The organism is Ruegeria sp. BI12 (assembly GCF_056537985.1).
In genome coordinates, this window is record NZ_JBQFSL010000001.1 from 1063826 (window position 1) to 1174965 (window position 111140).

Genomic DNA, 111140 nt, shown 5'->3' on the forward strand with positions numbered 1-111140 from the left:
TTTCACGGACGAGATCCGCCGCCAACTGAGCGAGGATTTCGGCGAGGGTGAATTCTTTACCGGCGGTTTCGCGGTTCGGGCTTCTGTTGACGAGGCAATGCAGCTTGAGGCAGCCAAGGCCTTGCGCACCGCGTTGCAGAAGTACGACCGTTCACGTGGGAAGTGGCGTGGTACGGGCGAGGTGATCCCAGAAGAAAAACTGGCGGATGAGGCGCAATGGCGCGAAGCTTTGGCCATCATGGAAATTCCCCGCGACGTGGTGCTGCCGACTCAGTGGTATCCGGCCGTTGTTCTGAATGTGGGTGACCAGCAATTGACCGTAGGGATCGAGGACGGTCCGGCAGACGGCATCGTCCCGCGTGCTGACATCAAATGGATGCAAGGTGATTTTGCGGCGAACTTCAAGCGCGGTGACGTCATTTTGGTCATGGCCGGAGAGGAAGGCCAGTGGTCCGCCCGGCAGGTGCCCGAAGTGCAGGGCGGCTTTGTTGCGATGGACGTGAACTCGGGCCGTGTTTTGGCGATGCAGGGCGGGTTCTCGTATCAGGATTCGGTGTTCAACCGCGCCACGCAGGCGCAGCGCCAGCCCGGCTCCAGCTTTAAACCCTTCGTCTATGCCGCTGCGCTGGACAGTGGTTACAGCCCAGCGACCATCGTCGTGGACGCCCCGATCGAAGTGAACACGCCGCAGGGGCTGTGGCGACCCAAGAATTCTTCGAACAAGTTCTATGGTCCGACGCCGCTGCGCACCGGGATTGAACAATCGCGGAACCTGATGACCATTCGTCTGGCGCAAGAGGTAACCATGCCGGTCGTGGCCGGTTACGCGGAACGCTTTGGCGTCTATGACCGTATGGGTGCGTTTCTGGCGAACTCGCTGGGGTCCGAAGAGACAACTCTGTATAAAATGGTGGCAGCCTACGCGATGTTCGCCAATGGCGGCGAGCGCGTAGAGCCCACGCTGGTCGACCGTATTCAGGACCGGTTCGGCAAGACGATTTATCGCCATGACGACCGGCAATGTCTGGATTGTAACTCGGCATGGATTGAACCGGATGAGTCGCCCACCATCGAGACCAACCGCAGCCAGGTCATGGATGCGATTACCGCGTATCAGCTGACGTCGATGATGAAAGGCGTCGTGGATCGCGGTACCGCGTCGGCCCATGTCAACCTGCCGGTGCCGACTGCGGGCAAGACGGGTACAACGAACGAGTCCAAGGATGCGTGGTTCATCGGCTTTACTTCTAACATCGTTGCCGGTTGCTATATTGGCTACGACCGCCCGCGCCCGATGGGGCGGGGGGCATATGGTGGCACGATGTGCGGTCCCGTTTTCCAGAGCTTTATGGAGAAAGCCGTCGAGAAATACGGTGGTGGTCCGTTTGAGGTGCCAGAAGGTGGCCATTTCATCAAGATCGACCGCTTTAGCGGCGCGCGGCTGCCGGCTGATGCATCGGGCGACTATGTTGTGGCCGAGTATTTCCGCGATGGCGTCGACGGCTTCATTGACCGCGTCTACGACGGTGGATTTGCAATGGGTTCCGACCTGCCACTGTTCGAAGAAGCCAGCTCGGGCCGTCAGGTGACCACGTCGACGGGCAACACAGTGACGGTTGGTCCGAATGCCAGCCAGGGTGACCTTTCAACGGGTGGTCTTTACTGATCATTTGCCAGCAGAAGCAGATGCAACAAATCTGCTTCTGCATCGTATGTGACGGTTCCGTCCGCGCGCCAGAAAATCGACAAGGCACATTTCGCAGCCGCCCATTTGGCAAGTCGAGGCTCGGCGACGTGCATGGCGTTCGCGTAAAGCTTTAGGCCGAACGCAATCTGTTGAGGTCGGCGGACCCGTTCAGGCATGCCATTGGGGTGGCGCAGGGCATTGGCCAGTTCAAAGGCTGGGTCGCCAATATACCCCTTGGCATCAAAGACCCGATGCCCAGCGGGCGTTGCAATCACATTGTCATGATGCAGATCCCCATGCAGCGGAACAATGGTCTCTTGCGTGTCCAGCAGGTGGCGGCCGATGCTGATCGCGTGAACCATGTCATCCCTCAGCCGGGTTGGGCAGTCGTCTGAGAACTGGCAGTCGAAAATCGGCGCGAAAACCTCATGCAACGTTTTCAGCCCGGTTCCATTGACCGTTGGATTTTCGTGCAATCGACCCGCAGCTGTCGCCAGACCAAGTACAGCTTCATCCGGGCGGCCTGACCGGGCGATGTCTGCCAACGATGGTCCTTCAAGCCACTCGGTCAGAACGGCATTGCGAGCTTCGGCCAGCACGTTCACAGCGCCCCGTTCGCGCCAAAGGCGCATCAGATGTGGGCCGGCTGTTTCATTCCCGCGGTTTGGGCGACGATAGATCTTGAGGGCCGCAGACGTATTGTCCAAAGTCCGGACCTTCCACACGCAAGCATGGCCGGTATCCGCAACGAGCTGAGGGTCTTGCAAATCCCATCTTGTCAGAAACTCGTTCAGCGCGTTTTGCATTCCGTCTCGCCTGTCTTGTGGTGGCCCGCGCCTCTTGCTATCACGCAGGCCTGATTGAGCAAGTTGGGACAAGACCATGCGCGCCGAAACCCAGAACACCGTGGCGGAAATCGAAAAGTCGCTGGAGCTGCTGGCGCAGCGCATGGACTATGAGACCGCCCCTCATCGTCTTGAGGAATTCAACGCGCGGGTCGAAGATCCCAACCTGTGGGACAACCCCGAGAACGCGCAAAAACTGATGCGCGAACGTCAGATGTTGGTGGACGCCATTGAAACCTATGAGTCGATCAAGACCGATCTGAGCGACAATATCGAGCTGATCGAACTTGGTGAGATGGAAGAGGACGAAGAGGTCGTCACTGACGCCGAAGATGCCATTCAGAAATTGGGGGCGAAGGCCGCCAAGAAAGAGCTAGAAGCGTTGCTGGACGGCGAGGCCGATGGTAATGACACGTTCCTCGAAATCAACTCGGGCGCCGGTGGCACTGAAAGCTGTGACTGGGCATCGATGCTGGCGCGCATGTATGTGCGTTGGGCGGAGAAGAAGGGCTATACCGTCGAGCTGCAGTCCGAGACGGCCGGAGAAGAGGCGGGCATCAAATCCGCCGCCTACAAGATTTCGGGTCACAACGCCTATGGCTGGCTGAAATCCGAAAGCGGCGTGCATCGTCTGGTGCGCATTTCTCCATTCGACTCGGCAGCCAAGCGGCATACGTCGTTCAGCTCGGTCTGGGTCTATCCGGTGGTTGACGACAATATCGAGATCGAGGTGAACCCCTCGGATATCCGCATCGACACCTACCGGTCTTCGGGTGCAGGTGGTCAGCACGTGAACACTACGGACTCGGCGGTGCGGATCACGCACATTCCGACCGGAATCGTTGTGACGAGTTCTGAGAAGTCACAGCACCAGAACCGTGATATTGCTATGAAAGCCCTAAAATCGCGCCTGTACCAGCAGGAGCTGGACCGCCGCAATGCCGATATCAACGCCGCGCATGAGGCCAAGGGCGACGCGGGGTGGGGCAACCAGATCCGGTCCTATGTTTTGCAGCCTTACCAGATGGTGAAGGACCTGCGTACCAACCATGAGACCTCGGATACCAAGGGTGTTCTGGACGGCGATCTCGATGGGTTCATGGCCGCGACGCTTGCAATGGATGTTGCGGGAAAAAGCCGGTCCGAGGCTCAAGGCGACAGCTGATTAGCGTAAGGTGCGCTGCCCTTTCTTCGCAAGCGTAGTTTCCCCTGGGATACATTCAGACAGAAAGGGACCCGCGCGCCGATGTGCGCGTGGTAAAAGGTATATGTAAAACACGGGTTTAATTGGTGTTGTGGCCCCGCTAGGCTGATCGCGACTTAGGAACACAGAATGCGATGGGTGCCGAATGGATTTAAGCCAGACAACCGCGACTGCTTTGCTGGCTGAGCTTTCGGCTCGACGCCTTTCTGCCTCTGATTTGATGCTTGCAACCTTGGATCGTATCAGATCAGTCAACGGGCCCCTGAATGCGATTGTTGCCCTGCGTGACGAGGAGGCTTTGATGGCCGAAGCGCGCGCGCTGGATGAGGGGCCGGTGATGGGGCCACTGCATGGGTTGCCGATTGCGGTCAAGGACCTGGTGAATGTCGCCGGAGTAGTGTCGTCGCAAGGATCCCCGCTGTTTCGCGATCATGTCCCGGACCAGGACGATCTGATAGCGGCGCGGATGCGCGCTGCGGGCGCAATCCTGATCGGCAAAACGAATACGCCAGAATTCGGTTTGGGCTCGCACACATTCAATCCTGTCTATGGTGCAACGTGTAACCCATATGACCACTCTAAGACGTGCGGTGGATCCTCGGGCGGGGCGGCCGTTGCACTGGCGACCGGGATGGTAGTTCTGGCGGATGGCTCGGACATGATGGGCAGTCTTCGAAATCCAGCAGCCTGGAACAATGTCTATGGGTTTCGTCCCAGCTGGGGGCGCGTACCACCTGAACCGGCGGGGGACGTGTTCTTTCACCAGTTGTCCACGCTTGGTCCAATGGCCCGAACACCTGAAGATCTGGGTGTCCTGTTGGACGTGATATCAGGACCGGACCCGCGTCATCCTGCAACCCCGCACAACCCGGCAGTGTCCCCGGTACAAGCGGCGGATCTATCCGGCATGCGAATTGGCTGGTTGGGCGACTGGGGTGGAGCGTTCCCGTTTGAAGACGGTATTTTGGACCTGTGCCGGGACGCCCTGTCCGTTTTCGTGCAGTTGGGGGCGCAGGTTGAACCCGTCGCCCCGCCGTTTGATGCGGAACATATGTTTGAAAGCTGGTCGACGTTGCGATCCTGGAGCGTGGCGGCTGGCCTGGATGCGCAGTCAGAACAGCGGGCACAGTTGAAAGACACGGCGCAATGGGAGCTGGACCGCGGACAAGCCTTGACAGCGATGCAAGTGCATCAGGCGAGTGTTGTACGATCGGATTGGTTCCGACGAGCGGCGGAGTTGTTTGACGCGTATGATGGGCTGATCCTGCCATCCGCGCAGGTCTGGCCATTTGAGCTTTCGGTTCCGTTTCCCCCTGAGATCGCGGGCAAAAGCATGGATACCTATCACCGCTGGATGCAGGTCATGGTTCCGGTCAGTCTGATTGGATTGCCATGTCTGTCGGTTCCGGTGGGTTTTGGGGAAGGCGGGTTACCTATGGGTATGCAGGTCTTTGGCCCGCGTGGGGCGGATGCGCGTATACTTGCGATCGGAGCCACATATCACGCCGCAACAAGGTGGCCTCAAAAACAACCGGCTTGAGGAGAACGCCGGAAAAAGGGAGGAGAAACAGAGCATGGAAAAACCCTTTGGGGTCCCGGATATGGGACCGGTGAATGCCGAAATGCTGCGCGAGGCGTTGCGCCGGGCCTGGGCGGATTTCCGTCGCGCGCCTTTTTTGGGGTTATTGTTCGGTGCGTTCTATGTGCTGGCGGGGTGGGCTATGGCGTGGATCACGGTGCAGACTCAGACGTCTTATTGGCTGGTACTGGCCGCGATCGGTTTCCCTTTGCTTGGCCCATTCGCAGCAGTGGGACTTTATGAGGTGTCACACCGGCTGGAACAGGGTGAACCATTGAATTTCAAAGAGGTTTTCGGCGTGGTCGTGCAACAGAGCCGCCGTCAATTGCCGTCCATCTGCGCGATCATCGTAGTGATTTTTCTGTTTTGGTTCTTTCTGGGCCATATGATCTTTGCGCTGTTCATGGGGCTGTCGACCATGACCAACGTTTCCAGTTCGCTTGAAGTCTTTTTGACGCCCAATGGCCTGACAATGCTGGCTGTCGGAAGCGTCGTGGGGGCCATTTTTGCGATCATTCTTTATATGATCACAGTCCTATCAATTCCGATGTTGCTTGACCGGGAACTGGACTTCGTGACCGCGATGATCGCAAGTTTTGCCTATGTCCGTGCGAACCCGACGGTCATGTTGGGGTGGGGGGTGTTCGTGGCTGTTGTGACATTTCTGGCAATGATCCCGTGGTTTTTGGGACTGCTTATAGTGCTGCCGTTACTGGGGCATGCCAGCTGGCATTTGTATCGCCTGATCACTCTGGCAGGAGGCGGGAAAGACGCCTAAAAGACCTAAGCGGCGCTTTGCTTGAACCGCTTGGCTGCGCGCGCCGCTGGCAGCGCGGCCTTGGCTTGAGTACCCAGATAATCTAGCGAAATCCGGCGCATTGTGGTCGCTTGGGCGTTTGTTTTGGACAGGCAGATTGCAATTCCACGCCACCGCTCGGAGTTTTCCTCAGCGCCGCGCGTCACAAGGTAGATACGGCTGTTTTGGGCTGCGCGGCTGGACATTAGGATAAAGATCTGGCGCCCGGCACAGGCAGCAATGCCCTGTACCTCACGTCTGGTTGTGTCCGTCGGTATCCCTTCATTTTCCGGCTCATAGCTGCGCACCAACGTGCATTGCGGCAAGCGGCGCGTGTGGATCAGACGGTGCCGTGGCATGGGACTTCCGTCCAGCCCTGTTTCGGTTGCGTAATAAAAGCCCGCCGGCAACAGGTTTTCGGTCAGTGTCGAGGGGCCGGATCCCAAAAACTCGGTCAGGGCCGAGGCTGCGGGATGTTCCGGAGGCGTTTCAATTTCATCCAACGGTAACAATAGGATACGAGCATCGACTTCGAAGAACCGGCACATGCGATCCAGAACATCGGGGCGGGGAAAGCTCTCGCCCGCCAGATATCTGTTGAATTGGGTTCTGTTGATGCCAAGCTGTCGGCATAGCTCGGAGACGGACGAATATTGCCGCGACAATTGTCGCAGATTGGCGCCGAACATCCGGCGCAATTCATCAGGACTGCGGATACTCATGGTCATTTCTGTCCCAGGTTCCAGAGTGTAATTCCAAAAGCGCGACGCACCCGACCTAATGGCCGTTCATGCATTCTCAATCGTACTGAGGACCCTAGCTGGCGCATCCCAACACCACGCTACACCCCGACGTTAACGTTGGGGCAGGTAAACGCAATAGACTTTATGTCATTTTGTATGATCTTTTCGGCGCATTCATGCGCATAAGCAACATGCCGTTGTGTATTGAGCACGTTGTGGGAGTTTCCCTCGCCCCACCACTTCGGGGCGAGGGACAAAAGTCAATCGCCGCGCAGAAGGGCGGCCACGCCGGTGCGCGCGATCTCAACCAGACCCAGCGGGCGCAACAGGTCGGCGAAAGCATCGATCTTGTCCGGGGCACCGGTGATCTCGAAGATGAACGAATTCAACGTGCTATCGACGACGCTGGCGCGGAAGATATCGGCCAGACGCAGTGCCTCGACCCGCTTGTCACCTGCGCCGACAACCTTGATGATGGCCAGTTCGCGCTCGACCGATGAGCCTTCGACGGTCAGGTCATGCACGTCCCGCACCGAGACGATCCGACCCAGTTGAGCCTTGATCTGCTCGATCACCTGAGGGGTGCCCGTGGTTACAATGGTGATGCGGCTCAGGTGGCCGGTATGATCAACTTCGGCGACGGTCAGGCTTTCGATGTTGTAGCCACGGCCCGAGAACAACCCGATAACGCGGGCCAGAACACCGGGTTCGTTCTCGACCAGAACCGCGATGGTATGGCGTTCCTGCACGTCCGAGAAGGTGGGGCGTAGGTTATAGGCGGAATGGCGTGTTGCGCCTTTTTTGATATGTAGGGCAGACATTTATGTCCCTTTCATAATCCAGTGATGGCCGGGCGCCGGGGCGCCCGACAAAATCCGTCGAAACTTGTCAGACCAGAACCGAGCCTTTGGAGTCGATCACGCCCTGCGTCTCGGCTTCGCCCAGCAACATCTCGTTATGCGCTTTGCCCGACGGGATCATGGGGAAGCAGTTCTCGTGTTTTTCAACCAGACAATCAAAGATCACCGGGCCGTCATAATTGATCATCTCCATGATCGCGTCATCCAGATCTGCCGGGTCGGAGCACAGGATGCCCTTGGCACCAAATGCCTCAGCGAGTTTGACGAAATCGGGCAGGGCCTCGGACCAGGAATGCGAATAGCGCTCGCCATGAAGCAGTTCCTGCCACTGGCGCACCATGCCCAGGCGTTCATTGTTCAGAATGAACTGTTTCACCGGCAGGCGGTACTGTGCCGCAGTGCCCATTTCCTGCATGTTCATCAGCCACGATGCCTCTCCCGCAACATTGATGACCAATGCGTCAGGATGCGCCATTTGCACCCCGATAGAGGCTGGGAAGCCATAGCCCATTGTGCCCAGACCGCCCGAGGTCATCCAGCGGTTTGGATCTTCGAAACCCAGATACTGCGCGGCCCACATCTGGTGCTGACCGACCTCGGTTGTCACGTAACGGTCGTGGTTTTTGGTCAGTTCCTCAAGACGTTGCAGCGCGTATTGCGGTTTGATTGTCTTTTCGCTGTTGGTGTAGGCCAGACAATTGACCTTGCGCCAGTCGCCGATCTGGTTCTGCCACTGCTGAACGCTGGCGGCATCGGTCTTGCGACCGCGTGCCTTCCAGACCTTGAGGATATCCTCAAGCACGTGGGCCACGTCCCCGACAATCGGAATGTCCACGCGGATCACCTTGTTGATCGAGGATGGGTCGATGTCGATATGTGCCTTCTTCGAATTCGGCGAGAACGCGTCGATCCGCCCGGTGATGCGGTCATCGAAACGTGCGCCGATGTTGATCATCAGGTCGCAGTCGTGCATCGCCAGGTTGGCCTCGTAAAGGCCATGCATACCCAGCATGCCAAGCCAGTTTTTGCCCGACGCCGGGTAGGCGCCCAGACCCATCAGCGTCGAAGTGATCGGAAAGCCGGTTGCATCGACCAGTTCCCGCAGCAACTGGCTGGCGGCCGCTCCGGAATTGATGACGCCGCCGCCGGTATAGAAGACGGGTTTCTTCGCGGTTTCCATTGCGGCAACCAGTTCGGTGATTTCTTCAAGATCGCCTTTCAAAACCGGCTGGTAATGCGAGGTAGAGGGGTTCGGAGTGCTGTACTCGCCCGAGGCGAACTGGACGTCCTTGGGAATGTCGACAAGCACCGGGCCGGGTCGACCCGAGGTGGCAACGTGGAACGCCTCGTGCATCGTTTCAGCCAGCGAGTTCGTGTCCTTGACCAACCAGTTGTGCTTGGTGCAGGGGCGGGTGATGCCGACGGTATCGGCTTCCTGGAACGCGTCCGAGCCGATCATGAACGTTGGAACCTGTCCGGTCAGAACCACAATCGGGATCGAATCCAGCAGCGCATCCGTCAGGCCGGTCACAGCGTTTGTTGCGCCGGGGCCAGAGGTCACAAGGGCAACACCGGGTTTGCCGGTTGACCGCGCATAGCCTTCGGCTGCGTGAACCGCGCCCTGTTCATGCCGCACCAGAATGTGACGGATATCGTTTTGCAGAAAGATTTCGTCATAGATCGGTAGCACGGCGCCGCCGGGGTATCCGAATACCGTGTCCACGCCCTGATCCTTGAGGGCCTGAACTACCATCTTTGCGCCGGTCATCTCACGTGTCATCTGCTTTGCTCCGTTCGCGACATGTGTCTTGCGTTTGACAAAAAAAAGCCCCCGAGATTTTCGGAGGCGCATGGGTTAGATTATGGTTTACCGTTACCGGCCCATGCGCGTGTTTCCTACGATTACGACTAGCGTTCTCATCGCCAGAGGCTCCTTCTTTGCGTGCAGGGACATTATGAGCCGAGGAAAGGGGCGTCAACAGGCAATTGCACCAATTTTCTAACCCGCAGGGTGAATTTTGCGACATTTTATTGCGCGGATTGACGCATGCGGGGAATATTCAGGAAAAACCCCCTCTTTTGCGCCCAAACCGCTGCCTCGAGGGCGGTCAAAAAGCGGCATCGCAATGTCCGAAACAAGCATGATGGGCGGTTTTGACTGCTGCACGCTGAGATTGACCGAACAAAAAAGGGAGGCGGAGGATGATCCACGATCTGATAGATCTGGGGCGATATCCGATCGATTGCCCGGGCTCGCGCGCATATGATCGGTTGATTGATGATCTGCGCCGAGAGTTGGACCAGGACGGCTGCGCCGTTCTGCCCGGTTTTATTCATCCCGAGGGGCTGGCGCTGCTATTGAAAGAGGCGGACTCAGTGGCCAATCGGGCGCATCGTTCGTTCAACCGCACCAACGCCTATTTCACACGGGACGACCCTCGGTTGGATAGTAATCACCCGATACGTCGGTTCTATGACCGGTCAAATGCCTTCGTTCCAGCAGACAATTTTACCAAATCAGGCCCGTTGCGCCGTATCTATGAATTCGAGGGATTTTTGCCCTTCATACGCGATGGGCTGAATGAGCCGGTAGATCGGTTCTTTCGCTATGACGATCCGCTGGCGGACGTGATCGTGAACGTGGTCGAGGAAGGGCAGGGCTTTCCCTGGCATTTCGATACCAACAACTACACGGTGACGTTGGCCATTCAGAATGGCGAAGCGGGTGGGGCTTTTGAATACGTGCCGAACCTGCGCAGTTCTAAGGATGAAAATTTTTCGTCCGTGGCCTCTGTGCTGGACGGAAACCGGGCGCTGGTCAGGACGTTGGAGTTGCAACCCGGGGATCTGCAGGTTTTCAAGGGCAGGTACGCGCTGCACCGGGTCGCGCCGGTCAAAGGCGCACGCAGCCGTTATGTCGGCATCTTTTCCTTTGTCGAAGCCGAAGGCATGTGTGGCGGGGTTGAACGAACACGCCAATTATATGGGCGCGTTCTGCCACACCATCACAAGCGTGAGGGGTTGCGACAGGATCGTCTGTTGGATTGACCTGTGTTATGTTGCGGGATGTCGGAACGTTGGAAACCGGAGGCTAACGTGCCTGAAATTTTACAACTTACACCATTCGTTTTGTGTTCTTCCCTTCAAAATCAGATTGATTTCTATTGCGACCGGCTGGGGTTCACCTGCGGTTTCAGGCAAGACAATTATGCGTTTCTGTCGCGCGGCAAAGTCGCCATCCGGCTGTTGGAATGCCCACCCCGTGAAGATGGTCGTGCATTAGGGGACGATCAGTCTTTTTACATCGACGTAGACGGAATTGACGATCTTTATGAAAGTCTGAAGGAAGGGCTTACCGATCTACCCGAAGGGCGCGTGCGAGCGCCGTTTGATCAACCGTATCTGCAACGCGAGTTTCACGTCCTCGACGAGGATGGAACGTTGGTATTTTTCGGTGAGGACATTCGACCAAGGTCATAAGGCCAAAGGCTCCCGCCCGCCGTCGATGCGCCATTGGCGCACCTCCTTCGGTTGGGCCGGGCAGCGCGGGCCGCGCTGCGGGGTCAAAAGCCGGGGCTTGTGCCCTGCAAAACGCCATGTTCAAGCGCGTAGCGGGTCAGGCCGGCGGTGGATGAAATCCCCAATTTGCGCTTGATGTTCTTGCGGTGCGTTTCAACGGTTCTAACAGAGATATCCAGCGCTGCGGCGACTTCTTTGTTGGATTTGCCCTGTGCCAGTTCCAGCAGGATTGTCTGTTCACGTCCGGTTAGTGCTTCACGAGCGCTGTCGCCTTTGGGCTGCAGCGATCCGCTGGCCCCGGTGCAAAGATACTGCTCACCACGCATCACCACGTCGATTGCCTGTTTGATCTCGTCTGTGGGAACGTCCTTGAGAACGTACCCGCTGGCACCGTGGCTGAGCGCGGTCGAGATGTATTCGCGGCTGTCATGCATGGACAGGATCAGAATGCGTGTTTGAGGTAGCCGTTCGAGGATGATCTCGGTCGCGCTTAGTCCCCCAAGGCCGGGCATGTTGAGGTCCATCAGGATCACGTCCGGTGCCAGATCGGTGGCCTGATCAACGGCCTCTTGTCCGCTGCTCAGCGTTCCGACCACCTCGATCTCATCATAGCTTTCAAGGATTGACTGAATCCCCTCGGCGACCATCGGGTGGTCGTCGACGATAAGAACCCGGATTGTCTGATCGCTCATGTACCGGCCTTTCGGTTAGGCGTTGCGTCTTCTTGCGGCGGCAGCATGTGGCTGAGGGGCAGGCTGACCTCAATCACCGTGCCGCTGCGTGGGGCGCGTGATGACAGAATGCGCAACGATCCGTCAAGCTGTTCGATCCGTTCCTGCATATTGCGCAGGCCGATACCGGGGTTAGCCGGATCAGGAGTGGTGCGTAACCCACGGCCATTGTCGGTTATCCGCATTGTCGCGCCTTTCTTGTGGCCGCGCAGGTCGATTGTAACACGGGTCGCGCCGGAGTGGCGTTCAATATTGGTCAATGCCTCTTGAGCAATACGGTAGAGGGCGATTTTGCTATCCTGATCCAGCCGATTGCGGAACACCACGGTTGAGAATTCGGTCTCGATCCCGGTGCGTTCACAGAAATCGTCGGTCAGAGCCTTGAGGGCAGGGCCAAGGCCCAGATCGTCCAGAACGCCGGGCCGTAGATCTCGGCTGATGCGGCGGACTTCGGTAATGGCGGACCCAAGCGTATCGATCCCCTTGTCCAGCGGCTCGCGCGCACCGTCGTCATCACCGCGCGACAAACGGCGGCGCGCATTGTCCAGAGTATAGCGCACGCCTACGAGGATCTGGCTGATGCCGTCATGAAGTTCGCGCGCCACGCGGCCACGCTCTTCTTCTTGCGCGTCGAAAACCCGCTGTGTCAGTTCCTTGAGTTTGGCATCTGCCAGACGGCGTTCGCGGACGTTCAGCAACATGCCCGAGGCGAAGACGACCAACACCGCAGCAAGAACAATAGCGCCGATATACGAGAACGTCCGTTGCACGCGGGCCTCGACCTCGGCCCGCGCGTTGGCGACTGTCGCGACGATGTCGTCGATGAAAACTCCTGTGCCGACAGCCCACCGCCAATCTTGCAGGCCGACCACATAGGCGATCATTTGTGCCTCTTCGCCTGTCGAAGGTTTTTGCCACATGAAACTGTGCCAGCCCGCACCTTGACGGGCCAGGCTGATGAATTCGTCCACAACAGGGATGCCGTCGCTATCGGTCAGCCCTTCCCAGTTCCGGTTGATGAATTCGGTCTGGCGCGGGCTGACGAGATTGTTGCCGTCATAGTCATAGACAAAAAAGAACCCGTCCTTACCGTAGATCATCGCTGACAGGATTTGCGTCACAAGGTTCTGCGCGACCTTATCCTCTGTGGATGCCCGTCCGTAGATATAGGCAAACCCATTTCGAGCCTGCGTGACATAGTTCTTAAGCTCTTCTTTCTTGGCTTCAATCAGTCGCCGCTCAAGCGCTTCAATTTCGCGTTCGGCGGTTGCCCGGGATTCCTGAACCACGAAGAACGCAATCGCGGCGACTGCGACGACCAGAGGGATCGCCGCCACAAGCGACAATTTCTGGCCATAGGTCAGCGAGATCAGATTACGGAATCCCCTCATAGGCGAATCGATACGCAAGCAGGCGGGAAATTGCAAAATTTTTGGTGAATTGGCGCATATGAGAGGGTTAGAGCGCAGTAATATTTTGTATTTGTCACAGTTTGCGCCCGGGAAAACACCAAAAACGCTATCCCCTACGTAGTACTAGGTATTCACATTCACATCTTGGTCATTAGGCTGACGCGCACTTAAAACGACTGCGCCCGGCATTCGCCCGGGTTTTGAATATGTAGGGGAGGAACACTCATATGGATCGTCGTTCATTTCTGAAAACATCTGCTCTGGGCGGCTCGGCAGCTGCAGCCACCACACTGGCGGCGCCGGCTTATGCGCAGGGCAAGCGCACGCTGACCATGGTCACTTCGTGGGGTCGCGGCCTGGCTGGTGTTTTCGACAGCGCTCAGCGTTGCGCCGACAGCATCACCACAATGTCGGACGGCAACCTGACCGTTGACATCAAAGCCGCCGGCGAACTGGTTGGTGCGTTTGAGGTCTTTGACGCGGTTTCGTCGGGTCAGGCCGACATGTACCACGCGGCGGACTATTACTTTGTGGGTCAGCACCCGGGCTATGCCTTCTTCACCGCTGTTCCGTTCGGCATGACTGCGCAGGAACTGGTAAACTGGTACTACCACGACGGCGGCATGGAGCTGCATGACGAACTGGGTCAGATCTTTGGCCTGAAGTCGTTCCTGGCCGGTAACACTGGTGCGCAAGCCGGTGGCTGGTATTCGAAAGAGATCAACGGCCCCGAAGACTTCCAGGGTCTGAAGTTCCGTATGCCGGGCCTTGGCGGTCAGGCACTGGGTAAACTGGGCGCATCCGTTCAGAACATCCCGGGTTCGGAAGTGTATCAGGCGTTGTCCTCGGGTGCGATCGACGGCACCGAGTGGATCGGCCCCTGGGCGGACGAAAAGGCCGGTTTCCAGGAGATCACCAAGACCTACTACACCGCGGGCTTCCACGAGCCGGGCGCTGGTCTGTCTCTGGCAACCAACCGCGAAGTGTTCGACAGCCTGACACCTGCGCAGCAGAAGATCATCGAAATCGCGGCAGCTGAAGCGCACCAGTGGAACCTGGCGCAATTCCTGGCCAACAACGGTGCAGCCCTGCAGCGTCTACAGTCGGGTGGCGTCAAGGTTATGGAATTCCCGGACGCGGTTTGGGATGCCTTTGGTCAGGCCAGCCAGGAAGTTCTGGACGAAAACATGGGCGACGAGCTGTTCAAGAAGATCCACGACAGCGCGATGGAGTCGATGGCAGCGTCGTCCGCGTGGAACAACCTGTCGTCGGGTGTTTACACCGCACAGCGCGACCGCGTCCGCGGCTAAACGTTTTCCAAACGATCAAATGGTTTCTCCGCCTACGCGGGGAAACCTCTCTCTGTTGCGTATGCGCGGACCCATCAAACCGCTATAATCAGCAGTGCAACTGATACGACCTGGGGACAACATGCAGGACGAAAACGGTATCTCGTTCTTCGGCGCCCTGTGGAACGGACTTTTGTGGTTCGTTCAAAACATTGCCGAAGCCTTCCTTAATTTCGGATACGCCATCACGCATCCGCAACTCTGGCTGAACTGGTCGGACAAAGAAGCGATCATGCGCTTTGTCTATTACGGTGGATCGGTCGAGTTCTTCTTTGTGGTTTTCACCCTCTTTCTGGTTCTGACAGCCATCGGTCTGTATTACCGGAATTTCATGTGGGGGATGGTGCGGGTCCTTGAAGGGTTCGCCAATACTACCGGGCGGTTCTTTGCGTGGGCCGGTTTGCTGATGGTCATTCAGCAGATCGTTATCGTGTTCATGCAGCGCGTGTTTACCCGCCCGGATATGTCCTTTGGCCTGGGTATCCCGTTTCAGATGGATATCAGTTGGTTTGCCGAAGAACTGAAACTGTATAACGCGATGGTTGTCTGCCTTTGCTGCACTTACACATTCGTGCAAGGCGGTCATGTACGCGTTGACCTTATCTATGCCGGCATCAGCCACCGCGCCAAGCGCGTGGTCGACATGCTGGGTGCTGTTTTCTTCATGATGCCAATGGCAGTGCTTACATGGATGTATGGCTGGTACTTCATGTGGCGGCACCTGATCGTGCCGAAACCTTCGGCCAGCGACACGCTGGACCGTCTGGTGATGAAATCCCGCGCGCTGCGCTGGAACGTCGAAACCATCGGATTCAGCCCAAACGGGTTCAACGGATACTTCCTGTTTAAGATTCTGTTGGTGGCCTTTGCGGCCATGGTGTTCCTGCACGCAATCGCATTCCTGTACCGCTCGTATCTGGAGTTTGTGGAAGGACCGGACAGCGTTGGAAAATACCTCGACAAGGACAGCCTTGGTGAGGGCGAAGAAGCCTACGAAGGCGCACATTAGGGACGGAGACCCAGACTATGTTATTCGGACTTGATGGCGTCGAGATAGGCCTCATTATCGTATTCTTCTGCCTCTTCGGGGGTATTCTTTCCGGCTTTCCGGTGGCGTTCGCCATCGGTGGCGCAGGAATTATCTCATTTGGGATCATCGCGGCGCTGGACAGTGCCGGGCTGCTGATCCACCAGGCGATCGACACAGGCTCGCAAGCCTATCGGGATGTTGTGAACTCGGGCGTCAAACCCGATGTAATATCTGTGTTCCGATACCCCGACTTACCAAGGATCGCTGAGCCGGTCTTTGTGCAGGGGTGGGAAACCGCTTTGGACCGCAACGTATCGTTCATCGTGAACCGCATGAACGAGCGGGTTCTGGCGGGGCAATCCATCGAAACCTTGCTGGCTGTGCTGATGTTCGTCTTGATGGGCATCACGCTGGAACGCTCGAAAATCGCAAACGACTTGCTGACAACCATGGCGCGCGTATTTGGGCCGCTGCCGGGTGGTCTGGCCGTATCGATTGTGGTCGTAGGCGCATTTCTTGCGGCCTCGACCGGGATCGTTGGCGCCACGGTGGTCACAATGGGCCTGCTGGCTTTGCCGACCATGTTGCGAAACAACTATTCGCCGGAACTGGCGACGGGTGTGATCGCGGCGTCGGGTACTTTGGGGCAGATCATCCCGCCCTCCATTGTGATTGTTCTTTTGGGCACGTTGGCGGGCGACCTTTATTCGACCGCACAGGAAACCCGAGCCCAGGACGCAGGCTGTACCGACGCGCTGACTTATCTGGGTGAACCTGCAGTGGTTTCTGTTGGTACGTTGTTCCAGGCGGCTTTGTTGCCCGGGATCATGTTGGCGTTACTCTATGCGATTTACGCATTTTGCTATGCCTTGCTGAACCCGGAAAAGGCACCTGCGGTCGAAATATCTGGCGGCAGCGGTGAACCGATAACGCGCAGTGAAGGTCTGACCTGGTTGCTTGGCGCACCTGTGGCTCTGATCGTTGGCGCGGTCCTGCTGGGAAGCTCGGGGGTCATTGGCAGCCAGAACATCAACGTCTCCGCGTTCTCTGACATCGGTACGGGTGCGTCGCTGCGCACAAATGTTTCCGAGGAGTGCAAGGTTTCGATGATCGAGCTGCATGGACAATCCGCCTGGGATCAGGCCGTGTCCGAGCAGGAGGCGATTGACGCCGCAGGCGGAGTTGCCAATGCCGAACGCCTGAGCGAAGAGGAACTGGCCGCGGCGCGCGAAGCCAAGATCGCCGCAGCTGCGCCCATTGGCACCGGCGTTGCAGTGATGGTTGTTCTGTTGGGGCTCACGCTGGTCATGGGTCGCGGCATTGCGCCGTCCAAACCGACGCAGCCGTTGATCTTAGGGGCGATTGGTCTGCTTCTGATGTTGCTGGTTGATATTCTGTTGATTGCACCGACAACGTCTTCGGGATTGACTTTCGTCCTTCTGGCTTTGCCCTTTGCCTTGGCAATATATGGGTGCAAAGAGGCGGCGGCTCGATGTGCCACGAACGATCTGATCCGGGTGGTCTTCCCACCATTGGTTCTGATCATCGCGGTGCTTGGTTCAATCCTGGGCGGTGTGACCAACCCAACTCCAGCGGCAGCGCTAGGGGCGGGCGGAGCGATCATGCTGGCAGCCTATCGCAAGCTGCAGGATCAGGAGCGTTCCGGTAAGGTGATCATCTGGGCCACGTTTGCCGTGATAATCGCGTTGCTGATGGGCGTGAACTTTGATCTGCGCATCAATCAGAGCAATGTGAACTTTGAGACCTGGGTCGCCTTTATAATTGCTTACGGTGCTTATATTTACGCTCTGTTCGGCCTGCTGTTTGGGTGCTGGGTTCTGTTCACCAGCGGTGTTCTGACGCCTGTTGTGCGAGAGACGGCCAAGGTGACCTCGATGGTGTTTACCATCCTGATCGGATCGCAACTGCTGAACCTAGTGGTGATCTCGTTCGGGGGTGAGCACTATATTCAGCAGTTCCTGCGCAGTTTTGACAACGAGTTCACGGTCTTCCTGATCGTGATGCTGGTTCTGTTCATTCTGGGCTTCGTGCTGGATTTCCTCGAGATCATCTACATCGTGATCCCCATTGTTGGTCCTGTTATCTACGGAGGCTCGTTCGATCCGAAATGGGTGACAATTATGGTGGCGGTGAACCTGCAGACATCGTTCTTGACACCGCCCTTCGGGTTTGCGCTGTTCTACCTTAGGGGCGTTGCACCCAAAGAAGTTACAACAGGCCACATCTATCGCGGCATTATCCCGTTCGTGATCATTCAAGTGGTCGGGATTGCGATCCTGTGGTTCTTCCCATCGATCGTGACCATTGTACCGGACCTAATCCCGAACTGATCCGGAGAAGATGATCCAATAGAAAAAGGGGGCCTTTTTGGCCCCCTTTGCTTTGGTATTCGGGGAAGGGGTGCTGCCCCTTCTTGGCCGGCGGCCAATTCATCCCCGGGATACTTTTGGACCAGATGAAGCTCCGATCAGGTGAACTGGATCAGATCCCAGCGATTTCCAAACGGGTCCCGCCAGACAGCGACGGTGCCATAGGGCTCATTGCGCGGATCCTCTTCAAATTGGACCCCCGCGGCAGTCATTGCAGCGTGGTCACGCCGGAAATCATCCGTTTGCAGGAAAAAGCTGACGCGCCCGCCGGTTTGATTGCCCACGGCACCAATCTGGCTTGGTCCAACTGCTTGGGCCAAAAGTATTGATCCGTCGCCCGTTCCCGGTGGCGCGACACGGACCCAGCGTTTTCCATCACCAAGATCGATGTCCTGAAGCAGCGTGAAATTGAGTGTTCGTGTATAGAACGCGATCGCTTCGTCGTAGTCGGGCACCACAAGGGTGACCGCAAAAAGGGTCTGGTTCATGGGGCTATCAGCCTTTGGTGGGGTGGCGGTCGGGCAATTGGATGCTGGCCACCTGTTCCGCGATGGGTGCGGTGGACAAGGGGTGATGGCTGGACTCTGTCAGCTCGGACGGATTGTTCACACTGATCCACTCGCCCCGGTAATAGGCTTCGAGCCCGGAGAAACGGGCTTTGTAGCCCATCTTGGGGCTGCCCGGCACCCAGTATCCAAGGTAAACATAGGGCAACCCGGCCTCGCGCGCGATGTCGATGTGATCGAGAATCATGTAGGTGCCCAGCGAGCTCTGCGGTTGCTGAGGGTCGTAGAACGAGTAGACCATGCTGAGGCCGTCATCCAGAACATCGGTCAGGCTGACGCCGATCAGATCTCCGGTTTCGGAATCGGCATATTCCACGACCCGGCTGCGGATCGGGGTCTCTTCGATCATTGCAGCGAACTCGAAAACGTCCATATCGGCCATTCCACCATCCGCATGGCGGGTGTCCAGATAGCGTCGGAAGAGCTCGTATTGCTCATCCGTTGCCCAGGGTGAGTTTGCCCTGCGTTGCAGGTAGGCATTGCGTTTAGCCGCACGTTTCTGACTTTTGCTTGGGCGGAAGGCAGAAACGTCGATCCGCGCGGACAGGCAAGCCGCGCAGTCGGAACAGGACGGTCGGTAAAGCACATTTTGCGACCGGCGAAATCCTTGTTGGGACAATGCGTTATTCAGCTGATCTGCACCTTCCCCTTGAAGTGCCGTGAATAACTTACGCTCCATCCGGCCCTCAAGGTAAGGGCAAGGCTGTGGGGCCGTCACATAGAATTGTGGCGCGATTGGCAGCGTGTGTCGCATAAACGATCTGTGTCTCCTGGGATCAGATGATAACAACCGATCCCAAAACCGCCAAGTGATTCACGCTGTTGAATTTTTTACGCGCGCTGGTTGATCATGACCGTTCCAAGGAACGCATCGGTAAGGCCCTGACCGCGCGCGCTGGTCAGCATCATGATGACCGAGATGATCTGAATGGCGGGAAATGCCATGCTGACGAAGTAACCGGCTGTGTGGGCTACTGCCTTACCGAAATCCATCCGGGATCCGAATGAATCGCGCAGCTCGATCCCCATAAAGCGCATGCCTAGTGTGGCCGAGCCGTTTGCGATGGTGATGACGCGATAGGCGAAACTGACGACGGCATAGATGAGGGCCAGTATGAAAAAGCCCAGACCAAAGGTCAGCAGGATGGCTACGGTACACAGCAGAGAGATAAAGGCGATGTCGAACAGCCAGGCGAAAAAACGCTTGGTTGCGACAGACTGATAGAATTCAGGCTGTCGGTCTGGGTCAGGCAAGTGCGTCATATTTTGATTTCCGGGTGAGATTTTGGACACCCTGTCCCGAAATTCGGGACAGGGCAAGGTCTGCTTAGGCGCGTTCGCCGTTTTCAGCGTCATCGCTGTTTTCGCGGGCGCGTTCGTCCATGAACTGGTCGAATTCGGCTTTGTCCTTTGCGTCACGCAAGCGGCGCAAGAAGGCCTCAAAGTCCTGTTGTTCGCGTTCCAGCCGCGCCAAGGTGTCGGACTTGTAGGCATCAAATGCGCTGTTGCCCGATGGCTTCATCGCGCTCATGTGGCTGTGCCAGGATTTTCGACGGCTGCAGGATTTGCTGAACATGCGTTTGCTCCAGATCATATAGGCCAGAAGAGCCAGGCCGACGGGCCAGAAAAAGATGAAACCAAGGACCATGGCGGCGATCCAGGCCCCTTTGCCCTTGTCATCCATCCAGGCTTCGGCACGAGAGAGCCACCCCGGATTTTGTGGGACGGCGTGGTCGGACAATGCGGTCATTTGGGTTCTCCGGGTTTGATGTAAATTGCGTTCACATTGACTAGATGGGGACTTAAACGGGGGTTGCAAGGGGGTAATGTGAAAATGATTTACATTTTGTAATTTGCTGCGGTTGACCTTGCTGCGTAACGGGCGCACTTTCCGCCTATGCAACATGTTGAAAACACGACACCCCCGACACTGGATGAAATTCTAAACCTGGAAAAGCAGGTTTGGACTGCCCTTATGGAAGGCAATGCAGCCGCGGACCGGGCTTTGCTGAGTGCAGATTTCCTTGGGGTTTATCCGACCGGATTTGCAAATCGGGACGATCATGTCGGACAGTTTGCCGACGCGCCAACGATGGCGCGCTATGAATTGAGCGATACGCGGTTGCGGGTTCTGACCTCGGATGTTGTTTTGCTATCGTATCGGGCGAACTATCAACGACCCGGCGATGAAAACTGGGAGGCGATGCTGATCTCTTCCCTTTGGGAACGGCGGCATGACGTTTGGGTCAACAGTTTCAGCCAGGATACGCCGTTGGAGGCTAAATGAGCGGGCCGCTTTCCATTCAGCGGCTGCCGCGTGCGTTCGATCCATCACTGGGCGACGAAGCACGCGCGTCGGTCGGTGGCATTACACCCGAACAGGGTGAGTTGATTGCGGGGACGGCCGGTTCCAGCCCCTATCTAAAAAGCTTGATTGACCACGAAAAGGATTGGCTGGCCGCGGCGCTGCATCAGCCTGATAACGCGCTGGCCGACGTGCTGCGGGTTGCACGAGAACTGCCGCCAGATCAATTGAAGCCGGGACTACGGCTGGCCAAACGCCGGATGGCGTTGCTGACTGCTCTGGCAGATCTGGCAGGCGCTTGGCCGCTAGAGAAAGTGACCGCAGCGCTAACCGATTTTGGCGCGTTGGCGGCGGATGTGGCGGCCAAGACCGAGATCGCCAACCTGATCCGGCGTGGTAAGCTACCGGGGATGCAGCCGGACGATGTCGAGACTGCAGCCGGATTGATTATCCTGGCGATGGGCAAGATGGGCGCGCACGAGTTGAACTACAGCTCGGATATCGACCTGATCGTCCTGTTTGATGAGACGCGGTTTGACCCCGATGACTTCTACGAAGCGCGGCAGGGCATGGTGCGGGCGACACGCAATTTCTGTGCCACTCTCAGCGACAAGACTGCGGACGGGTATGTATTCCGCACCGATCTACGTTTGCGCCCGGACCCGGCGGTCACGCCAGTCTGCATGGCGGCTGAGGCAGCCGAGCGGTACTATGAAAGCCTGGGCCGCACATGGGAGCGCGCGGCTTATATCAAGGCGCGCCCTTGCGCCGGCGATATTGCGGCCGGACAACGGTTTCTGGACACGCTGCGGCCGTTTGTATGGCGGCGACATCTGGATTTCGCCGCCATTCAGGACGCTCACGACATGCGTTTGCGTATACGCGAGAACAAGGGAACAGGTGGTGCACTGAGTATTCCGGGCCATGATATGAAACTGGGGCAGGGCGGCATTCGCGAGATTGAGTTCTTTACCCAGACACGCCAATTGATTGCCGGTGGCCGCGACCCGGACCTGCGCGTTCGTGGAACCGTACCCGGCTTGGCGGCGCTGGCTGAAAAAGGCTGGGTCCCGCGGGACGTGGCAGACAAGCTGACTGATCATTACCGCGCCCATCGCGAGGTCGAGCATCGCATACAAATGGTCCATGACGCCCAGACCCACAAGGTGCCGCAATCGCGTGATGGGATTGAACGCGTTGCCTGCCTGATGGGGATCGACACTGCGGATTTGACAAATGATCTGACCAAACGCCTGACGGAAGTGCACGAGCTTACCGAGGGTTTTTTCGCCCCCGGTTCATCAACGCGCGCTCCGGTCGGTGAGGCGGATTTTGACCAGAACGTTCTGGCCCGCTGGACGACATACCCCGCTCTGCGATCACAACGTGGCGCGCGCATATTCGAACGACTGAAGCCCGAGCTGCTATCGCGACTGGCAAAAACGGCGCAACCGGACGAAGCTCTGCGGGCGCTGGACGGTTTTCTGTCCGGCTTACCCGCTGGCGTTCAGTTGTTTTCCCTGTTCGAAGCCAACCCTCATTTGATTGATCTTCTGATCGATATCGTCGGCACATCTCACGCGCTTGCGGCCCATCTGTCGCGCAATGCGTCTGTTTTTGATGCGGTTATTGGGGGCAGCTTCTTTAGCGACTGGCCCGGGCAGGCCACGTTGCAGGCTGATCTGGATCAGGCACTTTCGCAAGAAACGGATTACGAAAGCCAGCTGGATCTGGCGCGCCGCTGGTGCAAGGAATGGCATTTCCGCGTCGGTGTTCATCATTTGCGTGGGCTGATCGACGGCAAAGAAGCCGGGCGACAATATGCTGAGCTTGCCAGTGCTGTGATCGCCGCAATCCTGCCGCGCGTGTCCGCGCAGTTCGCCAGCAAACATGGACCTGCTCCGGGACGTGGTGCAACCGTGCTGGGCATGGGCTCGCTTGGGGCAGGGCAGATCAACTCGCAATCCGACCTCGATATGATCGTGATCTATGATCCTCTGGATCAGGATACGTCCGAGGGGCCCCGTCCTTTGGCCACTCGCACCTACTACGCGCGTTTCACGCAGGCGCTGATCACGGCGCTGTCCGCGCCGATGTCGCAGGGGCGTTTGTATGAGGTCGATATGCGCCTGCGCCCGTCTGGAAATCAGGGTCCGGTGGCGACAAGCTGGGCCAGCTTTACCAACTATCAGCAAAACGAGGCCTGGGTTTGGGAACATCTCGCCCTGACACGGGCTCACGTGATCGCCGGAGATGGCGGTCTGGCCCAAGATATCGAGGCGTTCCGCACAAACTTGCTGTCGCAACCGCGCGACCGGCAGAAGGTCCTGCACGAAGTGGCCGACATGCGTGCCCGCTTGGCTGCAGCCAAATCGCCAGCCGGGATCTGGGATGCCAAAAACGGCCCGGGCCGAATGATGGATATCGAGCTGATGGCCGAAACCGGGGCATTGTTGTCGGGTGTGGCGCAGCGTGATGTGCATTCCGGATTGGATGGAGCCGTCGCTGCTGGTTTGTTGGACGTCGCTCAGGCGCAAACGCTGAAGGACTGCTACGACCTATGCTGGTCCGTGCAATGCGCGGCGCGTCTGTTGTCCGGCAAGCTCATTGAGGCCGACAAGGTCGGCGAAGGCGGCTCTGCCTTTCTTTGCCGGGCGACCGGGTTTGAGCAGGTTGAACAGCTGCACGGCGCATTGCAAGACAACTACAGCACGGCTGCTGGGATTATTGGTGGCGTGATCAGGGGTGAGGAAGATGGCGCAGAGTAAGGACCCAAATGACCACAAAGGGTTGATCCGCGAAGCTTATCGGATTGAAGGTATCACTTTGCCAGAGTGCCGCAGCATTTTTCTGGACTGGGCGCTGAGCTTGCCTCCGGAACGGGATCAGTCGCAGGCGTTGATTGATCTGCACGCCGCCTATTCCCAGCAGGACGCCAATCACCCGATGACGCAGGTTTTGGCCGAGGGGTTGCAATCCGCCAAAACCCCCAAGCGACGGGGCGGTTGGCGATCGCGCGACCGCTAGGGCTTTTCCCTTGGTGCGTTCGCGACTATGAGGGCGTCATGACCCAAACTGCCGACCGCCCCCGTATCCGCCTGAAACCCAAAGCCAACGCACGTGGCCTGCGCCACGGTTTTCCCTGGGTGTATGCCAATGACATCGTGACCGACCGACGGACGCGCAAGATCCCGGCAGGCGCATTGGCGGTGCTTGAGGATGACAAACGGGCGCCCATCGCGCTGGTTGCCGTGAACCCGGACTCCAAAATTATGTGCCGCGTTCTGGACCGCGATCTGGACGGGCAACTGGATGCCGCGTGGTTCGAAACCCGTCTGCGCCGCGCGCTCGAGATGCGCGAACGTCTTTTCGAGGCCCCGTATTACCGTCTGATCCATGCCGAAGCGGACGGCTTTCCAGGTGTCATCATCGACCGGTTCGGAGATGCATGTGTGATCCAACCCAATGCAGCCTGGGCCGAGGTGCATCTGGAAACTCTGACCGAAGCACTCGTCACTGTGACAGGCGTGACAACCGTGCTCAAAAACGCCTCAGGCAGAACCCGAGGGCTGGAAGGCTTGGACGACGTGAACGTTACGTTGCGCGGCACCGCGCCAGATGCGCCGCTATCAGTGCCGATGAATGGCGCGACCTATATGGCCGATCTGACTGGCGGCCAGAAAACCGGACTGTTCTACGACCAACGGCCCAACCATGCTTTCGCCGCGCGATTGGTGCAACCGGGCGCGCAGGTGCTGGACGTGTTCAGTCACGTGGGTGGTTTCGGACTGGCCATGCTGGCCGGTGGTGCAGGGCAGGCGCTGTCAGTGGATGGGTCTGCAGCTGCGCTGGACCTTGCGGCCCAAGGGGCTGAGGCCTCTGGTTTTGCAGACAAGTTCCGGACCCGCCAGGGAGATGCCTTCGAAGTCCTGACCCAATTGGGCGAAGAAGGCACGCAGTTCGATGTCGTCATCTGCGACCCGCCAGCTTTCGCGCCTTCGAAACAAGCCCTGGACGCGGGCCTGCGTGCATATGAACGAGTGGCCCGTCTGGCGGCGGCTCTGGTCAAACCCGGCGGCTATCTGGGTCTGTGCTCGTGTTCACACGCGGCCGATCTGGGCCGGTTCCGCGACGCCTCGTCTCGCGGGATTGGCCGTGCAGGAAGACAGGCGCAACTGATCCATACAGGGTTTGCCGGTCCCGACCATCCGCAACTGCCGCAATTGGCGGAAAGCGGTTACCTCAAAGCCGTGTTCTACCGGTTGTGAAGGCAGTTCTGGATACCTGCGTCATCTATCCTACGGTGATGCGAGAGATGCTGTTAGGCGCGGCCAAACTGGGCCATTTCACGCCTGTCTGGTCGGCGCGTATCCTCGAAGAATGGGCGCGCGCGGCCCGAAAGCTGGGCCCTGTGGGCGAGGCGCAGGCCCGTGCCGAAATTGCACTGGTGCAAGCCAAATGGCCTAAAGCAGAATTTCCTGCAGTAACAAATGTCGAACAACGCCTCTGGCTGCCGGACACTGCAGATATCCATGTTCTGGCAACCGCCGTGGCATCTTCGGCAGACGTGATCGTTACAGTCAATGCCAAGGATTTCCCCCGAAACATCTTGGCGGAAGAAGGGCTGGACCGCCGCGATCCGGACAGTCTGTTGCAAGGCTTTTGGCAATCCGACCCCGACGGTATGGGCGACACAGCCAACCGCGTCCTTGCCGAAGCCAATCGCCTGTCGGGTGATCAATGGAACCTGCGCGCGCTGATGAAAAAAGCCCGTCTTCCGCGTTTGGGCAAAGCTCTGTCAACGCAGTAAGGGTCCGCCTTCATTTGACCAATTAGACACGGGGAGAGCATGGGGCTGGCCCTTCGCTGTGCAACCCTATCCTCCAGCGCCCCAGCGCTGCTCAAGCGCTTCTAGGGCCGCAATCCGCTCATCTGTCTTAGGATGGCTCATCAGCCAGGCGGGCACAACACCTGCACGCTGCTGCGTCAGGTCTTCCAACTTGTGAAACAGGGATTTCTGCGGCCCGATCCCAATCCCGGCCTTGGTCAGTAATGCGGCAGCATATTCATCAGCCTCATATTCATCGCTACGCGACAGACGCGACGCCAGCAGGTGTGTCAGCATATTAGCAATCCATGCGCCAATGAACGGGATAAAGCGATTTAGAAGCATCATCAGTGCGGCCCGCAACGCGTTTTGACCAGAAAAATCGATCATCCGGCGGCGCGCATGACCCAGCGCCACATGGCCCAGCTCATGCGCGATGACGCTTGCCATTTCTTCGGCCGAAACCTCGCCACTGCGAAACTTGCGATAGAACCCACGAGTTATGAAGATACGACCGTCAGGTGCCGCCAACCCGTTCACCGGGTCTACCTCATAAATGTAAACGGGCACCCGGTCGATCTCTAGCGCTGCGGCCAGTTGGTCGGTCATCCGTTTCAGTGCAGGATCGGCCAGTTCTGTCGATCTCGCATCCAGGTCCCGATGGGTGCGCCAGACAGATATCCGGTACATCACGAGCGCATAGGCTATGGCCAGCAGGATTGGGGTTAGGCGAAGCATGGTTCAAATATGGTTCCGGGCAGGGGGATAGGCAACCGCTTCACGCGCAATTGTCCCGCGAAAAAGAAAGGTCTAAATCGAAAGCAACGACACGCATTTGTGGCTGACGGACCGTCGTTTGACTGAGAGCCGAAGCGATCAATATGTCGTCACAGTATGAAACACTCGAGCCCGCGGCCTTGCCGGGCCCGGGGCTGCGCAATAGCTTTGCAATATGAGGTCTTTTGCCGATATCCGCCCGGCCTATAGCCAAGCAGAGCGTTATAGTGATGGCGTGGTGCATATCATCGGAATTGCGGCAGCTATCGTTGCAGTTCCCTTCCTCATTGCGCTGACAGCCCAATACCGGACTGAGCCCGCCGCGGTTCTGGGAGCCTCGATTTACGGGTTCACACTGCTTTTGATGCTATCGTTCTCAGCACTGTACAACATGGTAGAGTCCGACAGGTGGGGCGACCTGTTGCAACGGCTCGATCATTCTGGAATTTACGTTAAAATCGCAGGTACTTACACGCCATTCATCATGTTGTCCGGGGTCCAGATGCCCGGCCTTTTGATCGGGCTTTGGTCATCCGCGACTTTGGGTTCGATCCTCAAGATGATCGACCCGCATCGGTTCCGCTGGTTTGGGCTTGCGTTATACGTGGGAATGGGATGGGCCGCAGTTTGGGCGGGGCAATCGTTACTGAGAGATCTGTCACAGCCCGTCGTGGTTCTGATGATCACGGGCGGACTTGTCTATACGGCAGGAATTGCCTTCTATCTGTCAGACTGGCTGCCGTTCCATAACACGATCTGGCATGCTTTCGTCCTGACCGGTAGCGTGCTGTTTTTCCTTGCGGTTTCACTCCGCATTGCTTGGGCACCGGTTCTGCAGATCTGACATTCAGCGAGTCAACTCGCGCATCCCCTGTTCCAACCCGGCCAGAGTCATCGGCACCATGCGGTCCTCGAAAACCTCGCGGATCATGCCGATGGAATGTGTGTATTCCCAGTATTTTTCAGGCACAGGGTTGATCCACAGGTTTGATGCCCACTGATCCCGAGCACGCTGCAGCCAGACCTGACCGGCTTCCTTGTTCCAGTGCTCGTTCGCACCGCCGGGATAGGCGATTTCATATGGGCTCATCGAGGCGTCGCCGACGAAGATACACTTGTAGTCAGGACCATAGGTCCGCAGCACCTCGTGTGTCGGGGTCTGCTGATCCCAGCGGCGGTGATTGTCGCGCCAAACACCCTCATAGAGGCAGTTGTGAAAGTAGTAATATTCCAAATGCTTGAACTCGGTTCTTGCAGCGGAAAACAACTCTTCTACGACCTTGATATGCGGGTCCATCGAGCCGCCGACATCCAGAAACAACAGCACCTTGACCGCGTTGTGGCGTTCGGGTCGAGTCTTGACGTCAAGATAGCCATGTTCAGCCGTGGCGCGGATGGTGCCGTCCAGATCCAGTTCCTCGGCCGCACCTTCGCGGGCCCAGCGGCGCAGGCGCTTTAGCGCGACTTTGATGTTACGGGTGCCGAGTTCAACAGTATCGTCCAGGTTCTTGAATTCGCGCTTGTCCCACACCTTGACGGCGCGCTGATGGCGGCTTTCTTTCTGGCCGATGCGCACGCCCTCGGGGTTAAATCCATAGGCCCCGAATGGCGAGGTTCCGGCGGTGCCGATCCATTTGTTACCGCCCTGATGGCGGCCCTCCTGATCCTTGAGACGTTCGCGCAGCGTCTCCATCAGCTTGTCAAAGCCGCCCAGTGCCTCGATCTCGGCCTTTTCTTCGTCTGACAGGTGTTTCTCGGCCATCTTGGCCAGCCATTCGGCGGGGATATCCACGGCTTCAAGCACCTGCTCAAAGCTGATCTCTTCAAGACCCTGGAAACTGGCGGCGAAGGCCTGATCGAACTTGTCGATGTTGCGTTCGTCCTTCACCATCGACACGCGGGCGAGGTAATAGAACGCTTCGACATCATAGGTCGCCAACCCCTTTTTCATACCTTCCAGAAAGGTCAGGTATTCGCGCAGTGATACGGGAATGCCTGCTTTCCGGAGGTTTTCGAAAAAGGGGAGAAACATACTTTATCCCACCAAACGGATCAAAATCAGAGATAGCACCAGCCCAACAATGGCAAAAGCGATGCCATAGCCAGCGGCATATTGGGCCATATCCGCACCGCTGCCATTGCGTTTGCGTGCGGTCAGCGCGCCAAGGATCGCCCCCAGTAGCGCCATTCCCAAAACTACGACCATGCGTTATCCGCCTCTGTTGTTGGTGGGCGGGCCTTCCGCAACTTCCTGCATCAGCGACCGGACCACGACATCTGAGCCAAAGCCGTATCGCGCCCATGCAAGACTGTCCAGTCTGACGGTACGTGCCTGATTTGGTCGCCCGGCCTGATTGAGCGCTTCTGATTTCAACAAAAGCAGAGTGGCCAATTGAGCGGCGTTTTCAGCCCGCGACATAACAGCTATTGCCTTGTCTAGCTCAGGCAGGATTTCCGGTCCTCTGCCCTGCGCAAGTGCGAATGCAGCAGTTTGCGTAGTCACATAGGCCTGATGGATTTCGGTTCCCGGCGTCGCACGCAGATACTGCATGGCAATGTCGTATTGCTTGATCGCTTCGCGGGCATCGTCGAATTGTGCCATGCGGCCGAGGATATAGTGCGGATATGCCCGCCGGTGGTCGGTCCAGCCCTGTTCACGTCCGATCTGGACCGCTCTTTCCGCAGCTTTCACTCGGTTACGGGTGCTTGGCCTTGATCCAAGCGATTTTTGGACGGCGTTGATCCACTCGCGCGGGGTGTCCGAAACGGGTTGCGCGGGTAAAGTGTCGCCGCGCGGGTTCAGTCGGCGTAGGATGCCGGGCAGGACGGCCTGGACTTGTTCGCGAGTCATGCCGCTGCGCAGTTGGGGCGAGTAAGCCGTGCGTAGGATCAGCATGTCAAAGCCGGTCAGAATGGTGTGGATATTGTCGTCGTTGAACACAGAATCCGGCAGATGGTACAGATCATTCAGCGGCCCCAGAGCCTGCGCCAGTTCCTCGTGCAGGCAGTCGCGTTTTTCCTGCGGGCTGACGTCATAGGGAATGAAAATGCCCAGCCGTTCACGGCTGCGCAGCGCGGTCCAACTGCTTTTGCGTTTGCGCCGGTCCTGTCGGTATTCCTCAAAGCTTGAGGCGTTGGGAACCACGAAACAGGCGGCTTGGGGCAGGATGCGTTGGATCTGCTCCTGGCTGACGGCCTCAATGGTGATATTGGCCTGGCCCTCCGTTATCTGGCGAATGTCGATCCCGGCCTCGCGTTGTAGACGCGTCAACAACCGGGTCAGATCACGCTGCATTGACGGTGTGGGAGATCCCGTAAGTCGAACGGTGACGGGGACCTCGAACCGAGTGAAGACGGGTAATGTGGCGCCGCCTTCGAGCGCGAAGTGCAAAGAAAGGAAATCATCCGCAATATTAGCGTTCGATCGAGCAGGAGGCTGTGGTCGCGTTGAAGTGAATGCTTTAGTGGGCGGCAGGTTTGCCTCGATCGCCTTAACGCGTGTTGGCGGTTCAGGGGGGGTAACCGCGGTGCATCCGGCGACGGCAAAGCCAAACAGGACCGCAGCGACCCTGATCATGGGCGTTGATACCGGATAAAGGGCGTTTGCTTGCCGATCCGATCATAGAGCTTGCGCGCCGTGTGATTGAACTCTTGCGTCAGCCAATAGACAGAAGGCGCACCTCGCCGGTCGGCCTCATCATACACTGCTTGTATCAACGCGCGGCCAACACCGGTTCCGCGCGCCTCAGGTCGGGCGAACAGGTCTTGCAGGTAGCAAACGCTTTCTTCTTTCCACGCATGGCGGTGAAATAGGTAATGGGTCAGGCCGACAAGATGCCCATCCGCTTCGGCCACGAAACAGGAAAAATCATTGGGATCATCCCCAAGCAACCGTGCGAAGGTGCTGTCATATGTTTGATCCGGCACGGTCGTTTCATAAAACGCCAGATAGTCGCGCCACATCTCGGCCCATTCGGCGCGATCTTCGGGCAGCAGCGCCCGGATATTGAGGGTGTCAGACAAGCAATGGCTCCTATGTCGTCAGGCCGAACTGCCCGACGACGCCGGACGGCCTTTTGGCCAATGCTGACACCGGCCCCCCCGCAAGGCAAGCGGGGATCACCAAGTGTTCAAATTTCTCAGCGTTTGCTGCGTGCCATGAAGGCGAGACGTTCAAACAAGTGAACGTCCTGTTCGTTTTTTAGCAGAGCGCCGTGCAACTTGGGCAACGCATTGGCCCCGTCGCGTTTGAGGTCTTCGGCGGTCAGGTCTTCGGCCAGCAACAGCTTAAGCCAGTCCAGCACTTCCGAGGTCGATGGTTTCTTTTTCAGCCCCTGCGTGTCGCGGATTTCGTAGAACTGGGTCAGGGCCGTGGTCAGCAGCGCATCCTTGATACCGGGGTGGTGCACCTCGACGATACGGCGCATGGTGGCGTCATCCGGGAAGCGGATATAGTGGAAGAAACAGCGCCTCAGGAACGCGTCGGGCAGTTCCTTTTCGTTATTCGAGGTGATGATCACGATGGGGCGGTTCTTGGCTTTGATGGTATCCCCGGTCTCGTAGACGTGGAATTCCATCTTATCGAGTTCCTGCAGCAGATCGTTGGGAAACTCGATATCTGCCTTATCGATCTCGTCGATCAGCAGCACGACCTTCTCATCAGCCTCAAAAGCCTGCCACAGTTTGCCCTTGCGGATATAATTCGACACGTCATGGACCCGTTCGTCGCCCAATTGGCTGTCGCGCAGGCGGCTGACCGCGTCATACTCATACAAGCCCTGCTGCGCGCGAGTCGTGGATTTCACGTTCCACTCGATCATTTTCAACCCCAACGCGCCGGCTACCTGTTTGGCCAACTCGGTCTTGCCGGTTCCGGGCTCACCCTTGACCAGCAGGGGGCGTTCCAGCGTAACAGCGGCGTTCACCGCAATGGTCAGGTCATCGGTGGCAACATACTCGGCTGTGCCTTGGAAACGTGCGGTCATGGGCCCCTCATCTAAATCGCGCGGCATGTGTCCTTGGGGTTATAGCGGGGCGAAAAATTTGACAAGACAGGTCGCAGCGTCGTGCAGCGCGAATTTGATGTGCGACTCCAATGCCTTTAGTTGATTCGGCCGCTAACACAGGACGGGGCAATTTGGGGGGTGCCTCAAAAAAGCCTGCCAATTTTCACAGAAAAACAAGTATTTGTTGTTGTAAGTCTCATATTTAGATGAGCTGAAGCAGTACGCAACCGGGACTACGTTTCCATAGTGACATTCTTCCCGCCGTCGGATAAACGCTCCGCAGAAGGGGATTGCCGCATGTCAGGTGAAGCAAAGGTGACCGGCGTTGCAGGCCACACCGAGGGAGCAAAAATGAAGCAGGAAGTATTTCTGCCGGAGGATTATCGTCCAGCCGAAGACGAGCCATTTATGAACGACAAGCAGTTAGAGTATTTTCGTCGTAAGCTGCTGGATTGGAAGACCGAACTTTTGGCAGGCAGCCGCGACACGATCGAAGGGCTGCAGGATAACACCCGCAACATTCCGGACGTAGCAGACCGCGCAAGCGAAGAAACTGATCGCGCGTTGGAACTGCGGACTCGTGATCGCCAGCGCAAGCTGGTCGCCAAGATCGACTCGGCCCTGCGTCGGATTGACGAGGGCGAGTACGGGTATTGCGAGATGACGGGCGACCCGATTTCGCTGAAACGTCTGGATGCGCGCCCGATCGCGACCATGACGCTGGAAGCGCAAGAGCGCCACGAACGTCGTGAGAAAGTTCACCGCGACGATTGATCGCTGAAAAATCCAGAATTCTTAAACGCCGGGGTCTTTCGCTTCGGCGTTTTTGCGTTAAGCCGGTGTCATGAAAATCAACGGTCTGAATATTGGCATCGTCGGTGGTGGTATTGGCGGGATCGCGGCGGCTTTAGCGTTACGGTTGCGCGGGGCTCAGGTTGTGGTTTTTGAGCAGGCAGCCGAACTGACCGAAGTTGGCGCCGGCTTGCAGATCAGCGAAAACGGAATGGTCGTGTTGCGTGCGCTGAATGTTGTGAGCGAAACGCCAGAGGCGGGTTTGCGGTCTTACGGAACGGTGCTGCGGGATTACCGCAGCGGGCGATCTGTCAGCGAGATACCGGCCCCGGCCGCTGGACCCACATACTACTACCATCGTGCCGACCTGTTGGGGTTGTTGCACAAAGCGGCGCATCGTGAAGGTGTCGAGTTTCGACTAGGCGCACGTGTCGCGCAGGTGCGAAAGCATCCGTCCGAAGCCGAAGTTGTCCTGGAAAACGGTACAAATCTACGCGTGGATTGTGCGATTGCTGCAGATGGCGGACGAAGCGAAATTCGTGCCGGTCTGAATGGCCCTGAAACGGCGAAGTTCACGCATCAAGTGGCCTGGCGGGCTACGATCCCTTGGCAGCGTCGTGATCAAAAACCAAGCGCGGTTCTGACCATGGGGCCGGGGCGGCATGTGGTAACTTACCCGCTTCGCGATCATACAATGATGAATATCGTAGCGATTGAAGAACGGTCAGACTGGCAAGAAGAAGGCTGGCGTCGGTGTGGAGACTCTGAAGATTTACGGACGCGATTTGCCGATTTTGGCGGAGTTGTGGGAGACATCCTCGAACAGGTTCGGGAACCCCATATTTGGGCGTTGTTCCTGCGACCGGTGGCAGGGCAATGGCAGAATGGGCGCATCGCGCTGTTAGGGGATGCGGCACATCCGACACTTCCGTTTATGGCACAAGGCGCCTGTCTTGCGCTTGAGGATGCCTTGGTGTTGGCGCGATCTTTTGATGACCAGTCCGGGATCGAGCAGGCGTTGGCCTCTTACGAAACCAGCAGACTTAGAAGGGCGCAACGCGTTGTTGCCGCGGCTGGGTCCAACGCCAGGAATTTTCACCTGCGCGGCCCGATGCGCTTGGCCGCACAGGCCGCTTTGATGGCGGTCGGGCCACGCTTGTCCCGGAAATACGACTGGATTTACAGCTACGACGCGACGGCCTGAGGTTTCACAGGTCCAAGTCGACCCAGACCGGAACATGGTCCGAGGGCTTTTCATGGCCGCGAATCTCGGCATCAATCCGGCAATCGCGCAACAGATCGGCGGCCTGGGGCGTAAGCAGGAAATGGTCGATACGAATCCCGTCATTGCGGTTCCATGCGCCGGCTTGGTAATCCCAGAACGAATAATGGTCCGGACCTTGGGTCACGGCGCGGAACGCTTCGGTAAAACCAAGGTTCAGGATCTTGCGAAACGCCGCACGGCTTTCTGGTCGAAACAGAGCGTCTTCGCGCCACGCATCCGGACGTTTGGCGTCTTCGGCCTGTGGGATGATGTTATAGTCCCCGGCCATCAGCGCGGGTTCTTCGCTCGCCAATAATTCTTGCGCTCGATCATACAGCCGCTCCATCCAGGACAGCTTGTATTCGTATTTTGGGCCCGGCACCGGATTGCCATTCGGCAAGTACAATCCGCAGATGCGCAGCGCCTTTTTGCCCACGACCGTGGCTTCGATCCAGCGCGCCTGTTCATCTTCCTCATCGCCAGGCAGGCCGCGGGACACATCTTCAAGCGGCAGCTTGGACAATATTGCTACGCCGTTAAAACTTTTTTGTCCGTGCGTCTCGACATTGTAGCCGCGTTCCTCAAACAGCTCGCGGGGAAAATTCTCGTCGATCGACTTGATCTCTTGCAGCAAAACGACGTCCGGCTGTGCGTCATCCAGCCAACGCGGCAGGGCCTCGGCCCGCGCTTTGATGCCGTTGATGTTGAACGTGGCGATTTTCATGCGCGATCCTCCGGCTGGCTGCCGGTTGATCTATCCCTCAACCGCGCGGGCAGGGCAAGGTCACATTGAAAATGAAGTGCCGCAGCCGCAGGATGAGGTTGCGTTCGGGTTTTCAATCACAAAACGCGCACCGATCAGTTCCTGGGTGAAATCGATCACCGCGTTTTCCAAAAACGGCAGCGAGATCGAGTCGACGATCACTTTTTGACCTTTGCCTTCCAGCACAAGGTCGTCCTCTTTGGGTTCATCCAGCGCAATTTCGTATTGAAAACCGGAACATCCGCCGCCTTCCACTGCAACGCGCAGGGCCTGACCCTGATCCGCCGCGCCAATTTCGGCGAGACGTTCAAAGGCGCGTTCTGTAACTGTAGGGGGCAGATTCATGCCGGGCTCCAAAGGTTTATTTCCTTTACGCCTTACAATATAGAAAGTGCAAGGACAGGCGACAAGGACAAGACCTTTGGACAGAGCGGGTTTTGCCTCGGACCCCAATCGCGCAAGAGGGCGGTTGGTGTCAGAGGAAGAGAGCAGTTTCAGGTCATGCTTTCAGCGAGATCGGGACAGGATCATACACGCCAGCGCTTTTCGGCGGCTCAAGCACAAGACCCAAGTGTTTGTTGAACATGAAGGTGATAGCTATCGCACCCGTCTGACACATTCCATCGAAGTGGCCCAAGTTGCGCGGACGATTGCAGGGGCTTTGGGCCTGAACGGTGAACTGACCGAGGCCGTGGCTTTGGCGCATGATCTTGGGCATACGCCGTTCGGACATACCGGCGAGGACGCTCTGCATACGCTTATGAGGCCTTATGGCGGATTTGACCACAACGCTCAGGCCATTCGCATCGTGACCAAGTTGGAACGCCACTATGCCGAATTCGACGGATGCAACCTGACGTGGGAATGTCTTGAGGGGATTGCCAAGCACAACGGGCCGGTCACAGGTGAATTGCCATGGGCACTGGCCGAATGCAACGAAGCGTTTGATCTGGAACTGCATACCCATGCCAGTGCTGAGGCACAGGTTGCGGCGCTTTCCGACGATATCGCCTACAACAATCATGATTTGCTGGATGGCTTGCGTGCGGGTCTGTTTTCCGATGATGAAATCCAACAATTGCCCATCGTCGGCGATTGTTATGCCGCGGTGGACCGGAAGTATCCCGGTCTGGACGCTTACCGCCGAAGGCACGAGGCGCTCCGGCGCGTATTCGGCGTTATGGTTTCTGACGTTATCGTCACATCGCGCGGGTTGATTGCAAGCTCAGGGGCGCGGACCGTCGAGGAAATCCGCAATATTGGATACCCTGTGATCCGGTTCTCGGGCGGCCTATGGGCGCAACTCAAGCAGATCCGCGCCTTTCTGTTCAAGCAGATGTACCGCGCACCCAGCGTTATGGACGTGCGTGCAGAGGTCAGCAAGGTTGTCGAAGATCTGTTCCCAATTTATCTGAATGATCCGAAACAGATGCCTGCGCGGTGGCATGAAGAAATCGAGGCCGCCAGCGATGAAACGGCGCTGGCGCGAATTGTCTCGGACTATATTGCAGGAATGACCGACCGGTTTGCCTTGCAGGATCATGCCAGGCTGGCTGGTGCCTGATCACTCGATCCCGATATAAGCGAGCGCCCAGACCTGCTGACCCGACTGGTCGGAGGCCAAATCGGCGTCGCCTGTTGGGGGGAAGACGATCATGGTTGGGCCATAGCCGCCAATTCCCATCGGGGTCCCGTCGGCATGGGTTGCCACAATGGGTTGGTGGGTTGCGATGCTGTCCCATAGAATCTCAGACTGATAGCCATCCATAGCCATTGGCTTGGCGGTTTTCCCTTCGGCACCGGCCATGATCATTACATCTGACAGGCGGGGGCCGGAAAAGGTGATGTCGCGTTGATTGCCCTCTGGGCCGTATGGGATTGTGATCTCAACCTGTTTCAGGCCGTCCAGCATGGATGCGTCAAATCCGGCCGCGCCGTCGTGCTGAACCTCAAGGAATCCCAGTAGTCCTCCGTCGTTCTCACCGCGGGCGGGAAGGTTGGTTTCCGAGACAGCTCCGCCAAGGGTCAGAAGCACATGGCCTTGGGCCGGGGGCATGTCGGCCCAAACCGGCACGGCAGATGTCAGAACAAAGGCGAGGGGCAGGGCAAGGCGCATGGGTATTTCTCCGGCTGGAATTTTCACAGAGACTAGTTATGTCTACCGCTAATCCAAGCGGAAACTGCTCGCTTCCATTGACCTTGCCGGTTTGCGTGGTAAACCGCCGAGCAAGCAAAAGGACATCCGAAATGAACCTGTTTTCCGAGATCCGCGGCCTGGTACTGGACGCGCTGGCACAGATGCAGTCCGAAGGCGCTCTGCCCGAGGGGTTGAGCTTTGACAACGTGGCAGTAGAACCGCCGCGCGATGCCGCTCATGGCGACATGGCGACCAACGCGGCGATGGTGCTGGCAAAACCGGCCAAGATGAAGCCGCGTGATATTGCCGATGTTCTGGCCGGTAAACTGGCAGCGGACGACCGGATCACCAGTGCCGAAGTGGCCGGACCGGGGTTTCTGAACCTGCGGCTGGCGCCGTCGGTGTGGCAGGGTATTCTGTCAGCTGTGCTTGATAAGGGCACCGATTATGGCCGCTCGACCATGGGTCACGGCCAGAAAGTGAATGTGGAGTATGTCTCGGCAAACCCCACCGGTCCTTTGCATGTGGGTCATACGCGGGGCGCGGTGTTCGGGGACGCTCTGGCGAGCCTTCTGGCCTATTCCGGCCACGATGTGACACGCGAATACTATATCAACGATGGCGGCGCGCAGGTCGATGTGCTGGCGCGGTCCGCGTACGAACGGTATCGCGAGGCCAATGGCCTGAGCCCTGAGATTGCCGAAGGGCTGTATCCGGGCGACTACCTGATCCCGATCGGTGAGGCGCTGAAAGAGAAATACGGCGACAGCCTGATCGACAAGCCCGAGGCTGAGTGGCTGGAAGAACTGCGCGAGTTCTCGACCGACGCGATGATGGATCTGATCCGGGCCGACCTGAAGGCGCTGGGTGTCGAGATGGATGTGTTCTTCTCGGAGAAATCCCTCTATGGCACAGGCCGGATTGAGGCAGCGCTTCAATCCCTGACCGATAAGGGCCTCATCTACGAAGGCGTGCTGGAGCCGCCGAAAGGCAAAAAGCCCGAGGATTGGGAACCGCGCGAGCAAACCCTTTTCAAATCGACCGAGCATGGTGATGACGTCGACCGGCCGGTCAAGAAATCGGACGGCAGCTGGACCTATTTCGCCCCGGATATCGCCTATCACTATGACAAGGTGACCCGTGGCTTTGACGCGTTGATCGACGTGTTCGGCGCGGATCACGGTGGTTATGTCAAGCGGATGAAGGCGGCTGTTTCAGCGCTGTCCGATGGCAAAGTGCCGTTGGATATCAAGCTGACCCAATTGGTGAAACTGTGGAAGAATGGCGAGCCGTTCAAGATGTCCAAGCGGGCAGGGAACTTTGTCACCCTGCGCGATGTGGTTGATCAGGTGGGGCCGGATGTGACCCGCTTCGTCATGCTGACGCGCAAGAACGACGCGCCGTTAGACTTTGATTTCGACAAGGTGTTGGAACAAAGCCGCGAGAATCCTGTGTTCTACGTGCAATACGCCCATGCCCGTGTCATGAGTGTGCTGCGCCGGGCCGCCGAGGCGGATATCGCCACGGATGATGCGATCCTCAAGGGTGCTGACCTGGGCAAGATCGACCATGCCTCGGAACTGACGGTCGCTAAAAAGCTGGCAGAATGGCCGCGTTTGATCGAAATTGCCGCACGCACCAACGAACCGCATCGGGTTGCCTTTTACCTGTATGAACTGGCCGGCGATTTTCACGCGCTCTGGAACAAGGGCAACGATGAAACCCAACTGCGTTTCATTCAGGATGGCGATGTTGCCACAAGCCAATCAAAAATCGCATTGGCCCGGGCCGTTTCTGTTGTGATTTCAGCGGGCTTGGGTATTCTTGGCGTTACTCCGGCGCAGGAGATGCGGTAACTAACACCGCCCGAACCGCCGGTCTGAGGCAGACAAGAAATGACCCGCGCGCCACTTTTTAAGGCGCAATCGGGCGGTGAGGCGGACATGGCAAGTTACGATTACTCAGGGCAAATGCGCCCTGAGGAGATGCATTACACGAATCAGCCACATCCTGAGGGTGGGTATGAGTATTCCGACGACTCTTATGGCTATGAACAGGCACCGCGAGGGGCTGGATTAGGTCGCATCGTCAACGTCATGGGCGCTGTAGCGTCACTGGCACTGGTCGCCGGGATCGGCGTCTGGGGTTTTAAACTGGTGATGCGTGATGTCAGCGGTGTGCCCGTTGTTCGTGCCATCGAAGGACCGATGCGAATTCAGCCGGAAAACCCCGGCGGCACCCCAGCCGATCACCAGGGTCTGGCCGTCAACGCTGTAGCCGCTGTCGGAACAGCAGCACCTCCGGCCGATCGCCTGATCCTTGCACCGCGTCCGGTTTCCCTGACAGATGAAGACACGCCGGTTGAACCGTTGAAGCCGACCCAGGCCGTGCATGTCGTCGAAGAAGAGATCTCAGATCAAGAGGCCGCGAAACTGCGCCAGAATACGGTTGATGCCCTGGTCGCCGAGCTGGCTGGAGGAGCAGCGAAGGCAGATGAACCTGCCGAGCAGGGCGTTCAGCTCGCGTCTTTGGCACTACCCGAGGAAGAGCCCGCCATTGACCCCGCCGATCTGGCCGCGCAATTGCCAGACCCGGAACTGGCGGCATTGCCGGGTGTTCGTCGTTCGCTGCGTCCGACCACGCGGCCTGCGCGCAGGACAGCCAGCGGGATTTCAGCAAATAGCAACACCGAGGCCGCCATCAACGCCGCTGTCAAAGCCGCGGTCGGGGTGGATGTAGATCCAAATACACTGTCCAAGGGGACACGTATGGCCCAGTTGGGCGCATATGAAAGCTCGGATGTGGCCCACGCGGAGTGGGATCGTCTGAACGGTCGATTTAGAGAGTATATGGATGGAAAACAACGCGTTATACAGAAAACATCAAGTGGTGGCCGGACGTTCTATCGCTTGCGTGTTCTTGGGTTTGAGGACCTGAGCGACTCGCGTCAGTTCTGTGCTGCTCTGGTCGCGCAAGGAGCTGACTGTATCCCGGTTGCCGTTCGGTGACATTTGGCGCTGCGATCTCTGATGCTGAAGGCCTGCGCCTGACATCTGAAGAAAAGAACCTGTTCCGTCGAATGAACCCATTTGGGTTCATTCTGTTCGCGCGAAATGTTGATACTGCCGACCAGGTGCGCGCCCTGTGCGACGATTTCCGCGAAGCTGTTGGACGCAATTGCCCTATCACCATTGATCAGGAAGGGGGCCGCGTGCAGCGTCTGCGTGCTCCGTTGGCGCGCGAATGGATGCCACCCTTGGATCACGCCGGGCGTGCTGGGGATCAGGCGGAACGCGCCATGTATCTGCGGTACCGGCTGATCGCAAAGGAACTGTTCGAGCTTGGCATTGACAGCAACTGCGCCCCAATGGTCGATCTGGCGCGGTACGATACCCATGCGTTTTTGAAGAACCGCTGTTATGGCTCTGAACCTAAACGGGTATCAGTGCTAGGGCGGGCGGTTGCCAAGGGCCACTTGGATGGCGGTGTTCTGCCTGTGCTCAAGCATATGCCGGGTCATGGATTGGCCACTCTGGACAGCCACCACGATCTACCGCACGTAGACCTGACACAGGAACAGCTTGAGCAGGCGGATTTCGAACCGTTTCGGTCTTTGAATGACCTGCCAATGGGGATGACAGCGCATCTGGTCTATGACCGGATTGATCCGCAACCGGCTACGATATCCCCCGCGATGATCGGTCTTATCCGCGACAAAATCGGTTTTGATGGTCTAATCATGACCGACGATATCTCAATGAAAGCGCTGAGTGGCGCTCCCGAGGATGTTGCGCGTCAGGCGCTGGCCGCAGGCTGCGATGTGGTTTTGCATTGTAACGGAACGTTCGAGGCCCGCGCCAAGGTGCTGGAAGCCGCCGGCGAAATGACTGAGCAGGCACAAAAGCGCGCGGAAAAGGCACTGTCGATGCGGCAAAAGCCTGCGGAACTTGACATCCCCGCGACTGAGGCTGAACTATCTGCCCTAATGGGCGGGCAGGTATATGAACGATAATCTCTTCAGTGAAGATCCGGTCTCGGTCGCGGATCGTCTTGCGGCTGAGGCTCTGATTGTTGATGTCGACGGGTTCGAAGGCCCGTTGGACGTGCTTTTGACCCTGTCACGTACCCAAAAGGTCGACCTGCGGAAAATTTCGGTTCTGGCTTTGGCGCAGCAGTATCTGGCCTTCGTGGAAAAGGCGCGCGCGCTGCGGATTGAACTGGCCGCTGACTATCTGGTGATGGCCGCCTGGCTGGCCTTCCTGAAGTCCCGTCTGTTGCTGCCGCCGGACCCGGATGATGAAGGACCTTCTGGTGAGGAACTGGCGGCACACCTGGCGTTCCAGTTGGAACGCTTGCAGGCCATGCGCGACTCAGCCGCACGTCTGATGGCGCGTGACCAGTTGGGGCGCGATTTCTTCAAACGCGGGCAGGGTGAGGATATCACCCGTATCCGTACCGTAACGTACTCTGCCACGCTGCTGGATCTGATGCAGGGATATGCCCGCATCCGCACGCGCGACGAGTTTCGCCCCTTTGTCATGGACCGCGACGCCGTGTTCACAATGGAACAAGCGCTGGAGCGGATGCGCCCGTTGATCGGGTTTGCGGGCGCTTGGACGGATATGGAAACCTATCTGCCAGAAGGTTGGGATGCTGACCCGGTGCGCCGCCGCTCGGCCACGGCAGCGACCTTTGCGGCCTCGCTGGAACTAGTGAAAGAAGGACATATGGAGATGAAGCAAACCGAGACGTTTGCTCCGATCCATTTGCGCAAAAGGACTGACACACGTGATTGATGAACCGCAAGACGAAGGCACCGGCACCCTGTTCGAAGCGCCCCCCCTGGCGGAGCAGGAGCGCATGGTCGAGGCCGTGCTGTTCGCCAGTTCCGAACCGGTAACGATCGCCGATCTTGAGGCGCGGATGCCCCACGGCAGTGATGCCGCGCAAGCAGTTGAAATTCTTCAGAAACGTTATGAGGGCCGTGGCGTTCGTGTCGTCCGTGTCGGCGAAGCCTGGGCCATTCGCACCGCGCCCGACCTGGGCTTTCTGATGCAAAAGGAAACGGTCGAAACCCGCAAGCTGAGCCGTGCGGCCATCGAAACGCTGGCCATTGTCGCCTATCATCAGCCTTGCACGCGGGCCGAGATCGAAGAGATCCGAGGTGTCTCGGTCTCGCGCGGTACAATCGACCAATTGCTGGAAATGGAGTGGATCCGTCTGGGCCGCCGTCGGATGACACCGGGCCGCCCGGTAACATTTGTGGTTACGCCGCAGTTTCTGGACCACTTCGGATTGGAAAACGCCCGTGATCTGCCTGGCCTCAAGGAACTTCGGGCTGCTGGTTTGTTGGAGAACCGGCCGCCGCCTGGCACGATCCCATTGGGAGAGGGGTCCGAGGACGCCGAAGAAGATGATCAGACCGAACTGTTCGAGGAAGAGTGATAACTTGGCCCTTTTGTTGCCGTTGGAATCACCTATGTTGTGGCCAATCTGAGGAGTTGAGCAATGAATATGAATCGCATCATCGACATGATCATTCGGCAGATCATGCGGCGGGTCGTCAACAAAGGCATCGACAAGGGTTTTGATGTGGCTGGTCGGATGGGCAAGCCCAAGCAAAGATCAGCTGTGCCTCATGACTCGAGCGCAAAGGACGACGGCAACCGCCAAGCCTAGCAGGCAGAGCGCGTTTCGCATGTGCGCCGGTTCAAGAGGTATCAAACAGCCTTGAAGTGTTTGGACAGCTTCAGCCCCTGTCCCTGATAGTTTGACGCAATACCGGCGCCATAAAGCTGGGTGGGCATTTCAGCCATTTTCTCATAGACAAGTCGTCCAACAACTTGCCCGTGTTCCAGAACAAAGGGGGCTTCGTGGCAGCGTACTTCCAGCACACCGCGTGATCCCGCTCCGCCCGCTGCAGCATGACCGAACCCTGGGTCGAAGAAGCCGGCATAGTGAACTCGGAACTCGCCTACCATCGCAAGATAGGGGGCCATTTCGGCCGCATACATTGGCGGGATATGGACCGCCTCGCGGCTGACAAGAATATAGAATGCGCCAGGATCCAGGATGATGCGGCCGTCAGTAGTTCGCACCTCTTCCCAGTATTCCTGTGGGTCGTATTCGCCGATACGGTCCAGATCGATCACACCTGTATGCGGCTTGGCGCGATAGCCAACCAGATCGGTATCGGTCAATTGCAGATCGACTGAGAACCCCAGCCCGTCCTGAATGACCGCGGGTCCATCGACCAATGGGGATTCATTGTGCAGCGCGGTCAGCTCCGCGTCGCTGAGTACCGCTTGACCTTGGCGAAAGCGAATCTGGTTCAGCCGCATGCCCGGACGCACCAGTACCGAAAATGAGCGTGGGCAGATCTCGGCAAAAAGCGGCCCCGTGTAACCGGCGGGCACGCGATCAAATTCTGTGCCACCATCTGTGATCGTGCGGGTCAACAGATCCAGCCGCCCGGTCGAGCTTTTGGCATTTGCAACCGCGCTGATATCGGCGGGCAGGGCCAGCGATTCCATTAGCGGCACCAGATAGACGCAGCCTTTTTCAAGAACAGCACCGTCGCTAATATCGATGCGGTGCATCTCGAACTCGGCCAGACGATCCGCGACCGAGCGTCCTTCGCCCGCCAAGAACGATGCGCGAACCCGGTAAGCAACTGTACCTAAACGTAAATCTAGGCTGGCGGGTTGGACTTGCGCCGCGATTACATCGGGCTTGGCGGTGATTTCACCGCGCGCGATCATCGCTTCGATCTGTTGGTTTGGGCATACACCTGTCATTTCGATCCCCCCTGATGCCAGAGCGGGATCTGGCCTGTCTGCCATAAACGTCGGTGTGATTTGGTCGGGCTAGCAGGACTCGAACCTGCGACCTTCCGTCCCCCAGACGGACGCGCTACCAGGCTGCGCCATAGCCCGACGTTGAGGTGTTCATAAAGACTTTCCCGGCGGGGGCAAGAGGAAATCATCGCCTTTTTTCTTATCCTGCCGACCGGTTCTCAATTCGGTTGAATACAGCGCGCAAGTCCTTGGCGATGGGCGCGATCCGACGCAGAAGATCGTCGTCGAACTCGGTCCGTTCCCACGCTTGTGTGGCTATGCCGCCCATCAGCGGGGCCTCATCCAGATATTCGGGCGCGGGCTGAGGGGACTCTGCTTGCGGTTGTTTTGGGGCAGGAGGGGGCGTCTCGGCCTGAGGGGCATGTTCTGCAGGCTTGGCCGCTTCGGCATTCGGTGCCGGATCGCCCAGATCCATATCGATCTGGTCGCTGGGCGCAGTGGGTTTGGCGGCAAAGGGCACGACAACGTTTTCGTCTGCCGGGGCGCTCTCGGGCGCGGCTGGCTCATCCAGGCTGGGCGACAGCGAGGAGACATAGGCCACCCCTTGTTCGCGCAGGATGCGCTGGACACCTTTGATGGTGATGCCGTCCTCATGCAGCAGTTTCTTGATGCCGCCCAACAGGCGCATATCATTGGGCCGGTAATATCGGCGGCCACCAGCACGTTTGACGGGTTTGACCTGACTGAATCGGCTTTCCCAGAAGCGCAGGACATGAGCCTGAACGCCCAACCAGTCCGCAACTTCACTTATTGTGCGAAAGGCGTCGGGGGACTTGCTCATGACTGTTTCGTCCCGAATTTACTTGCGGTTCCCTGCGGCGACGCGATCCTTCATCAGGTGCGACGGGCGGAACGTCAGAACACGTCGAGGTTGAATTGGCACCTCTTCGCCGGTTTTGGGGTTACGACCGATGCGGGCGGTTTTGTCTCGAACACTGAACGTGCCAAAAGACGAAATCTTGACCTGCTCACCGCGGACAAGGGCGTCCGACATGTGGTTCAGAACGCTTTCGACAAGCTGTGCGCTTTCATTGCGTGAAAGGCCCACCTCGCGGAAAACAGCCTCGCTCAGATCCATTCGCGTCAGTGTTTTTTCGCCCATACCATTTCCCCTGTTGATACCGCAGAATATGGCGAGGGGAAATTCGCTGTCAATATCAATGAATTGCACGAGGCTGTGTAAGCCGTTTTGCGCCGGTTACCAGCGTAGAACCACAGCGCCCCAAGCCAGACCGCCTCCGATGGCTTCGGTCACGATCAGGTCGCCGGGCTTGATCTGGCCCCGCTGTTTGCCCACCGAAAGGGCAAGGGGAATCGATGCGGCAGAGGTGTTGCCGTGATCCTGAACTGTCACCACGACGTTATCCATCGGCAGACCCATTTTCTTGGCGGTACCCTGAATGATGCGGATATTGGCCTGATGCGGCACGATCCAATCGACATCCGAGGCGCCGAGGCCGGCACGCCCAAGTGCGGTTTCTGCAGTTTTTGCCAGCTTTTCGACCGCGTGGCGGAATACCTGGTTTCCCTGCATGCGCAGATGCCCGGTCGACTGGGTCGACACGCCACCGTCTACATAAAGCAAGTCCTTGTAACGCCCGTCGGAATTCAGATCAGTCGAAAGAATGCCGCGATCCTGTGCGGTGCCTTCACCCTCTTGCAATTCCAGGACCAGCGCACCTGCACCGTCGCCAAACAGCACACAGGTGGATCGATCAGTCCAATCCATGATGCGCGAAAACGTCTCGGCACCGATGACCAGCACGCGTTTGGCCTGACCGGACACGATCAACGCATTGGCGTTGCTGAGGGCAAAGACAAAACCTGCGCAGACGGCCTGAACATCAAACGCAAACCCGTGCGTCATGCCAAGGCGCGCCTGAACCATGGTCGCGGCAGAAGGGAAGGTCAGGTCGGCGGTCGATGTCGCCAGAACGATTGCGTCGATATCCTCGGCTGTTAGGCCGGCATCGGCCAGGGCGGCCTCGGCAGCGTTGGTTGCAAGATCAGACGTGGTTTCGCCATCGGCAGCGAAGTGGCGGCGCTCGATTCCTGATCGCGACCTTATCCACTCATCCGAGGTATCGAGTGTCTTTTCAAATTCGGAATTCGGAACGATGCGCTCTGGCAAATAGTGTCCGACACCTACAACAACTGAACGGCCTGCCATTTGGGGTTACTGCCTTTATTGTTATTCGCCCGCCTTTGGCGGTACGTGTGCGGCATCTTGTGCAAGCTGGGCTGTCGATGCAACCCGTGCCGCTAATTTTTCGGCAAAACCCGACTGCGCCAGGGTGAAGGCCAGTTTGATCGCTGCCGAAACTCCGGTGGCATCGGCGCCACCATGTGATTTGACCACGGTTCCGTTAAGGCCAAGGAACACACCGCCATTCACGCGGCGCGGGTCGATGCGTTTTTTCAGCCGTTGCAGAGAGGTGATGGCCAGAATCGACGCAAGCCGTGACAGGGGGGAATACTTGAAGGCTTCGCGCAGAAGATCACCGATCAGGCTTGCGGTGCCTTCGCCGGTTTTGATCGCGACATTTCCGGTAAAGCCATCGGTAACAATGACATCGGCCTTGTCACCAGGAATGTCGCTGCCTTCCACGAATCCAACGAAGTCGAAATTCGCCTGCTCCGCGAAGTCCGTGATCATCGTGTGGGCTTCTTTCAGCTCGGCCCGACCTTTGTGTTCTTCGGTGCCGACATTAAGCAAACCGATCCGAGGCCGATCCAGCGCCATGCCGTTGCGGGCATACGAGGCCCCCATCAGCGCATATTGCAGAAGATCCTTGGCGTCGGCCCGCACATCGGCGCCGACATCCAGCATCACGTTGAACCCTTGCGGGTTGCGCGACGGCCACAGAATCGCGATAGCCGGACGGTTAACGCCCGGCAATTTACGCAACCGCATCATCGACAGCGCCATCAGCGCGCCGGTATTGCCGCAGGACACTGCTCCATGCGCTTCGCCTTTGCGCACCGATTCCAGCGTCGACCACATCGACGTTTGCTTGCCGCTTCGAACAACCTGGCTGGGCTTGTCCTCCATCGTGACCACGTCAGGGCAATCACGAAAAACGACGCGTCCCTGCAGGACACGCCGTTTGGCGACAAGTTTGCGCAGCTTTTGCTCGGGCCCGTGCAGAACGAAGGCGAGGTCGGGATTCTTGTTTGCCGATTTGGCAATGCCCGCAACGACAGTCGCGGGCCCCGAATCTCCACCCATAGCGTCAACCGAGATGGTAATCCGTCCGGTTTGCGTGGGCTGTTCCGTCATGCCTTGGCCTACGAGTTATGAGGCTTAGGCCGCGTCTTCGTCCAGGTCGATTTCGTCGGCCTGAGCGACGACTTCACGGTCATCATAGTGGCCGCAGGACGCGCAGACGTGGTGCGGGCGCTTCAGCTCGCCACAGTTGGGGCATTCGTTCGGGTTTGCAGCAACCAGAGCGTCATGTGCGCGGCGGTTATTGCGGCGCGACTTGGAAACTTTGTTCTGTTGGACAGCCATGGTCTCAACCTTTGTCTATTAAGGGTCAGCAGATTCGCTGCTGGCCGGGTTTCATTCTTCGTTTTTCTCGTGGTTTGACGCGCGTTTAGGGGACGGGCCCCGCAATGTCCAACCCAAATTCCGATGAGCGCGCGAAAATACTGCGATTCTCGACATGTTCAAGCGATTTTTCTGGAGGCCTGCTATGACAGGAAATCAGACCTATGTCACTCGTCTTTTTTCAAAGCATCGCGCAAATTCGCCAGTCCGGCAAACGGCTTTGCGTCCTCGTCCGTCATCGCCTGTTTGCCCGGCTCGGTATAGTCCGCCTGTTCCAACTCTGCGCCGTCCTTGCGCGGATATTGGGGCAGGGCCAGCGACAGCGCCTCGACCATCACCAATGCAGGGTCGATCTCCGGGCCCAACGGTTCGGTCTCATCGCCTTCGGGAATTTCAAACTCGGGCTCGTCAGGGTCTTGCCAGTCGGCCATATAGACCCGCGATACCGGCGCATCGATCCGCGTGGTCACGGGTTCAAGCGTCACGACGCAGGGCTGAGTCACCGTTGCCCCCAGTTTTCCGGAAAGAATCCAGTCGCGTTTGCCTTGTGCCCTTACGTCACCCACAAAGCTGAGCTTGCGCAAACCCAACAGACCCAGATCTGTTTTGATCGCGTCCAACCCCTTGCTATCGGGGCGCAGATCAAATGGAGTCGGCGCGTTTTGGGGCAGGTCGGCCACCCGCAGAGATGTATTGCTATTCATTCGTGACCCTTTCGTGTGTTGAACCGGGGCTGCGGTTTATGTAATCGGATAGGGTCCGCAAGGTCCCAAGGCAAGAGGATGTAAATGTTGAAGGTTGTGAACAGGTTGAAACCAGCGTCCAAAACGCTTGTCTTTGCGGCCTGTCTTGTTGTGGCTGGCGCATGCACGCCCATCTTCAAGAATCACGGATACGTCCCGCCAGCCGACCAGCTGGCCGAGATCAAAGTGGGCGTGGACACCCGTGACAGCGTGGTTGAAACCATCGGTGCCCCTTCCTCTGCCGGATTGGTGAAGGATTCGGGTTTCTACTATGTACGCTCGCGCGTGCGCCACTACGGCCCAAAGCGGCCCGAAGTCGTATCGCGCGAACTGGTTGCGATCAGCTTTGACCAGCGTGGCGTTGTGCGGAATATCGAACGGTTTGGACTTGAAGACGGGTATGTGGTGGTTCTTGACCGCCGCGTGACCGAATCCAGCGTTCAGAACCGCAGTTTCCTGCGTCAGCTGTTGGGTAACATCGGCAACTTTAACCCGGCGAACATTCCGGGCGCGAATTAAGTCTCTGTCGCCACTTGCTACAGTCACAGGACGGTCACATGTTCTGTGGTAGAACCGCTGCAACAAGAAGCAGGTCAGCAACCGCGGAGGATGCGACCATGGCATTAATGTTGGGAAAGGGCAGGTACCGGGCACGTTTGGCGCAGTCCGAGCAGGACGTTGTGTCCGCTCAGAGGTTGCGAACCCTTGCTTTTGGTACTGATCAGATTGACCGGGATGAGTTTGATCCGATCTGTGCGCATATTCTCGTCGAAGATTCGCGCAGCGATGGAGCGCTGGTGTGTTGCTTCAGAATGCTGACAATGGAACACGGGGCCGAGATTGACCGCAGTTATTCGGCCCGGTTCTATGATCTGTCCGCGCTGCGGGAATTTGACGGCCGCATGGTCGAGATGGGCAGATTCTGTATCCACCCGGACTGGATCGACCCGGATATTCTACGTGTCGCCTGGGGCGCGATGACCAAATATGTGGACCAGAATAACGTAAAGATGTTGTTCGGCTGCTCGTCCTTTGCCGGGACCGAGACCGTCGAATACCTGGATGCATTTGCTATGCTGAAACATCGGCATCTGGCGCCAAAACGCTGGTTGCCAAGGGCCAAAGCCCCCGATGTGTTCAAGTTTGCCACGCGCCTGCGGCGTAGACCCGATGCGAAAAAGGCAATGCTGCGCATGCCGCCTTTGTTGCGCACCTATCTGATGATGGGGGGCTGGGTCAGCGATCACGCGGTGGTGGATCGCAATATGAACACGCTACACGTGTTCACAGGGCTAGAGATTGGCGCGATTCCTCCAGCACGTAAACGGCTGCTCCGGGCGGTGATCCGGTAGTTTGAGTATTTTCGAAAAGGTGAAGGGGGGCGTTGACGCCTTGTGCTGACCGGTTTAGCTGGCGGCATGGCGAGAATTCCTTTGTTGCAGATGTCCGGCATTTCCCTGACTTTCGGGGGTGATCCGGTGTTTTCGGGGTTGGATCTGGTGGTCCAGCCGGGCGACCGTGTGGCTTTGGTCGGGCGGAACGGGTCGGGAAAGTCGACCCTGATGAAAGTCATGGCGGGTTTGGTTGAGCCTGATCAAGGGGACATCGTGGTGCCGCCGGGGAAATCCGTTGGCTACATGGAGCAGGACCCCGGCATGGAAGGGTTCGCCACCTTGGGCGATTATGCGTCCAGCGGATTGGAACCGGGCGAGCTTTATAAAGTCGAACGCGCCGGCGAGGGGCTGAAATTCGATCCATCCCGCCCGGTTGAAACCGCTTCGGGTGGCGAACGTCGCAGGGCAGCATTGGCGAAACTGATGGCCGAAGCGCCCGATCTGATGCTGCTGGACGAGCCGACGAACCATCTCGATATCGAAGCGATTGCCTGGCTGGAACGCGAATTGGGGTCGACCCGAGCAGCCTTTGTTTTGATTTCACACGACCGTGCGTTTTTGCGCGCTCTGACCCGCGCGACGCTATGGATCGACCGCGGCATGGTGCGGCGGCAAGAACAAGGGTTCGAGGCTTTTGAGACCTGGCGCGACAAGATTTGGGAAGAAGAAGATCAGCAGCGACACAAGCTGAACCGATTGATCAAGTCCGAAGCCAAATGGGCCGTCGAAGGCATCAGTGCACGACGCAAGCGGAATCAGGGTCGGGTTCGGGCTTTGCAGGCTTTGCGCGCTGAGAAGGCCGCGCAGATCAAACGTCAGGGATCGGCGGCAATGTCATTGGAGGCAGGGCCAAAATCCGGACGAAAAGTGATTGAAGCCAAAGGTTTGTCCAAGACTTTTGGCACGCACCAGATCGTTAGGAATTTTGATCTGTTGGCGCAACGTGGGGATCGCGTGGCTTTTGTCGGGCCCAACGGTGTGGGCAAGACGACGTTGCTTAAGATGTTGCTCGGACAGGAACAGCCCGATGAGGGGACGGTAACGCTGGGCACCAACCTTGAGATTGCGGTGTTCGATCAGGCCCGCGCGCAGCTGGATCCCGAAATGACACTGTGGGACAGCCTGACCGGGGATCCCGAAATGCGGGTGTCAGGCAAGGCGGATCAAGTGATGGTTAGGGGTCAACCCAAACACGTGGTCGGCTACCTCAAGGAATTCCTGTTTGATGATGCGCAGGCAAGAGCGGCCGTTAAGTCATTGTCTGGAGGCGAAAAAGCGCGTCTTCTGCTAGCTAAACTGATGGCCAAATCGTCAAATCTGTTGGTACTGGACGAACCGACCAACGATCTCGATGTCGAAACTCTGGATCTTTTGCAGGAGTTGCTGGACGACTATGACGGCACTGTCCTGCTGGTTAGCCACGATCGGGATTTTTTGGACAGGGTTGCCACCACGACGATTGCGATGGAGGGCAATGGCCGCGCGACCGTCTATGCGGGCGGTTGGTCGGATTACATCGCGCAAAGAGGCGATGTCATCGAAAAGAAGACTGAAAAAGCAAGGGCTTCGAAGTCGAAGCAAAAGCAAGATGCGCAGCCGAAATCCGGGCTTTCCTTCTCGGAAAAACACCGGCTAGAGAAACTTCCCGCCGAAATTGCCCGCCTGGAAGCTGAAATAGGCAAGCTGGAAGAGCTTATGTCAGACCCTGAGCTTTTTACCCGTGAACCGATCAAGTTCCAAAAAGCAACCGATGCGCTGGTCGAACGGCAAGAGAAGCTGTCAGCCGCAGAAGAAGAGTGGCTGGAGCTTGAGGAAAAGGCCGAGGGCGCTTAGGGGCGCGTCAACGGTCGTGCAGGATTGCCGACAACGGTTTCCCCGGCCGCGACGTCTTTGGTTACAACGCTGCCAGCGCCAATGATGGCGTTGTCGCCGACTGTGACGCCGGGCATAACGATAGCACCTCCGCCAACCCAGACGTTTCGGCCAATGGTAACGGGTATTCCAATTTCCAAACCTTTTGCACGCTCAACGGGGTCTTTGGCGTGCTGCGCGCAATAGATCTGCGCGTGTGGGCCAAACATTGTGTCATCACCGATCTGAACCTGAGCGGTGTCCAAAATCACGCAGCCCGCGTTGAAATAAACCCGCGCGCCGAGGCGGATATTTAGTCCGTAAGCGCAATGAAACGGAGCCTCGAGTAAGCAGTCTGGCCCGACGCTTGCGAACAACGCTCGCAGCTCGGGTGCCATGGCACCACGGGCATCAGGAGGGCAGGTGTTATGCGTGTGGACTGCAAGCCGGGCGCGCGTGCGCAGCTCCTCAAGCTCCGGGTCCAGGCAACAATACCACTGCCCGGACTGCATCTTTTCCTGCTCTGTCATGGGACAGGCTTAGCGCATGCGAAGGGCTCCGTCGATGCGAATGACCTCTCCGTTCAGATAGCCCATCTCGACGATGAAGCCGGCCAGCCGCCCGTATTCGCGCGGATCGCCCAGACGGGCAGGGTTGGGGACATCTGCTGCCAGTTGTTGTTGTACTTCTTCAGGCAGGCCCGCCAGCATCGGGGTCATGAAAATCCCCGGTGCGATGGTCATCACCCGAACCCCGGTTGACGCCAGATCGCGTGCCATCGGCAGTGTCATTCCGACCACGCCACCCTTCGACGCCGCATAGGCCGCTTGTCCCTTTTGCCCATCGAATGCTGCGATTGAGGCCGTGTTGATGATTACTCCGCGCGCGCCGTCCGGTTCGGGATCATTCTTTGCCATCTCGGCTGCCGCAAGGCGTGAAACGTTGAACGTGCCCACCAGATTGATGTCGATTGTGCGCTGAAACGCGTCCAAAGGGTGGGGGCCATCCTTGCCGACTGTCTTGATCCCATAGGCGATCCCGGCGCAGTTCACCGTGGCCGTGATACGGCCCATTTTGTTCATCGCATGCTCGATTGCCGACGCGACCGAGGCTTCGTCTGTCACATCCGTTTCCGCAAAATGCCCGCCGATCTCTGCGGCCACTTTGGGGCCGCGCTCAGCGTCGCGATCCAGGATCGTCACCTGCGCGCCCTGTTCTGCGAAATAGCGGGCGGTTGCCTCACCCAGACCTGACGCGCCGCCAGTTATGATTGCCGCGGATGTCGATAGTTGCATCACGGATACCTCTCCAAAATTTTGACACTTTTCTGCCACTTTTGATGTGGCGGTCTTAATAGATGTTGTATATTTGGCCTATCGGACCGTCACAACTGGTGTTGTGCCCGAGTTTAATGAGTGGTGGTGAGCCAAAGTTAACGCATCTTCAGCGGATATTTATCCTTACTTCATTTGCGGCTCCCACTTGGTAACGGAAGACCCTGACGCACTTGGGTGTTAAGGCGCAAGGAGCTAAATGATGCGAATTAAACTGAAATCTAGCGTTTCGGCTTTGGTGGCCTCTCCGTTTGTTGGGGCGCTTTTGGTGACCACAGCGCAAGCTGCATCTGGGGTTTGCGACGCACGCACAGCACGGATCGCAGCAAATGCAGGAGACTACCAAACACTGTGTGATTGCACTCAAGTGACCCCGAGTTTCCTGAACCGGCTGCAGAAGCATTCCGATTTCGATTCGATACTGGCTGCAACTGGTCAACAGTGCCCCGGTTTGGCCGCATTGTTGACGGATTTTTCAACTGGGACGATCGCGGCGGTGACCTCGAATGGCGAAGATCGTGATTCCAGCCAATCATCTGGGAGCGGTTCCAATTCCAGCGGTGAGAATGGCTCGGGCGGCGAGTCTTCTGGAGGAGGTAGCTCCTCTGGCGGCGGGTCTGGTGGCGGTGCACCAGGCGGTCCCGGCGGAGCACCAGGTGGCCCAGGTGGCGGAGACGGTGGCGGCAGCGGCGGTGGAGACGGCGGCGGCAACGGCGGTGGAAATGGCGGCGGCAGCGGCGGTGGAGACGGCGGCGGCAGCGGCGGTGGAGACGGCGGCGGCAGCGGCGGTGGAGACGGCGGCGGCAGTGGCGGTGGAGACGGCGGCGGCAGCGGCGGTGGAGACGGCGGCGGCAGCGGCGGTGGAGACGGCGGCGGCGACGGCGGTGGAAATGGCGGCGGCAACGGCGGCGGCAGCGGCGGTGGAGACGGCGGCGGCAGCGGCGGTGGAGACGGCGGCGGCAACGGCGGTGGAAATGGCGGCGGCAACGGCGGCGGAAATGGCGGCGGCAACGGCGGCGGAAATGGCGGCGGTAACGGCGGCGGCAACGGCGGCGGAAATGGCGGCGGCAACGGCGGCGGAAATGGCGGCGGTAACGGCGGCGGAAATGGCGGCGGCAACGGCGGCGGCAACGGCGGCGGTAACGGCGGCGGAAATGGCGGCGGCAACGGCGGCGGAAATGGCCCCGGCAATGGAAACGGCAATGCCGGCAACCCGGGTAACGGCGGTGGTAACAACGGCGGATCTGGACCCGGAACTGGAAACGGTGGTGGCAATAATGGTCAGGGTGGCGGCTCTGGTAACGGCGGCGGCGGCTCTGGCAACGGCGGCAATAATGGCGGCGGCCATGGCGGTGGCCACGGAAATGGCGGCAGCAACGGTGGGCCCGGAAACGGGAACGGCAACGCTGGTAACTCTGGTAACGGCGGCGGAAACAACGGCGGTTCTGGGCCCGGAACCGGCAATGGCGGCAGCAATAACGGCCAAGGTCACGGAGGCGGTGGTTCTGGCAACGGCGGCAGTAAGGAAGAGCGCTAACAACAGGCGTTTTGACGCCAGCCAAAGGAAAAAGGCCACCCAACCGGGTGGCCTTTGTTTTTTCTGAACTATTGAGTGGCCTAGCCCAGCTGAACCAGTGCGTGGCGCTTTTTACCAGCGCTCAACTTGATCGGCGACGAAAGTGCGCCCGCGTCGATCATCAGCCCGGCATCAGTTAGCGGTGCGTCATCCAGTTTCGCACCGTTTTCTGCGATCAGGCGTTTGGCCTCTTTGCCTGATTTTGCCAGACCCGATTTCACGATGACCTGCACGATGGACATCCCGTCACCCAGTTCATCCGCGCTGAGGGTAAGGGTCGGGAGATCATCCCCAACGCCGCCCTTTTCGAACACTTCCCGCGCCGTGGCTTCGGCATTGGCCGCAGCCTCAGTTCCGTGCAGTAGGGCGGTGACCTCGTTGGCAAGGCGGATTTTGGCTTCGTTGATTTCGGACCCCTGCAGCGCGCCAAGACGCTCACACTCATCTACGGGCAATTCGGTGTAAAGCTTCAGGAAACGGCCAACATCCGCGTCGGTCGTATTGCGCCAGAACTGCCAGAATTCGTAAGGCGAGCGCATTTCTGCGTTCAGCCAGACCGCACCGTCCTGCGACTTGCCCATCTTCTTGCCGTCGCTGGTGGTCAGCAGGGGCGACGTCAGGCCGTAGATTTCATGATCCAGCACCCGACGCGTCAGGTCGATACCGTTAACGATGTTGCCCCACTGATCCGAACCACCCATTTGCAGCACGCAGCCGTAGCGGCGGTTCAGCTCAAGGAAGTCATAGGCCTGCAGGATCATGTAGTTGAATTCAAGGAAGCTCAACGATTGCTCGCGATCCAACCGCGATTTCACCGATTCAAACGCCAGCATCCGATTGACCGAGAAATGGCGCCCGATATCGCGTAGGAAATCGAGGTAGTTCAGGCCATCAAGCCATTCGGCATTGTTCAGCATCAGCGCCTTGTTTTCGGCGTCGCTGTCATAGTCAATATAGGCCGAGAACACCTTTTTGATGCCGGCGATGTTTTCGTCGATCTGTTCGGGGCCCAGCAAGGGGCGTTCATCCGCGCGAAACGAAGGGTCGCCCACCTTGGTGGTGCCGCCGCCCATCAGGGTAATTGGCTGGTGACCGGTTTTCTGGAACCACCGCAGCATCATGATCTGGATCAGGCTGCCCACATGCAACGACTTGGCCGTCGCATCAAAGCCGATATAGGCCGGTTTGCACCCACTGATCAGCGCTTCGTCAAGGCCCTGATAATCGGTGCAGTCGGCGAGAAAGCCGCGCTCGATCATCGTGGCGATGAAATCCGATTTGGGGTGGTAGGTCATATCGTGCCCTTTGGGTTGATGTTGCGGGGCACTGTATAGGCGGCGCATTCAGTAAGGAAAAGGCACCTTTTCGAAGAAAAACGGCGAGTGTTTCAGCTTTTGACTGGCGGCAGGCGGAAGGCGTAGATCATCGCGATCAGGTTCAGCACCAACAGTGCAAAGATCGGGGTGATCGGATCGTGCATATGTGCGACAGCACCGAGGATTGCGGCAAAGACAATTCCGACAAGCCCCGCGCTGACATCCCCCAGCGCGACCAGATATGGGCGCTCTTTTTCGACGCTCATCTGAATAAGGTACAGATAGCGCCCATAGATCACTCCGTTTCCGCCGAGCGACAAAAGCAGGATCACCAGCGTATAGATCCAGACATTCTGAGCGTAACCGAGGAACGTGAAACCCAATGCCATCAGGGCCGAGATAGCAGCGATCAGGCACCCCAGCCACATAACGGGTTTGACCGAAATACGATTGCTGAGCCATCCCCACAAAAGCGAGCCAATCACCAGTCCAAGGCTGGCCCCCATCACAAAATAGCTGAGCGAATGTTTGGTCCCCATATGCAGCGTCGCGGCATGGATCGTATAAAACGGCATCGCCAACTCGACAGAAACAAAGATCAGCCGGGCCGACAAAAACTTGCGATACCACGAGTAGGCCATGCCGGTCTTGAATCCGGTTGCCAATTCGGCAAGGGGTTTGGGTTTTGTCTTTGGCTCTGGCAATTCGGTGTGCTGTTCTTCCTCAAGCAGCCGTACCCCCGCAAATGCAACGCCCGCGGCGAACATGGCGATCACACCGCACCACAGGACGACGATATGGCGCTGCATCGGTTGATCCCCGGACAGCAGGTCGCGCGTGACCAGAACGACGATGATGGCCAAAATGCCCGAGATGGTGGCCTGCGCAAACACCATCCGATTTCGTTTCGCTTCGGGGACAGAGATGCCGTAGATCTGGCTGGTACCAAGACTGGCAATACCCTGGCACAAACCCAGAACCGTCGCTGTGGTCAGAAACAGCAATACAATCATCACGCTGGGCAGCTTTGTCGAGAACAACGCTACCGCCGCCAGCACCGCTGCGGTCAAAAGATTCGGTATATACACGGCCAGCTTGGCGCGGGTCGCCCGGTTGATGAAGGGTGAGACAAAGATCTCGGCAATCAGGCGCGATCCGGTGACAAAGGGAAGAAGCATCCCCGCGAAGAACGTCGGCGCGCCCAAAGCCAGATACAGGAACGGAAGCACCAGATTTGGGTTGATCAGCTGTCCCCCAATAGTTGCCAGAGCACCGGACCAGAAGATCAGGAAATAGTTCCGGCCTTCAGAGGGTTGTTTCTGCGAATACGTGTCTGCCATATGCCACTAAGTCCAATTTGTGTTCCTTATACCAAATTGTCGGGAAAAAGCGCGACCCTCGCGGGAACCGTCTTGCCTTAGCTTCGGCGGAAGGGGCAGGTTAAACGGGCTGTGCCGATCAACCATGACGGTACACACCTAATTCGGCAGGAGAGATCACCGTGGGGCGGGCCATCAAACGAACAGGTGCGATCAGGGTTTTGGGTGCGATGTCCGGCACTTCGATGGATGGGGTGGATGCCGCGGTCGTCGAAACGGACGGACACCGGATTATCGACTTTGGTCCAATTGGGTATCGCGCTTACACCGATGAAGAACGCGCAGTTCTGCGCGCCGCACTGGGGCAATGGCACGGGCCTGACGTGGATGCCGCGGCAGAACTCGTTACATTGGCGCATGCCGAGGCACTGTCTGAATTCGATGAGGTGGACCTGATCGGCGTGCATGGCCAAACCCTTGCGCATGAACCGCGCGGACGTGGGACATTGCAGGTTGGCGACGGCAAAGGGCTGGCTCAGGCATTGGGTGTTCCGGTTGTCTGGGATTTCCGCAGCGATGATGTGGCGATGGGCGGCGAGGGGGCTCCGCTAGCGCCGTTCTTTCACTTCGCTTGCGCCAAGTGGATCGAGGCAACCCAGCCGCTGTGCTTTCTGAACCTCGGCGGTGTCGGGAACCTGACTTATGTGGATCCAAGTTTCGATGGTCCCGAAGCCCCCGGTGCGTTGCTGGCTTTCGATACCGGTCCCGCGAATGCACCGGTTGATGATTTGATGCAGGCGCGTCTGGGCCTGCCGATGGACCGCGACGGGGCTGTTGCGCGCGGAGGCACTGTCGAGACAGGCGCGCTCGAGCTGTTTCTGTCCGAGCCTTATTTCACACGTATGCCGCCGAAATCACTGGATCGGAACGATTTTTCCGAGATGATCAAACTGGTGCAGGAGCTTAGCGATGCGGACGCGGTTGCCACGCTTACCGGCATGTGTGCAGCAGGCGTGGTGCAGGGGATGGAACACTGCCCCAAGCCACCCTCGCGTCTGTTGGTCACCGGCGGCGGTAGACACAACCCGGTATTGATGGAGATGCTGCGCGTTGCATTGGACTGCGCGGTCGAACCGGTCGAGGCCGTGGGTCTGGACGGAGATATGCTTGAGGCGCAGGCCTTCGCCTATCTGGCGGCACGCGTCGCTCGCAGGCTGCCGACCTCGTGTCCGGGAACAACGGGTGTGAAGGCGCTGGTTGGTGGTGGGGTTGTGAGTTCGGTTGCGAATGGGGCTGAGGGCTAAACAGTGTTTCGCCTAAAGGCTGCTTTGCGGAGGAAGCTGCCGGTGCCAAAAAAGGTCTAACCGTTCCAAGGGCGTCAATTTGCACTCTTCTTGAAACCCAGTATCGCGAAGAAGATTTGTAGATATTCAGAATACCTCGGACAATTCGACCGAAACTCCCTGACGATGTCCAAATTCACCCTTCAGCCTCCGATGACATTCGCCAGAACCTTCTGTTCCTCCAACCGCCGAGGTCGCCATCGTTTTTCGATTTCCAGTCGTACACGAACTGATCGCCCACATTCAGGTCCTGTGTCGCGATCATTGTTGGTTCGAACTTGTTTTCCCGGGCAATACGTTCGACGAAAGCAGCCGACGGACGGCTACCCATTCCATGCATGGCCTCTTCGATGACGTCCTTTTCCTCCGGTACCAGCTCAATTCGCATAGGGTCATCACTGTCGCAAACCACGGTTTCTAGTACGACTTCGCGCGTCATTGAAAAACACTGTGCCAGATGCTCCTCGACCTGTGGGATGTGGTACAACAGGCCAAAATGAATGATCATGTCAAACTTGCCGAATTTGGTGAAATCTTGCTCTAAATCAAATACTTCGACCTTTAAATTCGGAACTCTTCGGTGCTTGAGCCTGGCCATCTGTGCCGTTTCATTCCGGCCTTCAAGACACAGTACATCGGCTCCAAGGTCTGCGAAGAACGCGCCAATGTCGCTCAGTCCGCTGCCAAGTTCCAATACGCGTTTTCCATCAAACCAGTCTTGGCCATACAATTCTAGAATCTTGTTAATCCTTTTGACCCGCCAGTGCGCATAGCTGATGGCGTACACCGCATGGCGGTTTGTCGCCATGTGCATTGTCACATGACGCTCTATCGGAGACATATGCGCCGTGTTTACGATGAGTTCGAAACGTTCGAACCGATCAGAAAACCGATACATTTGTTGAAAGCGTAGCCACCCGGCACGCACTTTGGATAAAATCATGTTGGTCCTCAAATTTCGATCAGCGTTCACAAGCCGCTGTAATCGCTAAAACAATTCGTTCTATCCCCCAAAACCACTAGCACTTTGCCTTTGCCTAGGCTCCTTATTGATAGTGGGTAAGCTGTGTCATTCCTGTCAAGTTTTTGGCTGGTTATGCCTTTTGGTTGATCAAAATCCGCAAGAAAGACTGAACAGTGGTCCCAAAGGTCCGGACAATGGGCCCACATTGTAAAGACTGTTCTTGGAACGTTACAGTGAGAACCCTGAAACTTTGATGCGCGCAGCAGAATCGGTCAAAGTGTCCTCAAAGCAGCCGATCTACGAATACTTAGCTGATTGGTCTGCGCTTCACGCTGCGCACATAGTCACTTGTAAACTCAGTGTATCCGTCCGAAGTCGATTTCAGATGCGCCCGCGTCCAGTGATGCAGGGCCGGAAGCTGGTGGAACGGGACATTCGGAAAGGCGTGATGCTCTGCGTGGTAGGGCATGTTCCAGGCCAAAAAACGCACGATCCGGTTGGTGAACGTGGTGCGCGAGTTCTCGAGCATGTTGGCGACTGGCGGACACAGGCCGTGTTCCGCCAGTAGATAGAGGCGCAAGAATGGTTGCCCCACCAGAACGGGTAAAATCCAAAGCCAGAAGAGTAGCGGGGACAGGAGCAGGCTTAGAGCTGCGACCACGTAGAGTATCAACAGCAGACGTGCCTCAGCCCGCATGGCGGTGTGTTGGCGCACAGGTAGGTACGGGGCGTCGATGCGACCAAGGGCGTTTTGTAACAGGACAAGTGCCATGCCTTTCCAGTAAGGCCAGCCCGACAGATAGAGCAGCAGGCTCAGCCGGTCTTGCGGTCGTGGCTTACCGCCAAGCTCAGGGTCTTTTTCCGGGTGGTTTGTCCATTTGTGGTGTGCGAGGTGAAAATACCGAAACCATGTAAAGGGTAGGGCGATTGGGATTGACACCAGGTGCCCGACAACGTCGTTCAACCAGCCAGTCTTGAACGGGGTCTTGTGGGTGCACTCGTGGCTGAGCGTAAACAAAAACACCAGTAGGACACCCTGTGGCACGATCAGAAGTGGCCAAAGAGGAACCCGCCACGCAATACTGGCACCGGTAAGGGACAGCAGCGCCAGGTAACCCAGAAGGTGCCGCAGACCTGCTGCGTCCGAGCGCTGTTGTAGCTGACCTTTGGCCTCAGGTGGCAGCGACGCTATGAGGGCGCGGTGGTCCATTCATTCGCCACGAGCGATGTCAAACCCCGGTTCGGCTAATTCGAACCCGCCGAACTCGAACCCTGGGGAAACGGTACAGCTGAGCAGCGTATAGTCTCCTGTGGTGCGCGCCGCTTGCCAGTGGTTCTTGGGCACGATCAGTTGCGGTGCGCCTTGCGACAGATCCGGGCTTAGTACGTGGTCGGTGGCTGGGCCGTCGTTCGTTGCACTCAGAGACAGGATCAACGGGGCGCCGGAGTGGTAGAGCCAGATTTCGGTCGCGTCCACGCGGTGCCAGTGACTGCTTTCCCCTGCGGCCAGCAGGAAATAGATGCAGGTCCCGGTGGCGCGGCCCTCGTTGTCCGCGCGCCAGGTTTCGCGGAACCAGCCGCCTTCGGGGTGTCGTTCCAGTTTCAGGTGGTCGATGATCTGCTGTGCGGTCATTGGGCCTCTCGTCATTGGGGCCGATTATGCACGTGATCGTGCGATCCGCTATGGTATTCGTGTGCGCAAGGAATATGTTTGCTGCATGACCCTGACGATCCCGTTTGACAACAGCTACGCCCGCCTTCCCAACAGCTTTTATGCGCGGCAAGCGCCTATCCCTGTGCGTGCGCCGCATCTGATCGCGTTCAACACCGATTTGGCGCAGATCCTGAATGTCACACCTGGCGATGTGCAAGAGATGGCCGAAGCCTTCGCCGGCAATACGCTGCCTGACGGTGCAGAGCCAATTGCGCAGCTCTATTCCGGGCATCAGTTCGGAAACTATAACCCGCAGCTTGGGGACGGCAGAGCTGTTTTGCTGGGCGAAACCATCGGTACAGATGGTCTTCGCCGGGATATCCAACTCAAAGGTTCCGGCCCAACCCCATTCAGTCGTCAGGGGGATGGTCGCGCTTGGCTGGGACCCGTGCTGCGTGAATACGTGGTGTCCGAGGCAATGCATGCGCTGGGCATCCCGACAACCCGCGCGCTGGCCGCTGTTGAGACCGGAGAGATTGTACTGCGCGAGGGACCGATGCCCGGTGCGGTTCTGACCCGTGTGGCGCAAAGCCATCTACGGGTCGGGACATTCCAGGTTTTCGCCGCGCGCGGCCAACTGGACAGCCTGCGCCGCCTGACGGAATACGCCATTGATCGTCACTACCCGGATGCGGACGGTCCGATGGGCCTGTTGCGTGCGGTCGTCGAAGCACAATCGCGGCTGATCGCGGCATGGATGAGCGTAGGCTTTATCCATGGGGTGATGAACACCGACAATTGCTCAATCGCGGGCGAGACCATTGACTATGGACCTTGCGCCTTTATGGACAGCTATCATCCGAACACGGTCTACAGCTCGATTGACCGAATGGGGCGCTATGCCTATTCCAACCAGCCCGACATTGCCGTTTGGAACGTGGCGCAACTGGCGACAGCACTGATTCAGCAAATGGATGACAAGGAGGCCGCCGTTGAAGAAGCGACCGAGATCGTGCATGCCATGCCTGCGCTGCTGCAAGAGAATTGGTTGAAGCGCTTCTGCGCAAAGATCGGATTGGCGGCCGGGCAAGAGGGCGATCTGGAGCTGATCTCGGACTTGCTAACACGCATGGCGCAAAACCAGGCAGATTTCACCAACACGTTCCGTGCGCTGGGCAGTGAGGCCGCACGCGATCAGTTCACCGATCCTACGGCGTATGATGCCTGGTCCGAAGGCTGGAATGCCCGTCTGAAACATGAGCAAGACGTAACCATCACAATGGCCGCCGCAAACCCGGTCTTCATTCCGCGCAATCACCGGGTTGAGCAAATGATCCAGTCCGCCGTTCAGGGCGACTATCAGCCTTTTCACAGACTGAACAACGTGCTGTCGCAACCGTATGAGAACCAGCCCGACGCGGATGATCTGAAACGTCCCCCATCTGAGAGCGAAGTGGTGCATGCCACGTTCTGCGGCACCTGATGCGCTGACACTCAGACCTCGTCGCGATAGGGGTTAATCTCGTCTGGCCAGCGCCGCGCGTATTGCGAAATCATTAGGTAGACGTCCGCCCCGTCGATTGCCCTGCGTGCATCGCGCACCATGCGCAGGTTCAGGGTGTCGACCTCATCGGCGGTGATGGCACGCTGAGGATCGTAGTAGACGGTGATCAGAATTGTTCGACCCTGCTTGATCACGGACATGTCCCGCAATGCGCCACCGTCTTCAGTGATTGCGGGACGCAGGGCGCGCCTTGCGGCTGCGATAAGGTCCGGGCTGGCGGTGGCGTTTGCAAGCTCACCCAGCCCGCCGCGAAAGTCGCGCACATAGGAACTGATTGCCAGAATACACAGGAACAAAACGATGATTGAATCCCCAACGGGTGCGACTGACGACAGGGCCCCGTCCCGGAACAGATAGATCGCGCCAAGGCCAATTCCGGCTGCGGCAGTGAACAGGCCATCGAACAGCGCAGCCTTGGATTCCAACCGCAGGATTGCGCTGGTCTTGCCGGTTTGTCGCCAGGTGAAATAGTGAAACGCCCACAACAGCACGCAGGTCAGACCGATGGCGGCGAAATAGATAAACATCGGGCCGAAGATCAGCGGCTCGGGCATCATTCCATTGTAATAGCTGTAGATGTTCTTGACTGCATTCGTGATGGCGAACAGCACCAGCCCCAACAGCGAGAGAGAGCGGAAGGTGGAAAAAATCGCCTCATCTGACGCATAACCAAATGGGCGCCGCTTGTCGGGGCCCGCATCGATCCGAAGGCTGATGCGGCGACCCAGGAAAGCCGATCCAAAGCCAACCAGAGAATACAGGCCATCCATCATGATTGCGTTAGAGTTGGACAAGACCCCGGCCAGAATTCCCGCCGCGCCCATGAACAGGTTGCCAGCCATAGCGATAATGAGCGAGCGACCCTCAAGCTGTTTTCTGCGTTCTGCATTTGGTGTCGACATCTGGTAACGTCCTGATAGGGCATCAAACTCCCAAACAGATACCTGTTTGAGCAGGATAGGCCAACACTTGCGAAAGCGGGTTTTGCCTAGTTCCGTACGATTTCCAAAACGGCGGCGCTGACGATCAGGATTGCGCCCAACAGTTCGCGCAAACCGAACGGCTCGCCTGAGAAAGCAGCGGCCGAGGCCAGACCGACCACAACCTCGCTCATCAACAAAATGCCTACGCGGGCAGGGGACAGCTTGGTCGCAGGCCAGATCGTCATGAATACCATGGGTAAGGTGTAAAAGGCCGATAGCAGGACCAACTGTAGGGTCCAAAGTACATCGGCCTGCGCGATTGTCGGCAATACTGGTGCAGGCAGGACTGTCAGGCTGACCATCGAAAGGATCAGCGCGCCCGCGACAAAGGCAAAGACCTGACCCAAAGCTGAGATCGTGCTGGTTCTATACAGCCCCAAGGTACCCAGTGCCCAGCACATGCCGGAGGCCAGCGCCATCCAGTCACCGGGGTTCCGCGGCAGCGGCACACCGCCCGAGTCCCCCAGCACAACGAAGAGGCCGCCCACACCGCAAGCAAGGCCTGCAAGCCGCCCCAAGCTAAGGCGTTCGCCCAGAAAAACCCGGCCCAAGATCGTGCTCCAGATCGGAGTGAGGTAGAACAGCAGGATCGACCGCACAACATCCGTATAAACAAGGCTGATGGAATAAAGGCTGAAAGCCGCTCCGGTGAACATCCCGCTGAGCACAAGATCGCGCCATTGCAGAGCCAGTGTTACCCGCTCTTTCCAAATGAAAGGAATCAGAACCAGCAGCGCCATGCTGTACATCGCGATTCCCGGCCATGGTCCGGTCAGGCCCAGATCAAAGAAGAAACGCACGGGGATCCAGTAAAGGCCCCACATCATGCCACCAATCACCAGTACGATGCTTGGCCAGGTGCGGTTGCTCGAGAATGTATTGCTGGAAACCACTTCAGGCCTCAATTGGACAGGTTTCAATGGGATAGAACATCAGCACCTTGCGGATCAAGCGCGGCATTCCTGATGGCGCGGTCTGCCGAATTTTCGGGCAAATGGCCAGGATAATCAGCGTTAATTTATCGACCTAAGAAAGACTGGGGTTGCACCCCGCAACCAGCATGGCACTTTGGGGGTCGACCATTTGATCGGAACCGTATGTCGCCTCAATCTACCCTTCGGATTGCAAGCTATAACATCCAGAAATGCGTTGGGTTGGATTTTCGCCGCCAGCCTCAGCGCATCATGCAGGTGATCGACAGCATGCAAGCGGATATCGTTGTGCTGCAGGAAGCCGACAAGAGGTTGCCGCCGAGGCCCGCAGCTCTGCCCCATTTCATGCTGGACGAGGCGGGCTGGCAGATTGTTGATCTTGGCGGCGCAGGCAGCCTTGGATGGCACGGCAATGCCGTCATCTGGCGCGGAGACAAAATCGACGTGCGCAAAACAGGTCACCATGACCTGCCGGGGCTGGAGCCTCGCGGTGCTGTTCGGGTTGAGTTTGATACCCAGATCGGTCCACTTCGTGTCATGGGCATGCATCTGGGTCTTCTGCCTGCATCCCGGCGGCAACAGATTCACCACATCCGGCGCTGCGATGAGGATCTGGACAACATGCCCACCGTCTGGGCCGGTGATTTCAACGAATGGTCTCGCCAACCTGTGCTCGACCACCTTGCGCCTGACATGCGTTTTTTGCCCCCGGTTCCCAGTTTCCCGGCTGCGCAGCCGCTGGGTGCGCTGGACCGGATCGCGCTGGGCGCGGGGCTTGAGGCGGTAGTGCATGGTGTCCACAGTGCGCGACCTGCGCATATTGCATCGGATCACTTGCCGATTTGGGCTGATCTTCGCCGTGTTGCTTAGGTGCAATTCCCCTGTAGCGCCAGCGGCGCAGACGTACTAAGACAGAAATCCGAACTACTCTGAGGGTCACTATGTCCGACACGATCATTGCCCGTTGCGAAGCCAAAGGTCTGCGCATGACGGGTCAGCGCCGCACAATTGCGCAGGTGTTGCAGCAAAGCGAAGATCATCCGGATGTAGAAGAGCTGTATGCCCGTGCCTCAAAGGTGGATTCGGGTATCTCCATTGCCACCGTCTATCGCACCGTGAAACTGTTCGAAGAGGCGGGGATTCTGGAACGATTGGAATTCGGTGACGGGCGCGCGCGCTATGAAGATGCCGAACGCGATCATCATGACCATCTGATCGATATGCAGTCGGGGGAAGTGATCGAATTCGTCGACCCTGAGATCGAAGCCCTGCAAGAAAAAATCGCCGCCAAGCTGGGATATAAGCTGAAAGGGCATCGTCTGGAACTGTACGGCGTGCCGCTGGAGCAGGACTGATACATCACGAAACGCGATTGGTTGCCGCACGGCAATTCATCAAACATGTCGCAATATGGCTTGCGACGTCGCGGATGTTCCGGTTTTGGTGACTCAAGGGCGCAGATTTTATCAGCCCATCCCAACGGACACGCGCATGAACAACGTACACGGCATTTTGCTGATCATCGGGTCGATGGCGGCCTTCGCGCTTGAGGATATGTTCATCAAGCATTTGTCGATCACTGTCCCTACGGGTCAGATCATGATCGCACTGGGGTTGGTATGTGGACTGGTCTTCGTGGCGTTGTCGTTGGCCACGCGCAAACGCATCCTGGATCCAGTGGCGTGGCAAGGCCTGCCGCTGGCGCGAGCAGGGACAGAAGCGGTAGGTGCATTAACCTTTGTAACTGCGCTGTCTCTGGTCGAACTGTCCACTGTAGCAGCCGTTTTCCAAGCGATGCCGCTGGCCGTGACTATGGGGGCCGCATTATTTCTGGGCGAACATGTCGGTTGGCGACGGTGGAGCGCCATCGGGATCGGCTTTATCGGTGTCCTGATGATTATTCGTCCGGGTCTGGAAGGATTTCAGCCCGAGTCGCTGTTCGTGGTAGCGACTGTTATTGCTATCGCGGCACGTGATCTGATTACGCGCAAACTGGACGTTCGTGTGGCCTCATCCGTTGTTGCCATGCAAGCCTACATCGCCGTGGCGCTTGCTGGGGTGGTTTTGATGGTGTTCACGGCCCAGCCAATTGTTCCGCTACAATCCTCGCAATTCGGATCATACATTGGGGCGATGGGCTTTGGTGTCTTGGGCTACTACGGCATCGTTACCGCAATGCGGATCGGAGAGGCCTCGGCCTTGACGCCATTCCGGTACAGCCGACTTGTCTTCTCAATCGCTGCAGGGATGCTGATGTTTGGGGAACGCCCTGATCTGATGACCATTACAGGCGCGTCACTGATTATCGGATCAGGCATGTATACCTTTCTGCGCGAACGCAGGTTGGCACGCGAAGTGGCGGTTGCGGCCTGACGGATCGTCGCACGTTGGCGCAAACACGGGGCTGTTAGCCCTAAACCTCCGTGAATATATATGTTAGCGATAACGTGACTGGTTTACTTTTGGGCCGGTGATGCTATGAGGCATGCAACCAAATGCAGCCACAGGGACGGGCCTCATGAGCACCATCATCGACATCCACGCACGCGAAATCCTGGACAGCCGGGGCAACCCTACGGTCGAAGTGGACGTGATCCTGGAAGATGGGACCATGGGCCGCGCCGCAGTACCTTCGGGCGCATCGACCGGCGCGTACGAGGCGGTGGAAAAGCGCGACGGTGACAAGTCCCGCTACATGGGCAAGGGCGTCCTTGAGGCTGTCGCTGCTGTAAACGGTGAAATTGCCGAAGAACTGGTTGGCTATGACGCGACCGAGCAGGTGGCCATCGATGGTGCGATGATCGAGCTGGACGGGACCGAGAACAAAGGTCGTCTGGGCGCCAACGCCATTCTGGGTGTCTCGCTGGCGACAGCTAAGGCTGCTGCAGATTTCACTACGCAACCGCTCTATCGTTATGTCGGTGGCACTTCGGCTCGTGTTCTGCCTGTGCCGATGATGAATATCATCAATGGCGGTGAGCACGCGGACAACCCGATCGATATTCAGGAATTCATGATCATGCCGACGTCGGCCGCGAATATCCGCGAAGCCGTGCGCATGGGTTCTGAGGTGTTCCACACCCTGAAACGTGAGCTGTCGGCGGCTGGTCTTGCCACCGGTGTTGGCGACGAGGGCGGCTTTGCCCCCAATATCGCATCCACCCGCGAAGCGCTGGATTTCATCCTGCAGTCCATTGAAAAGGCAGGCTATAAGCCAGGCGAGGAAATCCATCTGGCGTTGGATTGCGCAGCGACCGAGTACTACAAGGACGGCAAATACGTCTTGTCGGGCGAGAACATCTCGCTGACGTCAGAGGAAAACGCTGAGTATCTGGCGGCTCTGGTCAAAGACTATCCGATCATCTCGATCGAAGACGGCATGTCCGAAGATGACTGGGACGGCTGGAAAGCCCTGACCGACATGATCGGCGACAAGGTGCAGTTGGTGGGTGATGATCTGTTCGTAACCAACCCGGCGCGTCTGGCCGAAGGGATCGAGCGCGGTTGTGCCAACTCGATGCTGGTCAAGGTAAACCAGATCGGATCGCTGACTGAAACGCTGCGCGCCGTCGATATGGCCCACCGTGCACGTTACACCAACGTCATGTCGCACCGCTCGGGCGAGACCGAGGACGCAACCATCGCTGATCTGGCGGTTGCAACCAACTGCGGTCAGATCAAAACCGGCTCGCTGGCGCGGTCGGACCGGTTGGCCAAATACAACCAACTGATCCGTATCGAGGAATCGCTGGGTGAGGTTGCGGAATACGCGGGCGCGTCCATTCTTCGCAAGTGACGCCAACAATGCTAAAGTGATCCTCAGGTTTTGATTGAGGATCGTGTTTTGCTTGAAGTTATCGAAGCTGAAACGCCGGACCACTTTGATGAGGTTCGGCGTTTGTGTTGGGAATATCGCGATTTCCTGCTGACGTTGGATGCCAAGTCCGTGCGCGTTGTAAAAACCTATTATCCGCGCGATGTGTATGCCCAACTGATGGAAAATATCGAAGTCGAACATGCCTGTCCCGACGGTGGTGTGCGACTGGTGTTGAAGGATGGGCAAGCTGTCGGCTGCGGAATGTTTCGAACAATCGAGCCGGGTATCGCCGAAATCAAACGGGTATTTGTTAACGAAGCCGCACGCGGGACGGGTGCGGGACACGCCGTCATGCTTTCTCTGATTGAACAATGCCGTAAACAAGGGTTTGACTGCATTCGCATGGACACGGGCAAACCACTGAAGGCAGCGACGCGTTTGTATCTGTCGATGGGCTTCCAGCTACGCGGCGCATATTCCGAGATTCCGGAGGTCGCGAAAGGCACTTTGCTGTTTTTTGAGATGTCATTATCCGGTCAGCAGGCAGAAATATCGAAAAATAGCTAAGTTTTTTCCAAGTCCTTTGCGTTGTTATTGCAGGGAAAAATCTAACTTGTCAGAAAAATGTCTGCATAAATTCAATTTTGTGTGAACTTTTACCTATTTGTTCGGTCCCTGTCTTTCGTAATGTGCCTGCATTACAGAAAGGAGAACGAAATGACTGGTTCGAAATTCCTTCTCGTAGCTTCGGTGATCAGCACTGTTTTTTTGGCGGCCTGCGCAGGGCCGGGTACTTATCCGATCACCGGGGATCCGGTGTCTGCAAGTGACCCAGTATTGGGTATGGAGTCGCCAACATACATCTATCACGGTGAAGCCCGCTAGGGTCTTCACGGGGGAACGGGCGGCGACGCCTATAAGTAATTATCCATCCTAGAGCTTTCGGCTCATCAGCACATAGCGATCGCGCGGTTTGAAACCGGTGCGTAGATAGAGTTTCTGCGCGGTTTCATTCGTGCGATCGACTTCAAGGTGAAGCGCGGTCAAACCGGCCTCGGCCAGGGCTTTGGGCAGGTCAAGCAGCACTTCGGTGGCGATGCCGCGGCCACGAACCGCCGGCCGGATGTAAATTTCGTCTACAAAGCCGTCCATGCCGCCAAATTCGACCGACCAGCCGAAGGTCAGGATGACATAGCCCAACGGCGCACGCCCCGGGCCGATTAGGTAGATGCAGCCATGGGGAATGCCCTCTAGCAATGGGGCCAACGCATTGCGGGTTTGGTCCATATCCTGGGGGATAGCAGCCTCGGTATGAAAGGCGGTGACTAGCCCCATCAGGCGATCCAGATCTTCGGGGCGGGCAAGGCGCAGTGCGGCGCTCATCAGTAATCTTCCAATGCTTGGGCTTCGACGCGCTGGATCCAACCGGATTTGCAGTCGCCATGAGCGTGATAGTCGTGTGGGTGCGCCATCGCGCATCGATACTTTTCTGCAGCGTAGGCGTCGCGAAGGTTGGGGTCCGCTTGCAGAGCATCTCGAAAAGCAAGGTGCCGCGTAATCTCGGCAGAGCCGACCACGTAGCAATGAGCCTGTGTGATGCGTTTCCCCGTCGTCGGATCGTCCATTCTGACGTATCGCCGTCCCGGCAGTCCGAATTCTCCAAGCCATTCGTAACCCAACGCTTCTAGTGCACTTTGGGCAGCGTCAAGGCTGGCAAAATCGGAAAATACCGGAAGCAGGTCGATCACTGGTTTTGCCAGTAAATCCGGTACCGAGGTCGATCCAATATGGTGAATTTCCAAAAGCCCCGCCAACTCGGCATCGCGCCAGCGCCGTATTTCCATCCTTGCCTGTTCTGGCCAAGTTGGGTCGGCCGGTTCCAGCAAGCTCATAGCCGGGCCAACCGTTCGGTCAGTAGGGCGAAAAAGCCGTCAGCGTCGACCTCTCCCATAAACATCGCGTTAGGCGCATGGTCTGTCACGCGCCACCAATCAGCGACGGTCATACCCATCGTCAGTTCGGACTGTGTTTCAATCTGAACGTTGATGTGTCGACCCGAGAACAGGTCTGGACGGATCAGATAGGCGGTCACGCACGGGTCGTGCAGCGGCGCACCTTCCGAGCCGTATTTTTCAATGTCGAACCGTTCGAAGAAATCCGTCATCTCGGCCACGGCATGGCCGACCTTACTGTTAAGCGCGCGGAAGGCGTCGTTGCGGTGTTTCGTGACCAGCGCGTCGTGGGTGACGTCCAGCGGCATAACGACGACGTGGACGCCAGATTTAAACACGATATCAGCAGCTTCTGGGTCGACGTAGATGTTGAATTCTGCCGCCGGAGTTATGTTTCCGACTTCGAAATAGGCCCCACCCATCAGAACGATTTCCTGCACCCGATCGACAATGTCAGGGGCTTTTTGAAAGGCGGTAGCAATGTTGGTCAACGGCCCCAGCGGGCAGAGCGTCACGGTTCCCGGTTCATGCGCGCGCAGGGTATCGATGATGAAGTCGACGGCATGGCCGTCGGCCAGTTGCATCGTGGGATCGGGCAGGACGGGACCATCAAGGCCGGTCTTGCCATGAACATGCTCGGCAGTAACCAGCGGCCGGTTCAACGGACGATCGCACCCGGCATAAACAGGGATATGCGTGTGACCGGCCAGTTCACAAACGATGCGCGCGTTCTTGGCGGTCAGTTCCACCGGCACGTTTCCGGCGACTGCAGTGATGCCCAGCACGTCGATCTCTTCGGGGCTGGCCAGTGCCAGCAAGATGGCGACTGCGTCGTCTTGCCCGGGATCGGTATCGATGATGATTTTACGCGGTGCCATGCTTTGCCTCCGGGATCTTGAAGCGCGGACACTCGCAAGTGTCACCACACTTGTCCAGCGGTTTCAGGCCTCGGTCGTCGCATCCACCGGCGGGAGTTTGCCATTGGAACGATGCTCTTCGATTTTGACCTCGTCCCACAGGGCATCCATCTCAGCCAGATCACTTTGCGCTGGTGATTTTCCACGATCGGCCAGGCGGGCCTCGACCTGTTCGAAACGCCTTGTAAACTTGGCGTTCGTGCGGCGCAGGGCGGCCTCAGGCTCGATGCCCAGATGTCGGCCCAGATTAACCATCACGAACAGCAGGTCACCGAATTCATCTTCCAACGCGTCTGCGTCCATTGCATCGCGGGCTTCTTCCAGCTCGGCGGCCTCTTCGGTGATTTTCGCAAGCACATGGCTGGCATCCGGCCAGTCAAACCCCACTCGGGCTGCGCGTTTCTGCAGTTTGTGCGCGCGTAAGAGGGCAGGCAAGTTGGCTGCGACTCCGTCCAGCGCGCCCTTCTGTTCCTTGCCCGCGCGTTCTGCCGCCTTGATGGTTTCCCAATCCACCGTCTGCTGATCCGCTGACTTGTCACGGGATTCGTCGCCGAACACATGCGGATGGCGTGCGACCATTTTGTCGGACATGGTCCGAACCACGTCCTGAAAAGTGAAATGCCCGGCTTCATCGGCCATTTGGGCATGGAAGACAGACTGAAACAGCAAGTCGCCTAACTCTCCTTTCAGCTCATCATAGGCCTCGCGTTCGATGGCGTCGGCGACCTCATAAGCTTCCTCGATCGTGTAGGGGGCGATGGTGGCGAAATCCTGTTCGATATCCCAAGGACAGCCCGTTTCCGGGTCGCGCAATCGGCGCATGATTTCCAGCAGGCGCTCAATACCCGCGTCGCTGTCATGGATCAGAGGATTTTCAGCCATTGCGAACCCTTTCGTTCCGGTGTCAGATGCATCCATTCCGCAGTCCCGATCAGGAGTCCAGCCCAGATGCCCGTCGTCAACCGAATTGCCGATTACTCAGCCGATATGACCGCATGGCGGCAGCATTTGCACACAATCCCCGAACTGGAGTTCGAATGCCATGAAACGGCGGCGTTTGTTGCGGACCGTTTGCGCGAGTTCGGAGTGGATGAACTGCACGAAGGGATTGCCCAAACCGGCATCGTGGCGATCATCAACGGGCAGGGTGATGGCCCCACGATAGGTCTACGCGCCGACATGGACGCGCTGCCGATCCCGGAAGAGACGGGGGTCGAGTACGCCTCGGCCAAACCTGGCAAAATGCACGCTTGCGGCCATGACGGGCACACCACGATGCTGTTGGGCGCGGCGCGCTATCTGGCCGAGACGCGGAATTTTCGCGGCCGTGTGGCCCTGATCTTCCAACCCGCCGAGGAAGAGGGCGGTGGTGCCGGTGTCATGGTCGAAGAGGGGATCATGGACCGGTTCGACATCACTCAGGTTTATGCGCTGCACAATGCGCCAAACTTACCCGTGGGCGCGTTTCACACGACCCCGGGCCCGATCATGGCTGCGGTGGATACGTTTGAAATTCATATTCAGGGCGTTGGCGGTCACGGCGCCATGCCACACGAAACCCGCGATCCGGTGATGGCGGCCTGTGGGATCGCGCAGGCGATCCAGACCATTGTCAGCCGCAACAACTATGCGCTGGACGATCTGGTCGTCTCGGTGACGCAAATCCACACCGGGACAGTGAATAACGTGATCCCGGATACAGCTTTCATAAACGGCACTGTGCGGACCTTCGATCCTACCGTTCAGCAGATGGTGATCGAGCGGATGGAACAGATCGTGAATGGTCAGGCGACCTCCTACGGTGTCGAAGCGCGGCTGGATTACGAGAAGAACTACCCAGCCACAATCAACGACGGTGAAAAGGCCGGTTTCGCTGCCGAGGTCGCGCGTGATGTGTCTGGGTCCGAGCGTGTGGTCGGCAACATGGGGCGCGAAATGGGGGCCGAGGATTTCTCATACATGCTGCAATCCCGCCCCGGTGCCTATCTGTTCCTGGGGCAGGGCGAGGGGGCTGGGCTGCACCATCCAAAGTACAACTTCAACGACGAGATCGCGCCGGTTGGCGCATCGTTCTTTGCGCGGATCGTCGAAAAGGCGCAGCCGCTGGGCTGATCGGGGGGAAGATATGGCACTGGAAGACGCAAAAAATCAGGTAGACGAGGCCTTCACTAACCCTGATCTTAAGGGGCTGTCCTACGAAAACACCTTTGGCGGCGCGACATCGTTCCTGCGCCGTCTCTACACCAAGGATCTCAAAGGCGTGGATATTGCCGTAACCGGGGTGCCCTTTGATCAGGCCGTGACGAACCGACCCGGCACCCGACTTGGCCCCCGCGCGATTCGTGAAGCCAGCGCTTTGCAATCGCCCGATGCGCCCTACGGCTGGCCCTTCGATGCGCTTAGCGAACTGGCAATCGTGGATTATGGAGACATGGCTTATGACTATGCCAATATCCCTGCCTTTCCCGATACGTTGACCGATCACATCCGCACTATTCTGGCCGCTGATGTATCCTCGGTTACGCTGGGCGGGGACCACTATATCAGCTTCCCAATCCTCAAGGCTTATGCCGAGAAATACGGGCCGATGTCACTGCTGCAATTCGATGCGCATACCGATACGTGGGCCGATGATGATATGTCCCGCGTGGATCACGGGACGATGTTTTACAAGGCGGTGAAATCAGGGATAGTAGACCCGAAACGCTCGGTTCAGGTCGGTATCCGCACGACCAACGAGGATACTCTGGGCGTCAACATCATCGACGCGCGCGAAGTCTACGAATCCGGCCCCGCCGCTGTTGCGCAAAAGATCAAAGGCATCCTCGGCGACAGCCCGGTTTACCTGAGTTTTGACATCGACGGGCTGGACCCGGCTTTTGCCCCCGGCACTGGCACTCCGGTTTGGGGTGGTCTGACCTCGATTCAGACCCAGATCATTCTGCGCGATATTGCCGGGATTAACATCAAAGGCGGAGACGTTGTCGAAGTGTCTCCGCCCTATGACACTTCCGGAGCGACGGCCATCGCTGGCGCTCATGTGGCGACGCAGATCATTTGCCTGCTGGGGTGGAACAAGCTGTTGAAGGATTAACTTTTGGTTAGCCATCTTTCCGGTATCTGATTAACCAAAAGCCGGACGGGAGAAACACGGGCATGACAGACTTTAACCAACCGATCAGCGGCAATGATCTGGCGCGGTTTTCCGGGCCGAACACGTTCATGCGGTTGCCGCAGGCTGACTCGCTTGCCGGTTTGGATGTGGCCGTGCTGGGCATCCCGATGGATATCGGCACCTCTTGGAGGTCAGGTACACGGTTCGGGCCGAAACAGATCCGCAGCGAAAGTGCGATGATCCGGCCCTATAACATGGCCAATTCCGCAGCTCCGTTCGATAGCCTACAGATTGCGGATATCGGCGATCTGGCGATCAATACCTTTTCGCTGGCCGAAAGCCTGAAGATCATCAAGGAAAGCTATGATTCCATTCTCGATCAAGCGGTTATCCCGGTTGCGATGGGAGGTGATCATTCGATCACGTTGCCGATCCTGCGCGCCATTGCCGCCAAGCACGGACCGGTGGCGCTGGTCCACGTGGATGCCCATGCCGATGTAAATGATGAGATGTTTGGTGAGCGTGAAACCCACGGCACCGTCTTCCGGCGGGCTTATGAGGAAGGGCTCATTGTCCCGGACAAGACATTCCAGATTGGCATTCGCGGTTCGGGTTACGCCGCCAGCGATTTCACCGAAGCCAGGGACTGGGGCTTTCGTCAGTTCCCAGCGTGGGAGCTGTGGCAACAGAACCTTACGGAGATAGGCTCGCAAATCCGTAAAACGATTGGAGATCATCCGGTCTACATCACCTATGACATTGACAGTCTGGACCCTGCATACGCCCCCGGCACCGGCACGCCGGAAATCGGAGGGCTGACCACGCCGCAAGCGCTGCAGCTGATTCATGCGTTGTCCGGTGTGAAAGTAGTCGGATGCGATCTGGTTGAGGTGTCGCCGCCATACGATCCGTCAGGCAACACGGCGCTGACCGCAGCAAACCTGTTGTTTGAGCTGCTGTGCATATTGCCGGGCGTGACGTCACGGTAAAAGAGTTCGCACCTTGTCTGCCAAAGCGATCCGAATAAGGTCAGCGGAAGGGCTGGTCCGGGGATGAAAAAAATGGTGCTTTGGCTGATTGTTGTTCTGGTGATTTTGCTTGGAGCATACATCCGTTTTGCACCATCAGACCCGGCAAAATGGCATGTGGCACCGATTGGTGATCAGGACCGTGATCTTGATGGAGGTGTTGTCCGCGTGGTTGAAACGGGGCCGGATGGTCTACTGCGGCTGGATGCGTTCGCACGCGTTTCAGACCGAACATCAGTTCTGGCCGGGTCTGTTGATGAAGGGATGATCACCTACATCACACGTACGAAAGTGATCGGCTTTCCGGACTACACGACAGTGCAACAGGACGGAGACACGCTTCGCATCTATGCTCGTCTCAGGTTTGGCCGGTCAGATTTTGGGGTAAACCGCGCTCGTGTTGATGAGTGGCTTGCTCTGTTGCAGCCCTGAGGACAAGCAACCCTCCTGCACCTCGCGCCACATCGGTACGTTCAGGGACATCTGGCATTGGGCCATGAACATGCGGCCATCGACTTGCAGGCAGATCATCTCGCCCAGTTCGACGCGGGTTCCCGATTTGTCGGTGCAATAGCAGTCCTGAACCTTACCGCCGGGGCCGACGACGTCGGCCAGGGCAGGCGTTACGAGCAGCGTAAAAACAAGTATCAACCGTTTCATGTGGATTAGCCTAGCACACGGACGGGCCTTGACCAAAGGGCCGGATTGATAGACACCGCCCGGATGATCCCCGAAGAACGACTTGAACAGATAACCCAGCGATTCCAGTACCTCGAAGCGGCTATGGCAGATGGCGCGTCGGGTGGCGATATTGCGGCCTTGGCCAAAGAGTATTCCGACCTCAAACCGGTTGTGGATCAGATCATGGCATGGCGTCAGTTGGTGGCCGATCTGGCCGAGGCCGAGGTGATGTTGGCCGACCCCGACATGAAGGAACTGGCGGAAGAAGAAATACCGGCGTTGCAGACCCGTATTCCCGAAGCCGAACACGCCTTGCAACTGGCACTGTTGCCGCGTGACGCGGCTGATGCACGTCCGGCGATGCTGGAGATCAGACCGGGCACCGGCGGGGATGAGGCCGCGCTGTTCGCCGGGGACCTTTTGCGCATGTACCAGCGCTATGCCGAAGCGCGGGGATGGAAATTTGAGATCATCGAAGAACAGGCCTCGGATTTAGGCGGGATCAAAGAGGTCGTGGCCCATATCAAGGGCGAGAATGTCTTTGCGCGGATGAAATACGAATCCGGTGTGCATCGGGTGCAGCGTGTACCAGAAACCGAAAGCGGCGGACGCATTCACACCTCGGCCGCGACGGTCGCGGTTTTGCCCGAGGCCGAGGATGTGGATATCCAGATCGACGCCAATGATATTCGCATCGACACCATGCGCAGTTCAGGCGCGGGGGGGCAGCACGTGAACACCACAGACTCGGCGGTGCGGATCACCCACCTGCCAACCGGGATCGTGGTAACAAGCTCGGAGAAATCTCAGCACCGCAACCGCGAGATTGCGATGCAGGTACTCAAAACCCGGCTGTATGATCAGGAACGCCAGCGGATCGACAGTGAACGTTCGGCGGACCGGGCGAGCCAGGTGGGGTCGGGGGATCGGTCCGAGCGGATCAGAACCTACAATTTCCCGCAAGGCCGCATGACAGACCACCGCATCAACCTGACGCTTTATAAGCTGGATCAGGTGATGCAGGGCGATCTGGACGAGGTGATAGATGCACTGACCGCTGATGATCAGGCGCGACTGTTGGCGGATATGGCGCAATGATTGCGGCGCTGACAGCGGCACAGGCGATGGTCTCGGCCACGGCGCGACTGCGGGCGGCGGGTGTGGCCGACCCGGCGCGAGACGCCCGGGTTTTGTTGGCCCACGCGGCACGGATCGAAGCCAGCCGGGTCACTCTGATCGCGCCCGAAGAGCTGTCACCAGAGATTGCTGAGCGTTATGATCAGCTGATCTCTTTGCGTGCGGTGCGTGTGCCGGTATCTCATCTGTTGGGTGAGCGCGAGTTTTACGGCCGACGCTTCCGCGTCAGCCGCGATGTGTTGGACCCACGTCCGGAAACCGAAGCTCTGATCGAAGCCGCGCTCAGCGAACCGTTCGATCATGTTCTGGATCTGGGGGTCGGATCAGGTTGTATCCTGATCACGTTGTTGGCCGAACGGACCAGCGCTTCGGGCGTGGGCGCGGATCTGAGCGAGGCCGCCTGCCTGCAAGCCAGCGCAAATGCTGTGCAGCATCAGGTCCAGAGCCGGGTGGAAATCCTGCAATCCGACTGGTTTCAGAATATAGACGGTCAGTTTGACCTGATCGTTTCGAATCCCCCCTATATTTCTTTGTCGGAAATGGACGACCTTTCACCAGAAGTGCGCGAGCACGAGCCGCGACTGGCGTTGACGGACGAGGGGGACGGGCTGGGCGCTTACCGTCGCATCGCGGCGGGCGCACCGGATTTCCTGCTACCGGGCGGTCGTCTGCTTGTAGAAATCGGGCCGACACAGGGGCGCAGCGTTGCAGCATTATTCGAGTCGGCAGGCCTGACGGCCACAGGGATCGCCCCCGATCTGGATGGACGTGATCGCGTCGTTTTTGCCAGAATGCCGCGATAACGCGTCAACATGAGGCCGAAATACGCCGATTGATGTAAAAAAGCTGCGAAATTTTGGACAACCCCCTTGTCTGCACGCACAGGACGTGTTTACTCAGGATCAGTCGGAGGGCTGACGCTGTTTCAGCGGGCCCCGGACGCCAAGCCCAAAATAGTCGACATCGCGTCACAGCTAAGCGTTTGAGCAGTGCAGGATGCGAGTTGATCGACAGTGAATGACAAGGCTGACGTAAAGTAGATGAGATCTTCCAAATCCCGCTCTCGGGCAAAGAACAACCGCAATCGTCCCTCTGGGGGCAACGTCGTAAACCGGGTTTTTGACAGCTCGGGACCTGAAGGCAAGGTGCGCGGTACGCCCCAGCAGATTATCGACAAATACAACCAGTTGGCGCGCGACGCCCAGCTGTCCAATGACCGTGTGGCCGCCGAGAACTTTCAGCAGCACGCAGAACACTATCTGCGCCTGTTGAGCGAGGCACAGCGCGAAATGGAAGCGCGCCGCGAAGAGCAAGACCGCCAGAACCGCGAGCGTCAGGCCGAGCGTGACCGCGAACGTGCCGAGCGGCAGGAACGCGAAGCCGCCGCCCGTCAGGCAGACCCGGCCGAAGCGCCGCAGCCGGACGTGATGGATTTTGCGCCCGAGCCAGCCGCTCCGGAATCCGGTCTGGTTGAAACGCCAGAGAGCAAGGATGCCGCTGCTGCGGCCGCTGAGGCACCAGCGAAAAAAGAAAAAGCTCCACGCCGCCCGCGTACGCGCAAGCCAAAGGCTGCGCCAGAGGCGGCAGAGGAAACGCCAGCAGGCAACGGTGATGCACCGGAAGCGGCTGAGTAATTTTCGCCACAGAATTAATAAAGCCCCGGAGTACGTTCCGGGGCTTTTTCTTTTGGCTGGTTAGCTATTTTGAACTTCTCGGGCCAAAGCACAGAATGCTTCAAGCGGGACTTGTTCAGCCCGCTCTGTCGGTTGAATTCCCGCAGCGAGCAAACGGTCTTCGATATCCGGGGCTACGCCCTTGAGCGATGCGCGCAGCATTTTGCGGCGCTGGTTGAAGGCCGCTGCAACGACACGCGATAGGATCCGGGCATCCGCCGGATAGCGCGGCTCGGACAGGGCGGTCAGATGCACTACAGCGCTAGACACCTTTGGTGGTGGCGTGAATGCTCCCGGTGGAAGGGACATGGCGATGCGCGCTTCAGCGCGCCATTGCGCAAGGATCGCAAGGCGGCCATAGGCTTTGCTGCCAGGTTGAGCAACAATGCGTTCTGCGACTTCGCGCTGAAACATCAGAGTTAGGCTTTGCCAGAACGGTGGCCATTCGGGCGGGGTCAGCCAGCGCACCAGCAGCTCGGTGCCCACATTATAAGGCAGGTTGGCAGCGATGCGGATCGGTGGCGTTAGATGCGCCAAAGGGTCGATTTCCAGCGCGTCACCGTTGATGACTTCCAGCCGACCGGGATAGGCGGCGGCGATGTCGTGCAGAGCGGCGATGCAGCGCGTGTCTTTTTCGACTGCGACCACCTTGCGCGCGCCTTCGGACAGCAGGCCGCGAGTCAGACCCCCGGGGCCGGGGCCAATTTCCAACACGTCGCATTCCGTCAGGTCGCCTGCCTGACGCGCGATCTTGGCGGTCAGGTTCAGGTCCAGCAGGAAATTTTGCCCCAGCGATTTGCGCGCCGAGAGCTGATGTGTCGCGATAACCTCGCGCAGAGGGGGAAGGGTGTCTATTGCGCTCATGATCTGATTACCGTGGCGCGTGTCCGGTGGGAAACGCCAGTGCTTTTTTGCCTCTGGCGGGGATATTTTCAGCCAGACGAAGGATCAAGCGCTTTGTGCCATCCGTTGGGCCAGTTTCAGCGCTTCGATCAGGCTGGTGGGGTTTGCTATGCCTTGTCCGGCGATATCCAAAGCCGTGCCATGATCGGGCGAGGTGCGAATGAAGGGCAGACCCAGGGTCACATTGACGCCGCGGTCGAAATCGAGCGTCTTGATCGGGATCAGCGCCTGATCGTGATACATGGCTATTGCAGCGTCGTACTTTTCCCGGGCGGCGGCGTGGAACATCGTGTCCGCCGGATGTGGGCCAGTTGCGGTGTAGGTATCGTTTGGCAATTCGGAAACCAAAGGGGCGATCCAGTCCAGTTCCTCATGCCCCATCTTGCCACCTTCGCCCGCATGTGGGTTCAGGCCGGCAATGGCGATGCGGGGATGGGTGATACCAAACTGACGGCGCAGGCCTTCGGCGGTAATGGCGATGGTATCGCGCAGGAGATCCGGCGTGAGCTCTGATGGAACGCGTGACAGCGGGATGTGGATTGTTGCAGGGACTACGCGCAGTTGGTCGCTGGCAAGCATCATGACAACGCGCTTGCGCCCCGCGAGGGCGGCAAGAAATTCGGTATGGCCGGGATAGGCGAAACCAGCCCCGTCGATCAGCGCCTTTTTGTGGATCGGTGCGGTGCACAGTGCAGATGCTGCGCCGGATTGCACCAGTGATACACCGGTTTCGATGGCGTCGATAACGCTTGGCGCATTGGCGGGATCAGGTTGGCCCGGTGCATTTGTCGCGGGAAAGTCCAGTTGCAGAACGGGCAGGGCGTCAGCGCAGATGTCGTTGGCCTGTATCGGATTATTGATCCGTTGCGTGGGGATGTCTGCGGGCAGATGCGCCGAATCCCCGATATAAAAAAACGGACAGCTCGTGCGCAGTTCCGACCAGGCTTTGGCGGCGATTTCTGGGCCTACCCCAGCAGGATCACCACAGCTGAGCGCGATGGGCGCGGTCATTGCTCGACGATCGTTGCGTCGGCGCGAAGCTGTTCGATCAGGCTGTCGGCAAATGCCTGCAGACGTTGTTGAGTAAGGGCGTTGGCCACATCCACGCGTGTGGTGTCCTCGCCGCGGTCCAGAGTTCGTGTGCACAGCATCAGGAACTTGAGTGTCTGGCCGTTGTTCCCCGTCAGGGTCGTCGAAACTTCGTTCAGGTCCAGCTTGGACAGTTCAAGTGCCACGTCACGCGGGATCTCGGACGGGCTGGCGTCGATACGCTGCAAAACGCCTGCGGGTTGGCCCTTGGCGATGCCGTAGAGGTCGTCGCAGTTATCAATCTGTTCGCGCAGTTGGGCGGCGCGGGCAAGGGTTTCGGCACTGCGCCCGCCAGCCATGTTGTAGACTGCATAGTCGATCTTGGAATAACGCGGTGCACTGCTGCTTACTTCACGTAACCCACGCATTTGGAACAGAGCGATGGCATTGGGCAGCGACAAGGGTTGCGTGATGTCTCCGGTTTTGAGACCGAGAATCACGGGCTGCAGGGCAGGGGGCAGGTCGGTCAGGTTCAGCCATTCCAGTCTTCCGCCATCATTACGCGTACCCGCTGCCGAATATTGCGTTGCGGCCGAAGAAAACGCATCGAAACCTTCAAGCTGCGCAATCTCTTCAGCCAGCAATTCGGCTTGGGCCAAAGTCTGAGGTGTGACTGGAATAATGATCTCTGACATCAGAACCTGGAGGCCACCGCTTCCGGCTTGCCCCATGGCCCGGTTGATCTCGTCTTCGCTGGGTCTGGCTTGTGATAGAAAGCGCGCACTGACGAAATCCCGCCACGACAACTGATCCGCGACGAAATCCCGGACCGTTTCGGGGGATACACCCGAGTCGCCCAGCAATTGCAGGAACTCTTCCGTCGAAAGACGGCCACGGGCGGCGAATTCATCAATGCCTACCTGAATGTCTTCGGGCGCGACTTCGATTCCCGCGTCGCGCATGGCCTGTTTGCGCAGCCTTTCCTCGATCAGCGCTTCGCGAACTTCGTCCTCGGACGCGCCGGGGGCACCTAGAACGGTCAGGAATTGTTGGCGTTGGTCAAGTTCGTACCAGGTGACGATGTCCTGGTTAACCTTGATAGCAGGGGAAAACAGGCTCTGGGCCTGGCTTTGACCAGTGGACAGCGACAGCAAGGCAGCAGCCAGTGCCGGTGCAACCGGTTTTAGCCAACCGGAACGAATGAATCGCGAGAAACCTGAAATCAACTGCATCTTCTCTTGTACTGTTGGCCGCCACCCTCGACGGAGTAACCTGTCAGGGCTACGGTAAACCCGAATTCTGTCGAAGGCTCAATACTTGATGATGAGGTAAATCGCCTGCTGACGGTCATGTTAACCTTTACACACTCATTCTGGTACGTGACGCCCAGCCCATAACGGATTGGTTCGGATTCGCTGAGGTCATAGCGCGCATAAGCCTGCGTCAGCCAATTCTGGTCAACAAGGTAGCGTCCATCCATCCGGATTTCGGAGATCTCATCATCCACGTTCTCCGCCGGATCCGGCTCTTGCCAGACATAGCTGCCGTTAATGCCGACAATCGGCTTGTTCCAGCCCGCGCGAACTTCGGCTTTGGCAAAGCTGAAATCCCCATTCAGAAGGCCACGCCCTGCCAGGGACCAGCCATTTGCGGTTTGCAATTGACCGGCCAGCAAGACATCAGACGCGGTGCCCTGAAGGCCTGACGTCAGGTTGAAGTTGGGGTCAGCGGTCGAGCGGAAGACCTGACCGACGGTAGCAAGCGCACGCCAGCCATTTGCGCCATAGCGCGCCCAATTGACCCCGAATACCGCAGTCGCGCCGTCTTCGCGGCGATCCGGGGCCGGGAAACGGGACAAGGCCAACAGGTTGCCCTGATCGAATTCCTGAAAGGTGCTTTCGTCATTGGGTACGTCCTGGTCGGTCACATTCGTCCAACCGATTTGCGCAATGGGCTCTAGCACTTGCGTGGCGCCGGATTTCTCCCGGCGAGTCATCGGATATCGCAGCGTGAGCGCGGCGCGCGGGGCTGCGCGTGTCACCCGGTCGGGGTACTGGCTGTCATCCCGGATGTCGAAGATATCGACCGATGTCCCGAACCGGGCATCGGCCCTTAGACCGGACGCGAAAATCCAGCTGCGCATCCAGTCCGCATCGAATGTTGCGCGCGCGACGTCGCGGCCAACGACATCCTGATCACTGGTGCGGGTGTGATTGTGGGCCACAAAGCCCAGCCGCACTTCACCGCCGATAGAAGAGGGAAAATAGCGTTTCTGGAAATACAGGTCGAAAATCCGCGATGGGATCACTTCCTCATTTTCGCTGTCACGCAGGGATTTGTAATGGATGAAACTGGTGCGGAAGGCGGTATCGCGTTTGATCCGCTCAAGTGCGATTTCGCTGCGCAGCCGGTCAAAGTCGGGCAGGCCATAGTCGGCGAGATAGGCGTTGTCTGACGTCGTCTTCAGATCAAACAGAAGGCGGAAGTCGTTGTTCAGGTTGAAGAAACCGTTAGCAAAAAGGTATCCCCGATCCTCATTCTCTTGCAGGTCGTCGCGAGTGAAAGCGCCGTTCAACTCGATCCGTCCACGCTTGAACGCCTGGCGATAGCGATAACCAAGTGTTCTTGTTTTCCCGGAAATATAAGGGGTAAGCGTCAGGTCCCTGTGGTCGCCAAGCTTAAAGAAATACGGCACCTGCACGCCAGTTCCCAACTGCGACGTGGTGCGAATAGATGGCACAAGGAAACCAGTCGCGCGATCCAGAGTCGGGTCGGGTAGGCGCAGATAGGGGAAGTAGAAGACTGGAAAATCCAGTATTCGGAACTGTGCCCCTTCGAAATACAGCTGACGCTCCAATTGGTCATGTGTCACTTTGCGGGCGCGGATTTGCCACAGCGGCGGTTTCCCATTGGCGCAGACGTGGCAGGACGTGGCCGAGACCTTGCTGAACTGTGTGTAACGCCCCCCGGCGCGTGCGGCTTGGACCGAGGCGATCTGAACCTGCTGATCGAACACCATGCGGGCTCCGATCAGAAGACCGTTCATGATCCCGTCATCCAGCTCGGCAGAATCGGCCAGCATCGTGGTCGCGCCGCCCTGATCAATGCGCACTGGGCCTTCCAGCGACAGATTGCCTGTTTCGCGATCATATGTGATGCGCGTAGCCGTTACCTTGATGTCGCCCTGGAAGGCTTCGACATTGCCTTCAGCTACCAAGTTACGCTCGGGCGTGATAAAAATTCGGTCGGCTACCAGCAGGGCGGGCTCATCTTCTTGCGCGGTACCCTGCGCCGCATCCGCGTTGGTCTGGGATTGCGCGATTGCGCCTGCGGGCATCACCAGCGCGACGGCACCGGACAGCAGCAAACTGGTAATAAGCCGCATCAGCCGTCCTCCGCATGGAGTAAAAGGCCGAGGGACAGTAGAATGGCTGCAAAGGGCGGAGCCCAGGCCGCGACTAAGATAGGCAATTGACCGTTTTCCCCTAGAATTTGGGCAAAGTTGCGAATGAAGTAGATACCGAAGCCCAGCAGAACGGCGGTCAGAACCGCGATCCCGGTGCCGCCAAATCGGACGTGGCGCATGGTGAATGCCGCGCCTATCAGAACCATCGACATCAAGAACAGGGGCCGGGCGAGCTGTACCTGTAGCCAGACCTCGTATTGCTTGGTGGAAAATCCGGCCTCACGCAGGTCGCGGATTAGTTCCGGCAAATCGTACACCGAAACGGAGTCCTGTTCGCCAAGTGTGTCTAAGATCCGTTGGCGGGTGAGCGAGGTCGGAACCTCAAGCCGCTCATGTTCGGTGGCGTGGGTTTCAGGATTCACGCCACCTTCCAGCGACCAGATCTTTGCATTGGTCAGGATCCATGTTCCGTTTTCCAGGTCAGCCCGATCTGCCACGATCTGCTGGGTCGGAGTGCCATCTGGAGCGAAGGTAATGATCGTCACCTGATTAAGGGTAAACGTGTCCCCGTTCGATGTGTCCTTGGCGTGAATCACCGATTGACCGTTGGCTGAACCCTGCCGCAGCCACAAACCCTCGGCGCTGATCGACAGTGTTGAACCGCCATTGTTTTTGTAGGACTCAGCAAGCCGTTTATATTCTTCCGATGTTGCAGCCGCGATGGGATTCAGCATTCCAACGGCCATAGCGCCAATGATCACTGCGATCACCACAGGAGCTAACAGCGCGCGGATGCCAGATCGGCCAGTGGCGCGGGTGACGACCAGTTCCGAGCTACGGGCCAGCCCGATAAATAACGCGATCGTGGATAGGATAACGAGCAACGGCAGCATTTCGCTGATCGCGGCAGGTGTGTTCAAAAGGGTTAATTGTAGAAGCTGACCAAAGGACAGATTGGCTTCGTCAAATCGGCGCACCTGTTCGATCAGGTCGATCAGAATCATCAGCGCCAGAAATATGCTGCCGATGACCAGAAAGCTTTGAATAAATCGGCGGGCGAAGTAGCGGTCAAGGATCACGTAGGACCTCCTGCCGAAAATGCGCTCTGGCAGCCCGTGGCCAGGTGCAGACCAGAATCACCGCTGCACGCATTAGTGCGCGACGGCCTATGCCCGCTCTGTCTTGCCAAAACCTTCTCCCCCGAGCCTGTCGGATTTTTTCCGGGACTGTAATGCAATTGCGAGCCGGGGAAAACTGCTATCTGGTCAAGCCGCGCGGCGCGGGCTAGGTCTTGGTGAACTGATTTTGAGGAGTTTGCAATGAGCAGTCTTGTACCGATCCTTTTCCAGGCCCCCGATATGGATGCGATGGCGCAAGCCGAAGGGCGTGTGGCCATTATCATACCGTCCGACGGCAAGATGAATCCTGCTGCGCGGCGTGCAAACCGTCTGACCCGCGGCGCCGTTGCGCGGCTTGTCGAAAGCGAGCGTTTCGAAAAGGTAAAATCCGGTGACGTGATCTCGATGGCATGGCCCGGCGGCATGACGGCCGAGGCGCTGGACGTTCTGGTTCTGCCACGCCGTCCGGAACCAGCCGAAGCGCGAAAGGCCGGTGCCGCGCTGGCAAAACTTGCGGGCAGCAAGGATCTGCTGGTGATGGCCGGCAATCAGGTCAAGGCCGAGGATTTGGCTATGGGCATCGCGCTGCGTAGCTATGACTTTGACGCGCACAAAACCAAGGAATCTGACAAGGCCGGTTCGGTTACCATAAGCCACCAGAAGGCCGATGAGGTCGGGGCCGCGTTTGAGCCGCTCTACGCCGTAGCTGACGGCGTGCGGATGACCCGCGATCTGACCAACGAACCTGCTAACGTCCTGACCACCACCGAATTCGCTGATCGTCTGGACGAGATGAAAGCACTGGGCCTTGAGGTCGAAGTGCTGGAAGAGGACAAGCTGGCCGAGTTGGGCATGCGCACTTTGCTGAGTGTCGGGCAGGGGTCTGTCAGCCCGTCAAAGGTTGTGGTGATGCAGTGGAACGGCGGCGACAAGGATGACGCGCCGCTGGCTCTGGTCGGCAAAGGTGTCGTGTTCGACACCGGTGGCATCTCGCTGAAACCGGCGGGCGGTATGGAAGACATGACCATGGACATGGGCGGAGCGGGCGTCGTTGCCGGCACCATGCGCGCATTGGCCAAACGTAAGGCCAAGGCCAACGTTGTCGGTCTGGTCGGTCTGGTTGAAAACATGCCTTCGGGCAATGCAACCCGGCCAGGCGACGTTGTTAAGTCCATGAAGGGCGACACGGTCGAGATCATCAACACCGATGCCGAGGGTCGCTTGGTTCTGTGCGACGTGATGTGGTACGCGCAGGAGCGTTTTCAGCCGGTGGGAATGGTCGATCTGGCCACCCTGACAGGTGCGATCATAATCGGGCTGGGTCATGAGAATGCCGGTGTCTTCTCGAACAATGACACATTCTGCAATGCATTCCTGAAAGCGGCAGGCGCCGAGGATGAAGGTGCGTGGCGGATGCCTTTGGGCGAGGCTTACGACAAACAACTCAAGTCGCGGATTGCTGACATGAAGAACGTCGGTGGACGCCCGGCTGGCTCGATCACTGCTGCCCAGTTCCTGCAACGTTTTGTCAAAGAAGACACGCCGTGGATTCACCTGGATATCGCCGGTGTGGCTTCGGTCTCATCCGAGACGTCCTACGCCCCCAAAGGCGCGACTGGCTGGGGCGTTCGCGCGCTCAGCCGTTTTGTGCAGGACAATTTCGAGTAAGCTGATGGGTGCCGTCTATTTCTATCACCTGACCCGCCAGCCGCTTGAGCACACCTTGCCGGTGCTGCTGGACAAGGCGCGGCAGGCCGGGTGGAAGATCGCCGTGCGGGGCACTGATCCCGCACGGTTGGACTGGCTTGACGAAAAATTGTGGTTGGGACCCGAAGAAGGATTCCTGCCACATGGTCGGGCAGGCGGCCCGCACGATGCTGCGCAGCCGATCCTGCTGACGACCGAGGCGCAGGCCGCCAATGACCCGTCCTGTGTCATGGCGGTGGACGGCGCGCCGGTCGACCCTGATGAGATCAAGAAGCTGGACCGTGTCTGCATCTTGTTTGACGGTAATGATAGCCACGCCGTTCAGCAGGCACGGGGACAGTGGAAAGCTCTGACGGGCGCGGGATGTTCCGCCCAATACTGGTCGGAGGAATCCGGACGCTGGGAAAAAAAGGCCGAGGCCTGAGGCACAATTCGCCGACCGACGTCACACTGATCAATTGCGCACGAGTGTATGACTGGGAAGGGCTCAATGACCGTTTTGAGCCCAAAACGGTCGCGCTTTCTGGATGGGACCTCTTTGCTCTGACTACCGGGCTGACATTGCTCTCTCTACAAGCTAGTTTCCAACAAGCGGGGAGAGAAACATGGAAAAGAGGCTTGCTGCGGTGCTGGCGGCTGATGTCGCCGGATACTCGGCGTTGATGGATCAGGATAGGGACGGCACACTCAAAGCGCTCAAGGCTTTCCGTGAGGATCATCTAATACCCGCTTTGGCAGCCCATGATGGACGACTGATCAAAAGCATGGGCGACGGATGGATTGTTGAGTTTCGCTCCGCATCAGCCGCGACAGAATGCGCGATTGCTGTTCAGGTTGCTGAGCGACCGCAGGAAATCCAAATCCGCATCGGCATACATACCGGGGAAGTCGTTTCGGAAGGCGATGACATATTCGGTGACGGTATCAACATAGCTGCCCGTCTCGAGGCATTAGCGGAACCCGGGCAAATATTGATTTCAGACACCGCACATAACAGCCTAGACAGGAATGCTGCCGCCTCGTTCTCTGGCGGCCAGCACGCCGAACTGAAGAACATTGCCCGCCCCGTTGGCGTGTGGCAGTGGCCTGTCGGTTCGGCGGCTACAAGTCCAACTGTCAAATCGGAGAAACCCGGTATTGCTGTGCTGCCGTTTGACAATATGTCGGGCGACACTGAACAAGAGTTTTTCGCCGATGGAATTACCGAGGACATCATAACAGAGTTGTCTCGGTTTCGTTGGTTGATGGTCGTGGCGCGAAACTCGTCTTTTACATTCAAAGGAAAGAGCACTGACATTCGCGAAGTTGGGCAGGCGCTCGGCGTGCGATATGTGCTTGAAGGGTCTGTGAGGCGCGCAGGCCAGCGTCTGCGGATAACAGGACAGTTAATTGATGCAGAGAATGGCAGCCATATTTGGGCCGATCGTTTCGATGGGATGCTGGACGATGTTTTTGACCTTCAAGATCAGGTCACACAGGACGTTGTCACGGCAATCGAACCGTCCGTTCGCCATGCCGAGACGGTTCGCGCTCGGGCTAAACCGACAGAAAACCTCGACGCGTATGAACTTTACCTCCAGGCTCAGTCACATTTTCACCTGCTGACCGACCAAGACAACCGTGAGGCCATTCGCCTTACACGTCTGGCGTTGGAGCGCGATCCTGATTATTCGTCGGCAGCTGGATTGCTTGCGTGGCTGCATATCCAAAGGATGGTGCAGGGGCTGAAACCGATTGACGAAGGGCCGAAGGCCGCCGTAGCCGCAGCAGAACGTGTATTGTTAAGTGATCGAGCGGATGGAATTGCGTTGGCTTACGCCGCACACTCGATCTCTATGCTTGCACAAGACTTGCCGCGAGCTCGCGCAGTTTTTAAACAAGCACTAGCCGAAAATCCAAATGCTGCGACTGTTCACATGCTCGCTGGCATAAACCTGAATTTTCTCGACAGACCCGAAGAAGCCCTGGAACACGCGACACACTCGATCAATTTAAGCCCAAAAGATCCGATGCGGCACGCAGCCTATGTCGGGCAAGCCTCCGCATTTTTCCAACTTGGGCGTTACGCCGAAGCTGTAGAGGCCAATCGAAACGCCTTGGCCATTAGGGCGAAATTCGTGATTACGCATCTCATGCTCATCGCATCCTTGGCTCAAAACGGAGACCTTGAGTCAGCAACGGCTGCGGTATCTGAACTGAAGGAACTTCGTCCAGATCTCGACATTAAAGAACAAACGAAACTCCCCATATTCAGCGTTCCCGAATGCTCGGAGCAATGGCGGGATGGATGGCTAAAAGCTGGCCTTCCAATCTGAGAAAGCAAAATCAAGCAGGCGATCCAATCCAACGGCTTCTTCCGCAAACCGGCCATTGGAAATGTCTTTCCCTTCGAAAACAACTGCTAGAATACCCGTTTTATGGTGGCATACAGTGCCGTGGGATACTGCTGACATTTCTCCACTCTTGGGATTGGACCGGCGCAAAACTGTATACCTGTTGCACTTGAATTGAACGCGTTCGCCCTTGCTCTGGCAATTCCCTGCTTTAGGGTGCGCAGCGTTGCGAGCGGAAGGAATTTGAGATGAAAAAGAACCCATTGGGGCGCACTGGTATTGAAGTGACGGATTTGTGCCTTGGCACCATGACATTCGGCACGCAGACCTCTGAGGCGGATGCGCATACGCAGATCGACATGGCACTGGAAGCCGGGCTCAATTTTATTGACGCGGCTGAGATGTACCCGGTGAACCCGATCTCTAAAGAAACCGTGGGTCGGACTGAGGAAATTCTGGGCAATTGGATCGCGGCAAACCCTGCTCGGCGAGGGGAGTACGTTCTGGCGACCAAGCATTCGGGTGCTGGCTTTACCCATGCCCGTGACGGGGCACCGATCTCCGCACGAACGATCCCCGAGGCGATCGAGGGATCTCTGCGTCGGTTGCAAACGGATTGCATAGATCTGTATCAATTTCACTGGCCCAATCGCGGCAGCTACATGTTTCGGCAGAACTGGGAATATGCGCCTACCGGTCACAACACCGACGAAGTGTTGAGAAATATGCAGGAATGCCTTGAAGCCCTGCAAAAGCAGGTCGACAAGGGCAATATCCGGGCATTCGGCCTGTCGAATGAAAGCGCATGGGGCACCGCGCAATGGCTTCGATTGGCCGAGGAGACTGGCGCGCCGCGGGTCGTTTCGGTTCAAAATGAGTATTCGCTGCTTTGCCGCCATTTCGACACCGACATGGCCGAGTTAAGCGTGCACGAAGACGTCGGCTTGATGGCATTTTCTCCGCTGGGGGCGGGGTTTCTGACCGGCAAGTATCAGGACGGAGCGGTTCCCAAGGGTTCGCGCATGGATCTGGTTCCGACCATGGGCGGGCGCAAATACGAACGTGTGTTTGGGGCCGTGGATGCCTACCTGGAAATCGCGCAGCGGCACGGACTGGACCCGGTGCATATGGCGCTGGCGTGGTGTCGGACGCGGCCGTTCATGATGTCCGCCATTTTTGGCGCGACCACAGTTTCGCAGCTGGCGCATATTCTGGACGGCAAGGACCTGCAATTGGGGGATGACGTCCTTAAGGACATCAGCACGGCGCATCGCGCGCATCCGATGCCCTTCTAGGGGTTCTGCGCCCGACCCGCTTTGCGTGCCCCCTGGGGGGTAGCCAGATGAATGGGGGCGGTCAGTGATGTGTGGGCTGGATTCTGTCCTGACGTAGGTCTCTCGCCGACTGACCATGGGCGGTGCGGAAGGCACGGGCAAAGCTGGATTGTGAGGCAAATCCCGTAGCGAGTGCTACGTCCATCAGGGGCATGTCAGTGTCGGTGACCAGACGGCGGGCTTCGGCCAGGCGCAGTTGCAGATAGTGGTCCTGTGGCGTCGTATTCAGGCGCAGGCGGAACTGTTGCTGCAGGGTACGGGGGCTTGTGCCCAAGGTATCGGCAATGTCGGCCAAGGGCAGAGGGTCCTCCAGTGACCTTTCCATTAGCGAGTTTGCCTTTGCTGTCAGCGCCGTGTGGCGGTGCGGCGCGCCTGTACGGCTTTGCGGTTTCGAGGGTTCGGGCGCACCTTCGTAAAGGAACAGGCCGGACACACGAGCGGCAAAACCTGCGCCGTGGCGCGCGGCGATGATGTGCAGCATCATCTCGACTGCCGGGATCGCGCCGCCAGATGTGAGGCGGTTGTCTGACACGGTGAACCGGTCAGGGCGAACATCAACTTCGGGGAAGCGGTTCGCGAAATTTTCCAGATCTTCCCAGTGTGTCGTAGCCGAGTGACCGTTAAGAAGGCCGGCTTCTGCCAGCAGCCACGGGCCACCGTCGATGCCGGCCATAGTGGCTCCGGTGGCTGCAATCCGGCGTAGACCTGCCAGCAGGCTGGGTGTGGCGTGGCGGGCAAGCTGGAACCCGGCAACGACGATCATCAGGTCGCAGCTCTGTAGTCGTGCCAGTGGAATACCCGGAACATTCAAGGCGCTGGTCAGCATCGCTGGTTCGGAAGTGGCCGTCACATAATCCCAGTCAAAGGCCGGGCGGTCTGCCAGACGGTTGGCGGCGCGCATCGGATCAACGGCCGAGGCAAAGCTGAGCGTGTTGCATTCATCCAGAACCAGTACGGCCGTTTTCAGGGCGCGATGTTCGGGCTGCAATATGTTTTTTGCGGATTTCATCAAGTTCGATTCGCATTCTGGCAAGTTGTTTCCACAAGGCTGCGTCAGAGTTGCGGGTAACGCAAATCGGAATCCGGGGAGAAGCCTGAGGATAACTTGGGTCAAAACCGGGTATAAGTTGGGGAAAACACCATGCCACTGGAAATGAACCGCGAAGTCTTCATCACCTGTGCCGTCACCGGCTCGGGCGGAACGCAGGATCGCAGCCCGCATGTACCACGTTCACCGAAGCAGATTGCAGAAAGTGCGATCGCGGCGGCCAAAGCCGGCGCGGCTATCGTGCATTGTCACGTACGCGACCCCGAAACCGGCGCGCCCAGCCGCCGGTTGGACCTGTACCGCGAGGTAACCGACCGCATTCGCGAGGCCGAAGTAGACGTGGTGCTGAACCTGACAGCAGGTATGGGCGGTGACATGATCTTTGGCCCGACAGAATCTCCTTTGCCGTTGAACGAGGAAGGTACCGACATGATCGGCGCAGCCGCGCGGGTCGAGCATGTGGCCGAGTGTCTGCCCGAGATCTGTACCTTGGACTGCGGTACTATGAACTTTGCCGAGGCAGACTATGTCATGACCAACACGCCGGGAATGTTGCAGGCGATGGGGCGGATGATGACACATTTGGGCGTGAAGCCCGAGATCGAAGCCTTTGACACCGGCCATCTTTGGTATGCCAAGCAATTGGTGAAGGACGGCATTCTGGATAGCCCGGCTCTGGTTCAGTTGTGCATGGGCGTGCCGTGGGGCGCACCGGATGATCTCAACACCTTCATGGCCATGGTCAACAATGTCCCGGATGACTGGACGTTTAGCGCGTTCGCGCTGGGACGAAACCAGATGGCCTATGCGTCGGCTTCGGTGCTGGCTGGCGGGAACGTGCGCGTCGGGTTGGAAGACAACCTGTGGCTCGACAAAGGCGTTCTGGCGGAAAACTGGCAACTGGTCGAGCGCGCGAACACCATCGTTTCCAACATGGGTGCGCGGGTGATCGGTGCGCAGGAAGTGCGTGAGAAGCTGGGGCTGGTGAAGCGGGCGCCGAAGGGTTGAAGCTTTCCCTTGTATAGTTTCGCAAAGCCAAGACACCGGGGCATCAACTGAAGGAATGACTTGTGAAAGTGATGTCGCGGTGTTTGGTGCTTGTCGGAGCAGGATTTCTAGCGGCTTGTCTTCCAACGGATGACAAGGCGGAGGCTGATCCAGCCCAGAATCAACGGCAGGCTTGCGAGGACAAAGGCGGAACTTACGAGGTTGCGGGCAAAGCCCAGCAGTATGTGTGCATCCTGCCGTTGGCAGATGCGGGCAAGACCTGTGAAACCGGTTCGGACTGTGACGGCTTTTGCCTGTCCGAGACCAAACAATGCAGCGCGGTCACGCCGCAGTTCGGGTGCATTCCGCATCTGGATGAGACGGGGCGCGAGCTGGTGATTTGTATCGACTAGGAAAAGATATGACAAAAACAGCAGCTATCATCGGTGGTGGTGTGATCGGCGGCGGATGGGCCGCCCGGTTTCTGCTTAACGGCTGGGATGTCCGGGTGTTCGATCCGGACCCAGAGGCCGAGCGTAAGATCGGCGAGGTTCTGGACAATGCACGGCGGTCTCTGCCGGGGCTGAGTGACGTGCCATTGCCGGCTGAAGGCACGCTGACCTTCCATGATGAGATGGCAGACGCTGTACAGGGGGCCACATGGATTCAGGAAAGCGTACCTGAGCGGCTGGACCTGAAGCTGAAGGTCTATAAAGGCTTGCAAGAGGCATGTGATGCGGAAGCGATCATCGGCTCTTCGACCAGCGGGTTTAAGCCATCCGAATTGCAGGAAGCGGCGCTGCGTCCCGAACAGATCCTTGTGACGCACCCGTTCAATCCGGTCTACCTGCTGCCTTTGATCGAGCTTGTGCCCACCGAGAAGAACCCGCCTGAAATGGTGGTGCATGCGCAAGAGTTATTGAAATCGGTCGGGTTCTTCCCGCTGCACGTCAAAAAAGAAATCGATGCGCATATTGCTGACCGGTTCCTCGAAGCTGTTTGGCGTGAGGCGCTGTGGCTGGTCAAAGACGGTATCGCAACCACCGAAGAAATCGACGAAGCGATCCGCATGGGCTTTGGTATCCGCTGGGCGCAGATGGGTCTGTTCGAGACCTATCGCGTCGCCGGCGGTGAGGCCGGGATGCGGCATTTCATGGCGCAGTTTGGTCCGGCACTAAAATGGCCGTGGACCAAGTTGATGGACGTGCCCGAGTTTACCGACGAATTGGTCGACATGATTGCGGATCAGTCGGACGCACAATCCGGAATGCACTCGATCCGCGAACTGGAGCGTATCCGCGACAATAACCTTGTTGGCATGATGCGGGCGCTCAAGGCGCAGAACTATGGGGCCGGTGCTGTTCTGAACCAACATGACGCCGCGTTGAAACCGGGTGCTTTGCCAACGATGGAGCAGGCCGATCTGAGCCAGCCGATCCTGACACTGGCGCGTGCAGTGCCGTTGGATTGGACGGATTATAATGGCCACATGAACGAGGCCCGGTACCTTGAAGCCTTCGCCGCCGCGACCGACCGCTTCATGGAAATCATGGGTTGCGATGCGGATTACATCGCCTCTGGAGGCAGCTATTTTACCGCTGAAAACCACATCCGTTACGTCGATGAAGTAAAGGCTGGCGCGAAGATCGAAGTGCGCACGCAGATGCTGTTGGGGCAGGGCAAGAAACTGCACGTGTTCCACTCTATGTATGAAGGCGAAAAGTTGTTGGCCACGGGTGAAAGCTTTTTGCTGCATGTCAGCCTGGAAACCCGCCGCCCAAGCGTACCTTCAGCCGAGATCGAAGCCGCCATGGCTCGGATCACTGAGGCGCAGGCTGGATTGCCCTATCCGGAAGGTGCGGGTGCAGCGATCCGGAAACCGGCATGAGTGGGCGCGTTCTAATCACGGCCGGCGCGTCAGGCGTTGGTCGCGCCATGGCCGAAGCCTTCGACAATGCCGGTGCAAATGTCTGGGTGGCCGATGTCGACCCGTTAGCCCTTGCAGAGTGCCCGGCCCATTGGCAGCGCTCTGAGGTGAATGTCGCGGATGAGGATGCCGTGACTGCCTTGTTCAATGACATCGAGGCACAATGGGGCGGGTTGGATACCCTGTGCGCAAATGCCGGGATAGCGGGGCCGACGGCCTCGGTCGAAGATGTTGAGCTGGGCGATTGGCGCATGTGTCTTTCGGTGAACCTGGAAGGGGCCTTTTTGTGCGCCAAATACGCGTCTCCAATTCTGAAACGACAAGGCAGCGGCGCGGTGGTCATTACGTCTTCGACTGCGGGACAATACGGTTATCCCAATCGCGCGCCCTATGCGGCGGCGAAATGGGGGATGATCGGGCTGGCTAAAACGCTGGCGATGGAGCTAGGCACACACGGGGTGCGATGCAATGTCATTTGCCCAGGCGCGGTTGAAGGCCCGCGGATGGAAGGCGTCCTGCAGCGCGAGGCCGATGCCAAAGGCATGACACGGGATCAGGTCTATGAGGGATACGCCTCGGGCACCTCAATGGGCCGCTTTGTCGAAGGGCACGACATTGCCAATATGGCTGTATTCCTCGCATCGGATTCAGCCCGATTGGTGTCGGGGCAGGTGATTGCCGTCGACGGGCATACGGTCAACCCCGACCCAAAGGTTTAACCCTGATTGGGGCCGCGAATCTGGCGGATGCTCTGCCGGACTGCCTGCCAGTCACGTGCTTGCTGCATATTCCCGGCTGCCTTGCATTCGCGCATTTTCTGCGCTGCTTCGGCCTCTGCCTGATCTCCATGCGCCGTATAAAGCGCCCGTGCATATTGAGCGGTTTTTAGTGCGTCCATTCCTATGGTCCTCCGTCTGTGATCGGATCGCTCGAAGGTTCGCGCCAAGTGACGATATCACAGGTTGGCGGCTTGCGCATCCATGGGACCGTTATCAGGCGGAAATCGTTGACCGCAGCTGCCTGAGATGTTCGGGAAAATCTCGTGCCGTTACATCCGCTTCGCGCACCAAGGTATCGAAATGACGGGTAAAAGTTTCAATTCTGTCGCGGTCCCGAAAGGCCATATAGTGGCTGCCTGCGTAAAATACGCACAGCAACGGGCCGAAAATCGTGACTGGTGCAGAATAAAGTCGCTTGGCGTCGAAAAGATAGATGCGCATACGGGGATAGAGTTGATCACTCAGGTCTAACAGGTGGTCGATCTGGTCTATCCGGATTTTTGGGCACAAGCCTTCGTAGTAGCCCGTCGCGCGGGCAAAACTGTCGATCTCATACAGTGGCATGGCGATTTCATAGTCCGATTGCGCGCTACGCATCCAAGTCAGCCTGTCTGCCGACGCGCCGATGGCCTGATCTGCTGTGCGTCCCAGATGCGGGGCGTATTCCCATTCCAGCACAGCTCGGGTCTTCAACATGTCAGGCAGAGTGGCCGGTACATAGCGAACCTTGTAGCCTGCAGCCTCTTTGTGCCATTCGAAAATCCGTTCGTCGACCAACGCGCGCGGCGCTTTTGTCATACTTAGAGAGCTTGCCAAAAGCTCGGCCGCGCTTTCGGGCCGGTCCGACAGGCTCAGCAACCAATCCGCCGAAACGCCAAGCGCCGATGCGCAACTGCCAACGACATGCGCGTTCGGCAGGCGGGCGCCTTCGCCGGTCAAAAGCTGCGAAACGGTTGACCGATCCACACCTATGCTTCGGGCCAGCGCACTTTGCGTGACGTGCTGCTCTTCCATGGCGCGCGCAAGGCGTAGTCGAAACTGCGCAGCTCGGTCTCTTTTGTCGATCTTATCCTGCATGTGATGATAAATATCACGTATGATGAGTTTTGTTAATCATATTCAGAATTTTCAATCCTGCCTGTGATCCGTAATTCTTAAAGCATAACAATAATATGGGTGACGGAATGGAAACACGACGAAGATCGGTCGTGAAAGCTGTGGTGTGGAATGCGATGGGCCTGGTCATGATGACCTTGGTTGGTTTGATCGCGACAGGCTCTGCCGCAGTTGGTGGGACTCTGGCAATTGTGAACACGGGCATCGGCCTGACGATGTACGTGATTTACGAACGTGTCTGGGCTGGTATCACATGGGGCCGAAATGTCTGAGCGGCCAGGTCTCGAGTGGGGCACCTTTGCCCTTATAGTTGCGTGCTATGCAGCTTGGCTTGCTGTGATCTTCATGTTCCCGGTTTGGTTGGCCATTCCCGCAATGGGATTGGTCGCGGCGCTGCACTCATCGCTGACCCATGAGGCGCTGCATGGACATCCTTTTCGTACCCGTTGGCTGAACGAGGCATTGCTGGCGCTGCCGTTGACTTTGTTCATCCCATATAACCGGTTCCGCGACCTGCATCTGGCGCATCACAGGGATTCGACCCTGACTGATCCGTATGACGACCCCGAGTCGAACTATCTGGACCCCAAGGTTTGGAATACGCTCAAAGGCTGGCAGAAGCGGTTACTGATGGCGAACAATACGTTGCTTGGTCGTATTGTGTTGGGCCCGGCGATTGGTCAATACACCTTCCTTCGGGATGAGCTGCGCGGCGCTAAACGCGGAGACAAAGACATATTACTGGCCTGGGGGCTGCACCTGATCGGAGCCGCAGTGGTTTTGTGGATAGTCGCGCAATCGCCAATGCCGCTGTGGGCCTTTGTTCTGTCAGCTTACATTGGGTTGGGTTTGGTCAAGATCCGGACGTTTCTCGAACACAGGGCGCATGAAGACTCGGGTGCGCGCACCGTCATAGTCGAAGATCGCGGATTGCTATCTTTCTTGTTTTTAAACAACAATCTGCACGTCGTTCATCACATGAATCCCGGTGCGCCCTGGTACCGATTGCCCGCTCTTTATCGGGATGGAAGAGATCGGTATCAGTCAACGAACGAGGCCTATGTCTATCGGTCCTATGGCCAGATTTTCCGCTCGTACTTTTGGCGCGCGAAGGACCCAGTGGCGCATCCGCTCTGGCCAAAGGGCTGATTTGCCGACACAAGGGAATTCATGAGTTTGTGGATTCCCGTCACCATCGCCGCCGCGGCATTTCAGACCGTGCGGTTCATGCTGCAAAAATCGCTGAGCACCGTGAAACTTACGGCTGCCGGTGCGACTTTTGCCCGATTTGCCTATTCCATGCCTTTGGCCGTTCTCGCGTTGATCGTGGCAATGAAAGTAACCGGTTACAGCCTGCCAGTCCTGACCGGAAGATTCTGGCTGTTTGCAGTGATCGGCGGGACGACGCAGATTTTGGCGACAATTTGTGTCGTGGCCTTGTTCAAACAGCGTAATTTCGCCGTCGGCATTACATTCAAGAAGACCGAGGTTATCCAGACCGCCATCGTCGGATTTCTTGTCTTGGGTGATCAGGTGTCATCGGGCGCATTGTTTGCGATAATTCTGGGACTGGTGGCTGTCCTGCTACTGTCAAAAAATCCTGGCGGGGAAGGGGTTTGGTGGGCACATCTCACCAACCGGGCATCGCGCCTTGGGTTGGGTTCTGGTGTTCTGTTCGCCTTCTCATCCGTCAGTTATCGCGGTGCGTCTTTGGAGTTGGGAGACATTGATGCGTGGTATCGGGCGCTGATCACACTGGCTGTGGTCGTATCGTACCAATTCCTGAGCATGGGATTGTGGTTGTTGTGGCGCGACCGGGCTGAGTTGCGCGCGGTTTGGGACACTCGTCGAACCGGCGTCTTTGTCGGCCTCACCAGCCTGAGCGGTTCGTTCTGCTGGTTTTTTGCCTTCACACTGCAAAACGCGGCCTATGTCAAAGCACTGGGCCAGGTCGAACTGATCTTCAGCCTGTTCGCCTCGATCTTGTTTTTCCGCGAAAAAATCACCCGGCGGGAAGTCGCCGGGATGACGTTGCTTGGTGCCTCGATACTGGCGTTGGTGCTTACGATTTAGCCTGCGCGGCGCTCGTCAAAGCTGAGGGCGATGAAGCTGGGCATGTGATCGCCCATGCCGACAACAGCAGGGCCTTTGTCGTCTCTGCGGCCACGGCCCTTGGGTTCCTTGTCCTTCTTGCGGTCGCTCTTCCTGGTTTCGCTTTTCTTAGCGTCAGTCGGTTTGGCTTTCCGCTCGGGCTTTGGCGCGTCTTCTTTGGCTTTGGGTTCTTCGGACTGAACCGGGTTGTCGAGCCTGGGAATTTCTTTTTGGATCAGCTTTTCAATTGCGGCCAGGGCTTTTTCATCTCGTCCTGAACAGATTGTAATTGCTTTGCCATCGCGTCCGGCGCGACCTGTACGGCCAATGCGGTGCACGTAATCTTCAGGGTGCCCGGGAACGTCGAAATTGAACACATGACTTACCGATGGCACATCAAGGCCGCGCGCGGCCACATCTGAGGCGACCAGCAGGCGCAAGGAACCGTCGCGGAAACCATCAAGAGTTTTCATCCGCTGTGATTGGTCCAGATCACCGTGGATCGCTGCAGCGTCATATCCGTATTTTTTCAACGACTTCGCGCAGATATCTACATCGGTTTTGCGATTGCAGAAGATGATTGCGTTGGTGCATTTTTCACCTTCGGCATCGATCAGCGCACGCAGAACCTTTCGCTTGGCGCTGGCCTCGCGATCGCGGCGACCGCCTTTGAACAACACGACACCCTGTTCGATAGTCTCAGACGCTGTAGCTTGGCGCGCAACCTCGACCCGCGTGGGAGCAGACAGGAACGTGTCTGTGATCCGCTCAATCTCTGGTGCCATAGTGGCCGAGAAGAACAGGGTTTGGCGTGTGAACGGTGTCAGCGAGAAGATGCGTTCGATATCGGGGATGAACCCCATGTCGAGCATCCTGTCCGCTTCATCTACAACCATGATCTGAACGCCGGTCAACAGCAGCTTGCCGCGCTCGAAATGGTCCAGCAGACGACCCGGTGTGGCGATCAGAACGTCAACGCCCCGGTCAATCAACGCGTCCTGCTCTTTGAAGCTGACGCCGCCAATCAACAGCGCTTTGGTCAGTTTCAAGTGTTTTGCGTACGTGTCAAAATTCTCAGCCACCTGCGCGGCCAGCTCCCGCGTCGGGCACAGCACCAGCGAACGCGGCATGCGCGCACGAGCGCGCCCACGGGCCAGCAAGGTGATCATCGGCAGCGTGAAACTTGCAGTCTTGCCGGTCCCTGTCTGAGCAATGCCCAGTACATCGCGTCCTTCCAAGGCCGCAGGTATCGCGCCTTCCTGGATTGGGGTAGGGGATTCGTATCCGGCTTCCTCAATGGCTTTGAGGACCTTTGGGTTCAGGTTCAGTTCGTTAAATTTTGTCATGTATGTCCGGTTCATGCGGACACTAGACCTGGCCCGCGCGTCAATGGAATGCCGGGCCCGGATGGCCATGCGCTGTCAGGCACATTTCGGCTTTGCGCGGACATAACAAAATCATGAGGCAGGGTCAAATGAAGAGGTTTTAACCTGACGTCGCCAGTACCTGTTGCAGGTTTTTCGCAACAATTCAGCAGCTTCCGGGAAAGTGTTTCGCAATTTTCGCGTCCAGATCCAGCGGTCTGTGCCGTATCAGCCCGTGCTCTTCCAGCCGCGCCCGCACATCAGGATCAGCGCCGCTGATTTCATCGTAGAAGGCGCGCAGGCCTTCCATACCTTGTTCCGCCTCAATCCAGTTGAATAGCTCGTTCTTGTTCAATCCACCCAGTTCGCGGGCAACATTGGGGGACATGCCGGGTTGGTAAGATCCTCGCTCCATCCGGAATTGATAGTGAGCCAGCCAGTGCTCCCAATCCGGTGCGTGGCGATGGCACAGCTCCAACGCAGGTAGCTCGAACTTGCAAGGCAAAGGCTCTTTGTTCTGAAACAGGTTGTGGATTCGAAAGTTCAGTTTTTCCATGCCCGTACGGGCAAAGAGTTTACCCTGAACATGGCTAAGGAACCCGCCAAGAACAAAGCCGCCGTAATTGGGGTAGATCGATTGTACCGTGGCTGAACGATCCGGGCCGCTGGGGATGTATGCTTTGTACAGATCTTCTCCGCCCGCCATTTCCTCCATCGGTCGAACGCGGACGGCAGGAGTGTCCGAAGGAACGGATTGCAACTGTTCTCGGATCGGATTTGAGGACCACAGGAATTCATCCACGTCGATATGGGCCAACCAGTCCAGATCGGTGTTGCGGTACGCAAATGTTGCATGTAGCGTCTGGCGGACCTGGTGACGTTCCGGGCGGTCGCGTTTGCGTTTCTCCCAAAAGGCATCATCGCAGATCCGCGCTCTGATTTTTGGGTGTTTCCTGAGGGCCAGGTGCGCCTCACGATTGGGTTCGTCCAGGTAGATGTACAGATAATCCGCACCCAGATCGAGGTGATGGGCCGCGAACCTGAGTATGTCGCGGGTCGATCCGCGAACCATTGAGACGATACCCCAGGTCGTCATTTTCGCGTTTCCCGACGCGCTTCGCGCGCCTCACGCATCTTGGCCAATCGGCGGAACACTGTGCCGGGATCGCGGTTCAAAGCGCTGAAAAGATGGTTGGCGAGCGGGGCGATCGTCTCGTCGGTCAGTGCCTGTGTCCAGACCGGTGTCAGAATGTTGATATCCAGCCCTCCTGTCTCGAACGAGAAACCATCCATTTCCATCGGTAGTTCAGCATCTGCCTTGCGCCTTAGCGGGTATGGCAGATCCGGCGCGCGACCAGAGAAAAGACGTTCGAATTCGTACAGCTTCATTAGGCCGAACAGCATGCGGATCGCGTGCCCAACTTCACGTTGAGTTCGCGTGGTACCATGATCGGCAAATGTTTGAATGGAAGACACCTGCCAACGCAGATCAAGATGGTGCAGCAGATGATCCGATTGCTCGGCCCAAAGTCGACAAAAAAGGGCAGGGGCGTGACTGGGCCAGGATCGTTTGCGAAGGTTCGAAATCAGCTGCGCATTCAGAAAGGCCAACTCAGATTTCCCGACGAATTCCTGCGCGATCTGTCGGCGTTTGCGCGCCCAGGGTGTATCCGCTTCGCCGGGCTGCGAGCGCGTAGCGCTTTCGGGGACAATCTGGCGCGTCAACGGGGCCAGATCGGCGTCTTCCGCCGGGATTACCTCGTCCGAAAACTCGAAAGGCGCGCGTCGCCTTTCGAACCTTTTTTGTAGGGCGGGCAGGCCACCCGAATACGTCAGATCATCATCCATTCGGACTTTCTGCCCGTGCCATCACACCATCATTTCTTTCGTGGCCGTCAGGTTCAGCTCAGGGTAGTCGCGGACGACCCGGTCGATGTCCCACTGAAGGCGCGTAAGGTAAACGATATCGCCGTCGTGATCGTGGGCGATGTGCTGCTTGTTGGCGTTGACGAATTTGTCGACCGCGACCTTATCGCCGCTGACCCAGCGGGCGGATGTGAACTGCGATGCCTCAAAGCGCACGGGCAGGCCGTATTCCATCTCAATCCGGCTGGCCAGCACTTCGAACTGCAGCGCACCAACGACACCGACAATAAAGCCGGAGCCAATCGAAGGCTTGAACACCTTGGCCGCACCTTCTTCGGCGAATTGCATCAGGGCCTTTTCCAGATGCTTGGCCTTCATCGGGTCGCCCGGCCGCACGGTTTGCAGCAGCTCTGGCGCGAATGAAGGGATGCCGGTCACGCGGATCGCCTCACCTTCGGTCAGTGTATCACCGATGCGCAGTTGGCCGTGGTTCGGGATGCCGATGATATCACCGGCCCAGGCCTCTTCGGCCAGTTCCCGGTCAGAGGCCAGGAAAAGAACCGGGTTCGAAATCGCCATTGGCTTTTTTGAGCGCACATGGGTCAGCTTCATCCCGCGTTTGAAGTGTCCGCTTGCCATGCGGACAAAGGCCACACGGTCGCGGTGTTTGGGGTCCATATTGGCCTGAACCTTAAAGACAAATCCGGCGACTTTCTTTTCGTCAGGTGCGATCTGACGCGGTTCGGCAGACTGGATTTGCGGCTGCGGGCCATAGGCACCGATGCCCTCCATCAGTTCTTTCACGCCAAACGAGTTAATGGCCGAGCCGAACCAAATCGGAGTCATATGCCCTTCAAGTACCGCTTGCGGATCAAGCTTGGGCAACAGCTCGCGTGCCATCTCGACCTCTTCCAGCAGCTTGTCCAGCAGGTGCTCGGGTACGTGTTCCGCCAGTTTCGGGTCATCCAACCCGTTGATCTCGATGCTTTCAGCCACTTTGTTACGGTCGGCGCGGTCCATCAGTTCCAGCCGGTCGCGCAGCATGTCGTAGCAGCCGATGAAATCGCGACCTACGCCGATTGGCCATGCAGCAGGGGTAACGTCGATCGCCAGCATTTCCTGAATTTCGTCGATGATCTCGAACGTATCGCGGCTTTCGCGGTCCATCTTGTTACAGAAGGTCAGGATCGGAAGGTCACGCAGGCGGCAGACTTCGAACAGCTTCTGCGTCTGGCTTTCCACACCTTTTGCGCCGTCGATGACCATTACGGCAGCATCTACGGCGGTTAGCGTGCGATAGGTATCTTCCGAGAAATCGCTGTGGCCGGGCGTATCCACCAGATTGAACCGGAAGTTGTCGTAGTCAAACGACATTGCCGAGGCGGAAACCGAGATACCGCGGTCCTTCTCCATTTGCATGAAGTCTGAGCGTGTTCGTCTTGCCTCACCCTTGGCGCGCACCTGACCTGCCATTTGAATGGCGCCCCCGTACAACAGGAACTTTTCAGTCAGCGTCGTCTTGCCCGCATCCGGGTGTGAGATGATTGCGAATGTCCGGCGCCGAGCGATCTCGGGGGGCAAAACGGGTTGGTTGGTGGCGGTATCAAGCATGAACGCGCGTATATGCGGGGAATCCAGCCGAGGCAAGACAAAGGGGCTGTTCAGAATCGGCTGACTATGGCAAAGAGAACATATAGTGAACAAATGATGGAGAGGTGTGATGAATTTAAAAGAAATTGCAGACGAACTGGTCGCCGGATGCCGGGAAGGCCGGGCCAAAGCGAATTTGGACAAACTCTATGCAGACGATGCCATTTCGGTCGAAGCGACAGATGCCATGAGCATGGGTCGTGAAACCGCAGGGCGTGATGGCATACGTGGCAAACATGAATGGTGGGAAGGCGCGCATGATGTAAGCGGCGCTTCGGTCAGCGAACCGTTTATGCATGGCGACGACCGCTTTGCCGTGATCTTCGAAGTGCAGGGCACAGTGAAGGAAAGTGGCGACAGTTTTGATATGCGCGAAGTAGCTATCTACCATGTCGCAGACGGCAAGATCGTGCGCGAAGAGTTTTTTTACTGACGCCAAGCTGTAAATCTGATTTTTGTGGCCGTGGTGCCGTCGGCAGGTCCGGCGACACCACATCGAGCAGAGACGCAACATTGTAAGGGCGCGAAATGAGGATACGAATGGCAAGGACGGCGGCAATTTTTTTGGTCGCTGCTTTGTTTTCCTTGGAACTGCCACAAATTGCCAACGCGCATCCTGGTCACGGTGGTCGCCCTGCGCCAACAACAGAAGACAGCGGCTGCGCACGGTGCGGAGGCGAGCCCGACGAGAGCCGCGATCAAGAAGGCAACAGCGGTGAGGAAGGCCAATCGAGTGCAATAAGTCTGACCCAAGACGCCAAAGCGCTGTCAGAGCGTTCGTTGCAAACTCAGATCAGAATTAAAAATGCGGGTGCACAGGTTTCCCGTACTTACGCGTCTTTCAAAAGCTCTAACGCGTATACTTCGTCTTCTCGCCGGCAGGCTCTGCGTTCGATGCGCGCTGCGCGGCGGTCAACTCAGCAGCTTGAAAAAGACCTCGGGCGTTTCTTAACCAACCACGCCGAAGACTTGTCGGATGATGTGCGGACGCAGCTGAAATCGGATATGGCAATTTTGGCTTCTTCCATTGCGGATCTGTCTGCACAAGAGACGCGTCTGAAAGGCACGCGGCGCTGCAAAAGCGGGCAATGCGCCGAAGTTTCTTCAATTCTCGTTCAGCAGCTGGGTTGGATGGGGCAAAGCAGTGATCGTTCGGGCCTGCTTGAATTGCTTGAGACGCTGCAATCTCTGCAGGCGACAGTCGACCAAGAATTTTAGCTACGCAGCCATAGGGTCGTTTTGATTTGATGGCATCAGACAAAACCCCGCAAAACTAAGGAGGGTCCCGATGGATCTGGGAATTAACGGAAAACGCGCGCTGGTTTGTGCCAGCAGCAAAGGCTTGGGTTTGGGTTGCGCCGCGGCTTTGGCCGCTGCTGGTGTTAATCTGGTGATGAACGCGCGCGGGTCTGAGGCTTTGGAATCCGAGGCCGCGCGTCTGCGAACTGACCATGGGGTGGACGTGCAAACCGTTGCTTGCGATGTGACGTCGGCAGACGGGCAGGCGCAGGTGATAGAAGCCGCGCAGGGCGTTGATATTCTTGTGACAAATGCCGGTGGTCCGCCGCCCGGTTTGTGGTCCGACTGGGATCGTGACGATTTCATCAAAGCGCTGGATTCCAACATGCTGACGCCGATTGTGTTCATGAAGGCGTTTTTGCCGGGTATGATGGAGCAAGGTTGGGGCCGGGTGGTCAACATCACCTCGCAATCGGTACGGGCGCCGATCCCGGCGCTGGGTCTGTCGAATGCTGCCCGCACCGGTTTGACTGGTTATGTCGCCGGAACTGCACGTCAGGTCGCGCCAAAAGGCGTGACGATCAACAACTTGCTGCCGGGCATTCACGCCACCGACCGTGCGGATTCGTTGGATGGCGGCGTGGCGGTGCAAAAGGGTATTTCGTTGGACGAGGCGCGTGCCGAACGCGCGGCAACAATCCCGGCGCGTCGGTATGGAACACGCGGCGAATTTGGCGCGGCGTGCGCTTTCCTTTGTTCGCAGCATGCCGGGTTCATCGTCGGGCAAAACATCCTGCTGGACGGCGGCGCGACCAACATGACGATGTGACCATGGCACAGAACTTCTCACTTAAGGATCAATTGTTTAACGCGGAAAAGACCAGCTATTTGGCAGGGCTTTTCGCGGGCGCAGACCCGTCTTTTGATGCCAATTCATTTCACGCGCAGGTCATGTCGCGCCTTCTGGATCTGGAATTGAAAGAGCGGATGGCCTGGATTGCCGAGTGCTTGCAACAGGCCGTTCCGGGTGATGTGACTCAGATCGCACCAACACTGTTGCGCGCTTTGCCGTCGCCTTTGGATCCCAGCAAAACGGATGACGATTTTGGGGATTTCATCTTTGCGCCATTAGGTGAGTGGGTTGTTGCCGTAGGAATAGACCATCCGGCGCAGGCATTGGATGTGCTTGAGGAACTAACCCAGAGGTTTTCGATGGAATGGGCCATTCGCCCGTTCCTCAACGCACATCAGGATTTGGTGCTGTCGAGGATGAATGAATGGTGCGCGCATGACAGCTATCACGTGCGACGATTGGTTAGCGAAGGCACACGGCCGCGCTTGCCTTGGGGGCAGGGCGTTGCGCTGGAACTGACCGATCCGCTGCCGTTGTTGGACCGCCTGCATGCCGATAGGACGCGCTATGTTACCCGCTCGGTGGCCAATCACCTGAACGACATCTCCAAGAAAGATCCCGATCTGGTTTTGGATCGGTTGCAGGAATGGGGCACGAGAGGGCAACAGGATCAGGATGAGTTGGACTGGATGACCTCGCACACCTTGCGTGGTCTTGTGAAAGCTGGACATCCGCGCGCCATGAAGACGCTGGGTTTTGACCCGGACGCCAAGGTCTCGGCCGATGTCACGATCAAAGGCGAGGCACGGATCGGTGGCGCGCTGGAGTTTGATGTTGTGTTGAATGGTAAGGATCAGCAACCGGTTCTTGTGGATTACATCGTTCATTTTCAACGACCTGGCGGAAAAACCTCAGCCAAAGTGCACAAGCTGAAACAAGCTTCGTTGAAAGACGGCGTCCTGACGTTGAGCAAAACGCACAAGCTCAAGGGCGACGCGACCACGTTCAAACTGGTTCCCGGAGCACATCGGCTTGAGGTTCAGGTGAACGGCAAATTACGCGGGGGTGTAGATTTTGAACTGCTGGCGTGAGGCCAATGAATCCTCACGCTTTCGTCAGATCGTAAGTGCACGGATTGCGCCAATCTCCGCACTGCATTAGCTGCTATGCAGCCATCAGACAGAAGGATAGCCGCGATGAAGCATGAGGCAGTGCAGAATTACTATGGCGAAGTCCTGCAGGGTAGCTCGGACTTGCAGACAAACGCGTGTTGCACCCCTGATGACATGCCGGATCATGTCAAAAAGATTCTGTCGAAAATCCATGACGAAGTACTGACCCGTTACTATGGTTGCGGCCTGATCGCGCCGCTGGATCTAGAGGGCATGAGCATTCTGGATCTTGGTTGCGGTGCCGGACGGGACGTCTATGCCCTGTCTGCGATGGTTGGCGAAAAAGGACGCGTTGTCGGCGTGGACATGACGCCCGAGCAACTGGATGTCGCGCGCGCGCATCAAGACTATCACGCGCAGGCCTTCGGGCATGGCGCGTCAAACGTAGAATTCCACCACGGCTATATCGAAAAGTTGGATGAGCTGGATCTGGAACCTGGTTCTTTCGACATCATCGTGTCGAACTGCGTGATCAACCTGGCCACCGACAAGGATGCCGTCCTGCGTGGCGCGCACCGGTTGTTGAAAGACGGGGGCGAGATGTATTTCTCGGACGTCTATTCTGACCGCCGTGTGCCCAAAGAGATGGCCGAGGATGAGGTTCTGTACGGCGAGTGCTTGTCAGGCGCGTTGTACTGGAACGATTTTCTGTCGATGTCGCGCAATGCTGGCTTTGGCGACCCGCGTCGTGTGACCCACCGCCCGTTGACCATCGAGAACGCGGTTCTGGAGGAGCGAGTCGCACCCCTGAACTTCCTGTCCGCGACCTACCGCCTGTTCAAGCTGCCCGAGTTGGAGCCTGCCTGCGAAGACTACGGTCAGGCGGTGATTTACAAAGGTACTGTCCCCAACGCCCCACATCTGTTTGAACTGGATGATCACCACGCGATTGAGGCGGGCAAGGTCTTTCCCGTCTGCGGCAACACATGGATGATGTTGAAAGACACGCGTTTTGCCCGGCATTTCGAATTCATCGGCGATTTCTCGACCCATTACGGGATTTTCGAAGGTTGCGGCGGCGAAAGCCCGTTTGAAGCGTCTGACGAGGCCCCATCCGGCGGCTGTTGCTGATCTCTTGCACCTGAAGGTCGGGGTTGTTATCCCCGCCTAAGCCCGATGGAATTGATCGGGAAAGGCAACGGGGCCCATCGGTGACAGAAAACGCTACTCCTCCTCGGTTGGAAATCCGAAATCTGATCGCCCGATATGAGGGGCGAGTTGTTGTAGATAACGTCTCGCTGACCGTTCAGGCCGGGCAGGTGACGTGTCTGCTGGGGCCATCGGGATGCGGCAAGTCCACGACGCTGCGCATGATTGCTGGCGTCGAGATGCAGGAATCCGGTGAAATCTATGTCGATGGCAAGCTGATCTGTGACACGGTGTTTCGTGTGCCGCCTGAACGACGCGAGATCGGGCTGATGTTTCAGGATTTTGCCCTGTTTCCGCATCTGAGCGTGTCTGACAACGTGGCGTTTGGCCTGAGAGGGCATAAGGACGAAAAACGCGCACGCGTCGAAGAGTTGCTGCGCAAAGTCGACCTGATGCGCTTTGTCGACAGCTATCCGCATCATCTGTCGGGGGGCGAGCAGCAACGTGTGGCGCTGGCTCGGGCCTTGGCACCACGTCCGCGGATCATGCTGATGGATGAGCCTTTCTCGGGCTTGGACAACCGCTTACGGGACGGCATTCGGGACGAAACGCTCGCGATCCTCAAGGAAGAGGACGCAGCCGTTGTTCTGGTCACGCATGAACCTGAAGAGGCGATGCGCATGGCGGATGAGATCGCCCTGATGCGGCGTGGCAAAATCGTGCAGCAGGGCGCGCCGTACAACGTTTTCACGCGGCCAGCGGATAAGGCGGCGGTTGCATTTTTTAGTGATATCAACGTACTGCCTGCCAAAGTGAATGGTGCCTTGGCGGAAACGCCGTTTGGGCAGTTTCTGGCCCCTGGAGTGCCGGACAATACGGATGTTGAAATCGTTTTCCGACCCCAGCACGTGCGGCTGGACTTTGATCGGAACGGCAAGGGGCCGCTGCCTACGCCCACAGATGGCGTTGCCGCGCGCGGCGTGGTCGAACGGGCGCGGTTTTTGGGCAACGAAAGCCTCGTTGAATTTCGGATGGACCATGACGGCTCGATCCTGAGGGCGACAGTGCCCAACGTCTTCGTTCCCAACCCGGGGCGGGTCATGTGGCTGACTATCCGTCGCGACAAGTGTTTCGTTTTCCCTGTTTAGGCCCATTAGACACAGTTTAGCGCCAAGTGGTGCCCGAAAGCCTCAGATTGGGTGCCCGCTTTGCTTGCCGCGACGCAGGGGCGGGTCTATCAAGGGCAAAACGCCGGGTGGATGGGGCAAATGCGTATTCTTCTGACCAATGATGACGGTATCAATGCACCGGGGCTTATCGCACTTGAGGCGATAGCCGCCGATCTCGCAGGCCCAGAGGGTGAAGTTTGGGTCGTGGCGCCTGCCTTCGAGCAGTCAGGTGTTGGTCACTGTATCAGTTACACCCATCCGATGATGGTCGCCAAGTTGGGCGAACGCCGCTATGCAGCCGAGGGTTCGCCCGCCGACTGCGTTCTGGCCGGGTTGCACGACGTCATGAAGGACACGCCGCCTGATCTGGTGTTGTCGGGGGTGAACCGGGGCAACAATTCTGCTGAAAACACGCTGTATTCCGGCACCGTGGGCGGCGCGATGGAAGCCGCCCTGCAAGGTGTCCCCGCCATTGCCTTGTCGCAGTATTTTGGGCCGCGCAACCTAGGTCTGGACGATCCCTTTGAGGCTGCAACGCGTTTCGGGGCGGACCTAGTGCGGCGTATTCTGAAGGCGACACCTGAAGAACAGGCTGATTACCGCCTGTTTTACAACGTTAATTTCCCACCTGTTCCCGCGGACGAGGTTCTGGGAACACGCGTTGCACCACAAGGATATCGCCGGGACACCCATTTCTCGGTTGAACCTCACAGCTCGCCCTCGGGTCGGAGGTTTCTGTGGATCAAGGGTGGCTATCAACACAATCCAACAGCACCCGGTACCGATGCAGCGGTCAATTTGGGAGGCTACATCTCGGTCACACCAATGCGGGCCGATTTGACAGCACATGACGTTCTGGAACAACTGAAGTCAATCGAATGAGCGGACCTGATCCTGAAACCATTATGCAGTTCCTGTTTGCCCTGCGGTCGCGCGGGGTAACGGATGCGCGCGTACTGGCCGCGATGGAGCAGGTCGACCGGGGACGCTTCGTCACGGGTCTGTTTGCCGAGCGTGCTTACGAAGATACGCCGCTGCCGATTGCATGCGGGCAGACGATCAGCCAACCCTCGGTCGTGGGGCTGATGACGCAGGCCTTGGATGTGCGCCCGCGTGATACGGTACTGGAGGTCGGTACAGGCTCGGGCTACCAGGCGGCAGTTTTGTCCAAGCTGGCGCGGCGGGTCTATACGGTCGAACGTCATAAGCGTCTGGTGCGCGAAACTGGCCAGTTGTTCCGCGACCTAGGGCTGACCAATGTGACAGCGATGCTGTCCGACGGGTCGTTCGGTTTGTTGGAGCAAGCCCCGTTTGATCGTATCATCGTGACCGCCGCCGCCGAGGACCCGCCCGGGCCGCTCTTGGCGCAGCTCAAAATCGGCGGTATCATGGTATTGCCGGTGGGACAGTCAGATGCGGTTCAGACCCTGATCCGGGTCAGACGCACCGAGACCGGTCTGGACTATGATGAATTGTTGCCCGTTCGGTTCGTGCCCCTGCTAGAAGGGCTTGGCAAAGACGGGGCGTGAAAGAATATTTGCGATAAGCGCTGGAACCCCGGACAACAGGGGCAGGCGGTGAGGACAGTAAAATGAGAGCAGTTTCCAAATCAGCATTCGCAGCAGGTGTTGCGTCTTTGGTGTTCCTTGCGGGATGCGACGGCCCTATAGATTATGACCTGCGCGGCAATGTCGGCGGGTTTTCCACGGCCGACGCGGCGCAGGCGGCTACCGCCAACCGACCCGCGCCGGATGCGCGTGGCGTGATTACTTACCCCAATTATCAGGTGGCCGTAGCGCGCCGTGGCGACACGGTTGGCGATGTCGCCGCCCGGATCGGCTTACCGGCCGAGGAAGTCGCGCGGTTCAACGGACTACAGGCGGCAGACCAATTGCGAGATGGCGAAGTGATTGCCTTGCCGCGTACCGTCAGCGCAGCCAGCTCAGTTGATATCGCGACAATTGCCGGAACCGCGATTGACGAGGCTCCGGCGGATGGATCGGTGCGCACGGCAACACTGGCACCTGCACAACCAGCCGCCGCGCCGGCACCGGCTCCTGCGCCAGCAGGACCTGAGCCCATTCGCCACAAAGTCAAGCGTGGTGAAACCGCATATACAATCGCGCGCCTATACAACGTACCAGTTGATGCATTGGCCGAGTGGAACGGGCTGGGGTCGGACTTTACCGTGCGCGAAGGACAGTTTCTGCTGATTCCAATCAAGAACCAGCCTGCGCCCCGTCAAGAGGCGGCCGCCGTGACAACAGTCCCTGCGACTACGATCACCCAACCTGGGCAGGGATCGCCGACGCCGACGCCACCCAGCGCAACACAACCTCTGCCGGATGAAGTCATCAAGCCCGCTGAGCCCGCACCGGACGTGACCGCCGAAGCGCCGACTACGCAAAGCAATTCCGCACTTGGCATGCCTGTTACCGGAACGATCATTCGCACCTATAAAAAAGGCTCGAACGAAGGTATCGACATTGCTGCCGCGCCTGGCAGCCCGGTTAACGCCGCTGCCGCGGGAACCGTTGCCGCAATCACGGCAGACGCTGATCAGGTTCCGATCATAGTGGTAAAGCACAACAGCGACCTGTTGACGGTTTACGCGAATGTCGAAAACATCACTGTGAAAAAGGGTGCTCGCGTCAAGCGCGGCCAAAAGATCGCTTCC

At 57.8% G+C, this 111140-nt stretch carries 115 protein-coding genes and 1 tRNA gene (2 of these 116 running past the window's edge); 63 read left to right on the plus strand and 53 right to left on the minus strand.

The features are described from left to right. On the plus strand, positions 1-1666 hold the 3' portion of the coding sequence (locus ACR0AK_RS05520) for a penicillin-binding protein 1A (protein WP_480792645.1). It extends 821 nt beyond the left edge of the window; only the last 1666 of its 2487 coding nucleotides appear in the window; the start codon falls outside the window, past its left edge; it ends in the stop codon at positions 1664-1666. On the opposite strand, the gene ACR0AK_RS05525 is transcribed toward ACR0AK_RS05520, so the two are convergent. Next, positions 1660-2493: an aminoglycoside phosphotransferase family protein gene (locus tag ACR0AK_RS05525; protein ID WP_480792646.1), complete on the minus strand. Its 834-nt coding sequence runs from the start codon at positions 2491-2493 to the stop codon at positions 1660-1662. The genes ACR0AK_RS05520 and ACR0AK_RS05525 overlap by 7 nt on opposite strands. Before the next feature lie 76 nt (positions 2494-2569). Here ACR0AK_RS05525 and prfB point away from each other — a divergent pair, with 76 nt between their 5' ends. From prfB to ACR0AK_RS05540, 3 genes are all read left to right on the plus strand, one after another. After that, complete coding sequence (gene prfB, locus ACR0AK_RS05530) at positions 2570-3697, plus strand: peptide chain release factor 2 (RefSeq protein ID WP_170564443.1); 1128 nt, start codon at positions 2570-2572, stop codon at positions 3695-3697. A 184-nt stretch (positions 3698-3881) separates the two neighbouring features. Next, the gene (locus ACR0AK_RS05535; RefSeq protein WP_480792647.1) at positions 3882-5276 is read left to right on the plus strand and encodes an amidase; all 1395 of its coding nucleotides are present in this window, start codon (positions 3882-3884) and stop codon (positions 5274-5276) included. 34 nt (positions 5277-5310) lie between these two features. Next, positions 5311-6093 (plus strand): DUF2189 domain-containing protein, encoded by a 783-nt coding sequence (locus ACR0AK_RS05540; protein ID WP_480792648.1) that lies wholly within the window; start codon positions 5311-5313, stop codon positions 6091-6093. 5 nt (positions 6094-6098) lie between these two features. Here the strand turns inward: ACR0AK_RS05540 and ACR0AK_RS05545 are convergent, their stop codons facing one another. The 3 genes from ACR0AK_RS05545 to ACR0AK_RS05555 all read right to left on the minus strand — a co-directional run bounded on the left by ACR0AK_RS05545 (position 6099) and on the right by ACR0AK_RS05555 (position 9494). Beyond that, positions 6099-6833 (minus strand): helix-turn-helix domain-containing protein, encoded by a 735-nt coding sequence (locus ACR0AK_RS05545; RefSeq protein WP_480792649.1) that lies wholly within the window; start codon positions 6831-6833, stop codon positions 6099-6101. A 281-nt stretch (positions 6834-7114) separates the two neighbouring features. Continuing rightward, positions 7115-7675: an acetolactate synthase small subunit gene (gene ilvN, locus ACR0AK_RS05550; RefSeq protein ID WP_480792650.1), complete on the minus strand. Its 561-nt coding sequence runs from the start codon at positions 7673-7675 to the stop codon at positions 7115-7117. 67 nt (positions 7676-7742) lie between these two features. After that, a complete protein-coding gene (locus ACR0AK_RS05555; RefSeq protein WP_480792651.1) occupies positions 7743-9494 on the minus strand; it encodes an acetolactate synthase 3 large subunit in 1752 nt (583 codons plus the stop codon). Between the two features lie 422 nt (positions 9495-9916). Here ACR0AK_RS05555 and ACR0AK_RS05560 point away from each other — a divergent pair, with 422 nt between their 5' ends. Next, positions 9917-10762 (plus strand): HalD/BesD family halogenase, encoded by an 846-nt coding sequence (locus ACR0AK_RS05560; protein WP_480792652.1) that lies wholly within the window; start codon positions 9917-9919, stop codon positions 10760-10762. A gap of 48 nt (positions 10763-10810) precedes the next feature. Continuing rightward, positions 10811-11194: a bleomycin resistance protein gene (locus ACR0AK_RS05565; protein ID WP_170564423.1), complete on the plus strand. Its 384-nt coding sequence runs from the start codon at positions 10811-10813 to the stop codon at positions 11192-11194. Between the two features lie 83 nt (positions 11195-11277). Here ACR0AK_RS05565 and ACR0AK_RS05570 read toward each other — a convergent pair whose 3' ends face one another. Together ACR0AK_RS05570 and ACR0AK_RS05575 are read right to left on the minus strand one after the other, a co-directional pair. Continuing rightward, a complete protein-coding gene (locus tag ACR0AK_RS05570; protein WP_170564419.1) occupies positions 11278-11925 on the minus strand; it encodes a response regulator transcription factor in 648 nt (215 codons plus the stop codon). Then, on the minus strand, positions 11922-13355 hold the full coding sequence (locus tag ACR0AK_RS05575) for a cache domain-containing protein (RefSeq protein ID WP_170564416.1): 1434 nt from the start codon (positions 13353-13355) through the stop codon (positions 11922-11924). Before ACR0AK_RS05575 ends, ACR0AK_RS05570 begins: the two co-directional genes overlap by 4 nt. A gap of 248 nt (positions 13356-13603) precedes the next feature. On the opposite strand from ACR0AK_RS05575, the gene ACR0AK_RS05580 reads away from it, so the two are divergent. The 3 genes from ACR0AK_RS05580 to ACR0AK_RS05590 all read left to right on the plus strand — a co-directional run bounded on the left by ACR0AK_RS05580 (position 13604) and on the right by ACR0AK_RS05590 (position 18106). Further along, the gene (locus tag ACR0AK_RS05580) at positions 13604-14686 is read left to right on the plus strand and encodes a TRAP transporter substrate-binding protein (protein WP_170564413.1); all 1083 of its coding nucleotides are present in this window, start codon (positions 13604-13606) and stop codon (positions 14684-14686) included. 121 nt (positions 14687-14807) lie between these two features. Next, complete coding sequence (locus ACR0AK_RS05585; protein ID WP_170564410.1) at positions 14808-15734, plus strand: TRAP transporter small permease subunit; 927 nt, start codon at positions 14808-14810, stop codon at positions 15732-15734. Between the two features lie 17 nt (positions 15735-15751). Then, positions 15752-18106, plus strand: a complete 2355-nt coding sequence (locus ACR0AK_RS05590) for a TRAP transporter large permease subunit (RefSeq protein WP_170564407.1) — start codon at positions 15752-15754, stop codon at positions 18104-18106. 137 nt (positions 18107-18243) lie between these two features. Here the strand turns inward: ACR0AK_RS05590 and ACR0AK_RS05595 are convergent, their stop codons facing one another. The 4 genes from ACR0AK_RS05595 to ACR0AK_RS05610 form a co-directional block, all read right to left on the minus strand. Beyond that, complete coding sequence (locus ACR0AK_RS05595; protein ID WP_480792653.1) at positions 18244-18633, minus strand: VOC family protein; 390 nt, start codon at positions 18631-18633, stop codon at positions 18244-18246. Positions 18634-18640: 7 nt separating this feature from the next. Further along, the gene (locus tag ACR0AK_RS05600; RefSeq protein WP_170564401.1) at positions 18641-19465 is read right to left on the minus strand and encodes an arginyltransferase; all 825 of its coding nucleotides are present in this window, start codon (positions 19463-19465) and stop codon (positions 18641-18643) included. Between the two features lie 77 nt (positions 19466-19542). Further along, the gene (locus ACR0AK_RS05605) at positions 19543-19974 is read right to left on the minus strand and encodes an RDD family protein (protein WP_480792654.1); all 432 of its coding nucleotides are present in this window, start codon (positions 19972-19974) and stop codon (positions 19543-19545) included. Between the two features lie 64 nt (positions 19975-20038). Then, positions 20039-20461, minus strand: coding sequence for a DUF2852 domain-containing protein (locus tag ACR0AK_RS05610; protein WP_170564395.1), 423 nt, complete (start codon positions 20459-20461; stop codon positions 20039-20041). Between the two features lie 147 nt (positions 20462-20608). Between ACR0AK_RS05610 and ACR0AK_RS05615 the strand changes: the two genes are divergently transcribed. From ACR0AK_RS05615 to ACR0AK_RS05635, 5 genes are read left to right on the plus strand one after another with little or no spacing between them, the layout of a single operon-like run. Further along, a complete protein-coding gene (locus ACR0AK_RS05615) occupies positions 20609-20998 on the plus strand; it encodes a DUF4440 domain-containing protein (RefSeq protein ID WP_480792655.1) in 390 nt (129 codons plus the stop codon). After that, positions 20995-23784, plus strand: a complete 2790-nt coding sequence (locus tag ACR0AK_RS05620) for a [protein-PII] uridylyltransferase family protein (protein ID WP_480792656.1) — start codon at positions 20995-20997, stop codon at positions 23782-23784. The genes ACR0AK_RS05615 and ACR0AK_RS05620 overlap by 4 nt, the downstream gene beginning before the upstream one ends. Next, the gene (locus tag ACR0AK_RS05625) at positions 23771-24043 is read left to right on the plus strand and encodes a hypothetical protein (protein WP_170564386.1); all 273 of its coding nucleotides are present in this window, start codon (positions 23771-23773) and stop codon (positions 24041-24043) included. The genes ACR0AK_RS05620 and ACR0AK_RS05625 overlap by 14 nt, the downstream gene beginning before the upstream one ends. Positions 24044-24081: 38 nt before the next feature. Continuing rightward, positions 24082-25284: an RSP_2647 family RNA methyltransferase gene (locus ACR0AK_RS05630; protein ID WP_480792657.1), complete on the plus strand. Its 1203-nt coding sequence runs from the start codon at positions 24082-24084 to the stop codon at positions 25282-25284. Then, the gene (locus tag ACR0AK_RS05635; RefSeq protein WP_480792658.1) at positions 25281-25826 is read left to right on the plus strand and encodes an RSP_2648 family PIN domain-containing protein; all 546 of its coding nucleotides are present in this window, start codon (positions 25281-25283) and stop codon (positions 25824-25826) included. The genes ACR0AK_RS05630 and ACR0AK_RS05635 overlap by 4 nt, the downstream gene beginning before the upstream one ends. A 66-nt stretch (positions 25827-25892) precedes the next feature. Here the strand turns inward: ACR0AK_RS05635 and ACR0AK_RS05640 are convergent, their stop codons facing one another. Further along, positions 25893-26582, minus strand: a complete 690-nt coding sequence (locus tag ACR0AK_RS05640; protein WP_480792659.1) for a M48 family metallopeptidase — start codon at positions 26580-26582, stop codon at positions 25893-25895. Positions 26583-26796: 214 nt separating this feature from the next. On the opposite strand from ACR0AK_RS05640, the gene trhA reads away from it, so the two are divergent. Then, positions 26797-27465, plus strand: a complete 669-nt coding sequence (gene trhA, locus ACR0AK_RS05645; protein WP_480792660.1) for a PAQR family membrane homeostasis protein TrhA — start codon at positions 26797-26799, stop codon at positions 27463-27465. Between the two features lie 3 nt (positions 27466-27468). On the opposite strand, the gene ACR0AK_RS05650 is transcribed toward trhA, so the two are convergent. From ACR0AK_RS05650 to ACR0AK_RS05670, 5 genes are all read right to left on the minus strand, one after another. Continuing rightward, positions 27469-28653: a vWA domain-containing protein gene (locus tag ACR0AK_RS05650; protein ID WP_480792661.1), complete on the minus strand. Its 1185-nt coding sequence runs from the start codon at positions 28651-28653 to the stop codon at positions 27469-27471. A 3-nt stretch (positions 28654-28656) separates the two neighbouring features. Further along, positions 28657-28827 carry a hypothetical protein gene (locus ACR0AK_RS05655; protein ID WP_170564367.1) on the minus strand — a complete coding sequence of 57 codons (171 nt, stop codon included), beginning with the start codon at positions 28825-28827 and terminating at the stop codon, positions 28657-28659. A 3-nt stretch (positions 28828-28830) separates the two neighbouring features. Next, positions 28831-30198, minus strand: a complete 1368-nt coding sequence (locus tag ACR0AK_RS05660) for a DUF2927 domain-containing protein (RefSeq protein ID WP_480792662.1) — start codon at positions 30196-30198, stop codon at positions 28831-28833. After that, positions 30195-30644, minus strand: a complete 450-nt coding sequence (locus ACR0AK_RS05665; RefSeq protein WP_480792663.1) for an N-acetyltransferase family protein — start codon at positions 30642-30644, stop codon at positions 30195-30197. The genes ACR0AK_RS05660 and ACR0AK_RS05665 overlap by 4 nt, the downstream gene beginning before the upstream one ends. Before the next feature lie 116 nt (positions 30645-30760). Continuing rightward, positions 30761-31606 carry an AAA family ATPase gene (locus ACR0AK_RS05670; protein WP_170564358.1) on the minus strand — a complete coding sequence of 282 codons (846 nt, stop codon included), beginning with the start codon at positions 31604-31606 and terminating at the stop codon, positions 30761-30763. Between the two features lie 372 nt (positions 31607-31978). Between ACR0AK_RS05670 and dksA the strand changes: the two genes are divergently transcribed. Together dksA and ACR0AK_RS05680 are read left to right on the plus strand one after the other, a co-directional pair. Beyond that, positions 31979-32401: an RNA polymerase-binding protein DksA gene (dksA, locus tag ACR0AK_RS05675; protein WP_170564817.1), complete on the plus strand. Its 423-nt coding sequence runs from the start codon at positions 31979-31981 to the stop codon at positions 32399-32401. 70 nt (positions 32402-32471) lie between these two features. Beyond that, complete coding sequence (locus ACR0AK_RS05680) at positions 32472-33623, plus strand: FAD-dependent monooxygenase (protein ID WP_480792664.1); 1152 nt, start codon at positions 32472-32474, stop codon at positions 33621-33623. Positions 33624-33627: 4 nt separating this feature from the next. Here ACR0AK_RS05680 and xth read toward each other — a convergent pair whose 3' ends face one another. Continuing rightward, a complete protein-coding gene (gene xth, locus ACR0AK_RS05685) occupies positions 33628-34407 on the minus strand; it encodes an exodeoxyribonuclease III (RefSeq protein ID WP_480792665.1) in 780 nt (259 codons plus the stop codon). A gap of 60 nt (positions 34408-34467) precedes the next feature. Next, positions 34468-34791, minus strand: coding sequence for a HesB/IscA family protein (locus ACR0AK_RS05690; RefSeq protein WP_170406378.1), 324 nt, complete (start codon positions 34789-34791; stop codon positions 34468-34470). 76 nt (positions 34792-34867) lie between these two features. On the opposite strand from ACR0AK_RS05690, the gene ACR0AK_RS05695 reads away from it, so the two are divergent. Next, complete coding sequence (locus ACR0AK_RS05695) at positions 34868-36010, plus strand: deoxyguanosinetriphosphate triphosphohydrolase (RefSeq protein ID WP_480792666.1); 1143 nt, start codon at positions 34868-34870, stop codon at positions 36008-36010. Here ACR0AK_RS05695 and ACR0AK_RS05700 read toward each other — a convergent pair whose 3' ends face one another. Further along, complete coding sequence (locus tag ACR0AK_RS05700) at positions 36011-36562, minus strand: putative pterin-binding protein (protein ID WP_480792667.1); 552 nt, start codon at positions 36560-36562, stop codon at positions 36011-36013. It lies immediately after the preceding gene. Between the two features lie 131 nt (positions 36563-36693). On the opposite strand from ACR0AK_RS05700, the gene argS reads away from it, so the two are divergent. The 6 genes from argS to ACR0AK_RS05730 all read left to right on the plus strand — a co-directional run bounded on the left by argS (position 36694) and on the right by ACR0AK_RS05730 (position 42262). Beyond that, on the plus strand, positions 36694-38439 hold the full coding sequence (gene argS / locus ACR0AK_RS05705) for an arginine--tRNA ligase (RefSeq protein ID WP_480792668.1): 1746 nt from the start codon (positions 36694-36696) through the stop codon (positions 38437-38439). 39 nt (positions 38440-38478) lie between these two features. After that, positions 38479-39591, plus strand: a complete 1113-nt coding sequence (locus ACR0AK_RS05710; protein WP_480792669.1) for an SPOR domain-containing protein — start codon at positions 38479-38481, stop codon at positions 39589-39591. Then, on the plus strand, positions 39588-40595 hold the full coding sequence (nagZ, locus tag ACR0AK_RS05715) for a beta-N-acetylhexosaminidase (RefSeq protein WP_480792670.1): 1008 nt from the start codon (positions 39588-39590) through the stop codon (positions 40593-40595). The genes ACR0AK_RS05710 and nagZ overlap by 4 nt, the downstream gene beginning before the upstream one ends. After that, the gene (locus tag ACR0AK_RS05720) at positions 40585-41379 is read left to right on the plus strand and encodes a segregation and condensation protein A (protein ID WP_170564336.1); all 795 of its coding nucleotides are present in this window, start codon (positions 40585-40587) and stop codon (positions 41377-41379) included. Before nagZ ends, ACR0AK_RS05720 begins: the two co-directional genes overlap by 11 nt. Further along, entirely contained in the window at positions 41372-42028 is a 657-nt protein-coding gene (gene scpB / locus ACR0AK_RS05725) for an SMC-Scp complex subunit ScpB (RefSeq protein ID WP_480792671.1), read from the plus strand. Before ACR0AK_RS05720 ends, scpB begins: the two co-directional genes overlap by 8 nt. A gap of 63 nt (positions 42029-42091) precedes the next feature. Continuing rightward, entirely contained in the window at positions 42092-42262 is a 171-nt protein-coding gene (locus tag ACR0AK_RS05730) for a hypothetical protein (protein WP_480792672.1), read from the plus strand. 41 nt (positions 42263-42303) lie between these two features. Here the strand turns inward: ACR0AK_RS05730 and ACR0AK_RS05735 are convergent, their stop codons facing one another. From ACR0AK_RS05735 to ACR0AK_RS05770, 8 genes are all read right to left on the minus strand, one after another. After that, a complete protein-coding gene (locus ACR0AK_RS05735) occupies positions 42304-43380 on the minus strand; it encodes a 2'-deoxycytidine 5'-triphosphate deaminase (protein WP_170564327.1) in 1077 nt (358 codons plus the stop codon). A 61-nt stretch (positions 43381-43441) separates the two neighbouring features. Then, positions 43442-43518 (minus strand) — tRNA-Pro (locus ACR0AK_RS05740). 61 nt (positions 43519-43579) lie between these two features. Beyond that, positions 43580-44221: a MerR family transcriptional regulator gene (locus ACR0AK_RS05745; RefSeq protein ID WP_480792673.1), complete on the minus strand. Its 642-nt coding sequence runs from the start codon at positions 44219-44221 to the stop codon at positions 43580-43582. A gap of 18 nt (positions 44222-44239) precedes the next feature. After that, positions 44240-44542 (minus strand): integration host factor subunit alpha, encoded by a 303-nt coding sequence (gene ihfA / locus ACR0AK_RS05750; RefSeq protein ID WP_170564321.1) that lies wholly within the window; start codon positions 44540-44542, stop codon positions 44240-44242. A 96-nt stretch (positions 44543-44638) separates the two neighbouring features. Further along, positions 44639-45610 (minus strand): beta-ketoacyl-ACP synthase III, encoded by a 972-nt coding sequence (locus ACR0AK_RS05755; RefSeq protein ID WP_480792674.1) that lies wholly within the window; start codon positions 45608-45610, stop codon positions 44639-44641. A gap of 21 nt (positions 45611-45631) precedes the next feature. Continuing rightward, positions 45632-46720 (minus strand): phosphate acyltransferase PlsX, encoded by a 1089-nt coding sequence (gene plsX / locus ACR0AK_RS05760; RefSeq protein WP_170564315.1) that lies wholly within the window; start codon positions 46718-46720, stop codon positions 45632-45634. A gap of 24 nt (positions 46721-46744) precedes the next feature. After that, entirely contained in the window at positions 46745-46951 is a 207-nt protein-coding gene (rpmF, locus tag ACR0AK_RS05765; RefSeq protein ID WP_008756996.1) for a 50S ribosomal protein L32, read from the minus strand. 206 nt (positions 46952-47157) lie between these two features. Further along, positions 47158-47694: a YceD family protein gene (locus ACR0AK_RS05770; protein ID WP_480792675.1), complete on the minus strand. Its 537-nt coding sequence runs from the start codon at positions 47692-47694 to the stop codon at positions 47158-47160. An 84-nt stretch (positions 47695-47778) separates the two neighbouring features. On the opposite strand from ACR0AK_RS05770, the gene ACR0AK_RS05775 reads away from it, so the two are divergent. From ACR0AK_RS05775 to ACR0AK_RS05785, 3 genes are all read left to right on the plus strand, one after another. Then, positions 47779-48252, plus strand: coding sequence for an outer membrane protein assembly factor BamE (locus ACR0AK_RS05775; protein ID WP_170564309.1), 474 nt, complete (start codon positions 47779-47781; stop codon positions 48250-48252). Between the two features lie 98 nt (positions 48253-48350). After that, positions 48351-49085, plus strand: a complete 735-nt coding sequence (locus ACR0AK_RS05780) for a GNAT family N-acetyltransferase (RefSeq protein WP_480792676.1) — start codon at positions 48351-48353, stop codon at positions 49083-49085. A 66-nt stretch (positions 49086-49151) separates the two neighbouring features. Continuing rightward, entirely contained in the window at positions 49152-50960 is a 1809-nt protein-coding gene (locus tag ACR0AK_RS05785; RefSeq protein WP_480792677.1) for an ABC-F family ATP-binding cassette domain-containing protein, read from the plus strand. On the opposite strand, the gene ACR0AK_RS05790 is transcribed toward ACR0AK_RS05785, so the two are convergent. Beyond that, on the minus strand, positions 50957-51508 hold the full coding sequence (locus ACR0AK_RS05790; RefSeq protein WP_480792678.1) for a sugar O-acetyltransferase: 552 nt from the start codon (positions 51506-51508) through the stop codon (positions 50957-50959). The genes ACR0AK_RS05785 and ACR0AK_RS05790 overlap by 4 nt on opposite strands. A gap of 9 nt (positions 51509-51517) precedes the next feature. Next, positions 51518-52273, minus strand: coding sequence for a 3-hydroxyacyl-CoA dehydrogenase (locus tag ACR0AK_RS05795; protein ID WP_480792679.1), 756 nt, complete (start codon positions 52271-52273; stop codon positions 51518-51520). Positions 52274-52514: 241 nt separating this feature from the next. On the opposite strand from ACR0AK_RS05795, the gene ACR0AK_RS05800 reads away from it, so the two are divergent. Beyond that, positions 52515-53849 carry a hypothetical protein gene (locus ACR0AK_RS05800; protein ID WP_480792680.1) on the plus strand — a complete coding sequence of 445 codons (1335 nt, stop codon included), beginning with the start codon at positions 52515-52517 and terminating at the stop codon, positions 53847-53849. Positions 53850-53929: 80 nt separating this feature from the next. Here ACR0AK_RS05800 and tyrS read toward each other — a convergent pair whose 3' ends face one another. Further along, on the minus strand, positions 53930-55183 hold the full coding sequence (tyrS, locus tag ACR0AK_RS05805; RefSeq protein ID WP_480792681.1) for a tyrosine--tRNA ligase: 1254 nt from the start codon (positions 55181-55183) through the stop codon (positions 53930-53932). A gap of 92 nt (positions 55184-55275) precedes the next feature. Continuing rightward, positions 55276-56544, minus strand: coding sequence for an MFS transporter (locus tag ACR0AK_RS05810; RefSeq protein WP_480792682.1), 1269 nt, complete (start codon positions 56542-56544; stop codon positions 55276-55278). 209 nt (positions 56545-56753) lie between these two features. Here ACR0AK_RS05810 and ACR0AK_RS05815 point away from each other — a divergent pair, with 209 nt between their 5' ends. Next, entirely contained in the window at positions 56754-57827 is a 1074-nt protein-coding gene (locus ACR0AK_RS05815; protein ID WP_480793636.1) for an anhydro-N-acetylmuramic acid kinase, read from the plus strand. 175 nt (positions 57828-58002) lie between these two features. Here the strand turns inward: ACR0AK_RS05815 and ACR0AK_RS05820 are convergent, their stop codons facing one another. The 3 genes from ACR0AK_RS05820 to ACR0AK_RS05830 all read right to left on the minus strand — a co-directional run bounded on the left by ACR0AK_RS05820 (position 58003) and on the right by ACR0AK_RS05830 (position 60463). After that, the gene (locus ACR0AK_RS05820) at positions 58003-58809 is read right to left on the minus strand and encodes a class I SAM-dependent methyltransferase (protein WP_480792683.1); all 807 of its coding nucleotides are present in this window, start codon (positions 58807-58809) and stop codon (positions 58003-58005) included. Positions 58810-59137: 328 nt separating this feature from the next. After that, entirely contained in the window at positions 59138-60040 is a 903-nt protein-coding gene (locus tag ACR0AK_RS05825; RefSeq protein ID WP_480792684.1) for a fatty acid desaturase, read from the minus strand. Next, positions 60041-60463 carry a cupin domain-containing protein gene (locus ACR0AK_RS05830; protein WP_480792685.1) on the minus strand — a complete coding sequence of 141 codons (423 nt, stop codon included), beginning with the start codon at positions 60461-60463 and terminating at the stop codon, positions 60041-60043. It lies immediately after the preceding gene. Positions 60464-60548: 85 nt separating this feature from the next. On the opposite strand from ACR0AK_RS05830, the gene ACR0AK_RS05835 reads away from it, so the two are divergent. Then, a complete protein-coding gene (locus tag ACR0AK_RS05835; RefSeq protein ID WP_480793637.1) occupies positions 60549-61967 on the plus strand; it encodes a protein adenylyltransferase SelO in 1419 nt (472 codons plus the stop codon). Positions 61968-61978: 11 nt separating this feature from the next. Here the strand turns inward: ACR0AK_RS05835 and ACR0AK_RS05840 are convergent, their stop codons facing one another. Both ACR0AK_RS05840 and ACR0AK_RS05845 read right to left on the minus strand, forming a co-directional pair. Continuing rightward, complete coding sequence (locus tag ACR0AK_RS05840; protein ID WP_480792686.1) at positions 61979-62950, minus strand: cation efflux transmembrane domain-containing protein; 972 nt, start codon at positions 62948-62950, stop codon at positions 61979-61981. Positions 62951-63036: 86 nt separating this feature from the next. Beyond that, a complete protein-coding gene (locus ACR0AK_RS05845) occupies positions 63037-63924 on the minus strand; it encodes a DMT family transporter (protein WP_480792687.1) in 888 nt (295 codons plus the stop codon). Between the two features lie 204 nt (positions 63925-64128). On the opposite strand from ACR0AK_RS05845, the gene ACR0AK_RS05850 reads away from it, so the two are divergent. The 6 genes from ACR0AK_RS05850 (at position 64129) to ACR0AK_RS05875 (ending at position 68665) form a co-directional block, all read left to right on the plus strand. After that, positions 64129-64833: an endonuclease/exonuclease/phosphatase family protein gene (locus ACR0AK_RS05850; protein ID WP_170556882.1), complete on the plus strand. Its 705-nt coding sequence runs from the start codon at positions 64129-64131 to the stop codon at positions 64831-64833. A gap of 71 nt (positions 64834-64904) precedes the next feature. Then, complete coding sequence (locus tag ACR0AK_RS05855) at positions 64905-65318, plus strand: Fur family transcriptional regulator (RefSeq protein ID WP_170556884.1); 414 nt, start codon at positions 64905-64907, stop codon at positions 65316-65318. Positions 65319-65454: 136 nt separating this feature from the next. Beyond that, the gene (locus ACR0AK_RS05860; protein WP_170556886.1) at positions 65455-66336 is read left to right on the plus strand and encodes a DMT family transporter; all 882 of its coding nucleotides are present in this window, start codon (positions 65455-65457) and stop codon (positions 66334-66336) included. 145 nt (positions 66337-66481) lie between these two features. Beyond that, complete coding sequence (gene eno, locus ACR0AK_RS05865) at positions 66482-67759, plus strand: phosphopyruvate hydratase (RefSeq protein WP_170556888.1); 1278 nt, start codon at positions 66482-66484, stop codon at positions 67757-67759. 48 nt (positions 67760-67807) lie between these two features. Next, positions 67808-68347 (plus strand): GNAT family N-acetyltransferase, encoded by a 540-nt coding sequence (locus ACR0AK_RS05870; protein WP_480792688.1) that lies wholly within the window; start codon positions 67808-67810, stop codon positions 68345-68347. Positions 68348-68497: 150 nt separating this feature from the next. After that, the gene (locus tag ACR0AK_RS05875) at positions 68498-68665 is read left to right on the plus strand and encodes a hypothetical protein (protein ID WP_170556892.1); all 168 of its coding nucleotides are present in this window, start codon (positions 68498-68500) and stop codon (positions 68663-68665) included. 48 nt (positions 68666-68713) lie between these two features. Here the strand turns inward: ACR0AK_RS05875 and ACR0AK_RS05880 are convergent, their stop codons facing one another. The 4 genes from ACR0AK_RS05880 to mazG all read right to left on the minus strand — a co-directional run bounded on the left by ACR0AK_RS05880 (position 68714) and on the right by mazG (position 71531). After that, positions 68714-69163, minus strand: coding sequence for a GNAT family N-acetyltransferase (locus ACR0AK_RS05880; protein WP_170556894.1), 450 nt, complete (start codon positions 69161-69163; stop codon positions 68714-68716). Next, positions 69163-69672, minus strand: a complete 510-nt coding sequence (locus ACR0AK_RS05885) for a GrpB family protein (protein WP_480792689.1) — start codon at positions 69670-69672, stop codon at positions 69163-69165. Before ACR0AK_RS05885 ends, ACR0AK_RS05880 begins: the two co-directional genes overlap by 1 nt. Next, positions 69669-70610: a nucleoside hydrolase gene (locus ACR0AK_RS05890; RefSeq protein ID WP_480792690.1), complete on the minus strand. Its 942-nt coding sequence runs from the start codon at positions 70608-70610 to the stop codon at positions 69669-69671. The genes ACR0AK_RS05885 and ACR0AK_RS05890 overlap by 4 nt, the downstream gene beginning before the upstream one ends. Before the next feature lie 63 nt (positions 70611-70673). After that, on the minus strand, positions 70674-71531 hold the full coding sequence (gene mazG / locus ACR0AK_RS05895) for a nucleoside triphosphate pyrophosphohydrolase (RefSeq protein WP_480793638.1): 858 nt from the start codon (positions 71529-71531) through the stop codon (positions 70674-70676). A gap of 66 nt (positions 71532-71597) precedes the next feature. Between mazG and ACR0AK_RS05900 the strand changes: the two genes are divergently transcribed. The 4 genes from ACR0AK_RS05900 to ACR0AK_RS05915 all read left to right on the plus strand — a co-directional run bounded on the left by ACR0AK_RS05900 (position 71598) and on the right by ACR0AK_RS05915 (position 75224). Beyond that, the gene (locus tag ACR0AK_RS05900) at positions 71598-72761 is read left to right on the plus strand and encodes a M20 aminoacylase family protein (RefSeq protein WP_480792691.1); all 1164 of its coding nucleotides are present in this window, start codon (positions 71598-71600) and stop codon (positions 72759-72761) included. Between the two features lie 13 nt (positions 72762-72774). Beyond that, the gene (speB, locus tag ACR0AK_RS05905) at positions 72775-73743 is read left to right on the plus strand and encodes an agmatinase (RefSeq protein WP_170556905.1); all 969 of its coding nucleotides are present in this window, start codon (positions 72775-72777) and stop codon (positions 73741-73743) included. Positions 73744-73805: 62 nt separating this feature from the next. After that, entirely contained in the window at positions 73806-74753 is a 948-nt protein-coding gene (speB, locus tag ACR0AK_RS05910) for an agmatinase (RefSeq protein ID WP_480792692.1), read from the plus strand. 63 nt (positions 74754-74816) lie between these two features. Next, positions 74817-75224, plus strand: coding sequence for a DUF1499 domain-containing protein (locus ACR0AK_RS05915; protein WP_058278155.1), 408 nt, complete (start codon positions 74817-74819; stop codon positions 75222-75224). Here the strand turns inward: ACR0AK_RS05915 and ACR0AK_RS05920 are convergent. Next, entirely contained in the window at positions 75165-75452 is a 288-nt protein-coding gene (locus ACR0AK_RS05920) for a hypothetical protein (RefSeq protein WP_082637102.1), read from the minus strand. The genes ACR0AK_RS05915 and ACR0AK_RS05920 overlap by 60 nt on opposite strands. Before the next feature lie 63 nt (positions 75453-75515). Between ACR0AK_RS05920 and prfA the strand changes: the two genes are divergently transcribed. From prfA to ACR0AK_RS05935, 3 genes are all read left to right on the plus strand, one after another. Continuing rightward, positions 75516-76571, plus strand: coding sequence for a peptide chain release factor 1 (prfA, locus tag ACR0AK_RS05925; protein WP_480793639.1), 1056 nt, complete (start codon positions 75516-75518; stop codon positions 76569-76571). Beyond that, positions 76568-77413: a peptide chain release factor N(5)-glutamine methyltransferase gene (prmC, locus tag ACR0AK_RS05930; protein WP_480792693.1), complete on the plus strand. Its 846-nt coding sequence runs from the start codon at positions 76568-76570 to the stop codon at positions 77411-77413. Before prfA ends, prmC begins: the two co-directional genes overlap by 4 nt. 237 nt (positions 77414-77650) lie before the next feature. Continuing rightward, on the plus strand, positions 77651-78244 hold the full coding sequence (locus ACR0AK_RS05935) for a DUF4167 domain-containing protein (protein WP_170556913.1): 594 nt from the start codon (positions 77651-77653) through the stop codon (positions 78242-78244). Positions 78245-78304: 60 nt separating this feature from the next. Here the strand turns inward: ACR0AK_RS05935 and rsmA are convergent, their stop codons facing one another. From rsmA to lptG, 5 genes are all read right to left on the minus strand, one after another. Continuing rightward, entirely contained in the window at positions 78305-79147 is an 843-nt protein-coding gene (gene rsmA, locus ACR0AK_RS05940; protein ID WP_480792694.1) for a 16S rRNA (adenine(1518)-N(6)/adenine(1519)-N(6))-dimethyltransferase RsmA, read from the minus strand. A gap of 84 nt (positions 79148-79231) precedes the next feature. Next, entirely contained in the window at positions 79232-80197 is a 966-nt protein-coding gene (gene pdxA, locus ACR0AK_RS05945) for a 4-hydroxythreonine-4-phosphate dehydrogenase PdxA (RefSeq protein ID WP_480792695.1), read from the minus strand. Beyond that, complete coding sequence (locus ACR0AK_RS05950) at positions 80194-81447, minus strand: peptidylprolyl isomerase (RefSeq protein ID WP_480792696.1); 1254 nt, start codon at positions 81445-81447, stop codon at positions 80194-80196. The genes pdxA and ACR0AK_RS05950 overlap by 4 nt, the downstream gene beginning before the upstream one ends. Beyond that, positions 81438-83600, minus strand: coding sequence for an LPS-assembly protein LptD (locus ACR0AK_RS05955; protein WP_480792697.1), 2163 nt, complete (start codon positions 83598-83600; stop codon positions 81438-81440). The genes ACR0AK_RS05950 and ACR0AK_RS05955 overlap by 10 nt, the downstream gene beginning before the upstream one ends. Beyond that, the gene (lptG, locus tag ACR0AK_RS05960; protein WP_170556923.1) at positions 83600-84700 is read right to left on the minus strand and encodes an LPS export ABC transporter permease LptG; all 1101 of its coding nucleotides are present in this window, start codon (positions 84698-84700) and stop codon (positions 83600-83602) included. Before lptG ends, ACR0AK_RS05955 begins: the two co-directional genes overlap by 1 nt. A 240-nt stretch (positions 84701-84940) precedes the next feature. Here lptG and ACR0AK_RS05965 point away from each other — a divergent pair, with 240 nt between their 5' ends. From ACR0AK_RS05965 to ACR0AK_RS05980, 4 genes are all read left to right on the plus strand, one after another. Then, positions 84941-86407 (plus strand): leucyl aminopeptidase, encoded by a 1467-nt coding sequence (locus ACR0AK_RS05965; RefSeq protein ID WP_170556925.1) that lies wholly within the window; start codon positions 84941-84943, stop codon positions 86405-86407. 4 nt (positions 86408-86411) lie between these two features. Continuing rightward, positions 86412-86870, plus strand: coding sequence for a DNA polymerase III subunit chi (locus tag ACR0AK_RS05970; protein WP_480792698.1), 459 nt, complete (start codon positions 86412-86414; stop codon positions 86868-86870). 238 nt (positions 86871-87108) lie between these two features. Continuing rightward, positions 87109-88761 carry an adenylate/guanylate cyclase domain-containing protein gene (locus ACR0AK_RS05975; RefSeq protein ID WP_480793640.1) on the plus strand — a complete coding sequence of 551 codons (1653 nt, stop codon included), beginning with the start codon at positions 87109-87111 and terminating at the stop codon, positions 88759-88761. A gap of 266 nt (positions 88762-89027) precedes the next feature. After that, positions 89028-90074: an aldo/keto reductase gene (locus ACR0AK_RS05980; RefSeq protein ID WP_480792699.1), complete on the plus strand. Its 1047-nt coding sequence runs from the start codon at positions 89028-89030 to the stop codon at positions 90072-90074. A gap of 61 nt (positions 90075-90135) precedes the next feature. Here ACR0AK_RS05980 and ACR0AK_RS05985 read toward each other — a convergent pair whose 3' ends face one another. After that, positions 90136-91122 carry a GlxA family transcriptional regulator gene (locus ACR0AK_RS05985; RefSeq protein WP_480792700.1) on the minus strand — a complete coding sequence of 329 codons (987 nt, stop codon included), beginning with the start codon at positions 91120-91122 and terminating at the stop codon, positions 90136-90138. A 132-nt stretch (positions 91123-91254) separates the two neighbouring features. On the opposite strand from ACR0AK_RS05985, the gene bcoG reads away from it, so the two are divergent. The 4 genes from bcoG to ACR0AK_RS06005 all read left to right on the plus strand — a co-directional run bounded on the left by bcoG (position 91255) and on the right by ACR0AK_RS06005 (position 94794). After that, entirely contained in the window at positions 91255-92169 is a 915-nt protein-coding gene (bcoG, locus tag ACR0AK_RS05990; RefSeq protein ID WP_155150709.1) for a 3-dehydrocarnitine:acetyl-CoA trimethylamine transferase BcoG, read from the plus strand. A 71-nt stretch (positions 92170-92240) separates the two neighbouring features. After that, complete coding sequence (locus ACR0AK_RS05995; RefSeq protein ID WP_480792701.1) at positions 92241-92561, plus strand: hypothetical protein; 321 nt, start codon at positions 92241-92243, stop codon at positions 92559-92561. A gap of 8 nt (positions 92562-92569) precedes the next feature. Further along, the gene (locus ACR0AK_RS06000; protein ID WP_480792702.1) at positions 92570-94036 is read left to right on the plus strand and encodes a carnitine 3-dehydrogenase; all 1467 of its coding nucleotides are present in this window, start codon (positions 92570-92572) and stop codon (positions 94034-94036) included. Then, positions 94033-94794 (plus strand): SDR family oxidoreductase, encoded by a 762-nt coding sequence (locus tag ACR0AK_RS06005; RefSeq protein ID WP_480792703.1) that lies wholly within the window; start codon positions 94033-94035, stop codon positions 94792-94794. Before ACR0AK_RS06000 ends, ACR0AK_RS06005 begins: the two co-directional genes overlap by 4 nt. Here ACR0AK_RS06005 and ACR0AK_RS06010 read toward each other — a convergent pair. Both ACR0AK_RS06010 and ACR0AK_RS06015 read right to left on the minus strand, forming a co-directional pair. Next, positions 94791-94973 (minus strand): hypothetical protein, encoded by a 183-nt coding sequence (locus ACR0AK_RS06010; RefSeq protein WP_170413914.1) that lies wholly within the window; start codon positions 94971-94973, stop codon positions 94791-94793. The genes ACR0AK_RS06005 and ACR0AK_RS06010 overlap by 4 nt on opposite strands. 94 nt (positions 94974-95067) lie before the next feature. Continuing rightward, positions 95068-95931, minus strand: a complete 864-nt coding sequence (locus ACR0AK_RS06015; protein ID WP_480792704.1) for a helix-turn-helix domain-containing protein — start codon at positions 95929-95931, stop codon at positions 95068-95070. A gap of 107 nt (positions 95932-96038) precedes the next feature. Here ACR0AK_RS06015 and ACR0AK_RS06020 point away from each other — a divergent pair, with 107 nt between their 5' ends. Genes ACR0AK_RS06020 through ACR0AK_RS06030 form a run of 3 tightly spaced genes read left to right on the plus strand, consistent with a single transcriptional unit; the run spans position 96039 to position 98043 of the window. Beyond that, positions 96039-96242, plus strand: coding sequence for a DUF2061 domain-containing protein (locus tag ACR0AK_RS06020; protein WP_058278218.1), 204 nt, complete (start codon positions 96039-96041; stop codon positions 96240-96242). Continuing rightward, positions 96235-97119, plus strand: coding sequence for a fatty acid desaturase (locus ACR0AK_RS06025; RefSeq protein ID WP_480792705.1), 885 nt, complete (start codon positions 96235-96237; stop codon positions 97117-97119). The genes ACR0AK_RS06020 and ACR0AK_RS06025 overlap by 8 nt, the downstream gene beginning before the upstream one ends. A gap of 21 nt (positions 97120-97140) precedes the next feature. Then, a complete protein-coding gene (locus ACR0AK_RS06030; RefSeq protein ID WP_170556945.1) occupies positions 97141-98043 on the plus strand; it encodes a DMT family transporter in 903 nt (300 codons plus the stop codon). Here the strand turns inward: ACR0AK_RS06030 and ACR0AK_RS06035 are convergent. From ACR0AK_RS06035 to ACR0AK_RS06050, 4 genes are all read right to left on the minus strand, one after another. Beyond that, positions 98040-99407, minus strand: coding sequence for a DEAD/DEAH box helicase (locus tag ACR0AK_RS06035; RefSeq protein ID WP_170556947.1), 1368 nt, complete (start codon positions 99405-99407; stop codon positions 98040-98042). The two genes, ACR0AK_RS06030 and ACR0AK_RS06035, sit on opposite strands and share 4 nt — an antisense overlap. Before the next feature lie 184 nt (positions 99408-99591). Beyond that, positions 99592-100521, minus strand: coding sequence for a glycosyltransferase family 2 protein (locus ACR0AK_RS06040; protein WP_170556949.1), 930 nt, complete (start codon positions 100519-100521; stop codon positions 99592-99594). Then, positions 100518-101273, minus strand: a complete 756-nt coding sequence (locus tag ACR0AK_RS06045) for a hypothetical protein (RefSeq protein WP_480792706.1) — start codon at positions 101271-101273, stop codon at positions 100518-100520. The genes ACR0AK_RS06040 and ACR0AK_RS06045 overlap by 4 nt, the downstream gene beginning before the upstream one ends. Positions 101274-101294: 21 nt before the next feature. Continuing rightward, the gene (locus tag ACR0AK_RS06050) at positions 101295-102902 is read right to left on the minus strand and encodes a peptide chain release factor 3 (protein ID WP_480792707.1); all 1608 of its coding nucleotides are present in this window, start codon (positions 102900-102902) and stop codon (positions 101295-101297) included. A 109-nt stretch (positions 102903-103011) separates the two neighbouring features. On the opposite strand from ACR0AK_RS06050, the gene ACR0AK_RS06055 reads away from it, so the two are divergent. The 9 genes from ACR0AK_RS06055 to ACR0AK_RS06095 all read left to right on the plus strand — a co-directional run. Beyond that, positions 103012-103374 (plus strand): SnoaL-like domain-containing protein, encoded by a 363-nt coding sequence (locus tag ACR0AK_RS06055; protein ID WP_480792708.1) that lies wholly within the window; start codon positions 103012-103014, stop codon positions 103372-103374. Between the two features lie 107 nt (positions 103375-103481). Beyond that, positions 103482-104159, plus strand: a complete 678-nt coding sequence (locus tag ACR0AK_RS06060; RefSeq protein WP_480792709.1) for a hypothetical protein — start codon at positions 103482-103484, stop codon at positions 104157-104159. Positions 104160-104229: 70 nt separating this feature from the next. Further along, positions 104230-105009 carry an SDR family oxidoreductase gene (locus ACR0AK_RS06065; protein ID WP_480792710.1) on the plus strand — a complete coding sequence of 260 codons (780 nt, stop codon included), beginning with the start codon at positions 104230-104232 and terminating at the stop codon, positions 105007-105009. Between the two features lie 2 nt (positions 105010-105011). Then, entirely contained in the window at positions 105012-106124 is a 1113-nt protein-coding gene (locus ACR0AK_RS06070; RefSeq protein ID WP_480792711.1) for a hypothetical protein, read from the plus strand. A 105-nt stretch (positions 106125-106229) separates the two neighbouring features. Beyond that, a complete protein-coding gene (locus tag ACR0AK_RS06075; RefSeq protein WP_480792712.1) occupies positions 106230-107276 on the plus strand; it encodes a methyltransferase domain-containing protein in 1047 nt (348 codons plus the stop codon). Between the two features lie 80 nt (positions 107277-107356). Beyond that, a complete protein-coding gene (locus tag ACR0AK_RS06080; RefSeq protein WP_480792713.1) occupies positions 107357-108442 on the plus strand; it encodes an ABC transporter ATP-binding protein in 1086 nt (361 codons plus the stop codon). 120 nt (positions 108443-108562) lie between these two features. After that, positions 108563-109345 carry a 5'/3'-nucleotidase SurE gene (surE, locus tag ACR0AK_RS06085; RefSeq protein WP_170556965.1) on the plus strand — a complete coding sequence of 261 codons (783 nt, stop codon included), beginning with the start codon at positions 108563-108565 and terminating at the stop codon, positions 109343-109345. Then, the gene (locus ACR0AK_RS06090; protein WP_170556967.1) at positions 109342-109992 is read left to right on the plus strand and encodes a protein-L-isoaspartate(D-aspartate) O-methyltransferase; all 651 of its coding nucleotides are present in this window, start codon (positions 109342-109344) and stop codon (positions 109990-109992) included. Before surE ends, ACR0AK_RS06090 begins: the two co-directional genes overlap by 4 nt. 62 nt (positions 109993-110054) lie before the next feature. Then, positions 110055-111140: the 5' portion of a peptidoglycan DD-metalloendopeptidase family protein gene (locus ACR0AK_RS06095; RefSeq protein WP_480792714.1), read on the plus strand. It continues 84 nt past the right edge of the window; 1086 of the gene's 1170 nt are visible here — the first part of the coding sequence; its start codon is at positions 110055-110057; its stop codon lies beyond the right edge, outside the window.

Coding starts and splice junctions, on each gene's coding strand:
- ACR0AK_RS05525 (WP_480792646.1), bottom strand. CDS start 2,493: ATGCAAAACGCGCTGAACGAGTTTCTGACAAGATGGGATTTGCAAGAC.
- prfB (WP_170564443.1), top strand. CDS start 2,570: ATGCGCGCCGAAACCCAGAACACCGTGGCGGAAATCGAAAAGTCGCTG.
- ACR0AK_RS05535 (WP_480792647.1), top strand. CDS start 3,882: ATGGATTTAAGCCAGACAACCGCGACTGCTTTGCTGGCTGAGCTTTCG.
- ACR0AK_RS05540 (WP_480792648.1), top strand. CDS start 5,311: ATGGAAAAACCCTTTGGGGTCCCGGATATGGGACCGGTGAATGCCGAA.
- ACR0AK_RS05545 (WP_480792649.1), bottom strand. CDS start 6,833: ATGAGTATCCGCAGTCCTGATGAATTGCGCCGGATGTTCGGCGCCAAT.
- ilvN (WP_480792650.1), bottom strand. CDS start 7,675: ATGTCTGCCCTACATATCAAAAAAGGCGCAACACGCCATTCCGCCTAT.
- ACR0AK_RS05555 (WP_480792651.1), bottom strand. CDS start 9,494: ATGACACGTGAGATGACCGGCGCAAAGATGGTAGTTCAGGCCCTCAAG.
- ACR0AK_RS05560 (WP_480792652.1), top strand. CDS start 9,917: ATGATCCACGATCTGATAGATCTGGGGCGATATCCGATCGATTGCCCG.
- ACR0AK_RS05570 (WP_170564419.1), bottom strand. CDS start 11,925: ATGAGCGATCAGACAATCCGGGTTCTTATCGTCGACGACCACCCGATG.
- ACR0AK_RS05575 (WP_170564416.1), bottom strand. CDS start 13,355: ATGAGGGGATTCCGTAATCTGATCTCGCTGACCTATGGCCAGAAATTG.
- ACR0AK_RS05580 (WP_170564413.1), top strand. CDS start 13,604: ATGGATCGTCGTTCATTTCTGAAAACATCTGCTCTGGGCGGCTCGGCA.
- ACR0AK_RS05585 (WP_170564410.1), top strand. CDS start 14,808: ATGCAGGACGAAAACGGTATCTCGTTCTTCGGCGCCCTGTGGAACGGA.
- ACR0AK_RS05590 (WP_170564407.1), top strand. CDS start 15,752: ATGTTATTCGGACTTGATGGCGTCGAGATAGGCCTCATTATCGTATTC.
- ACR0AK_RS05595 (WP_480792653.1), bottom strand. CDS start 18,633: ATGAACCAGACCCTTTTTGCGGTCACCCTTGTGGTGCCCGACTACGAC.
- ACR0AK_RS05600 (WP_170564401.1), bottom strand. CDS start 19,465: ATGCGACACACGCTGCCAATCGCGCCACAATTCTATGTGACGGCCCCA.
- ACR0AK_RS05605 (WP_480792654.1), bottom strand. CDS start 19,974: ATGACGCACTTGCCTGACCCAGACCGACAGCCTGAATTCTATCAGTCT.
- ACR0AK_RS05610 (WP_170564395.1), bottom strand. CDS start 20,461: ATGACCGCATTGTCCGACCACGCCGTCCCACAAAATCCGGGGTGGCTC.
- ACR0AK_RS05615 (WP_480792655.1), top strand. CDS start 20,609: ATGCAACATGTTGAAAACACGACACCCCCGACACTGGATGAAATTCTA.
- ACR0AK_RS05620 (WP_480792656.1), top strand. CDS start 20,995: ATGAGCGGGCCGCTTTCCATTCAGCGGCTGCCGCGTGCGTTCGATCCA.
- ACR0AK_RS05625 (WP_170564386.1), top strand. CDS start 23,771: ATGGCGCAGAGTAAGGACCCAAATGACCACAAAGGGTTGATCCGCGAA.
- ACR0AK_RS05630 (WP_480792657.1), top strand. CDS start 24,082: ATGACCCAAACTGCCGACCGCCCCCGTATCCGCCTGAAACCCAAAGCC.
- ACR0AK_RS05640 (WP_480792659.1), bottom strand. CDS start 26,582: ATGCTTCGCCTAACCCCAATCCTGCTGGCCATAGCCTATGCGCTCGTG.
- trhA (WP_480792660.1), top strand. CDS start 26,797: ATGAGGTCTTTTGCCGATATCCGCCCGGCCTATAGCCAAGCAGAGCGT.
- ACR0AK_RS05650 (WP_480792661.1), bottom strand. CDS start 28,653: ATGTTTCTCCCCTTTTTCGAAAACCTCCGGAAAGCAGGCATTCCCGTA.
- ACR0AK_RS05655 (WP_170564367.1), bottom strand. CDS start 28,827: ATGGTCGTAGTTTTGGGAATGGCGCTACTGGGGGCGATCCTTGGCGCG.
- ACR0AK_RS05660 (WP_480792662.1), bottom strand. CDS start 30,198: ATGATCAGGGTCGCTGCGGTCCTGTTTGGCTTTGCCGTCGCCGGATGC.
- ACR0AK_RS05670 (WP_170564358.1), bottom strand. CDS start 31,606: ATGACCGCACGTTTCCAAGGCACAGCCGAGTATGTTGCCACCGATGAC.
- dksA (WP_170564817.1), top strand. CDS start 31,979: ATGAAGCAGGAAGTATTTCTGCCGGAGGATTATCGTCCAGCCGAAGAC.
- ACR0AK_RS05680 (WP_480792664.1), top strand. CDS start 32,472: ATGAAAATCAACGGTCTGAATATTGGCATCGTCGGTGGTGGTATTGGC.
- xth (WP_480792665.1), bottom strand. CDS start 34,407: ATGAAAATCGCCACGTTCAACATCAACGGCATCAAAGCGCGGGCCGAG.
- ACR0AK_RS05690 (WP_170406378.1), bottom strand. CDS start 34,791: ATGAATCTGCCCCCTACAGTTACAGAACGCGCCTTTGAACGTCTCGCC.
- ACR0AK_RS05700 (WP_480792667.1), bottom strand. CDS start 36,562: ATGCGCCTTGCCCTGCCCCTCGCCTTTGTTCTGACATCTGCCGTGCCG.
- argS (WP_480792668.1), top strand. CDS start 36,694: ATGAACCTGTTTTCCGAGATCCGCGGCCTGGTACTGGACGCGCTGGCA.
- ACR0AK_RS05710 (WP_480792669.1), top strand. CDS start 38,479: ATGACCCGCGCGCCACTTTTTAAGGCGCAATCGGGCGGTGAGGCGGAC.
- ACR0AK_RS05720 (WP_170564336.1), top strand. CDS start 40,585: ATGAACGATAATCTCTTCAGTGAAGATCCGGTCTCGGTCGCGGATCGT.
- ACR0AK_RS05730 (WP_480792672.1), top strand. CDS start 42,092: ATGAATATGAATCGCATCATCGACATGATCATTCGGCAGATCATGCGG.
- ACR0AK_RS05735 (WP_170564327.1), bottom strand. CDS start 43,380: ATGACAGGTGTATGCCCAAACCAACAGATCGAAGCGATGATCGCGCGC.
- ACR0AK_RS05745 (WP_480792673.1), bottom strand. CDS start 44,221: ATGAGCAAGTCCCCCGACGCCTTTCGCACAATAAGTGAAGTTGCGGAC.
- ihfA (WP_170564321.1), bottom strand. CDS start 44,542: ATGGGCGAAAAAACACTGACGCGAATGGATCTGAGCGAGGCTGTTTTC.
- ACR0AK_RS05755 (WP_480792674.1), bottom strand. CDS start 45,610: ATGGCAGGCCGTTCAGTTGTTGTAGGTGTCGGACACTATTTGCCAGAG.
- plsX (WP_170564315.1), bottom strand. CDS start 46,720: ATGACGGAACAGCCCACGCAAACCGGACGGATTACCATCTCGGTTGAC.
- rpmF (WP_008756996.1), bottom strand. CDS start 46,951: ATGGCTGTCCAACAGAACAAAGTTTCCAAGTCGCGCCGCAATAACCGC.
- ACR0AK_RS05770 (WP_480792675.1), bottom strand. CDS start 47,694: ATGAATAGCAATACATCTCTGCGGGTGGCCGACCTGCCCCAAAACGCG.
- ACR0AK_RS05775 (WP_170564309.1), top strand. CDS start 47,779: ATGTTGAAGGTTGTGAACAGGTTGAAACCAGCGTCCAAAACGCTTGTC.
- ACR0AK_RS05780 (WP_480792676.1), top strand. CDS start 48,351: ATGGCATTAATGTTGGGAAAGGGCAGGTACCGGGCACGTTTGGCGCAG.
- ACR0AK_RS05785 (WP_480792677.1), top strand. CDS start 49,152: ATGGCGAGAATTCCTTTGTTGCAGATGTCCGGCATTTCCCTGACTTTC.
- ACR0AK_RS05790 (WP_480792678.1), bottom strand. CDS start 51,508: ATGACAGAGCAGGAAAAGATGCAGTCCGGGCAGTGGTATTGTTGCCTG.
- ACR0AK_RS05795 (WP_480792679.1), bottom strand. CDS start 52,273: ATGCAACTATCGACATCCGCGGCAATCATAACTGGCGGCGCGTCAGGT.
- ACR0AK_RS05800 (WP_480792680.1), top strand. CDS start 52,515: ATGCGAATTAAACTGAAATCTAGCGTTTCGGCTTTGGTGGCCTCTCCG.
- tyrS (WP_480792681.1), bottom strand. CDS start 55,183: ATGACCTACCACCCCAAATCGGATTTCATCGCCACGATGATCGAGCGC.
- ACR0AK_RS05810 (WP_480792682.1), bottom strand. CDS start 56,544: ATGGCAGACACGTATTCGCAGAAACAACCCTCTGAAGGCCGGAACTAT.
- ACR0AK_RS05815 (WP_480793636.1), top strand. CDS start 56,754: ATGTCCGGCACTTCGATGGATGGGGTGGATGCCGCGGTCGTCGAAACG.
- ACR0AK_RS05820 (WP_480792683.1), bottom strand. CDS start 58,809: ATGATTTTATCCAAAGTGCGTGCCGGGTGGCTACGCTTTCAACAAATG.
- ACR0AK_RS05825 (WP_480792684.1), bottom strand. CDS start 60,040: ATGGACCACCGCGCCCTCATAGCGTCGCTGCCACCTGAGGCCAAAGGT.
- ACR0AK_RS05830 (WP_480792685.1), bottom strand. CDS start 60,463: ATGACCGCACAGCAGATCATCGACCACCTGAAACTGGAACGACACCCC.
- ACR0AK_RS05835 (WP_480793637.1), top strand. CDS start 60,549: ATGACCCTGACGATCCCGTTTGACAACAGCTACGCCCGCCTTCCCAAC.
- ACR0AK_RS05840 (WP_480792686.1), bottom strand. CDS start 62,950: ATGTCGACACCAAATGCAGAACGCAGAAAACAGCTTGAGGGTCGCTCG.
- ACR0AK_RS05850 (WP_170556882.1), top strand. CDS start 64,129: ATGTCGCCTCAATCTACCCTTCGGATTGCAAGCTATAACATCCAGAAA.
- ACR0AK_RS05855 (WP_170556884.1), top strand. CDS start 64,905: ATGTCCGACACGATCATTGCCCGTTGCGAAGCCAAAGGTCTGCGCATG.
- ACR0AK_RS05860 (WP_170556886.1), top strand. CDS start 65,455: ATGAACAACGTACACGGCATTTTGCTGATCATCGGGTCGATGGCGGCC.
- eno (WP_170556888.1), top strand. CDS start 66,482: ATGAGCACCATCATCGACATCCACGCACGCGAAATCCTGGACAGCCGG.
- ACR0AK_RS05875 (WP_170556892.1), top strand. CDS start 68,498: ATGACTGGTTCGAAATTCCTTCTCGTAGCTTCGGTGATCAGCACTGTT.
- ACR0AK_RS05880 (WP_170556894.1), bottom strand. CDS start 69,163: ATGAGCGCCGCACTGCGCCTTGCCCGCCCCGAAGATCTGGATCGCCTG.
- ACR0AK_RS05885 (WP_480792689.1), bottom strand. CDS start 69,672: ATGAGCTTGCTGGAACCGGCCGACCCAACTTGGCCAGAACAGGCAAGG.
- ACR0AK_RS05890 (WP_480792690.1), bottom strand. CDS start 70,610: ATGGCACCGCGTAAAATCATCATCGATACCGATCCCGGGCAAGACGAC.
- mazG (WP_480793638.1), bottom strand. CDS start 71,531: ATGGCTGAAAATCCTCTGATCCATGACAGCGACGCGGGTATTGAGCGC.
- ACR0AK_RS05900 (WP_480792691.1), top strand. CDS start 71,598: ATGCCCGTCGTCAACCGAATTGCCGATTACTCAGCCGATATGACCGCA.
- speB (WP_170556905.1), top strand. CDS start 72,775: ATGGCACTGGAAGACGCAAAAAATCAGGTAGACGAGGCCTTCACTAAC.
- speB (WP_480792692.1), top strand. CDS start 73,806: ATGACAGACTTTAACCAACCGATCAGCGGCAATGATCTGGCGCGGTTT.
- ACR0AK_RS05915 (WP_058278155.1), top strand. CDS start 74,817: ATGAAAAAAATGGTGCTTTGGCTGATTGTTGTTCTGGTGATTTTGCTT.
- ACR0AK_RS05920 (WP_082637102.1), bottom strand. CDS start 75,452: ATGAAACGGTTGATACTTGTTTTTACGCTGCTCGTAACGCCTGCCCTG.
- prfA (WP_480793639.1), top strand. CDS start 75,516: ATGATCCCCGAAGAACGACTTGAACAGATAACCCAGCGATTCCAGTAC.
- prmC (WP_480792693.1), top strand. CDS start 76,568: ATGATTGCGGCGCTGACAGCGGCACAGGCGATGGTCTCGGCCACGGCG.
- ACR0AK_RS05935 (WP_170556913.1), top strand. CDS start 77,651: ATGAGATCTTCCAAATCCCGCTCTCGGGCAAAGAACAACCGCAATCGT.
- rsmA (WP_480792694.1), bottom strand. CDS start 79,147: ATGAGCGCAATAGACACCCTTCCCCCTCTGCGCGAGGTTATCGCGACA.
- pdxA (WP_480792695.1), bottom strand. CDS start 80,197: ATGACCGCGCCCATCGCGCTCAGCTGTGGTGATCCTGCTGGGGTAGGC.
- ACR0AK_RS05950 (WP_480792696.1), bottom strand. CDS start 81,447: ATGCAGTTGATTTCAGGTTTCTCGCGATTCATTCGTTCCGGTTGGCTA.
- ACR0AK_RS05955 (WP_480792697.1), bottom strand. CDS start 83,600: ATGCGGCTTATTACCAGTTTGCTGCTGTCCGGTGCCGTCGCGCTGGTG.
- ACR0AK_RS05965 (WP_170556925.1), top strand. CDS start 84,941: ATGAGCAGTCTTGTACCGATCCTTTTCCAGGCCCCCGATATGGATGCG.
- ACR0AK_RS05970 (WP_480792698.1), top strand. CDS start 86,412: ATGGGTGCCGTCTATTTCTATCACCTGACCCGCCAGCCGCTTGAGCAC.
- ACR0AK_RS05975 (WP_480793640.1), top strand. CDS start 87,109: ATGGATCAGGATAGGGACGGCACACTCAAAGCGCTCAAGGCTTTCCGT.
- ACR0AK_RS05980 (WP_480792699.1), top strand. CDS start 89,028: ATGAAAAAGAACCCATTGGGGCGCACTGGTATTGAAGTGACGGATTTG.
- ACR0AK_RS05985 (WP_480792700.1), bottom strand. CDS start 91,122: ATGAAATCCGCAAAAAACATATTGCAGCCCGAACATCGCGCCCTGAAA.
- bcoG (WP_155150709.1), top strand. CDS start 91,255: ATGCCACTGGAAATGAACCGCGAAGTCTTCATCACCTGTGCCGTCACC.
- ACR0AK_RS05995 (WP_480792701.1), top strand. CDS start 92,241: ATGTCGCGGTGTTTGGTGCTTGTCGGAGCAGGATTTCTAGCGGCTTGT.
- ACR0AK_RS06000 (WP_480792702.1), top strand. CDS start 92,570: ATGACAAAAACAGCAGCTATCATCGGTGGTGGTGTGATCGGCGGCGGA.
- ACR0AK_RS06005 (WP_480792703.1), top strand. CDS start 94,033: ATGAGTGGGCGCGTTCTAATCACGGCCGGCGCGTCAGGCGTTGGTCGC.
- ACR0AK_RS06010 (WP_170413914.1), bottom strand. CDS start 94,973: ATGGACGCACTAAAAACCGCTCAATATGCACGGGCGCTTTATACGGCG.
- ACR0AK_RS06015 (WP_480792704.1), bottom strand. CDS start 95,931: ATGCAGGATAAGATCGACAAAAGAGACCGAGCTGCGCAGTTTCGACTA.
- ACR0AK_RS06020 (WP_058278218.1), top strand. CDS start 96,039: ATGGAAACACGACGAAGATCGGTCGTGAAAGCTGTGGTGTGGAATGCG.
- ACR0AK_RS06025 (WP_480792705.1), top strand. CDS start 96,235: ATGTCTGAGCGGCCAGGTCTCGAGTGGGGCACCTTTGCCCTTATAGTT.
- ACR0AK_RS06030 (WP_170556945.1), top strand. CDS start 97,141: ATGAGTTTGTGGATTCCCGTCACCATCGCCGCCGCGGCATTTCAGACC.
- ACR0AK_RS06035 (WP_170556947.1), bottom strand. CDS start 99,407: ATGACAAAATTTAACGAACTGAACCTGAACCCAAAGGTCCTCAAAGCC.
- ACR0AK_RS06040 (WP_170556949.1), bottom strand. CDS start 100,521: ATGACGACCTGGGGTATCGTCTCAATGGTTCGCGGATCGACCCGCGAC.
- ACR0AK_RS06045 (WP_480792706.1), bottom strand. CDS start 101,273: ATGGATGATGATCTGACGTATTCGGGTGGCCTGCCCGCCCTACAAAAA.
- ACR0AK_RS06050 (WP_480792707.1), bottom strand. CDS start 102,902: ATGCTTGATACCGCCACCAACCAACCCGTTTTGCCCCCCGAGATCGCT.
- ACR0AK_RS06055 (WP_480792708.1), top strand. CDS start 103,012: ATGAATTTAAAAGAAATTGCAGACGAACTGGTCGCCGGATGCCGGGAA.
- ACR0AK_RS06060 (WP_480792709.1), top strand. CDS start 103,482: ATGGCAAGGACGGCGGCAATTTTTTTGGTCGCTGCTTTGTTTTCCTTG.
- ACR0AK_RS06065 (WP_480792710.1), top strand. CDS start 104,230: ATGGATCTGGGAATTAACGGAAAACGCGCGCTGGTTTGTGCCAGCAGC.
- ACR0AK_RS06070 (WP_480792711.1), top strand. CDS start 105,012: ATGGCACAGAACTTCTCACTTAAGGATCAATTGTTTAACGCGGAAAAG.
- ACR0AK_RS06075 (WP_480792712.1), top strand. CDS start 106,230: ATGAAGCATGAGGCAGTGCAGAATTACTATGGCGAAGTCCTGCAGGGT.
- surE (WP_170556965.1), top strand. CDS start 108,563: ATGCGTATTCTTCTGACCAATGATGACGGTATCAATGCACCGGGGCTT.
- ACR0AK_RS06090 (WP_170556967.1), top strand. CDS start 109,342: ATGAGCGGACCTGATCCTGAAACCATTATGCAGTTCCTGTTTGCCCTG.